Genomic DNA, 111598 nt, shown 5'->3' on the forward strand with positions numbered 1-111598 from the left:
CGCGATTTCGAGCGGCATTGCCGCATCGCTGCCGCCTTTGTCCGCATGGCCATGATCCGCATCATGCTGCGGCGCCTCGCCGCAACGCCCTCAATGTGAATCCAAACTTCCCGGATGGGCTCTCAGAATAGGGGCCTTTGGTCTGGTTCTAGCGGCGATACTAGCCGGTCCAAGCCGTGCCGAAATTGTTCTATACGGAGGGCTGTCCCCGTTGCAGGGTCCGGGAATTTCGAATGGCCCCCCTGTGCAGGTGGACGGGAGTTTCCCGGGCCCCACCGCATTCTTCAGCGAGACAGTCGTTGGCGCGAGTGCTTCGGCGTCGGCAAGCATGCCCGCTGGAACGCTCCGGGCGCAGGCTGCCTCTGACGTCCTCTTCTATGGTTCCGGCCAATTGGCCGCTGGCAGTTCAGCGCGAGCCTCGATCCAGATATTGGACACCATTACCATCACCGGTCTGACCAGCGGATCTGTGTCGGGATTCCTTTCCGCTCATGTTGAAGGGAGCATCGACAGAAATGGCCTGCCATCTGACTATCCAGATGCAGCATCGGCAACTTTTCAAATCAGCGCAAGGGATCCAAGTCATGTAATATATAATGTCTTGAATTTTATAGATATTTGTCCAGTTGGAGCAAGTTGCGTAGACAGTGAATATACGAAGTTTTTTATAGGCAACGGTTCTTGGTCAGAAACGGTCTTGGTGCCATTTACCGTTACAGCGGAGAATCCCTCCTTCGTTCTGGACGCCTCACTTTCAGTTTTCACCCAACTTGGTGGCGCCGCAAATTTCGGGAACACCGCCACGCTGGGAATGAATCTGCCTGACGGCTATTCGTTCACTTCGGAGTCTGGATACTTTCTGACGCGGACCGATCCGCCGACCACTGTCCCTGAGCCGGCCTCCCTTTCTCTGTTCGGCGTTTGCCTGGTCGGTTTCGCTATGATTGGCAAGCGACGGCGGCGACATTCGGCTTAGGGCTATCCAGCTACTAACCTGGACCCTTCAATCACCGAGTCTACGGCTTGGTCGGGGCGCCACGATGGGCCCCGCGCGAGGGGGGAGGTGACCTCACCGGCATAGGTTGCCCCCATCGCGCCCTGATAGGTGACCTCGCCGGCTTCGAACCACGTCTCGGCAGCATCCGACTGCTGGTCGGACGTCTGATCGTCCTCCGGGAAGCCGCGGTCGTCCCAGGGATCCAAAGCGGCGATGCCGCCCGCCGCAGTAAGCGCGCTTACGCCGCGCGCCGCGAAGCGTCGCCTCTCCCCGGGCATTCTGTTCGGGGCCTGCCCACGCGACGGTGCCCAGCACCCACGATTTCGCGTGGATGCGATCCGGTCCCCAGCCAATCTAGCAACAGGTTGTGGACCTGTTTGTGGACTAAGGCCGATTTAGTGCCTTTTCTCGCTGATTTCTGCCATTTCTGGCGGACCCGAAAGGATTCGAACCTTCGACCTCTGCCTTCGGAGGGCAGCGCTCTATCCAGCTGAGCTACGGGTCCGTCGCGCAACCGCATAGCCCAGCCGAGGGCAGGAAGGAAGCCCTGCGGCACGACCCAGGGGGTCATCCATCTTCCAACCGTCTCCCCTCGCCCACACCCTGGCCGCATGACGCCGCCCAGCATCCGCGACAGCCGCCCCGACGATATCCCTGCCATTGCCGCCATCTACGGCCATTGGGTTGCCCACGGCCTCGCGAGTTTCGAACTCGAACCGCCGGATCCGGCAGAGATCGCCCGCCGGCGCGACGCCATCCTGGCGGCCGGCTACCCCCATCTGGTCGCCGAGCGCGGTGGCCGCGTCATCGGCTACGCCTATGCCTCCGCCTATCGCCCTCGCCCCGGCTATCGCTTCGCCGTCGAGAACTCGGTCTATGTCGCGCCTAGTGAAGGCCGTGGCGGCACCGGCCGCGCCCTGCTCGACGCGCTGATCGCGCGCTGCACCGCCCAGGGCTTCCGCCTGATGGTCGCCGTCATCGGGGATTCGGCGAATGCGCCCTCGATCGGCCTGCATGCCGCCGCCGGCTTCACCCATGCCGGGATGCTGCCGGCCATCGGCTGGAAGCACGGCCGCTGGGTGGATAGCGTGTTGATGACGCGCCCGCTCGGCGAAGGCGCCACGACCGATCCGATGGGCTGACGCCGCGCCGCAAAACGTTATCCTGTCGCCAATGACCCATGCCGGACCGTTGGTGGCGACGCTCGTCGTCGGCCTCGCCCTTGCCTTCGCGTTCGGCCTTGGCGCGAGGATGCTGCGCCTGCCGCCATTGCTCGGCTACATCGCCGCCGGCATCGCGGTCGGGCCCTATACCCCGGGCTTCGTCGCCGATCCCGGCATCACCGCGGCCCTCGCCGAAATCGGCGTCGCCCTGCTGCTGTTCGCGGTGGGGCTGCATTTCCGGGCGCGCGACCTGCTGGCCGTCTGGCGCATCGCGCTGCCCGGGGCGCTCGCGCAGGTCACCTTCGGGACGCTGCTGGGGGCGGCAGTCGGTGCATTGGCCTTTGGTCTCGGCTGGGCCGGCGCGATCATCTTCGGCCTCGCGCTGGCCATCTCCTCCACCGCCGTCTCGACCCGCGCCCTGGACGAACGTGGGCGCCTCGGCGGCGAGGCCGGCCGGATCGCGCTGGGATGGCTGGTGGTGCAGGACCTCGTCGTCGTGCTCGCCCTGGTGCTGCTGCCCGGCCTTGCCAATGCGGGGGACGCCGGCGGCCTGCCCGCGGCGCTGGCCGGCACGCTGCTGCAACTGCTGGCCTTCCTGGCCGCCATGGCGCTTGGCGGGCGGGTGCTGCTGCCCCGGATCATGGCGCGCGTCGCCGCGACCGGCTCGCGGGAGCTGTTCACCCTCGCCGTCATCGTCACCGCGCTGGGCACCGCCTTCGGGTCCTCGGCGCTGTTCGGTGTCTCGCCGGCGCTCGGTGCCTTCTTCGCCGGCGTATTGCTGGGGGAAAGCCCGCTCGGCCATCAGGCCGCGGCGGATACCGTGCCGTTGCAGCGGGTCTTCGTCGCACTGTTCTTCGTCTCGGTCGGCGGGCTGGTCGATCCGGTCGCCATCCTGGCCATGCCTTGGGCGTCTGTGGCGACGCTGATCGCCGTGCTGCTCGGCACCGGCGGCGCCATTCTGGCCCTGCTGCTGGCCCTGCGCGTGCCGGTGCCCGCAGCGACAACCGTGGCCGGCGCCATGGCGCAGATCGGCGAGTTCTCCCTGCTGCTCGCGCAGCTCGGCATCACCGCGGGGCTGCTGGCGGTGGAAACGCGCGGTCCGCTGCTGGCCGCGGTGACTCTGACCATCCTCACCACGCCGCTGATGCAGATCCTGGCCGATCGATTGGCGCTGTGGCTCGAAGGCACGCGGCGGGTCCAAGTCTGGCAGAAGCGGCGCGGGCATGCCCGGCTGTCCAAGCCGCCGCCACAGGGGCTGGAGGGTCATGCCATCCTGGTCGGCCACGGCCGTGTCGGGCGCATCGTCGCCCAGGCCTTGCACCGCCACGACCAGCCCTATGTCGTCGTCGAGGCCGACCACGCCGCGACCGAGGCGCTGCGCCTCGCTGGCGTGCCCGTCGTCTGGGGCGACGCCACGCGGGCCGAGGTCCTGCAGGCGGCGCGGCCGGAGACCGCCCGCATGATCGTGCTCGCCATGCCGGAGGCGACGGGCTGCCGCCGCGTCCTGGATCTCGCGCGCGCCGCCAATCCCGCCATCATCGCCGCCGCCCGCGCGCATGACGATGAGGAAGCCGCCTTCCTGGAACGCGAACAGGGGATGGGCCTGGTGGTGATGGGCGAAAGGGAGATCGCGCTCGGCATGGCGGATTTTGCCATGACGCGCCTCGGCGTGTCGGCCGATGACGCCCTCCGGACGGTCGAGGATCTGCGCGCCGGGCGCTGAGCCTGGAGCCGATCCCGTTCAGGCGCGCCCACCTGAGCCGGACCTGCTCTACCGCCGTCGCCGCAGCAGCAGGTGCACCGCGCCGGTATTCGCCCGGTGCGGATGCGCCGCACCGAGGATGATCCGCCGCAGGTCCGGTGCGTTCAGCCAATGCGGCAATTCCCGCCGCAGCACGCCGCCTTCGGTGGAGGACCCGCGACCCGTGATCACGGCCACGCAGCGCAGCCCATCGGCATAGGCATCGGCGAGGAAGGCGTGAACGGCCGCATGCGCGTCCTGCGCGCGGCGACCATGCAGGTCGATGGTGCGCTCGGGCGCGATACGACCGCGCCGGAGGTCGCGCCACCGTCGGTCATCGAGGCCCGATGGCGGCGTGTTCACGGCGATGTCGGGCGGTGCCCAGCGCGCCGCGGGGGCTGGCGGCGCGGCGACCGGCGCCTTGACGACAGGCGCCGCAGACCGTGCCGGCGTCGGGTCCGGCGGCAGTTCTCGGCCAGGCAGGGGAACGATCTCGGCGGCATAGGCACGCCACAGCGCGCGATCCGCCTCCGACAGCCCACGCAGGCGTCGGCGCATCATGCCGCTGGCAAGGCGGCGGGGTCGTCGTCCAGCAGGATGATGTGCAGCCGGCGCGGCCCATGCGCGCCGAGTTCCAGCGTCTGCTCGATATCGGCGCTGCGCGACGGGCCGGTCACCAGCATGACGTTGCGCGGCATGAAGCCGCCACTGACCGGGTCGGTGCGTTCGCGCCGGAGCAGGTCCCAGGCTTCCTCATAGGCACCCTGGATGCGCGAGGTGCGGAGAATGACGATCTCGGTCTCCGCCAGGATGTTCAGCGTGGTCGGGCGCGCGGGATCGGAGGGCAGCATCAGCGTGCCGGTCTCGGCGATGGCGGCATAGCCGTGCTGGACGGAGACGGCGTCGGTCGCCTCGGCACGCCGCGCCTCGAATTCCAGCAACGGCTTGTCGGCCCAGGGCAACGCCTGCAATTCCGGGTTTGGCGCCATGACGAAGCGTGGGGCGAGGTTTTGCGCGGCGAGATAATCCGCCACGGCGGCGGGAACCTCGGCCGCATCCCTCACCCGATCGACCGACCCGAATTCCTTCTCGACATTGCGGATGAACAGGGCGACCTGCTCCGGCCGCGGCACGCGCGAACGGGCCGGGATCAAATGGCGCGGATGGGTGGCGAGCCGGCCATCCAGCATGGCCCGCTGATCCGCCGGCAGCGGGCCGCGCTTCAGGCCACGGCGAATCGCGCCCAGGATGGCATCCTTGGACATCAGCGCCCCCGCTGCATCTTGGCATAGCGCGCCATGAAGGTACCGCCGGGCTCGGGTGCGGGCAGGTCGCGGCCCTTGGTCCAACCGCCGGCGAAGGGCATCGACCGAAACGCGCCCTTTCCGCGCGCCAGCAGCGACAGCGTGCCGATGCCCATCCGCGTCGCCAGGCGGTACATCCCCGGCCGTTTCGCGAACCATGCCCACAGGCCGAGGTTCCGACGCACCGCCGCCGGCGTGAGATGGCGTTCGAACTCCCGTTCCCGCCAATGCCGCATCAGCTTGGGCAGCGGGATCTTCACCGGGCAGACGCTCTCGCATTTGCCGCAGAAGGTCGACGCATTGGGCAGGTGCCCCGCCTTGTCGATGCCCACCAGGGACGGCGTCAGCACGCTTCCCATCGGCCCCGGATAGACCCAGCCATAGGCATGCCCGCCGGTCGCGCCATAGACCGGGCAATGGTTCATGCAGGCGGCGCAGCGTATGCAGCGCAGCATCTCCTGGAACTCCGACCCGATCATGTTGGATCGGCCATTGTCGATCAGGACGACGTGGTATTCCTCCGGCCCGTCGAGGTCACCCGGCCGCCGCGCGCCGGTGCTGAAGGTGGTGTAGACGGAGAAATCCTGCCCCGTCGCCGACCGCGCCAGCAGGCGTAGCAGGGATGTCGCATCCTCAAGCGTGGGGACGCATTTCTCGATGCTGGCGAGCGCGATATGCACGCGCGGCAGGGTCTGCGTCAGGTCGCCATTGCCTTCATTCGTCACGATGACGGAGGACCCCGTCTCGGCGATCAGGAAATTCGCCCCCGTGATGCCGACATCGGCGGCGAGGAAGCGGGAGCGCAGTTTCGTCCGTGCCTCGGCCAGGATGTCGCGGCGTTCGTTGAACACGCGGTTCGGGTCGAGATCCGTGTGCATGCGGCGGAAATCCGCCTCCCAATCCTCCCGGTTCAGGTGGAAGGCGGGCGCGATGATGTGCGACGGATGCTCGTGGCGCAGCTGGATGATGTATTCGCCAAGGTCGGTCTCGACCGGCGTGATGCCATGCTTTTCCAGGTGGTCGTTGATGCTGATCTCCTCGGAGATCATCGACTTGCCCTTGGTGACGGTTTTCGCCCCTGCCTTGCGGCAGATCTCCAGCACCGCGGCGCGCGCGTCATCGGCGGTCGAGCACCAATGCACCGTGCCGCCGGCCCGCTCGACATTGGCGGCATAGGTTTCGAGGTAGAAATCCAGATTGGCCAGGGTGTGGTTCTTGATGTCGCGTCCGATGTCGCGCAGCTGCTCGAATTCCGGCAGCCGCGACACGGCTTCGGCGCGGCGTTGCAGGAAGGCGCCCTTGGCCTTGCCGAGCGCCTTCTGCAGCCCGGCATCGGCCAGTGCCCGCGCGGCATTCTGCTTGAAGGCAGGGGAGGTGATCTGGACCACGGGGCGTCCTCGACAGGGGTCTCGCTTCCCCCCCGTGTAGCGCGGATCGCGCCCCGGCGTGAGGGGCGGTTTGCCCGCGCCGGGGGCGGCCGGTAGCCTGCCCCCAGGAATCGAGGAAGCGCCATGCCAACGCGCCGGGCCGATCGCCCATGAACTTCGCAGCCCTGCCCGCCCGCGTCGCCGCGGCCCCGGGCCTGGCGCGCTGGGGCCGCCACCTGACCATTGATGCGCTGGTCGAGGCCGGCGGCCGCGCCTGGGTCCTCGCGGTCCGCGACGGCGTGCTGGCCAGCGCCGACCCGGCCCCCGCCATCATGCCCCGCTTCGACCTTGCGCTGCGCTTCGACGCCGATGGCCTCTCCCGCTTCCTGACCGCGCCGCCGCCGCCCGGCTGGCACGACCTGATGGCCCTGATGCGCCGCGGTGCGCTGCGGGTGGAGGGCAACATCCAGCCCTTCATGGCGCATCTGTTCTGGTTCAAGGGCATCTTCGCCCTGCTGCGGGAGGACGCGGCGTGATCGAGCCCATCATCGGCCGCTACCTGCGACTGGACCTCGAAGGCCGTCCGCACCGCCTGTATGTCGAGGAAGCCGGGCAGGGCGTACCCCTGCTGCTGCTGCACACCGCCGGCAGCGACGGGCGGCAATGGCGGCACCTGATGAACGACACGGCGGTCACGGACCGCTTCCGCTGCGTAGCCTTCGACATGCCCTGGCACGGCAAATCCTCCCCGCCGGAAGGCTGGGAAACCACGGAATACCGCCTGACCACGGCCGCCTATACCGGCATGGCGCTCGCGGTCTCATCCGCACTCGGGCTTGACCGGCCCGTCGTCATGGGGTGTTCGATCGGCGGTCGCATCGTTCTGGACCTCGCCGCCGGGCATGCCGATGCCATCCGCGCGGTGATCGGGCTGCAATCCTCGGCCTTCGTCGCGCCCTATTACGACACGGAATGGCTGCACCACCCCGATGCCCATGGCGGGGAAGTCTGCGCGGCGGTCGTGTCCGGCCTGATCGCCCCGACGGCGCCCGACCGCGACCGCTGGGAAACCTTGTGGCACTACATGCAGGGTGGCCCGGGCGTGTTCCGCGGCGACCTGCATTTCTACAAGGGCGAGGGCGACCTGCGGCCCCGCCTGGCCAGCATCGACGCGCAGCGCTGCCCGGTGGCGCTGCTGTCGGGTGAATACGACTATTCCTGCCGGCCGGAGGATACGCTGGCTACCGCGGCCGCGATCCCCGGCGCGCAGGCGGTGATCATGAAGGGTCTCGGCCATTTTCCGATGAGCGAGGACTACGCTGCGCTGCGACCGCAACTTCTGCCGGTGCTGGACCGTTTCGCGCTCATTCCGTAACCCTGTCGTCCAGGGCTTGCCCTATGCCGCCCGGGGCGCGAAAAGGCCGCGCCCCTCCCTCGGGGCTCGATTCGCCCCGTTACAAGGAGAAGCGCCGGTGATCACGCGTCGTTCTTTCTTCGCCGCCGGCGGCGGAGCCCTGGTTCTCGCGGGCTGCGCCACCGAGCCGGTCACGGCCGATGGCCGCTACCCGATCATGGATGTCCTCGGCGCCCAGTCCGACGTGTCCGACTTCCGTTCGGCGCTGCGCAGCGCCGGGCTCAACGAATTGCTGGCTGGCGCCGGTCCCTTCACCGTTTTCGCGCCGACCAACCTGGCCTGGAGCGCAGCCCCGGCTTCCATGCGCGATGGCGGTGCCGCGACCCTGCGCAACCTGATCGCCGCCGGCCGCCTGCGCCTGCCGGACATCGCGGCCCGCGGTGGCCGGGTGCGCATGCTCAGCGGGATCGAGATTCGCGTGGTCGGCGGCACGCCCACCGAGCCCCGCATTCAGGCGGCGCGTGCCGGCGCGGCACCGTCGGGCACCTCGGCCAGCGTGGTCCGGTCGAACCTGCTGTGCTCCAATGGCGTGATCCACGTCGTCGGCGGCGCGCTCGTTCCGACCTGAACCACAGCCCGCCGGCACGGCCCGCCAGGGGAACCGTGCCGGTGCGGTGCGCTATTCAGCCGCGCGCGCCGCATCCGCGAAGAAGCGATTGGCCGGCCGCGGCAGGCCAAGATGCTCGCGCAGCGTGGTTCCTTCGTATTCGGTGCGGAACAGGCCCCGGCGCTGCAGTTCCGGCACCACGCGATCGACGAAGTCGTCGAGTCCCGCCGGAACGTGCGGGAACATCACGTTGAAGCCATCGCAGGCGCGCGTCTCCAGCCATTCCCCCATGGTGTCGGCGATGGTTGACGGGGTGCCGATGATGGCGGCTCCGGCATAGCCGCCGAGCCGCTGGGCCAACTGCCGCACGGTCAGGCCTTCCCGCCGCGCCAGGGCGATGGCGCGTTCCCGCCCGCTCTTGCTCGCCTCGGTCTCGGGAATCTCGGGCAGCGGGCCATCGGGGTCGAAGGCGCGCGCATCCACGCCGAGCGCGATGGATAGCGAGCCGATCGCGCTGTCGTAATGCACCAGGCTGTCGAGATGGGCGCGCTTCGCTTGTGCTTCCTCGACCGTGTCACCAACCACGACAAGGGCGCCGGGCAGGATCTTGAGATGGTCCGGGTTGCGCCCGGCGCGCGCCGCCCGGCCCTTCACATCGGCATAGAAGGCCTGCGCATCGGCGATCGGGCCACCGGCGGCGAACACCATCTCGGCCGTCTCGGCGGCAAGCTGCCGCCCGGCATCCGAGGCGCCGGCCTGGACGATGACCGGCCAGCCCTGCACCGGCCGCGCCACGTTGAGCGGGCCGCGGACTGTCAGCTCCTCCCCGTGGTGGTTCAGCACATGCATCCTGGCGGGATCCCAGAAGATGCCGCTGTCGACGTCGCGGATGAAGGCGTCGTCGGCAAAGCTGTCCCACAGGCCGGTGACGACGTCGTAGAATTCCCGGGCGCGCTTGTAGCGCTCGCCATGCGCCATGTGGGCGTCGTGGCCGAAATTCAGCGCGGCGTCGGGGTTGGCGGTGGTCACCACGTTCCACCCGGCCCGGCCGTTCGAGATGTGGTCCAGCGAGGCGAATTTGCGCGCCACGTGATAAGCGTCGTTGTAGGTCGTCGAGGCGGTCGCGATGAGACCGATCCGTTCGGTCACGGCGGCGAGTGCGGGCAGCAGCGTCAGCGGATCGAAGGACGTCACGGTGTGGCTGCGCCGCAGCGCCTCGATCGGCATGTTCAGCAGCGCCAGGTGGTCGGCCATGAAGAAGGCGTCGAACTTGCCGGCCTCCAGGCGCTGGATCAGGGTTTTCAGGCGCGGGAAGCTGAAATTCGCCTCCGGCCAGGCACCGGGATAGCGCCAAGCCCCGGTATGGATCGACACGGGCCGCATGAAGGCGCCCAGATGCAGGCGACGCCGGCTGGACATGGGGATGCTCCTGTTCAGGCGCCCGGATCGGTTGGCGGCGCCCTGGCGATGTCGGCCACGAGGGCCTTTGCGGGAGCAGGTGGGGTTGCCTGCCGCCGGCGCAAAGGCCGTCAGTCGCCCGCCGCGGCCCGCCGGCGCCGTGGTGAGGGGGCGACGATGCCGCCCAGCACCATGTCGCAAAAGGCCATTGCAATGTCCGGCGCGGGCAGCTTTCCCTTCGGGTCGTACCAGCGCGGCATCCAGTTGACCGCGCCCAGGATCATCCGTCCCGCCACCGGCACATCCAGTTCGCGAATGTCTCCCGCCGCGATGCCGGCCTCGAGGATCTCGCGCAGCAGCCGTTCATAGCGATCGCGCCAGCCGATGCGTTCGCGCCGGAAGCGCAACTCCGGATCGTTCCAGAAGGTGGAGGCGGAAGCGATCCAGGCCCAGCGATGCTGGTCGAAGAAGCGCGCCGTCTCCACCACCAGGTGGCGCAACCGGTCCACCGCCGGCAGGGTCGGGTCGTCGTGCCGCGCGACATGCAGGTACAGCGCCTTGGTCACGCCCATGGCGAGTGGCCGCAGCAGCGAATCCTTGTCGGGGAAGTAGTGGTAGAGCGTCGCCTTGGAGATTCCGCATTCCAGCGCGATGTCGCGCATCGAAACGCCATCGAAGCCCTTCTGCGCGAACAGCCGGCACGCGACCTCGAAGATCTGCACGATGCGGCCCTCGGCCGGCTGGTCGTAGCCGCCGAGTTCGAGGATCGCGACGAGGTCCTCGGTCCGCGCGGCGGCGCGGCGGCGTGGGCTGCGCGGTTTGGCGACGGACGGCTTTGCCGCTGGCTTGTTGATCGGTGCGGCAGGTGCCACCCGGTTTCCTCCGATGATCCACTCGCTGGCGTGCCACGCCAGCAGGCCGCATCCTCTCATGCCGGGCAGGACGCGCAAGCGGATGGCCCCGGCGGGGGGGACCGGGCATTCCCACGCCCGCATGAACGGCTCTAGGCTTCGGGCGACCAGGGTGAAGGAGACGGGCATGCTGCATCAGGGCACGGGCCGGCGGGCCATCCTTGCCGGTGGGGCGGCGCTCGCCACCTCCGGCATCATCCGCCCGCGCGAGGCACGCGCCGCCGGCACGCTCGACATCGTGCTGGAATCCGAGGTGGTGATCCTCGACCCGCATGTGATCACCGCGGCGATCACCCGCACCTTCGCCACCCATGTCTTCGACACGCTGTTCGCCATGGATGACCGCGGACAAATCCAGCCGCAGATGGTCGAAGCCTGGGAGACCTCGCCCGACCGCCTGACCTGGCGCTTCCGGCTGCGCGACGGGCTGAAGTGGCATGACGGCGCGCCGGTGACGGCGGCCGAATGCGTGCTGTCGCTGAAACGCTGGGCGCCGCGCGATCCGCTCGGCCGCATGCTGGAAGCGGCGACGGCGTCGATGGAGGCGACCGACGCGCGAAGCTTCACGCTGGCGCTGAAGGAACCCTTCCCGCTGCTGCTGCAGGTGCTGGGCAAGCCCAATGCGCCGCTGCCGGTGATGATGCCCGAACGCCTGGCGCGCGTGCCGGGCACCCAGCGCATCACCGAGATCGTCGGCTCCGGCCCGTTCCGCTTCCGCCCCGACCTGTGGCGACCGGGCAGCCTGATGGTGCTGGAACGCTTCCCCGACTACGTGGCGCGGCAGGAGCCGCCGGGCTTCCTCGCCGGCGGCAAGGTGGTGAAGATCGACCAGCTGAACCTGCGCGTCATGCCGGACCAGACCACCGGCGCGAACGCCCTGATTCAGGGCGAGATCCACTACATGCAGTACCTGCCCTTCGACCTGCTGTCGCGGCTGGAACGCGCGCGTGGCGTGCAACTGCTGGGCCTGGGCGGGCTGCATCAGTTCCAGGGCAATTTCCGGCTGAACCATGCCGCCCCGCCCTTCGACAATCCAGCGGTGCGGCGCGTGCTGTGGAAGCTGGCGGACCAGTCCGCGATCCTGAGCGCAATCGGCGTGCCGGAACGCTTCCGCGCGCCGCAATGCGCATCGTTCTGGATGTGCGACGCGCCGTATTCCACCGATGCCGGCGGGGCGGGTGCGAAGCCGGACATCGCGGCAGCGCGTGCCGAGCTTCGGGCGGCGGGGTATCGCGGCGAGCCGGTGATCGCGATGGAAGTCTCGGCGTCGATCAGCCAGACGGCCTCGATGGTGCTGGTGCAGAACATGAAGGAGGCCGGCTTCACCGTCGACCAGCAGGTGATGGATTGGGGCACGGTGCTGGCGCGCCGCGTCCGCCGCGACGGCTGGTCGATGTTCTCGGTGTATTCGAACGGGACGGACATGTTCTCCCCGCTCACGCATTTCTATGTCGCCTCGACCTGCGCGGATTTCCCGGGTTGGTCCTGCGACGACCGCATCCCGCGCCTGCTGCAATCCTTCGCGCGTGCCGAGGACGAAGCCGCGCGCGCGCGCGTCGCTGCCGAGATCCAGACCATCGCCTATGAGCTGACGCCTGCCGTGATGTGGGGGCAGTTCACCATCCCGGCCGGCTACCGCAGCACGCTGCGCAACCTGATCCGGTCGTCCTATCCGATGTTCTGGAACGTGGAGCTGGCGGCTTGACGCCCGAGACGCTGCGCGCGGCGCTGCCGCCGCTGACCGGCACCTTGCGCATCGCCGGGCTTGCCGACGCGGTCGAGGTGCTGCGCGACCCGGAGGGCGTGCCGCATATCCGCGCGCATGGCCAGCGTGACGCCTTCTTCGCGCAGGGCTTCGTGCATGCGCAGGACCGGCTGTTCCAGATGGAGCTGAACCTGCGCCGCGCGCTCGGACGCAGCGCGGAATGGCTCGGCGCCCCGGCCTTCGAGATGGATGCGCTGTGCCGCCGGCTCGGCATGGAGGCGGCCTGTCGGCGCGACTTCGCAGCACTCGGCGCCGAAGCGCGTGAGATGCTGGCGGCCTATGTCGCGGGGGTGAATGCCTTCCTCGATTCCGATGCGCCCTTGCCGGTGGAATACGGGCTGCTGAAGGCCGCGCCGCTGCGTTGGGAGGCTTGGCATCCGGTCGCGGTGATGCGCCGGCTGGGGCTGCTGATGGGCTCCGTCTGGTTCAAGCTGTGGCGCGCCGCGGCGCTGCCGCACATCGGCGCCGAGCAGGCCGCGAAGCTGCGCTATGAGGATGGCGGCATCGACCTGCTCTGCATCCCGCCCGGCATCGACGCCGAACGCTGGGTGGCGACGCTCGATACGCTTGCACCGTCGATCGGTGCATTGCTCGATCGCGCCGCGCCGGATGCGGCGGGGGGCGGCAGCAACAACTGGGCGCTGTCGGCCGAGCGCAGCGCGACGGGGCGGCCCTTCCTGTCCGGCGACCCGCACCGCGTCTTCGAGATCCCGAACATGTACGCGCAGGGGCACCTCGCCTGCGACACCTTCGACGTGATCGGGCTGACCGTGCCCGGCGTGCCGGGATTCCCGCATTTCGCGCATAATGACCACGTCGCCTATTGCGTGACGCATGCCTTCGTGGACATCCACGACCTGTTCGTCGAACGCTTCGACGCGGATGCCGCGCATGTGCGCTTCCGCGACGCCTGGCTGCCGGTGACGCGGCGATCCGAGACCATCGCGGTGCGCGGTGGCGCGTCGCGCGAGATCGAGATCGTCGAGACCCCGCATGGCCCGATCATCGCCGGCAACCCGGCCTCGGGGCACGCGATCGCGTTGCGATCCGTCCAGTTCGCCGAGACCGACCTGTCCTTCGACTGCCTGCCGCGCATGCTCCGCGCGACGACCGTGCCGGCGCTGTTCGAGACGACACGCGGCTGGGGGCTGATCGACCACAATCTGGTGGCGGGCGATACCGAGGGGCGCATCGGCCACCTGGTGCGCGCCATGGTGCCGCGGCGGCCGTGCAGCAATGGCTGGCTGCCGGTGCCGGGCTGGACCGGCGAGCATGAATGGAACGGTTGGATTCCCTTCGAATCCATGCCGCAGCAGATCGACCCGGCGGATGGCGTCATCGTCACCGCCAACAACCGCGTCGTCGCCGATGGCGGGCCCGACTATCTCTGCACCGATTGCCACCCGCCCAATCGCGCGCGCCGGATCATGGCGCTGCTGGCGCAGCCGGCGACCGATGCCGCGGCGCAATCGGCAGCGATCCATGGCGATGCGCTGTCGGTCAATGCGCTGCTGCTGCGCGACCGCCTCGCGCTGCTGGCCGCGCCGGACGATGCCGCGGCCGCCGCGCTGCGGCAGCGCCTGCTGGGCTGGGATGGGCGCATGGCGGCGGACAGCGTCGCCGCCAGCGGCTACATCGCGTTGCGCCTGGCGCTCACCCGCATCCTGGCGGAGCGCAGCGGGCTCGGCGCGCTGGCCGGCGATGCGATGCTGGCCGTGCCACCGGGCGTGGCGCCGCTGAACCAGCTGTGGTGGACGCTGCCGGCGCTGCTGCGTGCGGAGGATGCGTCGCTGCTCGGCGGCTGGACCTGGCCGCAGGCGCTGGCTGCCGCGCTGGCCGCCGCGGCGGTCGATCCGCTCGCCGCGCAGCCCTGGGGCGACGCGCATCGGCCGCGCTTCACGCATCCGCTGTCGGCGATGTTTCCGGATGCGGCGGCGCTGCTCGACCCGGTTGCAGAAGCCATCGGCGGCGATGGCGACACGGTCTTCGCCAATGGGTTGCTGCCGGCATCGGGGGCGCGCGCGACCTATGGTGCGCTGGCGCGCTACGCCTTCGATGTCGGCGCCTGGGAGTATTGCCGCTGGACCGTCTTTCACGGCGCGTCCGGGCATCCCGGCAGTCCGCACTACGCCGACCAGCACGCCAGTTGGGCCGCGGCGCGCATGGTGCCGATGCGCTATGGCTGGGATGGTCTCAGCGCGACGGCGACGGCGCGGCAGTCGCTGATACCTAGCTGATCATCGCATCCGCGCCACGGCGGCGAGGCCCTCATCCGCTGCCTGCAGCGCCTGGTCGATGTCGGCCGCCTGATGCGCGCAGGACAGGAACATGTTGTGGCGGGGGTGGAAATACGCCCCGGCCCGCAGCGCGGCCGAGCAGAAGGCAGCACCCTTGCGCGCCTCGGGATCATCGTCGAACAGCACCAGCGGCATTTGCGGCGGGCCGGACTGGCGCATGCCGACGCCGTGATGCGCCGCGAGGGCCGCGAGTCCGGCACGGAAGCGCTCGCCCATCGCCCGCATATGCGCCGGGCCGTCCAGGCGTCGCAATTCCGCCAGCGTGGCGAGGGCGGCTGCCATCGACACCGCCCCGCACCAGAAGGATCCGGTGGTGTAGATGCGCGTCGCGGCCTCGCGGAACCGATCGGCCCCGGTCACCGCCGCCAGCGCGTGACCATTGGCGATCGCCTTGCTGTAGGCGGCGAGATCCGGGCGCACGCCGACCGTCTCCCACGACCCGCCGAGATCCAGCCGGAACCCCGCACGCACGTCGTCGATGATCAACGCCGCCCCGGTTGCATCGCTGAGATCGCGCGCCGCGCGCGCGAATTCCGGATCCGGCAATTCGAGGTCGCGACCCATGTCGTGGCGGAACGCGGTGATGATCACCGCGGCCAGGTCGCCCTTCGCCGATTCCGCCGCCGCCAGCAGCGAGGCCGTGTCGTTGTAGTCGAACTGCAGCAGATGGGCGCGGTCCTCCGCGGTGACGCCGGCCAGCGACGGCGTGCACCAGGGCACCGCGCCGTGATAGGATCCTCGCGCCACCAGCACCTTGCGGCGCCCGGTGCCGGCGCGGGCGATCGTCACGCAGGCGGTGGTGGCGTCGGTGCCGTTCTTCTGGAACAGGCACCAATCGGCATGGGGGATCATGCCGACCAGCGTCTCGGCAAGGTCCACCAGCACCGGCGCCGGGCCGTTCATCGCGTCGCCAAGTGCTGCCTGGCGACGGGCGGCTTCCTCGACGACGGGATTGCGGTAGCCGAGCACCATCGGTCCCCAGCCACACATGAAGTCGACGAATTCGCGGCCATCCGCGTCGCGCAGCCGGCAGCCTTCGGCGTTGACGAAGAATTGCGGATAGCCCTCTGGCAGGTTTGCCGCATTGAGGTGCCCCCAGAGTCCGCCCGGAATGACCGCGCGCGCCCGTGCGCGGAGCATCGCATCGGCGCTGTTGGCGAGGTCGTTCGGCATGTTCGTGGGCTCCTGCGATCGCGGGGGAGCCTATCGCCGGCGCGCTGGCCACGCCATCGGGGTCACGGATTGCCGCCATGACCGGTCTGCGCTGTGCTGCGCCGCCCCAGGAGAACGACCGATGCCCACCGACGACCTGCTGTTCATGTCCGCGACGCATGCTGCCGCGCTGATCCGCCGCGGCGCGCTGTCGCCCGTCACCTATGTCGATACGGTGTTGGCGGCGATCGCGCAGGCGCAGCCGGTGCTGAACTGCTTCGTCACGATCGATGAGGAAGGCGCCCGGCGCGACTCCCTCGCAGCCGAACGCGCGGTGGCGTCGGGCGCGACGCTGGGGCCGCTGCATGGCGTGCCGGTGCACATCAAGGACCTGATCGACGTTGCCGGGATGCGCACGGCAAACGGCTCCGCCATCTTTGCCGAGGCCGCGCCGGCGAAGCGGGATGACGTGCTGGTCGCTCGGCTGCGCTCGGCCGGCGCGATCGTGATCGGCAAGACCACCACGCCGGAGTTCGGCGCGAAGGGGCTGACGGACGGTCCGGCCTTCGGCGCCACGCGCAATCCGTGGAATCTCGGGCGTACCTCGGGCGGATCATCCGGCGGCGCCGCGGCGGCGGTGGCGGCAGGCTTGGCGCCGATCGGCCTGGGCACGGATGGTGCCGGGTCGATCCGCGGTCCGGCCGCCTGCTGCGGCCTGGTCGGGCTGAAGCCGACGCTTGGCGCCGTGCCGGCCGATACGGCCCGCGACACCTTCGGCAACAATACATATGCCGGGCCGCTGACGCGCACGGTGACGGACGCGGCGGTGATGCACAGCATCCTGGCCGGTCCGAGCGCGCAGGACCCGTGGAGCCTGGGTGGCGCAGGCGTTGTGCGCCCGCTGTCGCCGTCGCTGATGGGCGAGGACCTGTCGGCGCTGCGCATCGGCTATATCCCGCGCTGTGCCAATCCGCGTGTCGCGGGCGATGTCGCGGCGAATACCCGCGCGGCGCTCGATGCCTGGGCGGCGATGGGTGCCGTGGTCGAGGAAGTGACCGACGCGATCGACTGGATCGAATACGAAGGGCGCGTGATGTACCAGGCGAATTTCGCGGTCTTCTGCGCACCGTATCTGCCGCAATGGGGCAACCGCATGGACCCGGTGACGCTCGCCTTCATGGAGCGGGGCGCACGTTTCACCCTGGCCGACTTCCGCAACGCGCAATTCGCCCGCACGAGGCTGTTCCGCGCGATGCAGGCGTTGTTCGATCGTTATGACGTGCTCGTCACGCCGACCATGGCGCGGACGGCCCTGCCCATCGACTTCGACGCCGCCAATGACGACGTGATGATCGACGGACAGGCGTGCGGTATCACGCGGCAAGGTTGGACCTCCCCGCAATACCCCTTCAACCTGACCGGCCACCCCGCGGTGTCGCTGCCATCGGGCTTCGGCGATGACGGCCTGCCGACGGCGGTGCAGGTCGTCGGGCGCTGGGGCGCGGAGGCGGACATCCTGCGCCTCGGCGCGCTGTTGGAAGCGGCGCGGCCTTGGGCAGGTCGACGGCCGGTGCTGTCACCCTGACGCCAACGCGTCAGGGCAGGTCGATCACAAGGTTGAGGAAATCGTCGACCACGATCGCGCTGTCCGGGCCGACGACACAGGTGGATTCGCGCTCCTCGATCAGTGCCGGGCCTTGCAGCCGCGCGCCGCTGCGCAACGCGTAGCGGTCATAGACCGGGCAATCCCGCCAGCCCGCACCTTGGAACAGCACGCGGCGCTGCGTGCGTGGTTCCGGTGTGGCGGAACCGGCATTGCGCGGCACGGCGCCGGCAAGGTCGATCGTCCAGCCCGGCGCGGCGCAGGACAGCCTCCAGCTCAGCGCTTCAATCGGGCTTTCCTCGACCACCCGTTCGAAGCGGTCGCGATAATGCTCGAAGAAGGTCGCACGGATGGCGGGAACATCCGTCTCGCTCAACTCGAGGCCCGGCAACGGCACCGGGATCTCGAAGCCCTGGCCGACATGACGCATCTCGGCGACCGGGCGGAAGGTGATCTGGTCCGGCGCGGCACCGGCTTCGGTCAGCAGCGCGCTGCCGGCGGCCTTCATCTCGGCGAACAGTGCGTTGACCCGCGCCCAGTCGATGCGTTCCAGCCGCGCGACGTAGGACCGCACCATGTCGGTCGCTGGCGGTGCGACCAGGAAGCCGAGCGCCGAGGCAACACCGGCACCCAGCGGCACCACCAGCGTCCTGATCTTCAGCAGCCGCGCGAGGTTCCAGGCATGCACCGGCCCGGCGCCGCCGAAGGCGATCATGGTGTAGCGGCGCGGATCCTTGCCCTTCTCGGCCAGGTGCATGCGCGTCGCGGAGGCCATCGTCTCATCGACAATGCGCTGCACGCCGAGCGCGGCCTGTTCGACATCGATGCCGGTCTCAGAGGTGATCCGCGTCTCGAAGGCGTGCCGCACGGGTTCGAGGCTCAGCGACATCTCGCCGCCAAGGAAATACGACGGGTCCAGGCGCCCCAGCACGAGATCCGCATCCGTCACGGCCGGTTCCGTACCGCCACGGCCGTAGCAGACCGGCCCAGGCTTGGCACCCGCGCTGCGCGGGCCGACCTTCATCAGCCCCGAGCCGGAATCGATGCGCGCCAGCGAACCGCCGCCCGCGCCGATCTCGATCATGTCCACCACCGAGACCTTCAGCGGCAGGCCCGACCCCTTCTGGAAGCGGCGCACGCGGCCCGCTTCGAAGTCGAATTTGTGGTTCGGCTCATGATGATCGACCAGGCACATCTTCGCCGTGGTTCCGCCCATGTCGAAGGACACGACATGCTCCAGCCCCGCGAGGCGGGAGATGAAGGCCGAAGCCATCGCACCCGCCGCCGGGCCGGATTCGATCAGGCGGATCGGGAAGTCCTTCGCCTCTCGGACAGTCGTGATGCCGCCGCCCGAAAGCATGATGTAGAGATTGCCGCGGAAGCCTGTCGCTTCCAGTGAAGCCTGCACGCGATCGAGATAGCGTGCCATCAGCGGCTGCACATAGGCATTGGCGCAGGCGGTGGAGGTGCGTTCGAACTCGCGGATCTCCGGGGCCACCTCCGCCGACAGCGAGATCGGCAGCGACGGATACAGCGCGCGGATGATCTCCCCGGCGCGCTTTTCGTGCTGCGGCGCGTGGTAGGAATGCAGGAAGCCGACGGCGATCGCCTCGGCCCCTTCCGCTTCCACCAGTTGCTTCGCGGCGGCGGCGACGGCAGCATCATCCAGCGACTTCAGGACGCGGCCATCGGCAGCAATGCGTTCCGGAATTTCCAGCCGCAGGGCGCGCGGCACCAGCAGCGCCGGCGTCTCCAGGAACAGGTCATAGAGATCGTAGCGCGTCTCGCGGCCGATCTCGATGCTGTCGCGGAAACCGTCGGTGGTCAGCAGGCCGACTGTCGCGCCGGTGCGCTCGATGATGGTGTTGGTCACCAGCGTCGTGCCGTGGATGACGCTGTGCACGTCCTCGGGCTTGAGGTCGGCCTCGCGCAGGATGCGCGCGATGCCGGCGAGGATCGCCTCGGATGGATCGTCGGGCGTGGTCAGCAGCTTGCCGGTGCGCACGATGTTGCGCACGGGGTCATGCAGCACGAGGTCGGTGAAGGTGCCGCCAACATCGACGCCGACGCGCGCGGATTGGGTGGTGGTCATGCGCGTCACTCCACGCCGTAGATGCTGCGGGCGGCAGCCGCCGAGATGTAGCCATGGCGCAGATCGTCCAGCACCGCCGTGCGGGCCCGCTTCTTCGGATCGCCATAGCCGCCGCCGCCGGCATACAGCAGCGTCACGCTCTGGCGCGGTTCCATCGACGTGCGCGACTTCGGATGCGGCCTGGTGCCGTCGCCGAAGGTGATCACCGACGGCCCGCCGGCACCGCCACCGAGGATGCCGCTGGCGGGATTGTCGTGGCGGTCCGACAGCAGCGAAAGCCGCGCCGGCTTGTCGGAATCCAGTTCCAACTCGATCTCCTGGCCAAGCCCGCCGCGGAAGGTGCCCGGGCCGCCGGAATCGGTGCGGAGGCGCTTCTTGCGGACGATGATCGGGGCGACCGATTCATAGGCCTCGATCGACCCCGCACCGACATTGGTCGGGAAAGCGGTGGCGGACATGCCATCCTTGTGCGGGCAGGCGCCCATGCCGCCCGAGGCGAACAACACCTGGGAAAAGCTGTCGCCATCATGCTTGGTGCCGCTGAACAGCGCGCGCATGGTGGGCGCGCCGCCGCATTCGGCGATGACGCGCGTCGGGATCACCTGCGACAGCGCCTTGTAGATCGCGCCCGCCAGAAGATGGCCCGTCAACTGCCGCGCGCTGACCGGGGCGGGGTACAGCGGGTTCAGGATCGATCGCTCCGGCGCCGCCACGGTGATCGCCTGGTACGACCCCTCATTGCGCGGCGTGAAGGGATCCAGCGCGCATTTCACCGGATAGACTGAATAGGCATGCGTGTAGTTCATCACGCAATTGATGCCGCGATCGATCTGCGGCGAGGTGCCGGCATAGTCGATGTGCATCGTGTCGCCCTGCACCGTGACGGCGCAGCGGATCAGGGTGTGCTTGTCGTCGAAGCCGTCGGCGGTGATCTCGGAGTGCCAGGTGCCGTCGGGCACCTCGGCGATGGCACGGCGCATCGCGCGGTTGGCGCGTTCGCTCAGCGCGGCGGACAACTCCTGCAGGTCGGGCAGGCCGGTATCCTCCAGGAATTCAGCGACGCGGCGCGCGCCGACTTCGGCCGCGACGACCTGCGCCTGCAGATCGCCCAGCACCTGGCGCGGCACGCGCACATTGCCCAGCAGGATGTCGAGCATCTGCTGGTTCCACTGCCCCTCGCGCAGCAGGTAGCCGGGCGGGATTCGGATGCCTTCCTCGAAAATCTCGCGGCAATCGGCCGACCACAGCGCGCCGCCGACATCCGGCGAGTGGGAGATCGAGCCCGAGAAGCCGACCAATTTCCCGCGATGGAAGATGCCGGTCACGACCGTGAAGTCCGGCAGATGTCCTGTCGCCAGCCAGGGATCGTTGGTGACGATGGTATCGCCCGGCTTCCAGGTCTCGGCGGGGAAGCGGCGCAGGAAGTCCTTGGTGGTGCGCGGCAGGATGCAGGAGAAGGAGGCGAGCCCGCCGGTATTCTCCGACACGCTGTCCCCGTTGCGGTCCATCAGCACGGTGGCGAAGTCGTTCGACTCCCGCACGATGGTCGAGAAGGCGGTGCGCAGCAGCCCCGTGGCCGCCTCATCCGCCGCCGAGATCAGGCGATTCCAATAGATTTCCAGGGTGATCGGGTCGAGGGCGGCCGCGGGCGCTTCGGGCATCACAGTCTTCCGGTCATGCAGCATTGCAACGGCAATCCTAGGGAGGGCCGGCTAGGCCCTGCCAATATGATTTCCGTCATTATCCATATGTCGATCGAATGGATCGGCCGGCCGTCGCGCCTACTCCGCCGCCGCGTCCGGCGGGTCGCGATACTGCACCTTCTGCTTCGCCAGCTTCTCGATCAGCCGCGCCGAACCGCTCTCCCGCTCCTCGGCGATATGGGCGACCAGGCCGCCGGACCGCGACACCACGGCCAGTCCGCGCATCACCTCAGGCTTGAACCCGATATCCGAGAAGGCGGCGCCGATCGCGCCCGTGGCGTTGATCGTGATGTGCTTACCGGCGGCGCGATCCACTTCCTCCGCCAGGATGCGCAGCATGGCGATATGCGGCCCGGCCGCCCCGGCTTCCTCGGCGATGGCGAACAGCCGTGGGGAACGCGGATCGTCCGGCTTGTGGAAACGGTGGCCGAAGCCGGGAACCGCCTTCTTCTCGGCACGATGCTTCGCGACGACCTCGGCGCAATACGCGCGCGGATCGCCGCCCGCCTTCACCCCGGCCTGCAGGATGCGTGCGCAGCCTTCCATCGTGCCCATGAAGGTGTCGCCGATGGTCATCAGGCTGGCCCCCATCGCCACCTGCATCTGGTCAGGCACCGCGCTGGCAACGAAGCGCGCCGTCAGCGTGTTGAGCGTCAGCCCGTGTTCCATCAGGATGACCAGGCAGGCATCCAGCACGCGCGTTTCCGCCGGCGTCGGCACGCGGCTGCGGAGCAGGAAGAACACCATCTCGGTATAGGTCAGGTGGCCGACGAGGTCGTTCACCAGGTCCTTGCCGCGGATTGTGACCGACGTCTCGTCGGTCGTGCAGAGATAGGTCGTTTCGGCGTCCATCGCGTTTCCCCTGGGCTTGGTTGTCGGCGCGCAGTCTTGCGCCGGAAGCCGGCACCGACAACCGCGCCGCCGATTCAGACCGACACGGCGGGCAGCGAGCCAACCATCCAGCGCGCGATCGCGGTGATCGCGGCATCGGCATGCGGCTGGCCCATCACCTGGACGCCCACGGGCATGCCGCCCACCGCCATCATGGGTATCGTCACCACCGGGGCGCCCAGCGCGGAGCTCGGCGTGTTGTAGACGGCGTCGCCGGTTGGCCGCGGCACCCGCGGCTGGCCAGGCACATCGCCGGCCCACAGCGGCGCTGGGCCCGGCGATGCCGGGGCAATCATGGCATCAACCAGTGGAGCAAGCGCTTCATGGCTCCGGCGCATCTCCTCACGCTGCAGGATGGCGGCACGGTAGTCGTCGGGCGTCCGCTTCTCCGCCGCCGCGAGAACCGCCTTCGATCGCGCGCTGATGCCATCGGGATTGGCCGCGACCAGGTTGCGGAAGCCCCAGTGATTCTCCCAGCCCGTGATCACGCCCGTCAGCGCCTGCACGCCGTCCAAGGCCCGCTCGAAAGATTCGACCAGCGGATGGTCGGCGCGCCGCAGCACCGTGACGCCCTGCGCGCGAAGCGCATCGACCATCGCCTCGAAGGCTGCGCGGGTCGCCTCGTCGGTCTTGATCCAGCCTTCGGCCTCCATCACCGCGAGCGTCATCGGGCGCCGCGGCGGCGGTGGCAGTTCCGGCCCGAACAGGCCGAGCCGACCGGGGTCGCCACCCGCGCGACGGGCGATCGCGGTGGCCACCAGCCACATATCCTCGATCGAGCCGGCATGCGGGCCATGCGTGCTCATGCTGGTCGCCTGTCGTTCGCCGCGGTTGATCGCGCCCTGCGTCGGCTTCAGCGCGACGTTCCCGCAATAGCTGGCGGGGCGGATGATCGAACCGCCGACCTGCGTACCGATCGCCGCCGGCACCATGCACGCACCCACCGCCGCGGCCGAACCGGAGGAGGATCCGCCTGGCGTGCGCGCCTGGTCGAAGGGGTTGGTGGTCGGTCCGGGATGCGCGCCGCCGAGTTCCGTCGTAACGGTCTTGCCCAGCACCACCGCACCCGCCTGGCGCAGCGCCCAGACGCCGGCATTGTCGCGCTTCGGGAAATTGCCACGATACCCCTCGCAGCCCATCTGCGTCGGCATGTCGCGCGTCTCCAGCAGGTCCTTGATGCCGACCGGCATGCCATCGATCGGGGACAGCGGCTGGCCCGCCTTCCAGCGCGCGGTGCTGGCATCGGCGGCTTCCCGCGCGCCGGCCTGGTTCATCACCACCCAGGCGCGCACAACCGGCTCGCGCGCGGCGATCGTTGCCAGGCAGCGTTCAAGATAGCCGCGCGGCGTATCGGTGCCATCGGCGAAGCGCGGCGTCGCGTCATGGAAGGTCAGCGCGCGGAAGTCCCGGGGTGAATAGATGGTCATGGCGCTTGGCCCTCCCTGAAGGTCGCGCCATTGATGCCTGACCCGGAGAGAACGTCCAGCCGAAGGCTCCGCTCGGGTCTGCGCAATGCCCATTCCGCATCGACCCTGCCGGGAGGTGCTCCGCCTGGTCGATGCGGTCGCAGCCGTTCGGGCAGGGCGGGCCGCCACGCTTCGGGGCGATATCGACCACTCCACCGGGTAGGCCGCCGCTCGTGCGTCAAGGCCATGCGCCCGCACACCCGGGGCATGCGCGTTGAAGCCCCAGCCGAAGTCGCCGGCGTGTCAGCGCGCGGCTTCGTCCTTCAAGGCGTCATACAGCCCACGCAGCCGCGCCGTTACAGGACCAGGCAGCCCCGCCGGCAGGGGGCGGCCATCAATGGCGCGCACTGGTGTCAGCCCTCCGAAGGTACCGGTGACAAAGGCTTCCTCCGCGCCATACACGTCCATCAGCGCGAAATTGCCACGCCGGATCGGAATGCCATGCTTCGCGCACAGGGCGATGACATGCCCGCGCGTCACACCGTTGAAGCAGTAGTCGCCGCTCGAGGTACAGACCTCCCCGCCACGCACGAAAAAGAAGTTGGTCGCATTGCAGGAGGAGACGAAGCCATGCGGATCGAGCATCAGCGCCTCATCCGCGCCGGCCTTGATCGCCTGCAGCAGCGCCGTGATCAGGTTGAGCCGACTGTGCGAATTCAGCCGCATGTCGAACATGTCGGCCGGCGAGCAGCGGATGCTGGAGGTGAACAGCGTGAGCCCCTGGGTCACGATGGCCGGGCTCGGCATCTTCCACTCGGCGACGATCACCACCGTAGCCGGGCCGATGGTGTGGCGCGGATCCTGGTTCGGCGCCTTCTTCAACCCGCGCGTCACCATCAGGCGGATATGCACGCCATCTTCCATGCCGTTGGCACGCAAGGTCGCCCAGAGCGCCTCGACCAACGCCTTGCGTGTCATGCCAATATCGAGGTCGATCGCCCGCGCGCCATCGAACAACCGGTCGAGATGCTGGTCGAGGAAGACCAGGCTGCCCCTGTGCAGGCGCATCCCCTCCCAGACCCCATCGCCCAGCACGAAGCCCGCATCGAAGACGGAGACCCGCGCCTCATCCCGCGGCACCAGCGCGCCGCTGAGATAGATCTTCACCGTCGCATTGCGCGGATCGGCGGCGAAATCCTGACTGCCCTTCATGGCGTCTCCTATGCCCAGACCGGGCCCGCGAAGCGCCCGACACGGAATGGCGCGATATCGAGATTGCTGGACGTATCCGTGGCGAGGTCGGCCACCAGCCGACCCGTGGTCGCCGCCCAGGACAGGCCGAAATGGCCATGGCCGAAAGCATAGATCACGTTGCGCGCGCGTGTGGCGCGGTCGATCACCGGCAGGGAATCCGGCAGGCCGGGGCGATGGCCCATCCAGAAGCGCGCGCCCTCCGTGTTGAGACCTGGGAGCAGCGTGCGGGCGCCCTCGATCAGCCGCCGGGCGCGGTCCCAATTGGGCGGCGCCTCCAGGCTCGCGAGTTCCACCGTGCCGGCCAGGCGCAACCGGTCGCCCATCGGCAACACGGCGAAACCGCGTGCCACATGGGACATGGTATGGCGCGGCATGACGCCCGGATCGGGCAACATGACATGATAGCCGCGCTCGCTCTCCAGCGGCACGCGGTCGCCGAGCAGCCTGGTGAGGCGATGCGACCAGGCGCCCGCGGCAATCACCACCTGACTTGCGGCGATGACACGGCCATCGGCGAGGGTGACGCCGCTGACGGCATTGCCTTGCCGCGTGAAGGCAGTGACCTTGCCTGTGACCACCGTGCCGCCGCCGGCGCGGAAACATGCGTCGAAGGCGCGCATCAGCGCCAAGGGGTCGATGACGGACGTTGCGTCGAGCGCCGCGACCGCAAAATGGATGTCCTCGCCCAGCGTCGGTTCGAGCGCATGCAGCGCGTCGCGGTCGAGCAGGTCATGACGCAGGCCGGCCTTGACGCGCATATCCCAGCGCCAGCCATCGGCGTCGAAGGCCGCGCGAGAGGGATAGACGCGCAGATGCGGCCCCGGCTGGACCAGCGCCTGCGCGCCCGCCGCTTCGAGTAGTGGCTGGTAGTCGAGGTGGATGCGGTCCGACAGCGCCGCCATGGATGCCGAGATCGTCGCGACGCGATCCGGCCGCCCAGCGCGCAGCAGGCGGATCAGCCACGGGGTCAGTCGCGGCAGGTGGCGCCAGCGGATCGCCAGCGGCCCCAGCGGATCCATCAGCCAGCGCGGCACCTTGGCCGGCGTGTCGGGGCCGGACAGCGGCACCACCTCCCCCACCGCGAATTGCCCGGCATTGCCGAAGGAAGCCGCGGCTTCAGGATCGCCCGGATCGACCAGTGTCACAGCCAAGCCGCGCCGCTGCATCTGCAAGGCCGAGCACAGCCCGATGAATCCGCCGCCGATGACGACGACCGGCGCGGTCATGCCTTCGGCCCGTCATCCGGGATGGGTGTGCCATCGACGATGCGCCGCCAGGAGAAGCGCGACAGATCGATGGAGCGGAAGCCGCCATCGAGGATCAGTTCTTTCACCGCGCGACCGACTGCCGGCGCGTGCTGCAATCCGTGGCCGGAGAAGCCGGCGCAGAGCAGGAAATTCGGCACGCTGTCCACCCAGTCGATCACCGGATTTCCGTCGAGCCTGTTCATGTCGTAATGCCCGACCCAGCCGCCACGCGGCTTGATGGTCTCGAAGGCGTGGCATTGCTCGGCGAGTTGCGGCCAGAGGTGTTCCTCGAAGACCTCGTGCTGGAGGTCCCAGTTGAAGCCGCCCGGCTCGTTGAAGTTGGTGTGGCCGCAAAGATAGACGCCGGAATGCTGGCGCACCGCGAAGCCGCGCAGATGCCGCATGGCCGGGAAGGTCTCGACCGGGTCCTGCGACAGGAAGTGGAACTGCTGCCGGCGCATCGGTTCGATCGGCACCTTGACGCCGACCATGGCGCAGACGTCGGCGGACCAGCAATTGGCGGTGTTGATGACGATCTCGACAGGCAGGGTCGCGCCGGATTCGAGCCGCGCCGCAGTCACTCTGTTGCCCGCCACGTCGAGCCCGACGACGCGGTCCTTCAGGTAGGTGATGCCAAGCCCTTCCGCCGCGCGGCGATAGCCCATCAGCGCGGCATTCGGGTCGATCTGGCCGTCACCAGGCGACAGCGCCCCGACATCCGACCCCGCGAAGGTGAAGGAGGGGTAGCGCCGGCGCAGTTCCGCCGTTTCGAAGATATCGACTTCGACGCCGAGCGCCTTCTGCATGCGGACATTGGCCTCCAGCGAGGCGATCGCCTCCGCGCCTTCGACCAGGAACAGATAGCCGATGCGGTGGAACTGCGGGTCGAAGGTCACCTTGCCGCCGGTGACGTGCTGGTCGAAGGCGGAATAGACCGTGTCACCATAGAGCGACATCTGCACATTCTCGGGCACCGCATGCTGCAACCGGACGCCGCCCACGGCCCGCGGAGTGGCGGCGAATTCATAGGTCGGATCGGGTTCGACCACGGTGACCTCTGCCACCATGCCCGCCCGGGCGAGGGAATAGGCGATGGCGGACCCCATGATGCCGCCGCCGATGATGACGATGCGCCGCATGGCAGCGTGACTCCTCAGGAATGGCCGGCGGCGCCGGGTTCGGGCAGGCGGAACAGGGTGTGGCTGCGCAGGAACTCGCGCGTGCGCTCGCGCTGCGGATTCTGCAGGACCTCCTGCGGGGTGCCTTCCTCATGCACTTCCCCGTCCTCGAGGAAGATGACGCGGTCGGCGACGTTGTAGGCGAAGCCCAGCTCATGGGTGACGACGAGCATGGTCATGCCTTCCTCGCTCAACCGCCGCATCGAAAGGAGAACTTCGCCCACCAATTCTGGATCGAGGGCGGAGGTCGCCTCGTCGAACAGCATCATCGTCGGCTCCATGGCCAGCGCGCGCGCGATGGCGACGCGCTGCTGCTGGCCGCCAGACAGCCGTGCCGGGTATTCCCGCGCCTTTTCGAGGATGCCGACACGCTGCAGGTTGTCATGCGCCAGCTTGCGCGCGGCGCTTTCCGACAAGCCGCGCAACTTCATCGGCCCGATCATGACATTGCCTTCGACCGTCATGTGCGGGAACAGGTTGAACTGCTGGAACACCATGCCGACCCGGGCGCGCAGCGCGTTCAGCTCGCGGTTGGCATAGGCCATGACGCCTGGCTTCTGCGTCGCCTGGCCGACCAGCTTGCCCTCGATGGTGATGCGGCCTTCATTCGGCATTTCGAGGAAGTTCAGGCAGCGCAGCAGCGTGCTCTTGCCCGATCCGCTGGCGCCGAGGATGACCACCGTCTCCCCCTTGCGGACCGAAAGGTTGATGCCACGCAGCACATGAAGCAGGCCAAAGCGCTTGTGCAGGTTCTCGACGCGCAGGACTTCATCCATGCCGGCGCAGCCTCCTTTCCAGCAGGGACGAGAAGAGACTCACCACAGCCAGGACGATGATGAAGAAGACGCCCACCGCCGTGTAGCTCTCGATCGGGCGGAATTCCTGGTCGCTCAGCACCTTGGCCGAATACAACACCTCGCCATAGGCGATGGTGGAGGCGATGGCCGTGGTCTTGACCAACTCCATCACCTGGTTGGTCAGCGGCGGCACGATCGAGCGGAGCGCCTGCGGCAGCACGACGTAGCGCATCTGGCCGAGATAGCCGAAACCGATGGCGCGCGCGGCGTCCCACTGGCCCTTCTCGATCGACTGGATGCCGCTGCGGAAGATCTCGGCCATGTAGGCGCCGGCATAAAGCGACACCGCCGTCGCGGCGGCGACGAAGGGGCCGGGCTGCGCGCCGGTCATGATCGGGATTGCGAAGTAGCACCAGAGGATCTGCACCAGCACCGGGATGTTGCGGAAGAACTCGACATAGCAGGTGCCAAGCAGCCGCAGCGCGGCGAAGCGCGACAGCCGCGCCGCCGCGAAGACCAGGCCGAGCACGGTGCCCGCGAGCACGCAGGTGATGGCGAGGCGAAAGGTCCCGAGGATGCCGCGCAGGATGAAGTCGCGCTGCCCGAGCAGGAAGGCGAAGTCCCATTCATGGTCCATCGCCGGCCTACTCCGGCACCGCGAAGCGACGCTCCGCAAGGCGCACCAATTGGCTGGCCGCGAAGATCACGCTGAAGAAGAACAGCGCGACGACGGTGAAGGTCTCGATCGGGCGGAAGGTGTCGGACGCCGTGCGCTGGGCCATCTGCACGATCTCGGTGTAGGAGATCGCGGCGGCGAGCGAGGTGGTCTTGAACAGCTCGGTCAGCCGGGTGAAGAAGACCGGCACCATGCGCCGCACCGCCTGGGGCAGGATGATGTAGCGCAGCGTCTTGCCCAGCCCCATGCCGAGGGCCTTGGCGGCCTGCCATTGGCCGGCCTTCACGCCCTGGATGCCGCCGCGGAAGACCTCGGCCATATAGGCGCCGGTCTGCAGGCCGAGCGTCAGCGACACCGCGATGAAGGTGCTGAAATCGACGCCGACCAGCAGCGGAAAGGCGAAGAAGAACCAGTAGATCAGCACGATGGTCGGCGAGGCGCGGAACAGATCCGTGTAGATCACCGCAAGCCACGAAATCACCGGCAGCCGCGACAGGCGCAGCAGCGCCACCAGCAACCCGATCGGGAAGGCGATGAGGATCGCCATCCCGGCCAGGCGGAAGGTGCCCTTGGCCCCTTCGATCAGCAGGTCGCTGTGCCGGAAGACGGCACCGAAATCCCACTGATACTCCATCCTGCCGCTACCAGGCCTCGCGCTGGATGGCGGTGGCGCGGCCGGGTTCGAGGCCACGGAAGGTCATGAACTCGTCGTAGAAGCGCTGGGTGATGCCCGCATTGTAGTAGTAGGCGACCACGGTCGACAGGTAGTTCGCCCAGCGCGAATCCACTTCCTTGCGCACACCCGCACCAGCCGGCACCGCGACGACCGGGCGAGGGATCAGCGTCTTGCCGCTGCGCAGCCGCGCGATGGCAAGGTCCGAGCCCGGCGCGGTCATGAAGGCGGCGTCGATCCGGTTCGCCTGCCAGGCCGCGAGCAGCTCGCCGGTCGTCTGGTAGCGCTGGATGCTGCCGCGCGGCGAAAGCCGTGTCAGCGTCTGGTCGGTCGAGGTGCCGAGCACGACGCCGCTCCGCGCCGCCGGATCGCTCAGTTCCGCCCAGGTCGTGGGCGCGAAGTTGTTCTTGGCGAGGGCTGCGACCGGATACCAGAGGATCGGGTTGTTGACGAAGTCGATCGCCAATGCGCGTTCCGGCGTCGGGTCCAGGATGAACATGGTGTCGATCTGGTTGGCCTGCAGCGCGGCGACCGCGGTGCCCCAGGTGACCTCCACCATCTCAAGCTGCACGTTCATCGCCTTGGCGATGGCGTCGCCAAGGCTGGGGCCGATGCCGCGCCAGGTCACATCGCCAATCTTCACGCCGCCCGGCGCGCTGGCATTCGCGGTATCCTTGAAATACCACGGTTCGGTCAGCGCGGCACCGACGCGCAGGCGCCTGGTCTGCATGATCTGGTCCCAGGTGGACGTCGCCCCTTGGGCCTGCGCCGCGCGCGTGCCGAACAGCGCGCCACCGGCGGCGGCAAGGGCCGGGAACATCCGGCGCGTGATTGACCGTTCCATCGTGCGAGCCTCCTCGATCTTCGCCGTGCGGCATGGTCGCCGCATCGAACACTGGGCGGTGCGATGGCAGCCTGATCGCGCTGCCAGGCATCCGCCTTGATGAAGCCGTATCGTCTCCCGGTGCGAACGGTAGGCACATCCTGGCAGGGTCGCCTATCCCCGATTTTTGCTGTTGCGGGGCATGCTGCACACGCTTCGCTCGCAACGCGGCGACAGGCTGCGCAATAAGATCGCAGTTTCGTGCCGTACCGGCGGCTCGGCGGTGCCAGGGCCGATTGGCGTCGCGCGCCAGGTCGCGCGATGATGGCGGGCAACCCTTCGACCATCCGGCCCGTCCCGCAGGAGACCGCAACGTGACCCTGACCGAAGCGGCGCTTGTCGCGCTCATCGCGCGGGCCTTCGAACGCCACGGCATGAGCCCACCGAATGCGGCGCTGGTCGCCGCCGTCGTCGCGGCGGCCGAGCGCGACGGCGCCGCCAGCCATGGCCTGCTGCGTCTGGATGGCTATATCGCGACGCTGCGCAGCGGCTGGGTCGATGGCGCCGCGGCGCCCGTGGTGGCGCAGCCGGCCCCGGCCATCCTCGCCGTCGATGCGCGCAACGGCTTCGCGCAGGTCGCACTTGCCGCGGTGCGCGACCAGGCCATGGCGGTTGCACGCAGCCAGGGGTTGGCGGCGGTGTGCATCGCGGATTCACACCATTTCGCCGCGCTGTGGCCCGATGTCGAGCCCTTCGCCGAACAGGGGTTCATCGCCCTGACGGTGGTCAACACACGCAGCCGCATCGTGGCCTGGGGCGGGCGACGGAAGGTGCTCGGCACCAATCCCATGGCCTTTGCCTGTCCGCGCGGCGACGGACCGCCGGTCGTCTGGGACCAGGCCTCCAGTCAGCGTGCCCAGGGCGAGGTGCTCAAGGCACGCATCGAAGGACGGCCCGTGCCGGAAGGCGTGGGGCTCGACGCCGCCGGCGAACCGACCACGGACCCTGCTTCCATCCTGGACGGCGGTGCGCTCCTGCCCTTCGGCGGTCATAAAGGTGCGGGCATCGCCTTCATGATCGAGGTGCTGGCCGCCGCGATGACCGGTGGACGCTTCGGCTTCCAGGATGATTCGCCGGCCTTCCCCGGCGCGCAGACATCCCGGGCCGGGCAGTTCCTTCTGGTGATCGACCCGGCGCGTGGACCTGGCGGAGACGTGCCGGGCCGCATTGCCAGCCTGGTGTCGATGCTGCGGGAAGCCGGCGCGCAGCGGATGCCGGGAGACGAACGCCGACACCGGCGGGCGCAGTCCCTGCGGGACGGGATATCGATCCCCGATGCGGCCCATGCGAAGCTGGTCGCCTTGGCAGGAGACACGCAATGACGAAGCCGGCACCCGAACGCGGCACCTCTCGCCGCCGCCTGGAGGATGACCGCTTCCTGCGCGGTACCGGCCGCTTCGTGGACGACATCGCCGTGCCGGAGGCGCTGCACGGCATCGTCCTGCGCTCACCGCATGCGCATGCGCGGCTCGTCTCGATCGATACGGCCGATGCCGCGGCAATGCCCGGGGTGCACGCGGTGCTGACCGCGGCGGACCTGCGCGCCGACGGCATCTTCCCGATGCCCTGCGTCGCCAAGGTGGCGACCGTCGCGCCTCTCATCATCCCGCCGCGCCCGGCCCTGGCCGAGGGCGCGGTGCGGCATGTCGGCGACCCGGTCGCCTTTGTCGTCGCCGAAACGCTGGCCCAGGCACGTGACGCCGCCGAGGCGATCGCGGTGGACTATGACCCGCTGCCCGCCGTCACCGATGGGGCGGCGGCGCTGGCATCCGGCGCACCGGCGCTGTGGCCGCAGGCGCCGGGCAACCTCGCCTTCCGCTTCCGCAAGGGCGATGCGGCGGCGGTGGAGGCTGCGTTCGCGCAGGCCGCCACCGTCGTCACGCTCGACCTGGTGAATAACCGCGTCACCGCGGCACCGATGGAACCGCGCACCGCCATCGGCCGCTTCGACGCAAGGACCGGCACCTTCCTGCTGGAGGTCAGCGGCCAGGGCGTGCATGGCATGCGCGACCAGTTGGCCGACCACATCTTCCGCGTCCCGCATGACGCGATGCAGGTGATCTGCCCCGATGTCGGCGGCGGCTTCGGCGCGAAGAACTTCGTCTTCCCGGAATACGTGCTGCTGCTGGCCGCCGCGCGCCGGCTTGGCCAGCCGGTGCGCTGGGCCTCGGAACGGACAGAGGATTTCCTCAGCACGGCCCAGGGTCGCGACAACCGCACGCATGCCCGCCTGGCGCTGGACGCCGAAGGCCGCTTCCTGGGCCTGGATGTCGAAACCGTTGCGAATATGGGCGCCTATCTGTCCGGCAGCGGCCCGGGCAGTTCCACCAATGCGCCGGGCACCGCGATGGGCGGCCTCTACGACATTCCGGCCATCCACATGGATGTACGCGGCGCCTTCACCAACACGGTGCCGATCGACGCCTATCGCGGTGCCGGCAAGCCCGAGGCCAACTACATCATCGAGCGGCTGATCGACCTCGCCGCGCATCGCACCGGCCGTGATCCGACGGTACTGCGGCGGCAGAACCTGATCGCCGGCTTCCCGCACCGCACCGCGATGGGGATGGCGATCGACTGCGGGGAATTCCAGGCCAATCTCGACCGCGCGCTGGTCGCGGCCGATGCCGAGGGCTTCACCGCCCGGCGCAGCGCCGCACGGTCGCGCGGCATGCTGCGCGGCCTCGGCGTGGCGTGTTTCTTGGAGACATCGCGTGGCGCGCCCGGCGAGTGGGCCGCGGTACGCTTCGAAGCCGATGGCCGCATCGCCCTCGCGCTGGGCACGCAGTCCAACGGCCAGGGGCATGAGACGAGCTTCCCGCAGATCGCCGCCGACCTCCTCGGCCTGCCGGTCGAAGCCTTCCGGCTGGTGCAGGCCGATACGCGCCAAGTCGCGCGCGGCCACGGCCATGGCGGTGCGCGGTCCCTGCATATGGGTGGGGAGGCGTTGGTGCGCGCCATCGACGCCGTGCTGGCGAAGGCGCGCGCGCTGGCCGCCCAGTTGCTGCAATGCCCCGAGGCGGCGCTCGCCTTCGCTGACGGCCGCTTCAGCCTGACCAACGAGCCCGGCGGTCGCGGCATTGGCCTGATCGAGCTGGCCCAGGCGGCACGCGAAGCCGGCGGTTCGATCGATGCCGAGGTGGACAGTGACCTCGACCTGATCACCTTCCCCAATGGCTGCCAGGTGGCGGAGGTGGAGATCGACCCGGACACCGGGGAACTGCGCCTGGAGCGCTACGTCGCGGTGGACGACTACGGGCGCCTGATCAATCCGATGCTGACCATCGGGCAGGTCCAGGGCGGCCTCGCCCAGGGCATCGGGCAGGCATTGTTCGAGGAAGTGTCATTCGACCCCGAATCCGGTCAGATCCTGACCGCTTCGCTGATGGATTACTGCCTGCCGAGGGCGATGGACCTGCCGCCGATCGAGGTCACCTGCATCGAGGTGCCGACCGCCTCGAACCGGCTAGGCGTGAAGGGTTCCGGCCAGGCGGGTTGCATCGGCGCGCCGCAGACGGTGATGAATGCCGTCCTTGACGCCCTGGCGCCGCTTGGCATCGAGACGATGGACATGCCGGCCACGCCGCCGCGGATCTGGCAGGCGATCCGGGACGCCGGGCGCTGACCGCGCGGTGCTCCTCACCAACATGACCTGCACGTGAACCGATGGAACTCCGGCACCTCCGCTACTTCGTCGTTGTGGCCGAGGAACTGCACTTCAGCCGCGCAGCCGAACGCCTCGGCATCTCGCAACCTCCCCTTAGCCAGCAGATCCGCGCCCTGGAGGACGACCTCCAGGTGCGGCTGCTCGACCGTACCAGCCGCACCGTCGAACTGACCGAAGCGGGCCGGCTGTTCCTCGCGGAGGCGCGCGCCACGCTCGACCAGGCCGACCGGGCGCGACAGACCGCAGCGCGGGCGCATCGCGGCGAGATCGGGGAGCTGACGGTCGGGCTGTTTCCCTCCGCCTTGCTGGCAAAACCGGTCGCATCGGCCATCCTTGGCTTCCGGCGCCGGCATCCGCGCGTGCGTCTGGTCCTGCGCGAGCGCGCCGTGCATGCCGCGGTGCGGGAATTGGCGGGCGGCGGCCTTGAGATCGCCTACCTGCGCTATGCCACCCGGCCCGAGATCCCGCCTGGCTTCGTGCTGACGGAGGTGATGCGGGAGCCGCTGATGCTGGTCGTGCACGAGGCGCACCGTCTCGCGCAGCGCGACGATCCGGTGCCGCTCGAGGAACTGGCGCAGGAGCCCTTCATCCATTTTTCCCCGCGTTCGGACAGCGCCCTGCACGAGCATGTCGCCGCCGTCTGCGCGACAGCGGGCTTCGAGCCACGCATCGAGCAGGAAGCCAACCAGAACGGTTCCATCCTGGCGCTGATCGGCACCGGCATCGGCATTTCCATTCTGCCGCGGTCGCTGTGCCGCCTGACGCTGCCGGAACTCCGCGTGCTGCCGATCGCCAGTGCGGCGGCGACGTCGGGCATCTGGCTGGCGCATCGCCGGCGCGGCGGCGGGCCGCTGCTGCGCACGCTCGTGGACCTCGCCCTGGCCCAACAAACCGAAGGCTGATCCGTACCGGCGCCACCCGATCACGCGGCGAATGCCAGAACGGCATTGCCGTTGCCCCGATGCGCCGGCCAGTATGCCTCAACCACGCTGGATGCATGGCACCGCGCATGACCTCCCCGGCAACGTCCTGGATTGGCCTGTTCGATCTGTTCCGGATCGGCGTCGGGCCATCGAGTTCCCATACCGTCGGGCCGATGGTGGCCGCCGGGTCCTTCGTGGCCATGCTGAACCCGGCGCGTCCGGTGGAGCGGCTGAGCGTGGAGTTGTTCGGCTCCCTCGCCCTCACCGGCAAGGGTCATGCGACGGATGCGGCGATCATCCTCGGCCTGACTGGTGCCAGGCCCGACACCATCGATCCGGACGACGCGGCGATCCTGGTCCAGGGGGTGCGCAGCCTGCGCCGGCTGACCTTGCCGGATGGTCGGCGGGTCGCCTTCGATCCACAAACCGACATCGTCTTCCGGTCGCGCGAGACGCTGCCCTTCCATACCAATGCGCTGCGCATGACGGCTGAATGTGCCGAGGGCGAGGCGTGCACGCGCGTCTACTATTCGGTCGGTGGTGGCTTCGTCGTCGACGAGCATGGCGAACCGCTGCCCGGCACCACCTCGACCGCTGGCGACGTGCCGCATCCGTTCCGCAATGCGGCCGAACTGCTCGGACGCGCGGATGCTGCCGGATTGTCGATCTCCGCGCTGATGCGCGCCAACGAAGCGAGCCTGCGCAACCCGTCCGAACTCGCATCCGGCATAGCCCGCATCCGCGATGCAATGCGCGCCTGCATCGCCCGCGGCCTGCGCGGCGAAGGCGAACTTCCCGGCGGCCTGCGCGTGCGGCGGCGGGCACCGGACCTGTCCCGCACGCTGGAAGCGCGCGCCCTGCGCAATGAGGCCGACCCGCTGGGGGCCATGGATTGGGTGAATCTCTGGGCGTTGTCGGTGAATGAGGAGAATGCCGCCGGCGGGCGCGTGGTCACCGCGCCGACCAATGGCGCCGCGGGAATCATCCCGGCCGTGCTGGCATACTACGAACGCTTCGTGCCAGGTGCCGACGTCACCGGCATCGAGACCTTCCTTCTGACCGCCGCGGCGATCGGCGCGATCATCAAGCGCAATGCCTCCATCTCCGGCGCCGAGGTCGGCTGCCAGGGCGAGGTCGGATCGGCCTGCGCCATGGCGGCGGCGGGGCTGGCGGCGGCCCTGGGCGGCACCAATGCGCAGGTCGAGAATGCCGCCGAGATCGGGCTTGAACACAATCTCGGCCTGACCTGCGACCCGGTGGCCGGTCTCGTCCAGGTGCCCTGCATCGAACGCAACGCCATCGCCGCGGTGAAGGCCATCAACGCGGCGCGGCTCGCACTGCATGGCGATGGGCGCCATCTGGTCAGCCTCGACCAGGTGGTCGCGACGATGCGGCAGACCGGCCTCGACATGTCCCACAAGTACAAGGAGACGTCGCTGGGCGGGCTGGCGGTGAACGTCGTGCAGTGCTGAGCCGCCGCCAGCGGCTCGGCTGCCGCAGTATCGCCCGCAGCGCGCGGCCGCCGGTCATGACGCAGGCGTGACCCCTGTTGCAGCGCGCAGCGTGCAGCGGGTCTTCCTCATTGATGAGAACGCCTTGAATATGCCGACCGGACATTGGGGGCTCGGCCATGGACTGTGGTGAGATCGGCTTTCTCGGGGTGCGCGAACTCGGCGCGCTGTATCGCGCGCGCAAGCTCTCGCCGGTCGACGTGGCCAAGGCGGTGCTCGACCGCATCGAGAAGGTCGAGCCGAATGTGAACGCGATGATGCGCACCACGCCGGACCACGCCATGGCGGCGGCGCGACGATCCGAGGCGGTGTTCATGCAGCGCGACACGCCCCGGCTGCTCGAAGGCATTCCCGTCACCATCAAGGACCTGCAGCACACCCGCGGCGTGCAGACGGATTTCGGCACGGCCATCCTGCAGGGCACGATCCCGGATGTGGATGCGCCGTGCGTCAGCCGCCTGCTCGATGCCGGCGGGATGTTGATGGGCAAGACCACCTCGGCCGGCGAATGGGGCTGGAAGGGGGTGAGCCAGGCGATGATCTCGGGCATCACCCACAATCCCTGGGGCAAGGGGCTGAACGCCGGGGCCTCGTCCTCCGGGGCCGGTGTCGCGGCGGCTTGCGGCTATGGGCCGCTGCACCAGGGCGGCGACGGGGCGGGGTCGATCCGCATGCCGGCGCATTTCTCGGGCGTCTATGGGCTGAAGCCGACGCATGGGCGGGTGCCGAACTGGCCGGTCTCGAACAACGATCTCGCGACCCATATCGGGCCGCTGACGCGCAGCGTTGAGGATGCCGCGCTGATGACCCAGGCGATGGCTGGGCCACATGTGTGGGACTACACGTCGCTGGAAGCCCCGGCGCAGGACTACGCCGCGCAACTCAAGGCGGGCAGCATGAAGGGCAAGCGCATCGGTTTCACCCGCGACCTGGGCCATGCGCGCGTCGATCCCGAGGTGGCCGAGGTGGTGGCCCGCGCCGTCACGGCCTTCGAGGAGATGGGCGCGCATGTCGAGGAGGTGACGCCGGCCTGGGGGCCGCTGGGACCCGAACTCGTGCGCTTCTTCTGGCCGGCGACCTTCAGCGGGCGGATCAGTAGCCTGCTGGAATTCGAAAGCCGGATGGATCCAGGCTTCGTCGCGATGATCAAGCACGCATCCACCTTCACCGCGCCGCAATTCATGCAGATGCGGCTGCGCCGCTTCGACTACATCCAGCAGATCCACGACTTTATGGAGGGCTACGACTTCCTGCTCTCCCCGGCCGTCAGCGTGGCCGCCTTCCCGGCCGACCGGCTGCAGCCGGAACATTGGCCGCAGCATGACTGGGATTGGCTGATGTGGGCGGAATTTTCCTATCCGTTCAACTGGTCGGGCAGCCCGGCGGCCAGCGTTCCCTGCGGCTTCACCCCGGCGGGGCTGCCGGTGGGGTTGCAGATCGTCGGGCGGCGCTTCGACGATCTCGGCGTGTTGCAGGCCAGCGCCGCCTTCGAGGAAGCGCGTCCCTGGGCGCAGCATCGGCCGCCGCTCGCGCAATAAATCCCTTATCCACCAACGGAGAGTGAGTGCCATGAAGCGTCGAGACTTCCTTGCCACCGCCGCGGCCGGCGCCGCCTCGCTTTCCGCCCCGGCGGGGGCGCAGCAGCGCACAACGGTGCGCTTCGTGCCGCAGGCCGACCTGGCGCTGCTCGACCCGGTGTTCACCACCGGCCTGGTCACCCGCAACCATGGCTTCATGGTCTATGACCAGCTCTACGGCCTGGACGACACCTTCACCCCGCAACCGCAGATGGTCGAAGGGCATGTCATCGAGAATGACGGCAAGACCTGGAAGCTGACGCTGCGCGAGGGGCTGCGCTTCCATGACGGCACGCCGGTCCTCGCACGCGATGCGGTGGCCAGCATCAATCGCTGGATGCAGGTCGATGCCTTCGGCCAGACGCTGCGCGGCGTGACGGAGGAGATGAGCGCTATCTCCGACCGGGTCATCCAGTTCCGGCTGAAGAAGCCCTTCCCGCTGCTGCCGACGGCGCTGGCGAAGCCCTCGGCCTTCTGCCCGGTACTGCCGGAGCGCCTCGCGACGACACCGCCCAATGTGCAGATCACCGAAATGGTCGGCAGCGGGCCGTTCCGCTATCTGCCCGGCGAACGCGTGGCCGGGGCGCGCAATGTCTATGAGAAATTCGCCGGCTATGTGCCGCGTTCCTCCGGCACGCCATCCTTCGCCGCCGGGCCGAAGATCGTGCATATCGACCGCGTCGAATGGGTGACGCTGCCGGATGCGGCGACGGCCGCGGCGGCGTTGCAGGCGGGCGAGGTGGATTGGTGGGAGCAGCCGCAGCCGGACCTGCTGCCGCTGCTGCGGCGCAACCGCAATATCCTGGTCGAAGCCAAGGAACGCGGCGGCCTGATGGGCATGATCCGTTTCAACCACCTGGTGCCGCCCTTCGACAATCCGGCGATCCGCCGGGCCTTCCTCGCCGGCGTCAACCAGACCGAATACATGCAGGCGGTGATGGGGGAGGAACGGTCCCTGTGGAACGATCGCTGCGGATTCTTCCTGCCGGGCAGCGCCATGGCGACGGATGCCGGGCTCGAGGTGATGACCGGCCCGCGCAGCTTCGACAAGGTGAAGCGAGACCTGGAGGTTGCGGGCTACAAGGGTGAGCGCGTCGTCTTCGTGGTGCCGACCGACCTGCCATCGCTGAATGCGATGAGCCAGCTTGCGGCCGACATGTTCCGCAAGGTGGGCATCAATCTCGATTACCAGGCGCTCGACTGGGGCACGGTGCTGCCGCGGCTGGCGAACAAGGAAGGGCTCGATCGCGGCGGCTGGAGCGTGTGGTGCAACTACATCCCCGGCATCATCGCGACCACGCCGGCGACGCAATCCTATGTGCGCGGCCTGGGGCGCAACGGGCCGTTCGGCTGGCCGGAATCGGCGCGCATCGAGGCACTGCGTGACGAGTTCATGGATGCCGGCACGCTTGCCGACCAGCAGCGCATCTGCCGCGACATCCAGATGCAGGCCTGGCAGGACGTGCCCTACATCCCGACTGGGGCGTGGATGCAGCCCTTCGCCTTCCGCCGCAACATCACCGACATGCTCAACGGCTTCCCGCTGTTCCACAACATCCGCAAGGGATGACGCCGGATGCGGCGCTGCCCATGATGGGGCGCGTCGCACATCCCCGATTGCGCGCCGGCTCGACTGCGCGCGTGACCGCTTCGCGGATTTCAGGAGGCCACATCGGCATGAACGCGTTCGACGAACTCTCTGCCGTCAATGGCGTGGCGTATATGGACGGTCGCTATGTGCCGCTCGCCGAAGCCTCCATTCCCATCGTCGATCGCGGTTTCCTGCGTTCGGATGTTACCTATGACGCGCTGCATGTCTGGAAGGGCCGCTTCTTCCGCATGCAGGACCATATCGACCGGTTCCGTGCCTCCATGGCAGGGCTGCGCATGTCGCTGCCCCACAGTGATGCGGAATTGTCGGAGATCCTGATGGAATGCGTCCGGCGCACCGGCCAGCGTGATGCCTTCGTTATGGTGATGTGCTCGCGCGGCATCCAGCCGCCCGGGACGCGCGACCCGCGACTTTGCCGCAATCGTCTCTATGCCTATGCGCAGCCCTTCCTGTGGATCGCCAATGAAGAGCAGCGCCGCGATGGGTTCCGCATGGTCTTGTCGAAGACCCAGCGTATTCCGCCTGAATCGCTCGATCAGCGGATCAAGAACTTCCATTGGCTCGACCTGACAATGAGCCTGTTTGAGGCCTATGACCGCGATGCCACGGTGACCGTGCTGCCGCTCGCCGATGGCACGGTCACCGAGGGGCCGGGCTTCAATATCTTCATCGTCAAGGACGGCGTGCTGGCCACACCCGATCGCGGCATGTTCGAGGGCATCACCCGCCGCACCGTTGCCGAGATCGCCGCCGATCTGCAGATGCGCTGCGAGATCCGTCCGGTGCGCGCCGAGGAACTCGACAGCGCGGACGAGATCTTCACCAGCACCACGGCCGGCGGCATCACGCCGGTCACCTGGTATGAAGGCCGCCCGATCGGCGACGGCAGGCCAGGCGCCATGACCATGCGCATCCACGACCTGTACTGGCGGCGGCACGAGGACGATGCCTTCGCGACGCCGGTCACCTACGACGATTGAATCGCCGGGGATGGACGAATGGTGATCGCGGGCCATCGACGAACGCCGACATGGCGCTGTGCCTGCAAGCCGGCGCAGCGCATGCGGCGACATGCGTACTCCGGGGCCTGCTTCGCCTGATTGTAGGCGAAGCCTGGATTGGCGAGATGGTTGGCGTATTCGGCCGGGCCGAGGATGCCAAACAGCGCGCCATGGGCCGTGGCCGTCCCACACCATCCTCCGGGGCGTGTCCGCGGCCAGGTTGGGAATCGCTTGCGCTGAACGGAGCGTGGGCACGGTCAGGCTCGCAGCGGAACGATATCTCGGCGACAGTATCCGGATCGTCGGTGCTCACGCCCGGAACTACCCGCGGCTCACCGAACCGGGCACCTGGCAGAGCCGTGCAGAAGCACGCGAGCGGCAGGTCGGGATCCAGCCAGCGCACAGGCGCGCGCCGCCCGGGAAACGCCGCCGCGACTTGAAGTGCCATGTGGCCGCGCGTTCGATGCGGCATCGCGCCGCTCGCTGGCGACGCACAGCGCGGGGTTGTGTTGCAGGCGATGGAGCAAGACGCCGAAGCCGTTCCGGACCGCATGGCGTGGCGGAACAGCAGTGGCTCACGGCCGTATTGTGGCCGGCCGGTGGGCTTCCAAGTGCTTGATATTCAATCGCGGGCGGTGGTGGAGCTGAGGGGAATCGAACCCCTGACCTCCTCATTGCGAACGAGGCGCTCTCCCATCTGAGCTACAGCCCCGCCGCGCGAGGCCGGCTCAGTGCCCCAGGCCGGCAGGGAAGTCAAGGCACCCCTGAAGGCGCCTTGTCCGGGGCCGTCCCCGTCACTAGGTTGCCCCCGCTTTCGAGGAGGGCCCATGCGCGCGCTGTTCTGGCTGCTGGATACCGCTATCAGCCTCTATGTCTGGGCGTTGATCATCGCGGCGGTGCTCTCGCTGCTGCTCGCCTTCAACATCCTCGACGGCCGCAATCGGCTGGTTTGGACGATTTCTGACTTCTTCTACCGCGTGACCGAGCCCGTCCTGCGGCCGATTCGCCGGTTCCTGCCGGACCTGGGCGGGGTCGACCTGTCGCCGCTGGTGCTGATCCTGCTGCTGCAGGCGCTGCGCATCCTGCTCGGCGAGATCTATGTCGGCATGCTGACCAGCGGCTTCGGCTGATGACCTTCTGGCGCGCGGAAGGCGGTGCGGTGCTGGTGCGGGTGAAGGTGCAGCCCAAATCGCGCCGGCCCGGCCTGGGCGGGGTGAAGCCCGCCGCGGACGGACCCCGCCTTGCCATCGCCGTCACCGAGGCACCCGAGGATGGCCGGGCCACCCGGGCGGCCTGCGCTACCCTGGCGCGCGCATTGGGCGTGGCGATGTCGGCGGTCGATCTCGTGCAGGGGGCGGCAAGCCGCGAAAAGACCCTGCGCATCGCAGGCGACCCCGTCGCCCTGCGTCCCGGCCTGGATTCCCTCGCATGACGGCCCGCATTCTCGATGGCAAGGCGATCGCCGCCGCGCTGCGCGCCCGCCTGGCCGACCGTGTGGCCGTGCTGCCCTACAGCCCCGGCCTGCGCGTGGTGCGGGTGGGGGAAGACCCGGCCTCCGGCGTCTATGTCCGCAACAAGGACAAGGCGGCCAAAGCCGCCGGCTTCGACAGCGAAACCATCCACCTGCCGGCCGAAACGACCGAGGCCGACCTGCTCGCCACCATCGCGCGCCTCAACGCCGACCCGGCGGTGGACGGCATCCTGGTGCAATTGCCCCTGCCGCCGCAGATCCGCACCGAGGCGGCGATCGCCGCCGTCGATCCGGCCAAGGATGTGGACGGCTTCCACCCGCTGAATGCGGGCCGCCTGGCCGCCGGGCAGCCCGGCCTGGTGCCCTGCACGCCGCGCGGGGTCATGCACATCCTGGCCGAAGCGGGCGTGGCGCTGGGCGGGGCGCGGGCGGTGGTGCTGGGCCGGTCCCAGATCGTTGGGCGGCCCATGGCGCAGCTCCTGCTGGGCGCCGATTGCACCGTGACCATCGCCCATTCCCGCACCCGCGACCTGCCGGCGGAATGTCGCCGCGCCGACGTCCTGGTCGCCGCCGTCGGCCGACCGGAGATGGTGCGCGCGGACTGGATCGCGCCGGGCGCGATCGTGATCGACGTCGGCATCAACCGGCTGGCGGATGGCCGGCTGGTGGGTGACGTCGCCTTCGCCGAGGCCGCGCCCGTTGCCGGCGCCATCACGCCGGTGCCCGGCGGCGTCGGGCCGATGACCATCGCCTGCCTGCTGGAGAATACGCTCGACGCAGCCATCGCGCGGCGCGGGGCGGCATGATGCTTGTCCGCATCCTGCAGGCGGTCGGCATCGCCGGGCTGCTGGCCTGTGCCCATCTGGCCTGGGAATCCACGCCCTGGGGCGGCGAGGGCTGGAACCGCGGGCGGATGCTCTATGCCTGGGCCGGGGCGATCCCCGCACTCGGGCTGCTCGGCATTGCCGCGCTGATGGCCGCCCTGCGGCGGCAGGCGACCGAGATCAGGGCCTTGAAGGATGGCCTCGCGCGAATCGAGAGGCGCCTCGGGGCGTGAGTGCCGGCACGCTCGGCCTCGCCGGGCTGTTCGTCCTGATGTGGGCTTCCGCCTTCAACGCGGCGCGTATCGTCGCGCTGGAATGGCCGCCGCTTATGGCGTTGTCGCTGCGCTTCGCGATCGGCGTGCCGCTGCTGCTGGCGGCTGCCTGGTTCATGCGGGCGCGGTTGCCGGCACGGGCGGACCTGCCACGCATCGCGGCCATGGGCGCCTTCGGGGTGGGTGGCTATCTCGGTTGCGCCTGGGCGGCCTCGGCGCTGATCCCTTCGGGGCTGGTCGCCCTGCTGTCGGCGACGGCACCGCTGTGCGTGGCGCTTGGTGAACGCCTGCTGTTCGGCCGGCGGCTGGCTGCACAGGCCTGGGTGGGGCTCACGCTGGGGTGGGTTGGCGTCGCCATGCTGGGGCTGCCACGCGCCGTGCCGGGGCTCGACGCGGCGGCGGCGGGTGGCATCGCGCTGGCCCTGGTCGGCGCGCTGTCCCAGGCGGGCGGGTTGCTCGCCTTTGCCCCGGCGCGCGGCCGGCTCGATCCATGGATGTCGAATCTGGGCCAGACGATGGTGGCCGCCCTGGCGGTGGCGCCTTTCGCGCTGGTGCTGGAACCCCTGCCGCGTGCAGCGCCGGACTGGTTCGGCGTGGCGGCGCTGGCCTGGTCCATCCTGGTCGTCGGACTGGGCGGCTATGCGTTGTACTTCGTGTTGCTGCGGCGACTGCCGGCCTCGACCGCCGCCGCGCTGCAACTGTTGGCGCCGCCGGTCGCGGCGCTGCTCGGCTGGGCGATGCTGGATGAGACGCTGCGCGTCACGGACCTCGCCGGCGGTGCGGTGACGCTTGCCGGGCTCGCGCTGCTGCTGCGCGCGCCGCGCTGATCATCCGGCGCGCATCGCGTCCGCCACGGCGCGGTCGGCCGCATCGTCGCTGGCCGACAGGCCGGCGTGAACGCCGTCACGGTCGGGCTGCGCCCGGTTCTGGCTGAGCTTGCGCTTGCCGATCAGCGTCTCGATCCGCAGCACGACGCCGACGATGCCCTTCAATTGCGCGGCGACGAAGTCATCCGGCGCATCGGTCACCGCCCATGGCGCGGCGCGGGGTGCCTCATGGTGTTGCGTCAGGCGGGTGACGATGTCGTGCAGCCGCCCCGCATCCTCGACGATCTCGACCGGGCCGATGGCGTGCACGGCGACGTAGTTCCAGGTCGGCACGACCCGGCCGTGTTCCGCCTTCGACGGATACAGGGACGGCGAGACATACGCCTCGGGCCCCGTGAAGATGGCCCGCGCGGCACCGGCGGCGGCAAGGGCGCGCCATTGCGGGTTGGCCCTGGCGACATGGCCATACAGCGTGCCCTGTGGCCCTTCCTCCGGCACCAGCGTCATCGGCAGGTGCGTCGCGTCCGGCACGCCGCCATCCGCCGCGGCGCTGACCAGCAGCGCCAGGCGCGCCGCGCGGATGATCTCCCCCAGCACGTCTGGGCGGTCCTCGCGGAAGGCGGGCGGGTTGTACATGGCGCGGTGCTCCTATCGGGTGCAGGCTACCGGCCCGCGGCCGGATCGGAAAACGGCTGCCTGCGCGCAGGAGACATGCCATGGACGAGGACCGATTCAACATGGAACTGCGCAAGTTCCTCAAGCAGGTCGGCGTCACGTCGCAGCGCGAGATCGAGCGCGTGGCGCGCGACGGCGTCGGCGGCCCCAAGGTGCTGCGGCTGACGATGACGCTCACCTCACCGGATGCACCTGGCCTGCACCACACGGTCGACGCCGCCATCCCGCTGGATTGATTGCCCCATGACCAATGACCTGATCCGCCTCACCGCCACCGAGGCGGTGGCGAAGCTGCGCGCCGGCGAGGTCTCGCCACTCGAGATGATCGACGCCGCGGCTGCGCGCATCGCGACCGTGGAGCCGGCGGTGAATGCGCTGCCGACGCTGTGCCTCGATCGTGCGCGCGACCACGCGAAGGCGCTAATGAACGGCCAGCGGCGTGATGCGGAAGGCGAGCCGGGCTGGCTCGCCGGCCTGCCGGTCGCCATCAAGGATCTCACCGAGGTTGCCGGCGTGCGCACCACCTTCGGCAGCCCGATCTTCGCGGATTACGTCCCCGACCGCAGCCATCCCGTCGTCGAGCGCATCGAACGCCGCGGCGGCATCGTCATCGCCAAATCCAACACGCCCGAATTCGGTGCCGGCGGATCGACCTTCAACGAGGTGTTCGGCCGTACGCGCAACCCCTGGAACACAGCGCTGACCTGTGGCGGGTCCACCGGCGGTGGGGCGGTCGCCCTGGCGACCGGGGAGGTCTGGCTCGCCCATGGCTCCGACCATGGCGGGTCGTTGCGCCGCCCAGCGACCTACTGCTCGGTCGTCGGCCTGCGGCCTTCTCCAGGGCGCGTGACACGCGGCGCGCAGGAGGATCTGTGGTCGCCGCTGTCCGTCCAGGGGCCCATGGCGCGCAACATTCCCGACCTCGCGCTGTTCCTCGACACCATGGCCGGCTGGGACATCGACGACCCGATGACCTATGACGCGCCGGCGCGCTCCTATGTGGACGCGGTCGTCGCCGCGGAGCGCGAGAAGCCCCCGCGCATCGCCTTCGCCACCGATTTCGGCGGCGCGATGGCGATGGACCGCGAGACGGCGGCGATCTGCGCGAAGGAGGTCCGCCGCCTCGAAGCCCTCGGCATCGTCATCGAGGAGGTGTTCCCCGACCTCGGCGCGCTGAACGAGGCCTTCCTGGTGCTGCGCAGCCAGCATTTCGTGGTGGACCGCGAGGAATTGCTGGCGACCCGGCGCGACATGCTGAAGCCCGACATCGTTTGGCAGACCGAACGGGGGTTGTCTGAAACACCGTCCCGCCTCGCCTGGGCCGAACACGAACGCGCGCGCTTCTTCCGTTCGCTGCGCGACATCTTCGCCCGCTGCGACGTGCTGATCACGCCAGGTGCGTCCACGCCGGCCTTCGACGTGATGCTGCGCGCGCCGGAGAAGATCGGCGGCAAGGTGCTGGAGAACTACATGGGCGGGTCGCTGATCAACGCCTTCGCGACAATGGCGGGCTGCCCCGCCGTCGCGGTGCCTTGCGGCTTCGACAGCCACGGCCGGCCGGTTGGGCTGCAGGTCGTCGCCCCGCCGCGCCAGGATGCGCGGGCCCTGCAGGTCGCGGCGCTGTTCGAGCGGCTGAGCGGGATCGACCGGCTTCTGCCGCTCGACCCGAAGCCAGGGGTGGTGCCGCCCTACGAGTGATGCCGTGACCCGTTGCCCGTGGCTTGCGCTCGCCGAGGGCGGGCGAGGTCACGGATGCGGCCCGGCGGAGCCAAGCCGGCCGATGCCGGTGCGCGGCCCCCTCACAAGCATGGCAAATCCCGCGCGCCGGCAATCGGCCGAAGGTTTCGGCATGACCGCAACGCCCGGACTGTCCGTCGCGCATGGGATCGGCGAAGACGAGTGAATGTCCGCCCTCGCCTGGTCCCTGCTGGCTGCCTTGTCCGTCCTTTGGGGCGGGTCGTTCTTCTTCGTCGGTGTGGCGGTGGCGGAGATCCCGCCGCTGACGCTGGTGGCGCTGCGTGTCGCCATCGCCGCGGCGATGCTGTTGGGCGGCGCTGCCGCTGCTGGGCGTGGCGCCGCCGCGCGGCAGTCGCGCCTGGCGCGCGATTGCGATGATGGGGCTGATCAACAACGTCATCCCCTTCACCCTGATCGTCTGGGCGCAGCAGACGCTGCCCTCCGGCCTCGCATCGATCCTGAACGCCACCACGCCGCTGTGGACCGTGCTGGTCGCACACGCCTTCACGCGGGAGGAGAGAGCGACGCCGGGCAAGATCGCCGGCGTGCTGTTCGGCTTCGCCGGCGTGGCGGCGATGATGGGCGCGGACATCCTGGGCGGCGCGGCGGCGGCCGGGGTGGCGACGGCCGCGATGCTGGCGGCGACCTTCTCCTATGCCTGCGCCGGGGTCTTCGGGCGGCGCTTCCGCGCCATCGGCGTCGCGCCGATGCAGGCGGCACTCGGCCAGGTCACGGCATCCGCCGTCGTGATGCTGCCGCTTGCGCTGGTGATCGACCGACCCTGGGGTCTGCCGGCCCCCTCCGCCGCCACTGTCGCCGCGGTGCTGGGCTTGGCGGGGCTGTCCACCGCCGCGGCCTATGTCCTGTATTTCCGCATCCTGGCGCTGGCCGGGGCGGTGAACCTGGTGCTGGTCACCTTCCTGATCCCGGTCAGCGCCATCCTGCTCGGCACGCTGCTGTTGGATGAGGCCCTGGCGCCGCGCCACCTGGCCGGGATGGCGCTGATCGCGGCCGGCCTTGCCGCGATCGACGGGCGGGCGCTGGCCTATGCTTCGCGGATCTTGCGCTCGTAGTGCTTCGAATACTTTTCCGTGATCAGGTCGGTCTTCACCATGACCGCAACGTCCGTGGTGTTGAACTGCGGGTCGATCACCGCGCCGTCACCGACGAAGCCGCCCAGCCGCAGATACCCCTTCACCAGCGGCGGCAGGTCCACCAGCGTCTGCTTGCGGTCGATGGTCGCCGGGTCCTTGCGCATCATCTCGACGTAACGGTCGGGCAGGGCGCGCGGGCGGATCTCCTCCGGCGCCATGTGGTTGGCCGCGAGGTAGGTCAGCTGGTCCGCCAGTGCATCCAGGTCGGTGCCGGGCAGGGAGGCACAGCCGAACAGGATGGCGATGCGGTGCCTGGCCACATAGGCGGCGATGCCGCTCCAGAGCAGTTGCAGCGTGCCGCGCGTGCGATAGGCGGCATCGACGCAGGACCGCCCGCATTCCACCAACTCGCCCTCGACGGCGAGGATCCGGGAGATGTCGTATTCGGCGGCCGAGTACCAGCGGCCGAGCCGTGCGGCGGCCCCGCGGCGGATCAGCCGATAGGTGCCGACGACGGATTCCGCGCCCTCGCCCTTGTCGTGGTCCACCACCAGCAGATGATCGGCGACGGCGTCGAAATCGTCCCGGTCGCGGCGGCTCGATGCGGTCGCCGCATCGGCATGGGCGCCCATCTCCTCATAGAAGACGCGGTAGCGCAGCGCCTGCACGGCGTCGATCTCGGCCGGGTCGCGCGCCAGCCGCACGCCCAGATTGCCCGAGCGGAGCTCGCCGAAGCCCGCGTCCTCAATGACGCTCACGAGTCGCGCCCGGCCTTGCGGCGCTTGGCCGGGATCTCGGCTTCCGCCGGTTCAGGCCGGCGGCCGAACAGTTCCAGCCGCTGGCCAACGAGGACGAAGCCGAGTCGGCGCGCCAGCACCCGCGCCAGCGCCTCGAACTCCTCATCGGCGAATTCGATCACCTTGCCGGTATCCACGTCGATCAGATGGTGGTGATGGCCGCGGTCGGCCGGATCGTAGCGGGCACGTCCGCCGCCGAAGTCGCGCCGTTCCAGGATGCCCTTTTCCTCGAGCAGCCGCACGGTCCGGTACACCGTCGCGATGGAGACCTTGTTGTCGAGCGCCAATGCGCGCCGATAGACGTCCTCGACATCGGGGTGATCCTCGGCCTCGCTGAGCACGCGCGCGATCAAGCGGCGCTGCCCCGTCATCTTGAGGCCGCGCTCGATACAAAGCTGTTCGATCCGGGACGGCGTATGGTCCTGGGTCGTTGGGCGGGCCTGAATGCGGCTCTCCATGCGGCGGTTGGTACCCCGTTCTGTCACGCGCCGAGTCCGGCGCGGCCGGGGACGATAGTCCGGCCGGCGCCGTCAGGCCACAGCCAAGCTGCGACCCGCTGTGGCCACCATATGGGGTGCCACGGCCCGGATGCATACTGCCGCCCCGCCTGACGCCGGGGCTGCGGTCGGCCTAGCCCAGCCACGCGCAGCCCGGCCGCGGTGTCAGCCCTTGCCCTTGACGCGGGCGCGCGGCGTGGTGCCGAGCCCGATCTTCTTGGCCAGCGACGAACGATGCTTGGCATAATCCGGCGCCACCATTGGATAGTCGGCCGGCAGGCCCCAGCGCTCGCGATACTGTTCGGGCGACAGGTTGTAGGAGGTCTTGAGATGCCGCTTGAGCATCTTCAGCTTCTTGCCGTCCTCGAGGCAGATGAGGTAGCCCGGCGTGATGGACTTCTTGATCGGCACGGCCGGTTGCGGCCGTTCGGGTTCCGGCGCCGGGTGGCTGCCGACGCCGGCCAGCGTGCGGAACACCTCCTGGATCAGGCCTGGCAGTTCCGATGCGGGAACCGGGTTGTGCGAGACATGCGCGGAGACAATCTGTGCCGTCAGGCCCAGAAGCTCCCCGTGCGGGTTGGAATCAGCCATTGAATGTGCCCCCTGTAGACTTAGCGGGGACCGTTCTACCTGTCGTCGTAACGGCCGGCAATTCGCGCTATGGTGAATTCCATGACACACGCAAATGTCCCATCCGGTCACGAAGAAACGACAGGGTTTTCCGTCCTGGACATCACGCGAGAAACTTGTCCGATGACCTTCGTGCGCGTGCGGTTGGCACTTGATCGTCTCGCTCCGGGCGATGTGCTTGAGGTTTTGCTGTCGGGTGAAGAGCCGCGCCGAAATGTCCCGCGTACGGCGGTGGAACAGGGGCACGCCATACTCGCGCAGACCGAGGATTCGGCCGGTATCACCCGTCTTGTTTTGCGCCGGGGCGCGTGAGCGTCAGGCGCAGCACCAGCGCATCGGCACCGTCCGGGTAATAGGCGCGCCGCCGACCTGCCGCGGCGGCACCGAGACGCCCGTAGAGCGCGCGGGCCGCGGCGTTGGTCTCGGCGACTTCCAGGAACAGTTCGACCGCGCCCCGATTCGTTGCTTCGCCGGCCAGTGCCGCCATCAGGGCAAGGCCGACGCCCGTGCGCCTGGCGCCCGGGTGGACTGCGAGGGTCAGCACCTCGGCCTGGTCGGCCGCGACCCGTCCCATGGCGAAGCCCAGAGGCGAGCCGGCTTCGGCGGCGACCAGCGCGAAATGGCCGGGCAGGCCGAGCATGAGTTCGATCGCCTGGGGCCCCCAGCGTTCCGCGGGCGGGAAGGCGGCGGCGTGCAGCGAGGCCAGCAGCGCGGCCGCTTCGCCCCCCACCGCGCTGATCGTGCTCGCCATCAGGCGGTCCGGCTCGGCGGCGGGGCGCTGACCGCGGGGGGCTCGGCATAGAGCGGCGTGGCGTCGCGTGGCGGCAGCCGCCCGGCGAGACGATCCGCGGCCACGCGTGCCACGGCGGCGGCGCAGGGCAGTCCCGGGCGCGACTGCGCCACGTCGCCGCGAGCGGTGAGCAGGGCAGCCACCGCCTCTGCAGCGTCGCCGAGGATCAGCACCGGTGCGCCGGCCGCCGGCAGCGAATCGAGCGGCGCGACGATCGGCAGGCCAGGTTTGGCGGCGCCCGGTGCGAAGCATTCCAGCACGACGCGCCCGCGGCGATTGTCAATCGCCGCCCAGATCGCCCGGCCGGTGGCGAGACCTTCCGGCAGGGCGGCCGCCAGTGCTTCGCCGGTGGTCACGCCGACCAGCGGGCGGCCGGCGGCCTGGGCGAGGCCTTCGGCCAGCGCGATGGCCGCGCGCAGGCCGGTGAAGCCACCGGGGCCGACACCCACCGCCACGGCGTCCAGCGCAGTCGCGGCCCAGCCCGCGTCGGCGAGGATCTCCGCCGCGAAACGCGGCAGCAGGGCTGGGTGGCCGCGCGCCGCCTCCTGCTGCCGCGCCGCCACCACGGCGCCATCCACGAGCAGCGCGACGGAGCAGCGGGCGAGGGCGCCTTCGACGGCGAGAATTCTCATGCGCGGCGACTTAGAGCAGATCCCGATCACGTGGAATCACCTGATCGGGTGAAGATGCTCGAAAAAACAAAAGACTAGGGCCGCTGCCGTGAGCCAATGCGAACGGGAGCGGCTTTAGACCGTTGCCGGCGGGGTGGAATGTCCGCGGGGCCGCGATGATGAGGGAGTGCGTGGCGGCGCACGCTCTGGCGCCGCGATGCCGGTTGACCGAGTTGTGATCGATGTCGGACCGATATGAGGTGAAACATCATCATAGATTCTCCACTTATAGGTGTGGCATGTCGGATGGGAGACGCCGAGCGGATGCAACTGCCCGCACCAGACGAGGTTGCCGGAAAGCTGGCGGCGGCGGTCGTCGACGGGCGCATCACGCCGGTCTTCCAGCCCATCCTGGCCCTGCGGGATCGGAGCCTGGTCGGCTTCGAGGTCCTGGCGCGGTGGCACGACCCCGCGCTGGGGATCGTCAGCCCCGGCATCTTCATTCCGATCGCCGAGCGCGCCGGCCTGCTCAATGCCCTGACCAGCCGGCTGATGCGCCAGGGCTTCCGGGCCGCCCTCGCCTGGCCCGGCGAATTCGTCCTGGCCTTCAACATCTCGCCGACGCAGTTGCTGGACGCCGGCCTGCCGGACCTGATCCGCGGCGCGGCCGCGACCTCATCGTTTCCCCTGGCGCGCGTGCATGTCGAGATCACCGAGAGCGCGATCCTCGCCGACGATGCGGCGGCGCTGCGCATGGTGCAGGAATTGCGGGCCATGGGCGTGGGCCTGGCGTTGGACGATTTCGGCACCGGCCATTCCAGCCTGACGCGGCTGCAGGCGCTACGCTTCACCAAGCTGAAGCTGGATGCGAGCTTCGTGCGCTCGATGCTGGATGATCGCCACAGCCGCAACATTGTCTGCGCCGTGGTGGGGCTTGGGCAGAATCTCGGCCTTCCAGTGGTGGCCGAGGGCGTGGAGACCGAGGCGCAGGCCCGTTACCTCAGCCGCATCGGTTGCGACCTGGCGCAGGGCTTCCTCTTCGGCGCCGGCCTGCCGGCGAAGGACGTGCCGGCGACGATGTCTGCGATCGGCAGGCAGAGCACCCTGGCCGCGCTGCCGCGGCTGTCGCCGCAACGCTGCCTCGCGCAGATGGCGGCGCTGTATCGGTCGTCGGCGCTCAGCGTTGCGTTCCTGGACCCGGACCTGCACCTGCTTGGTGTCAGCGAAGGCTTTGCGCGGCGCCTTGCGCTGCCGGCGCGGGCAGTGATCGGCCGGACCATCGCCGAGTTGATGCCGCGCATCGTGCCCATGATCGAGGACCTGCACGGCGACGGCCATGGGACCGCAACGCGGCCGGCCTTCGAGATGGACATGCCCGCCGGCGGCACCGATCTGCTGACCCTGCAGTTCGTCAGCGACGAGGCGGATGAGCTCCTCGGCTATTCGATCACCGGCATCGACATCACCGGGCGCAAGCAGGCCGCGCTGGTGCTGCACGGGAGCGAGTGAGGTCCCGGCGACAGCATCGGGCATCGGCCCGGCGCCGCGCGGTGCTGGTGTGCGTGGCGGGTCGGCCGGCACCGCTGGCGCCTGGCCCGACGACCGCCGCGGGGCCGGCTGCCGCCCGGTACGCACATCACCGCCAATGCGCCATGACGGGGCTTCCATCGCCTTGCCCGGCCGGTCAGGATGGCGGCAAGCAAGGTCCAGACCTGGGAAGGAACCTCCATGACCATCACCCGCCGCGGCCTCGGCGCCGGGGCGCTTGCGGTGTTCGCCGCGCGCGCCGCGACTGCCCAGACCACCTGGCCGAACCGCGCCGTGCGCATCGTCGTGCCCTATACGCCGGGCGGGGTTTCCGACATCACCGCGCGGCTGATAGCCGATCCGCTGTCCACCGCCTGGGGCCAGCCCGTGCCAGTCGAGAACCGTGCCGGCGCCGATGGCGTGATCGGCACCGAGGTGGTCGCGCGCAGCCCGGCCGATGGCTACACGCTCGGCCTTGTGTCGGTCGGGCATCCGGTCAACGCGGCCTTCTACCGGCTACCATTCGACACCATGCGCGACTTCACCTTCGTCACGCAGACCACCTCGACGCCGCTGGTGCTGTGCGCGGCGCGCGACTTCGCCCCGAACACCGCGGCCGAGCTGGTGGACTATGCGAAGCGCAACCCCGGCGTGACCTTCGCCGGCACCGGCGGCGTGGTGCGGCTCGCCCCCGTGCTGTTTGCCCAGCGCACCGGGATCACGCTGGAATACGTGCCCTATCGCGGCAGCACCCAGGCGCATCCGGACCTGATGGCCAATCGGGTGAACATCATGTTCGACACGGTGCCGGCCGCGCTGCCGCATATCCAGTCCGGCGCGCTGAAGGCGCTGGCGACCACGGGCGCGCAGCGCAGCGCGCAGTTGCCGGACGTGCCGACAATCGGGGAAGCCTTCCTGCCGGGCTTCGAGGCATCGACCTGGGGCATGATCATCGCCCCGGCCAACCTGCCCGCGCCGGTGCTGGCGAAGCTCAACACCGATATCCGCGCCGCGCTGCAGAACCCGACGGTGATCGACCGGCACAAGACGCTGGGGGCGTCGATCGTGTCCAATACGCCGGACGAAATGCGCGCCTTCGTGCAGGCGGAACTGGACAAGTGGGGGGCGGCGGCGCGCGCGGCGGATATCCGGCCGCAATAGGGGCGCCGGCGGGACCTTCGTCCCCGCCAGGGCCACGGCACCCGGGACCGCCATTTCCCTGTCGGCGCATCCGGCGGCGCGGTCCAGGGCGGCTTGTTGCCCTGTGGCCTGTCATCGGCGGAAGGCTCTGAGGCTTTGGTGGGGTGGCTCACACAGACAATGTTCGGCCATACCCCCCATCTCCATCCGGCGTTTCGAGCCTGGTGTGCGCGGCCGGTCGGGGCTGCGCGGTGCTACGCGGCAAATTGGCATCGGGTCGCGCGCCGCCCCTGCGCGACACACCCTCTTGCCTCGCAGCCCCCCGCGCCCGGACACTGGTCGCCGCACAAAACTCCGGAGCCGCCTGCGTGACGCCAACCTTTTTCCGCCGGCTCCTTGTTGCGGCCATGCTGCCTCTGTCGGGCTGCACCCTGCCCGCAAGCAACCCATCCCCGCCGCGCCCTGTGGTCACCGCGCCACCACCTGTGGTGCTGGCCAGCCTTGCAGCCATCGCGACGGTTCGGTTCTTCGATGCCACGACGCGGCAGGCCGTGCTGGAGACCGCCGGTGGTGCGGTCATCGACATGACCGCCGCACCCGAGGCGCGCCGCTTCGGCACCTTGCGCCAGGGCGCGCGCGTGGTTGTCGAATATGAAGCGAGCGGCGTGGTGCGGATTGCCCCGGCGGCGCGGCTGGCGCGCGCGGATGCCGGTGGACGGATACGCGCGACGATCCGGGAGGTCGCGATCGGCGGTGGCACGATGGTCCTGGCCGGACCGGATGGCGGGACGCAGGAAGTGACGCTGCAGAACCCGCCGATGATGGCCTTCGCGACGCGGCTGCGCGCCGGCGACGAGGTGGCGGTCACCCTTGTCCAGGACAGCGCGCCGTAGGATGGATCGCGTCCCCGCCGAATCGGCTGACGGTGCGAAGGCGCCCATCGGACGATCCATGGCGTGGGCGGAGCGAAGTCGTGCGCGCGCGGCGTGCCTCGGTACGCGCGTGGCCCAGAGCCGTTTCCGTTCGCCCGGGCTCACAGCGGTGACTCTAGCCTGCTGTTTATTCGAGCAGCTTCATCCGACCAGGTAATGCCAACGGCGCGAGTCATTGGCTCGTGCCGAGGCCGCGAAGGCGGCCCGCCGGTCGTCCGGCGAAAGCCAAGCAAACCGGGGGTTTGCGCGTCACGCCATGGGCGTGCCTTCGGCACGACGCGTCTGAAGGCAGGCCGAAGCCGATGCCAACGGGCGAAGAAATCGGCCGTTGGTGTGATTCCACCTGATCGGGATCTGCTCTACCGGCCGGGCTGCATCGGGTACCACAGCCCATCCTGGCCCTGGACGAATTGCCGCCCCTGGGCGTCGCGGCCATAGATCTGGCCGGTGCGCGGGTCCTGCGTGATCGACCCGCCCATGTAGGGCAGCACCTGCTGCTGGCCGGTGCGCGGGTCGGTCCAGGTGCCCTGGCCCTGCATGACCCGGCCGGCCTCCCCCTGGTTGCGCCCGTAGCCGTCATCCCACTGGCCCTGGGCGAGACCGCGCTGGCGTTCCGCCTCCCGCAGCCCGGCGAGGCGGTCCTGTTCGGCCCGCTGGTTCTGGGATTCGTTGCGGCGGAAAGCCTGGATGCCCTCCCGGCTGAACCGGTTGGTCGCGGCACATTGGTAGGCGAAGGTCGGCCAGGGCGTCTGGCCGCCCTGCGCGCGGTGCTGTGCGTAGTATTGCTGACAGATCGGGTCCTGCATCGCCTGCTGGATGATCTGCTGCTCGGCCTGTTGCATCTGCTGCATCTGGGCGGCGCGGTCGCGGTTCACCTGGTCGGCCATGGCGCCGTAGTCGGGGCCGAGATTCCAACCATTGTAGGTCACCTGCGCGCCGGCCGGCGCGGCGGCCAGCACGGACAGCAGGAGAGCGGCAGCGGCGGCCTTGCGCATGGCGCGGATCCCGAGAGTCTTGATGGCGGAACCTTGCCATGACCGATCCGAGGCCGCAGCGAAATCCTTCATTCGGGGGCGTGTCTCATTCACCGCGGGATGCGGTGAAGGGATCATGCGGCATCGCCACTCCTGGAGCCGCTTCCGTTCGCCGCGCCGCTCGGCAACGTCTCCAGCCCACCCGATCGGGATCGGCTCCAACCGCTCCGCCACGGGCCTTGGAGAGCAATCTGTGGCGCCTTGCGATCAGGTCGCGCTTCCCGAGCAGCGCGCGCCGGTCACGATAGCCGCGCCCAGCACCAAGCCTCGGCTATCCAAAAGGCCCACAGGATTTCAGGTGGGTGAGAGGGGCAGCATCCCTCTCAGCAGGGCATCGCCGCGATACCTTCGCGCCGAGGCCTGAGGGTTCTTTCGTTTCCATGACACGCACCCGTCGCGCGTCGCCCCCGCCTCATACCAACGGCCGAATTCTTCGACCGTTGGTATTGGCTTCGGCCTGCCCTCGGATGCGTCGTGCCGAAGGCACGCCCATGGCGTGACGCGCAAACCTCCAGTTTGCTTGGCTTTCGCCGGGCCGCCTTCGCGGCCTTGGCACGAGTCAATGACTCGTGCCGTTGGTATCAGAGATTCTTTGCGAAGAATTCCAGCGTCCGCTTCTGCGCCAACTCGCAATCCGCCTGCACGTACGACCCGCGTTCGTCGCACCCGAAGCCGTGGCCGCCGCCATAGACATGGACATCCACACCGGGCTGGGCGGCCCTGATCGCCGCGACGTCGGTCATCGGGATGGAGGCATCCGTCTCGCCGAAATGCAGCTGAACGGGGCAGCGGGCAACCTCGTCCTTCGCCGCGGCGATGCCGCCGCCGTACCAGCCGCAGGCGGCGGAGAAGGCGCTGGTGCGCGTGGCACCATGCCAGGCGACGGTGCCGCCCCAGCAATAGCCGACGATGCCGCGCTTCACGCCGGCCGGCAGCGCGGCCGCAGCGGCGAGGATGTCGAGCACGGTCAGCCCGTCATTGATCTTGCCGCGCAGTTCCCGCCCCCGCGCGACATCCGCGGCCTGGTAGCCGAGTTCGATTCCCTTGCCCACGCGGTCGAACAGGGCGGGGGCGATGACGGCATAGCCCGCGGCGGCGAAGCTCTCGCAGACATTCCGCATGTGGTGGTTCACGCCAAAGATTTCCTGCACCACGACCAGGGCGCGGGTGGCGTTCTGCGGGCCGGCCCGCCAGGCGGACAGGCGGTGGCCGTCGGCCGCGGTCAACGAGATCATGGACATGGACGTTTTCCCTTGGAGCGAGAGGCGGCGTATCCTCCCCCCATGGGCGAGATCGTCAATCTGAACAAGGCCCGCAAGGCGCGAGCGCGGCAGGATGCGGATGCGGATGCCGCGGCGAAGCGGGCGAAGCACGGGCGCACCAAGGCGGAGAAGATGCAGGACGCGCAGGCCGAGGCCCGCCGCAAGGCGTTGCTCGACGGTGCGAAGAAGGAGGACTGATCGCCATGCGCCACCACATGCTGGCGGGCTTCCCGCCTTCCGTCTCGCCATCCTCCCACGCGGTGGAGACCGATGGCTTCGTCTTCCTGACCGGCCAGTTCCCGCGCGACATCGATGACCCCGAGGCGCCCTTTCCCGACGGCATCGCGGCGCAGACGACGCGGACCATGGGCAATCTGGCGCGTGCGCTTGGTGCGCTGGGGCTTGGGCTCGAACACCTTGTTTCGGTGCGCGTCTACCTCTCGGCCTTCGAGCGCGACTACGGTGCGATGAACATGGCCTACGCCGCGGCGCTGCCCGAAGGCGGCCGTCCGGTGCGAACTTGCGTCGGCGTCACCGCGCTGGTGCGGGGCGCCCTGATCGAGATCGAGGCCATAGCCAGACGCCCCTGACCCGCGTGGCGCCAGGATACCGTGCTCCAGGGGGCCGTCGCTCCCTGGCGGGGGGAGCCCGGGAGAGGCCGCGCCGCTCTCGGCCGTCCACCGTCAGACGTAGCGCCGGCGCAGAAGCCCCTTCTCCCGCGCCTCGCGTTCCAGCGATTCGCGATAGTCGGGATGTGCCAGTCCGATCAGCGCCTCGGCGCGTTCCGGCACCGACTTCCCCTTGAGGTTCACCATCCCGTATTCGGTGACGACGATCATCATGTCCGAACGTGGCGTCGTCACGATGTTGCCCGGTGTCAGTTCCACCGCGATGCGGCTTTTCCGCACGCCGTTGCGTTCATAGGTCGAGGCCAGGCAGATGAACGACTTGCCGCCGTTGGACGCATAGGCGCCGCGGACGAATTGCAGCTGCCCGCCGGTGCCGCTGATGTGCCTGTGGCCATCCGATTCGGACGAGGCCTGGCCCTGCAGGTCGATCTGGGTCGTGTTGTTGATCGCGACCACGCGGTCGTTGCGGGCGATGATGTCGGGCAGGTTGGTTTCGTCGACCGGGCGGCAGATGAAATCGGGATTGTCGCGCACCGTGTCGTACAGCGCCTGGCTGCCGAGGGCGAAGCTGTAGGTCACCAGGTCCTGGTCGAAGGCCTTGCGCGCGCCGCTGACGCGCCCGGCGCGGTACAGTTCGGCCAGGCCGTCATTCAGCATTTCGGTATGGATGCCGAGATCCTTCACGCCGCTGTCCAGCAGCAGCGTGGTCACCGCATTGGGCATGCCGCCGATGCCGACCTGCAGGCAGGCGCCGTCCTCGATCTCGGCGGCGATCAGCCGGGCGACGGCGCGGTCCACGTCGGTGGCGACGGCGTTGGGCAGTTCGGGCAGCGCCGCGTCGTCGCCGGCGATGACGTAGTCCACCTCGCTGCGATGCAGCCGCGCCTGCGGGCCATGCACCGGCGGGATGTGCGGCGATTCCTCGATGATCACGGTCGCCGCGCGTTCGACCACCGCCGGGTGCCACAGGTTGAGCGGGCCGTAGTTGAACCAGCCCTGCGCATCCATCGGCGAGGTCCGGATCACCGCAATGTCCAGCCTGTCGACGAAGCGCCGGTAGTAATCCGGGATCTCGCCGAGGTTGCACGGGATGTAGTGGCACAGCCCGGCATCGTGCATCCGGCGATCATAGCCGGAGAAATGCCAGTTGAAGCACCGGAAGCTCCGGCCCTGCGGATCGGCTTCGAGGATGGCGCGCGGGCGCATGCTCAGGCAGTTGCGGATGGTGACGTCGCGCAGTTCCGCGGCGCGGGCCGCCAGCGCGCGGTCGAAGGCATCGGGCTGGTTGAAGCCGACGCCGTAGTCGAGCCAGTCGCCGGATGACACGAGGGCGGCGGCCTCGGCCGCGCTGATACGGCGGGCAGACTTGCCCGCGGCCATGGACTGCATCCGTTGCTCCCTGTCGCGGCGGACCGGTCTCAAGCCGGACCGCGCTGAAAGAGTCGCAGGATTCCGTCCGCCCGGCCAGGGTCCCGAGACGCAGAACGGCGGGTGGTGGTTGCCCACCGACCCGCCGTTGTCGTCCCGCATGCCGGGGGGGGCGCGCCGCCGGGGCGGCGCGCGCCGTGTCAGTGGGCGTTCGCCCAGACCTTGCGCTTCACCGCATAGGCAAGGCCGGCGAGCAGGGTCAGGAAGACGATGAGCTTGATGCCCATGGCGCGGCGTTCCTCGAGCTCGGGCTCGGCGGCCCAGGCCAGGAAGGTCGCCACGTCACGGGCCATGTTCTCGACCGTGCCGGGGGTGTGGTCGGCGAATTCCACCTGGTCGGGGTTCAGCGGCCGCGCCATGCCGATCTGATGGCCGGGGAAGTACCGGTTGTAGTTCATCCCGTCGCCCAGGGTCATGCCGGCGGGCGGATCCTCATAGCCGGTCATCAGCGCGTAGATGTAGTTCGCACCACCGGCGCGCGCCTTGGCGATGACCGACAGGTCCGGCGGCAGGGCGTTGTTGTTCGCCGCGCGCGCTGCCTGCGGGTTCGGGAAGGGGCTGCGGAAACGGTCGGACGGACGGCCCGGCCGTTCGAACATCTGGCCTTCGTCGTTCGGCCCGTCCTGGATCTGCACCTGGGATGCGATGGCCGCGACCTGCGCGGGCGTCAGCCCGAGTTCGGTCAGGTTGCGGTAGGACAGCAGGTGCATCGCATGGCAGGCCGAGCAGACCTGCGAGTAGACCTGGAAGCCGCGCTGCGCGCTGGCGCGGTCGAAGGTCCCGAACACGCTGTTGAAGCTGAAATTGGCATTCGGGATGTGGATTTCCTCCCCGGCCGCATGGGCAGCCGGGGTGGCGAGGACCAGCCCGCCGAGGAGGGCGAGGGCCTTGAGCGAAGAACGCAGCATGGTCAGGCCTTCTCCATCGGCTTCGCCGCCGCACCCGCGGGCAGTGGCCCGCCGCCGAGCACGGCTCGTGCGATGCTCTCGGGCAGCGGCAGCGGCTTTTCGAGCCGCGCGAGCAGCGGCAGGATCACCAGGAAATACGCGAAGTAGTACGCGGTCGCGAAGCGGCTGATGGTGACGAAGGGTTCCTCCGGCGGCTTGCCGCCGCAATACAGCAGCACGAGGAAGCAGACCGTCCACAGCAGGAATGCGATGCGCGCGATCGGGCGGAAGCGCATCGAGCGCACCGGCGAACTGTCGAGCCAGGGCAGCACGAACAGCAGCGCGATCGAGCCGAACATCATCAGCACGCCGCCGAGCTTGTCCGGCACCGCGCGCAGGATCGCGTAGAACGGCAGGAAGTACCATTCCGGTACGATGTGCGCGGGCGTCACCAGCGGGTCGGCAGGGATATAGTTGTCCGGGTGGCCGAGGTAGTTCGGCGCGAAGAACACCAGCACGGCGAAGACGATGAAGTAGATCACCAGGCCGAAGCTGTCCTTCGCCGTGTAGTACGGGTGGAAGGGCAGGGTGTCCTGCGGGCCCTTGGGCTCGATGCCGAGCGGGTTGTTCGACCCCGTGATATGCAGCGCGACGATGTGCAGGAACACCACGCCCACGATCACGAAGGGCAGCAGGTAGTGCAGGGCGAAGAAGCGGTTCAGCGTGGGGTTGTCGACGCTGAAGCCGCCCCACAGCAGCTGCACGATCCACTCGCCGACCAGCGGGAAGGCGGAGAACAGGTTGGTGATGACGGTGGCGCCCCAGAAGGACATCTGGCCCCAGGGCAGCACGTAGCCCATGAAGGCGGTGGCCATCATCAGCAGGAAGATGACGACGCCCAGCATCCACAGCAGCTCACGCGGCGCCTTGTAGGACCCGTAGTACAGGCCGCGCCAGATGTGGATGTAGACGACGATGAAGAACATCGATGCGCCGTTGGCGTGCACGTAGCGCAGCAGCCAGCCGAAATTCACGTCGCGCATGATGCGCTCGACGGAATCGAAGGCCATGGAGGTGTGCGGCGTGTAGTGCATCGCCAGGAAGATGCCCGTGGCGATCATGATCATCAGGTTGACCATGGCGAGCGCGCCGAAATTCCAGAAGTAGTTGAAATTCCGGGGGGTCGGGAAGGAGCCGTACTCCTTCTGCATCATGGTGAAGATCGGCATGCGCTGGTCGATCCAGCGCAGGACGGGGTTCGGGATGTCGCTGTTGTGCAGGCCACTCGCCATCGTCGCGTTCCTCAGCCGATCCGGATCTTGGTATCGGAGGTGAAAGTGTACGGCGGAATGTCAAGATTCCGCGGCGCCGGCCCCTGCCGGATGCGGCCCGAGGTGTCGTAGGCGCTGCCGTGGCACGGGCAGAACCACCCGTCGAACGGCCCCTTGGTGTCGGTAGGCTTCTGGCCCAGCGGAATGCAGCCCAAATGCGTGCAGATGCCAATCATCACCAGCCACTGTTCCTTCTGGACACGGGACTGGTCGGTCGCCGGGTCCTTCAGGTCGGCCAGCGGCACGGCGCGGGCTTCCTCGATGTCCTTGGCCGTGCGGTGCCGGATGAAGATCGGCTTGCCGCGCCACATCACGGTCACCGCCTGGCCGGCCGTGATGGTGCCGAGTTCGGCATCCGTGCTGGCCAGCGCCAGCACGTCGCGCGCCGGCTGCATCGAATTGATGAAGGGCCAGGCGATGGCGCCGACGCCAACCCCGACGAATGACGCTGTTACCAGAGTCAGGAAGTCCCGCCGCGGCGTCCCGCCGGCTGCGGTGGCCTCGCCACTATCCGCCATGCCTCACCATCCCTTCCGCCGGCACGCCGAAGGGCGGTGCCGGCCGCATCAACCCGAACCGGGCACCGGTGCGGCACCCGCAAGCAGGGCTGGGCAGGCGCGCGGCCACGCGCGCTGCCCTCCCTGCGCGGCCGACCTTATACGGGGCGCTCGCGCGGGGTGTCCATGGCACGCCGGCCGCTTGCGGCCCCGGCGGACAAGATGGCCCGACAATATGCTCTGTGGGCCTCATCTTGGCTGCGGCACCGGAACGAACCGTGATCCGCCCGATTGTCCGCGCCGGGCGGCGCCGCGGCCGCTTCGCGTCTTGCGCTGCCGGCGCGATGCAGGGCATCCGACAGCGTGGCCCAGGTCACGCGGCCGTCGCGTCGCGGGGCGGCGAGCATGACCGAGCAGGAGGCGAGCATGACCGAGCAGCAGGCAGGCAAGACCGAAGCCGGCGCCATCGAAGCGCATCAGGGCGCACCGTCGGACCATCCGATGGTCGGGCCGGCCCGTGCCTGGTTCGAGGCGTTGCGCGACCGCATCTGCGCGTCATTCGAGTCGATCGAGGACGATCTCGCCTCCGGTCCCCATCGCGACCTGCCCGCTGGCCGGTTCGAGCGCACCGCCTGGACCCGCCCCGAAGGTGGCGGTGGCGTGATGTCGGTGATGCGCGGGCGGGTCTTCGAGAAGGTCGGCGTCAATGTCTCGACCGTGTTCGGGGAATTCTCCCCCGAGTTCCGCAAGCAGATCCCGGGCGCCGAGCAGGATCCACGTTTCCTCGCCACCGGGATCTCGCTGGTGTCCCACCTGCGCAATCCGCGCGTACCGGCGGCACATATGAACACCCGCTTCATCGTAACGAACCGGGCCTGGTTCGGCGGCGGCGGCGACCTGACCCCGATGTTCCCCGACAGCGCCGAGGCGGCGGAGGATGCGCGAGGCTTCCACGCCGCCTACAAGGCCGCCTGCGACAAGGCGGACCCGACCTACTACCCGCGGTTCAAGCAGTGGTGCGACGAATACTTCTTCCTGCCCCACCGCAACGAACCCCGCGGGCTGGGCGGCATCTTCTATGACTGGCTCGGCGACCGCACGCCGGGCCAGGGGATCGAGGCGGACTTCGCCTTCACACAGGACGTCGGCCTCGCCTTCCTCGATGCCTATCCGGCCATCGTCCGCCGCCGCATGCGGGAGGCCTGGACGGCGGAGGAACGCCAGCAGCAATTGGTGCGCCGCGGCCGCTATGTCGAATTCAACCTGATCCACGACCGCGGCACGCTGTTCGGCCTCAAGACCGGCGGCAATGTCGAGGCGATCCTGATGTCCCTGCCGCCCGAGGTCGCATGGCCGTGACCGGGCCGCCTGGCACCGCGGCGTCACGGCAACCTTTCCAGCAGCCCCACCCGGCCCCATCTCCGGTCCCGAGACCCGAAGGCTGAGTGACACGATGTTCGAATTGACCGTCAACGGGACCGTCCACCAGGTCGAGGTGGAACGCGACACGCCCCTGCTGTGGGTGCTGCGCGAACAGCTCGGCCTGACCGGCACGAAATATGGCTGCGGCGTTGCGCAATGCGGCGCCTGCACCGTGCTGGTGGATGGCCAGGCGACGCGGTCCTGCTCCTTCACTGTCGAAGCCGCCGTCGGCCAGCCGATCACCACCATCGAGGCGATCGAGGCACACCCGATCGGCGCCAAGGTTGTGGAGGCCTGGGTCACCGCCCAGGCGCCGCAATGCGGCTATTGCCAGTCGGGCCAGGTGATGGCGGCGACCGCGCTGCTGGCCACCACGCCGAAGCCGAGCGCGGATGAGATCCGCGATGCGATGACCAACATCTGCCGCTGCGGCACCTACAACGCCATCGGCCGGGCGATCGCCCTCGCCGGAGAGCAGCTGTGACCGCCGGCCTCGCCGCGGCCTTCTCGGCCGCCATGCCGCCCGGGCGGCCCATCAACCTGTCGCGGCGCGGGATGTTCGCGGCCGCCGGGGCGGGCCTGTTCCTGGGCCTCGCCATCCCCGCCCGCGCGCCGCGCGCGCAGGGCACGCCGGGTGCGGCGCTGCGCCATGCCGGCAAGGTCGCTGCCTATCTGCGCATCATGCCGGACGGCTCGGTGCAGTTGCAGAACCCCTTCGTCGAGGGCGGGCAGGGCATCGATTCGGCCGTTGCCCAGATCGTCGCCGAGGAACTCGACGCCGACCCGGCGCGCTTCACCGTCACCTGCGCCCCGCCGGGCGAGGACTACCAGGTCATGCAGGGGGGCAATGCCCGCTTCACTGGCGGGTCCTTCTCGGTGCGGTCGTCCTTCGCGCATTTCCGCACGCTGGGCGCGACCGCGCGGGCGATGCTGATCGCCGCCGCCGCCACCCGTCTTGCCGTGCCAGCCGACACGCTGACCACCGAGCCGGGCCGGGTGGTGCATGCGGCGTCCGGGCGCGCGCTGCCCTATGGCGACCTGGCCACGGCCGCGGCCGCGATCGAACCGCCGGCCAATCCGCCGCTGCGCGACCCCGCCGGCTTCCGCCTGATCGGCCGGCCGATCCCCCGTCTTGGCGTGCGGGAACGCTCGACCGGCAAGATCACCTACGCCATCGACGTGAAGGTCGAGGGGATGCTGCTCGCCGCCGTACTGCACGCACCGCGCGCCGGCGCCCAGCCCGCCGCGGTGACCAATGAGGCGGCGCTGCGCGCGCTGCCCGGCGTGCATTCCGTCCATCGCCTGCCGGGCGCGGTCGCTGTCGTCGCCGACAGCTGGTGGCGGGCGAAGACGGCGGTGGGCCAGGCGCAGGTTGCCTGGCAGGCCCTTCAGGGCCCGGTGATGGATGCGGACTTCACCAGCGAGGCGATGCTCGGCCGGCTCAAGGCTGCCGCCGGCTCGCATGGCAATACTGCGGAAGAAGCGGGCGACGCCGCCGTCGCCTTCTCCACCGCCGCCCGCGTCATCCAGGCCGAATACGACGCGCCCTACCTCGCCCATGCGCAGATGGAACCGACATCGGCCACGGCGCGCTTCAACGCCGATGGCACGCTGGATGTCTGGGTGCCGAACCAGGCGCCGGATTTCTTCCTGGCGACTTCCGCCCGCACCGCCGGGATCGAATCCGCCAAGGTGCGCATCCACTCGCCGCCGCTCGGCGGCTTCTTCGGCCGGCACTTCGCCTATGGCCCGGCCAATGCGCATCCCCAGGCGATCCTGCTGGCCAAGGCCACCGGCCGACCGATGAAGGTGATCTGGAGCCGCGAGGAGGAATTCGGCCGCGACGCCTATCGCCCGCTCGCCTTCGCCACCTTCGGCGCCGGGCTGGACGCGGCCGGTGAGATCGTCGCCTTCCAGGCCGCCGGTTATGGCGAGGGGCCGATCACCCGGCATTTCGGCTCGGCGGCCCTGGGTAACCCGCCGATCGATGGATCGATCATGGAGGGGTTGTCCGGCAAGCCCTATCGCTTCGCCACGAAGCGGGTGGAGTTCGTGCCCGTGCCGCATCCGCCCGGCGTCAACCTGGGCTTCTGGCGTTCGGTCGGGCATTCGATGAACGACTTCTTCTTCGAGAGCTTCCTGGACGAGGTTGCCGCCGCCGCAGGGCGCGACCCCTTCGCGCTGCGGCAGGCGCTCGTCGCCCACAGCGATCGCCACAAGGCGTTGCTGCTGGCCGTCGCCGACCTTGCGGGCGGCTGGCGGCGCGGGCCATTCGACGCACCCGACGGCACGCGCCGCGCCCGTGGCGTGGCCATGGCGTCCCCCTTCGGTTCCGAGGTCGCGACCATGGCCGAAGTCTCGGTCAGCGACGGGGAGGTGGTGGTCCATGACCTGTGGGTCGCGATCGACCCCGGCCGCGCGGTGAACCCGCGCACCATTGAGGAACAGGTGCAGTCGGCCGCCGCCATCGGCCTGTCCTCCGCGCTGTCGGAGGAGATCGTCTTCCAGGGCGGCGAAGTGGCGACGCGGAACTTCGACACCTATCGCGTGCTGCGGCGCGACCGCATGCCGCGGGTGCATGTCCGCGTGATCGAAAGCGGCGCGCCGATGGGCGGGGTGGGCGCGCCCGGCACGCCGGGGGTCCCGCCGGCGGTGGCGAATGCGGTGTTCGCGCTGACCGGCCAGCGGCTGCGCAGCATGCCGTTCGGGCGGACGCGACTATCGGGGGCGTGAGGGAGAAGCGCCGGCCCTCGCGGCTGCGGGGGTGGATCGGCGGAGGGCCTCACCCTTCCCCGGACCTCATCCGGCCAAACGCCTGAAGGGCACTGGACACCTCAATTTGGTACCGGGCGGCGGGGGCGGATGCGGACTGACCCGGGCGCTGGGCCCGTCGTTTCCATCGCGTGGCGCCTGGACTGCCGTGCCGCGCACCAAATCCCCGCGGTCCAGGGGCCCGCTGGCCCCTGGTGGGGTGGCTTGGAGGGGCGACGCCCCTCCATCCCCTATCCCGGCTTCCGGGCGGATCCACGAGGCCCCTTCCCGTTCTCCGACATGCCGGTTTGCCGATCCCCATTGGCATCGTCGATAACCTCCCCATGACCCGCGCTGCCCCGCTTCCGTCCGCCCCGGCATGACACCCTTCGGTGCCAGGCTGCGGCAATTGCGCGCGCAGCGAGACGTCACGCTGAAGGATCTCGCCGCGGCGCTGCAGGTCTCGCCGGCCTATCTCTCGGCGCTGGAGCATGGGCGGCGCGGGCGGCCCTCGGCGGGCCTGGTGCATCAGGTGAACGAGTATTTCGGATTGATCTGGGACGATGCCGAGGAACTCGCACGGCTGGCGCGACAATCGCACCCGCGGGTCGTGCTCGACACGGCGGGGCTTGACCCGGCGGTGACCGATCTCGCCAACCGGCTGGCGCGGGAAATCCGCCAGGTGACCCCCGAGGCCGCGGCGCGCCTCGCCGCGGTGCTCGATACGCTGCCCAGGGGGCGGCGCTGATGCAGGCGGTCTCGGCCGGGCTGCTGGCGGGCTTCGTCGGCTTTGCATCCTCCTTCGCCGTGGTGCTGCAGGGGCTGGTGGCGGTTGGTGCGAGCCCCGCCCAGGCGGCGTCGGGCCTGATGGCGCTGTCGATCGCAATGGGGCTGGCGGGGATCGTGCTGTCCCTGCGGCTGCGGCTGCCGATCAGCGTCGCCTGGTCGACGCCGGGTGCCGCGCTGCTGGCGGCGACGGCGGCGCCGGCCGGCGGCTTTGCCGAGGCGGTGGGCGCTTTCCTGGCGTGTGGCGTGCTGTTGACCACGGCGGGGCTGTGGAAGCCGCTGGGCCGCGCGGTGGCGGCGATACCGGCGCCGCTGGCGAATGCGATGCTGGCCGGCATCCTGTTCACATTGTGCCTCGCGCCGGTGCGGGCGGTGGCGGAACAGCCGGCGGCGGGCCTCGGCATCGTGCTCGCCTGGGCGGTGGTGGCGCGGATCAACCGCGTGCTGGCGGTGCCGGCGGCAGTGCTGGTGGCGGTCGCGGTGATCGCGACGACCGCGCCGCTGCCGATGGCGGGCTGGGTGCCGCAGCCGGTGCTCGTCCTGCCATCCTTCTCGGTCGCGGCGCTGACGGGCATCGCGCTGCCGCTATTCATCGTGACCATGGCCTCGCAGAACATCCCGGGCCTCGCAGTGCTGTCGGTGAACGGGTATCGGCCGGAGGCCGGGCCGCTGTTCACAACGACGGGGCTGTTCTCGCTGGCTGGTGCGCCCTTCGGCGGCCATGCGGTGAACCTCGCGGCGATCACCGCGGCGTTGTGCGCCGGGGAAGGCGCCGGGCCGGACCCGGCGCGGCGCTGGGTGGCGGCGGTGGTGGCGGGTGCGACCTATACCGTGTTCGGTCTGCTCGCCGGGGCGGTCACGGCCTTTGTTGCCTCGGCGCCGCCGGTGCTGATCCAGGCGGTGGCCGGGCTTGCGCTGCTCGGGCCGTTCGGCGGCGCGATGCTGGGCGCGGTCCATGCGCCCCAGGGGCGGGAGGCGGCGCTGGTCTGCTTCGTGGTCACCGCATCCGGTGTTGCATTCCTTGGCATCGGTGGTGCCTTCTGGGGCTTGTTGGCGGGGGGGGCGATGATGCTGCTGGCCCGGTGGCGCGCATGACGGCGCGCTGGATGCCCTGGGCGGCGATGGCGGGCATCCTCGTCGCCGTCGCCGGCATCGAATTCGCGCTGGGACGCGTGCCGATCTGCACCTGCGGCTATGTCAGCCTGTGGCACGGCGATGTGTGGTCGTCAGGCAATTCCCAGCATCTGACCGATTGGTACACGCTGTCGCACCTGGTGCACGGCTTCATCTTCTACGCCGCGCTGCGTTGGCTGGCGCCGCGCTGGAGCGTGCCCTGGCGCGCCGTGGCGGCAATGCTGCTGGAAGGCGCGTGGGAGGTGCTGGAGAACACCTCCCTCATCATCGATCGCTACCGGGAAGTGACAGCCTCGCTCGACTACTACGGCGACAGCATCGTCAATTCCATCAGCGACGGCGTGGCGATGCTGGTGGGCTTCTTCGTGGCGTCGCGTCTTCCGACGGTGGCCTCGATACTCGTCGTGCTGATGCTGGAGGGCGTCGCCGCCTGGGCGATCCGCGACAACCTGACGCTCAACGTGCTGATGCTGGTGCGGCCCGTCGACGCGGTGCGGGCGTGGCAGACGCAGGCGGCACCGTCGCCACGATGACGGGGGCCTGGATCACGCATTGATCCAGGGCTGGCGGCGCCAGAGCTCGGCATATTGCCCCTGGGCGCGACGCATCCGCGATTCCCACGTCGGGCCGGCTTCGTAGCTCGGCTCGATGAACTGGGTTGCGAAGGTGGCGCGCGTGGCGGGGTCCTCCGCCGTTTCCTGCACCGCCTCGCGCAGCCGCTCGACGATGGCGGCCGGGGTGCCGGCGGGCAGCACGATGCCGCGCTCGGAATACATCTCGATCTCAAGGCCCATGCCGCGCAGGGTCGGCGTCGCGGGGGCGAAGCGGCTGGCCTGCGCGCCGGCATGGGCGATGTAGCGCATGCCCTGCGGATTGGGCGCGAATTCGCCGATCGAGACCATGTTCACCTGCACCTGGCCGCCCAGCAGGGCGTTGCGCTGCTGCGGCGCGCCGTTGAAGTGGACGATGGTGAAGCGCGCGCCGGTCTCGCGTTCCAGCATCACCAGCAGAAGGTGGTCATCGGTGCCGATGCCGGAGGTCGAGACGACGATCTGATCCGGCTGTTCCCGTCCGCGGCGGACGAGGTCCGCCATGTCGCGGATCGGGCTGTCGGCGGCGACCATGAATCCGGTCGCGTCGGTCATGATGTTGCCGATGAAGGTGAAGCTGTCGAGGTTGTACTGCGCGCGCCGTTCGACCGGGACCGTGACGAAGGACGGCATGTTGGTCAGCCCGATCACCTGCCCATCAGGTCGCGCACGCGCGACGTAGGTGAGCGCGATCTCCGATGACGCGCCGGGCCGGTTCACCACCGTCATCGGCTGGCCGAGCCGCGCTTCCAGGTGCCGGGCGAACAGCCGCGCGACTATGTCGGTTCCGCCGCCGGCGGCGAAGCCGACGACGAATTCCACCGGCCGGTCCGGCCGCCACGGCGCGGCGATGGCCGGCGCGGTGACGCGGGTGGCGATCAGGGCGCCGATGGCAGCGCGACGCGACAGCATCGTCATGCGGTCCTCCTCGGAAGGGACCACCATGTGCCTGCGGCGGGCGCGTTCTTGCACGCGTCTTTCGCCGCCGGCGCGCGTGAAGCGGTAAAGGATTCGATGCATCCGGCGGCAATTTCGTGAAGTCTTTACATCGGTTCCACCCGTGATCCCGGGGGCCCGTGTTCCCTTGTCCGGCCGAACCGGTAGGCTGCCCAATCTTTAGGGGAGGAAGCAGCCATGCTGCGCGTGTTCCTGGCGCATACGCCGGAGATGTTTGTCGGCTACTACGGGGATCGCGCGCTCGCCGCCCTGCAACGGCATGCCGAGGTGGTGCGCAACCCCGGCGCCACCGTGCTGACCGGCGCCGCCCTGGCCGAGGCCGCGCGCGGCTGCCAGGCGATCGTCGCCGACCGCGCCACGCCCGGCACCGCGGAAACCTTCGCGGCGGCGCCGGACCTGGTCGCCTTCCTGCGCGTCGCGGTGGACATCAGTACCATCGACGTCCCCGCCGCGAGTGCCGCCGGCGTGCTGGTGACGCGTGCCACACCCGGCTTCGTCGACAGCGTCACGGAGGTCGGGCTCGGCTTCATGGTCGACCTGGCGCGCGACATGTCCGGCTACATCCAGGCCTATCGTCGCGGCGAGGAACCGCAGGGGCGGATGGGGCTGCAATTGTCGGCCGCGACGCTCGGCATCGTCGGCTATGGGCGGATCGCGCGAAGGCTGGCGGAGGTGGCGCTCGCGCTGGGGATGCGCGTGCTGGTGTCGGACCCTTACGCCAACGTCGAGGATCCGCGAATCACGAAGCTGGGCTTCGAGGAGGTCCTGGCGGCAGCGGACATCGTGGTGTGCCTGGCCATCTCCAGCCCCGAGACGCGCGACCTGTTCAACGCGGCGGCCTTCGCACGGATGAAACGCGGGGCGCGGTTCATCAATCTCTCGCGTGGCGAACTGGTGGATGAACGCGCGCTGGAGGCAGCACTCGACAATGGACATTTGTCGGGCGCGGCGATGGATGTCGGGCGCGCGCTCGACCAGCGGCCGTCGGCCTTCCTCGCGCGCCGGCCGGACGTGCTGGCGGCGCCGCACATCGCCGGCATGACGCCGGAGGCGATGGAACACCAGGCGATGGACACGGTGCACCAGGTCGCGGCACTGGCGCGCGGCGAGATGCCGGACCATGCGGTGAACGCCGCCGCCGCGCACCGGCTGGCGCGGATCGGCGTGCCGGCGGGCTGACGGATCAATCCACCGTCAGCCCCGTCGCGCGCTGCAATTCGATCCAGCCTCGGATCTCGCGGTCCAGCAACGCGGCGAAGGCCGCGCGCGTGCCACCGACGAATTCGGCGCCCTCCGCCTGGAAGCGCGCGCGCATGGCATCGTTGCGCATCGCCGCGTTCAGCGCGGCGTTGAGGCGGTCCAGCACCGGCTCGGGCGTGCCGGCCGCGGCGAACAGGCCGCTCCAGCTTCCGACATTGAAGCCCGGCAGCGTCTCGGCGAGGGCCGGCACCTCGGGGAAGACGCGAGACCGGGTGGCGGTGCTGACCGCGACGGCCCGTACCGTGCCGGCCTGCAGCACGGGCGCGACCTCGATCGGCTGCGCGAACAACGCATGAACCCGCCCGGCGGCCAGGTCGATGACGGCGGGCGCGGCGCCACGATAGGGCACGTGGCTGACCTCGATCCCGGCGCGGAAGGCGAGCAGCGAGGCGGACATGCGCTGGCCGCTGCCGCTGCCGCCATTGGCGAAGTCCAACCGCCCGGGATGGGCGCGCGCCCAGGCGATCAGCGCGGCGGCATCGCCCGCCGGCGCCGTGGGGCCGACCGCCAGCATGTAGGGCACCTGCAGCACCTGGCCGACCGGCGCGAGCGCGGTGCGCGGGTCGCCCGGCGGTAGGGTCGGCTGCATCACCGGGTTGATCGACAGGGAGGTCGTGCCCAGCAGCAGCGTGGCGCCATCCGGGGACGAGCGTGCGACGTAACCGGCGCCGATCGAACTTGTCCCGCCAGGCCGGTTGTCGACCTGCACCGGGATGCCGAGATCGGCGGCCATGCCCTCGGCAATCGCGCGTGCCGCGGCATCGACGCCGCCGCCGGGCGGGAAGGGCACGACGATGACGATCGGCCGGTCGGGAAAGGCCGCGGCGGCGGGCGCGGCGAAAGCGGCGACGCCAGTCAGGGCGAGTGCCGTGCGACGATGCAGGCGTTTCGCGACAGTCGCGGATGGGGACATCGGGCGCGCTCCTGGCTTCGCGGGCGATGGTGCGCCGCCCTGCCCGCCGCGGCGAGAGGGTTCATGCAGCGCAGCAAGGCGATGGTCGCCGCGATTGCCGATGGGCGAAGCAGCCTTCGCCCCGGACGCCGGCAGGAGGCGCATCCTGCCATGGCTGGTCAGCGTCGCCGGCCGGGATAAGGTCGCCGGACAATGGCGGCAGCGGAGTCGGCACCCATGTGGCGTGGCACCATCGCATTACCGGCGATCGAACGCGTGCAGAGCGGCGTCCCCGCCGCCGAGGCGTTGCTCGCCGAAGCCGAGCGACTGGACGCGCGACGCGTCTTCCTGGTGGTGAGCCGGACGATGAATCGCGACACCGACCACGTGGCGCGGATGCGCGAGGCGCTTGGCGCGCGCTTCGCGGGCCTGCATGAAGGCATCCCGCCGCACACGCCGATCGATGTGGTGGTCACGGCCGCGAATGCCGCGCGCGATGCGGCGGCCGACCTGATCGTCACCTTCGGCGGCGGGTCGGTGACGGATGCGGGCAAGGTGATGCAGCTGTGCCTGCGGCACGGCATCGCCACCATGGATGGCCTCGAACCCTTCCGCATGGTGACCAACCCGGACGGCACGCGGCACATCCCAGACTATGACGGGCCGGTGGTGCGCCAGGTCGCCATCCCGACCACGCTGTCGGGCGGTGAGTACAATTCCCAGGCGGGTTCCACCCATCCGGTGAAGAAGGTGAAGCAGAGCTTCCGCCATCCGCTGCATGTGCCGCGCGTGACCATCCTCGATCCGGTGCCGACGGTCGGCACGCCGATGTGGGTATGGCTGGCGAGCGGCATCCGCGCCGTCGATCACGCGACGGAAGGGCTGTGTTCGCCACTCAACAATCCGGTGAGCGATGCAAGTGCATTGCAGGCCCTGCGGTTGCTGACGCGGGCACTGCCGCGGGTGAAGGCGGATCCGGGCGACCTGGCCGCACGGCAGGACTGCCAGCTGGCGGTGTGGCTGTCCGTTGTCGGGCGCTGGGGCGGCGTGCAGATGGGGGCAAGCCATGCCATCGGCCATGTGCTGGGCGGCACGGCCGGTGTGCCGCATGGCTACACCTCCTGCGTCATGCTGCCGCATGTGCTGCGCTACAATGCGGCAGTGAACGGCGAACGTCAGGCACTGGTGGCGGAGGCGCTGGGGCGGCCCGGCGTGCCGGCGGCGGAGGCGGTGGCCGAACTGGTCGCGGCACTCGGCCTGCCGTCGCGGCTGTCGCAGGTGGGGGTCGCGGCCGACCAATTCCCGCTGCTCGCCGCCAACACCATGCGCGACCCGTGGCTGCACACGAATCCACGGCGGATCACCCGACCGGAGGAGGTGGTGGCGATCCTCGAAGCGGCGGCCTGAGCGGAGCGGGTATCGCCCTGGCGGTCCTGCCCGATGTCGGATCGCGTTGCCCGGGACTCAGGCCCGCCGCAGGCGGGCAACGCCGTGGATGCAGCCCATCGGCGGTCCGGCGAAGCGAAGCCGGCGCGTGCCGATGCCCAGCCTCCAGACGCATGGCGAATCCCCCGGATCGGTCACGACCCGCGGGATTTGGCATTACCCGGCCGCCAGCCCGGCCCGGCGCACCACCTCGCGCCACCGGGTCGTCTCGGTTCCGATGGTGGTGGCCAGCGCGTCGCGGCTGCCGGCTTCCACCACGAAGCCGGTGGCGGCGAGGCGCTGTCCCACCTCCGGCGCGCGCAGCGCCGCCGTCACTTCGGCATGGATGCGGGTGGCGAGCGGTTCGGTCATCCCGCGCGGTGCGACGATGCTGTGCCAGGATCCGGAGGTGAAACCGGCCAGCCCGCCCTCGATGAAGGTCGGCACGTCCGGCAGCAGCGGATGGCGGACGTTACCGCCGACTGCGATGGCGCGCAGCCGCCCCGCCTGCACCTGCGGCACCACCGTTGCCATGTTGAGCAGCGCGAGCTGCAGCGTGCCGCCGACGAGGTCGGTCGCGGCAGCGCCGCCGCCCGGATAGGGGATGTGCGTCGCCTCGGTGCCGGTCACCTGCTTGAACAGCTCCATGCCGAGATGCTCGGAGGAGCCGATGCCGGAACTGCCATAGGACGCCTTGTCGGGATTGGCGCGCAGCCAGGCGATCAGTTCGGGCAGCGTCGTGGCTGGCACGGCGGGGTTCACCACCATCAGGTTGGACGCGCTGATGGCCACCGTGATGGGCGTGAAGTCGCCGACCGGATCGTAGCCCGCGCGCGTCAGCAGCAGCGGGTTGATGGTCAGGATGCCGCTCGCGGCAACGAACAGCGTCGCGCCATCGGGCGCCTGGCGGGCGACATATTGCGCAGCGACGGCGCCATTGGCGCCGGTGCGGTTTTCCACCACGAAGGGCTGGCCGAGCCGCGCCGAAAGTTGCTGGCCGAGCGTGCGGGCGAGGATGTCGGATGGCCCGCCCGGCACATAGGGCACGACGACCGTCGTCGGGCGCGCCGGCCAGGTGTCCTGCGCGCGGGCGACGGCAGGTGCGCCAAGCGATGCGGCGGCGAACAACAGGCTGCGACGGTTCATGCGGGTTCCCCGGGTGTCGGGCCGGGGAAAGCAAGGTCCGTGCCGGTCAGGCCGCTGCCGGGCGCCGCCTGAAGATCGTGGTCAGTCCCGGGATCGACCAGGCCGCCGCCAGCAGCGTCAGGGCACACAGCCCCATGCTGATCGGCCGCGTGAAGAAGGGCGTGACATCGCCGCCCGATAGCACCAGCCCGCGCAGCAGGTTCTTGTCGAGCAGGTCCCCCAGCACGATGCCCAGCACCAGCGGCGCCATCGGAAAGCGCAATTCCCGCAGCACGAACCCGACCAGCCCCGCCCCCAGCATCACCCAGATGTCGAACAGTCGGGATGTGATCGCGAAGGCGCCAACCGTGCACAGCACGAAGACCACCGGCATCAGCCGCGACCGCGGGATCAGCAGGATCCACAGCAAGGGGCGCACAAGCACCAAGCCATAGAACATCTTCACCATGTCGGCGATCACCAGCATGGCGACGATCTGGTAGATGAACTCAGGCGCGGTGATCGCCAGCATCGGCCCCGGATTGAGACCGTGGATCATCATCGCCGCCATCAGCACCGCGGCCGGCGCGGAACCCGGCACGGCGAGCGTGAGGACCGGGATGATCGCACCGGGCACGCAGGCGCTCTCCCCCGTCTCGGCGGCCATCAGGCCTTCGATGCTGCCCTTGCCGTATTTCTCGCGTTCCTTGCTGGCGCGCTTGGCGGCGGCATAGGAGGTCCAGGCGGCGATGTCCTCGCCCAGCCCCGGCATGGCGCCGATGAAGGTGCCGAGCGCGCCTGACCGCAGGATGGTCTTCCAATATTGCGTCACGTCGCGGATGCGCGGGATGACGCTGTCGATCTTGGACGACACCGCCTTCACCGCCGGCCCGCGCATCGCCGACAGCACTTCCGCGACCCCAAACACGCCAACCAGCACCGGCAGCAGCCCGAGCCCGCCGGCGAGATCGCCATCGCCATAGGCGAAGCGGGCGTAGGCGTGGTTGGTCTCCTGCCCGATCGTCGCGATGAACAAGCCGATGAAGCCGGCGATGTAGCCCTTCAGCGCATCGCCACCCGACAGCGACCCGGCGATGACGATGCCGAACAACGCGACCCAGAACATCTCATACGAGCCGAACTGCAACGCGAATTCGCCGAAGGATGGCGCGAACAGCGCCAACATCGCCGTGCCGAACAGTGTACCGAGCCAGGACCCCGAGGTGGAGATGCCCATGGCCCGCCCGGCCAGCCCCTGGCGCGCCAGCGGGAAGCCATCGAGCGTCGATGCCGCCGAGGCCGGCGTGCCGGGGATGTTCAGCAGGATGGCGCTGCGCGACCCGCCATAGATCGCGCCGACATAGACGCAGACCAGCACCAGCATGGCCTTGTCCGGCCCCATGCCGAAGGTCAGCGTGGTCAGGAGTGCGACGCCCATGGTCGCGGTCAGCCCTGGCAGCGCGCCGATGATGATGCCGATCAGCGTTGCCCACAGGGCGTGGAAGATCGCACCGCCGCCGAGCACGTGGGCGAAACCGCCGACCAGGTTGTTCAAGGCATCCATCAGGGCAACCGCAGCAGAAAGAGTTTCTCGAACACCAGCATCACCGCCACGCCGGTTCCCAGGCCGATCAGCGCCGCCTCGATGATGCGGCGTGCGCGGCCCTGTGGCCCCAATTCCCATTCGAAGGCGGCGGTGAAGGCAAAGACGAACAGTGCCGAGGCAAGCCAGAAGGGCAGCCGCCCCACGAGGATGCCGGCATACACCAGCCCGAGCACCGCCGCGGTGCCGAGTTGTCGCCGGTCGGCGGCGCTGCCCGTCGCCGCGCCGCCTTTCGCCCAGCCGCCCCGCGCGATGGACCGCACGCCGAGCAACACCGAGAGTAGCGCGATCACCACCCCGTAGAATCCCGGCACGATGCCCGGTGCCGTCAGGCCGGTGCCCGATTGCTCGACGAAGCGCGGCATCTGCCAGGCCTGCACCACGATGGCGGTGCCGAGGGCGAACAGCACCAGGGCCGTGACGAGGTCCGCGCGGGGCGAGGCAGGCGCCTTCTCCCCCTCGAAGGGGGAGTCGGCCTCGGTCTCGCTCATCGGCGCACCCCGCGATGCAGGCCCGCCCGGTGCATCAGAGACGCGCGATGCCGAGGGTGTCAGGGCTCACTCGCGCCTTGCCGCCGTCGAAATACAGCCAGGCGGTCTGGCGCACCATCTTCCAGGCCTCGTCATGCGCCTGCTGGCCGTATAGCGGGGTGAACAGCGCGGCGCGCGAATTGGCGTAGTCCTTCAGGCGCTGCGAATTGGCGATGGTGTCGCGCCAGATGGTGGTCATGGTCTGCACCACATTGTCCGGCACGCCCTTGGCGGACCAGATGCCGAAGTAGTTGAGCGGCGCAGGAATATTCGGGATCCAGCGACGCACCGAGGGGATCTCGATCGCCGGTGTGCTGCCCTGGGCAACGAGCGTCACCGGGTTCTCCGCCTGCACGGCGAGCGGGATGAGACGCCGGGCGCGGATCATCTCCGCGGCTTCGACCAGCAGCATCGCGCCCAGCGGCGTTTCGCCGGACACGGTCGCGATCATCGCCGGATTGCCGCCGTCATAGGTGGCGTGGCGGTACTGGAAGGGCGTGGCGGCGCGCAGGGCCTCGAGCATGTTGTGACCGGCCGAGGACACGCCGGCGGTGGCGATGCCGATGCCCTGTCCGCGGGTCTTCAGCGCTTCCAGCGCCGCGCCGAAATCACGGAAGCCGGCCTGGGGGTTGGCCACCAGCACGTTCACATTGGCCACCGCGAAGAACAGGTTCCAGTCCGACAACTGCGTGTCGAGCAGGCCCAGCACCTTGTAGCAGCCGACATCGACCGCAGCGCCGGCGGCCCATGTCAGGCCATCCTTCGCCGCTTCCATCGCATTGCGCGTGCCGATCGAACCGGACGCGCCAGGCTGGTTCACCACCACGACGCGTTGGCCGAGCGGGGCCTCCAGCTCGGCAGCGACGATGCGCGCCATCTGGTCGGTGGAACCGCCGGCTGCCCAGGGGACGATCAGGGTCACCGGACGGTCGGGCCGCCAGGCGCCCTGGGCGCGCAGCGTGACGGGGATGGCGATACCGGCGGCAGTAGCGGCGAGGAGATGCCTGCGAAGCATGTCTTGGACCCTTCCTTCGGTCATGCGCCGCGTTCGTCGCGGCGTCCTGAGGCAGTAACCCAACAGTTACCGCCGATGGTGCGGTGCCGGATGCGACCCCGTCAAGCCAGGGCGGCTAGCCGAACTCCGGCCCGGCCACGGCGGCGAAGCGCATCGGCTCGCCCGGCGTGTCTGCGCCCAGCGCCATGCGGGTGAAGGGGCGCTGCGCCGATCCGCCATGGCGTGCGAGCCAACCGGCAAGGCCATGCCGTGCATCCGTCAGGTCGATGACGGCCGCGCCGGGCAGGGCGTTGCGCGCGGCGGCGATCAGCGCGCGCGCCGTGGCATCGTCCGGCGCGACCACCGGGCCGATCTGCGGTCCCCGCGCGCCATCGCGGGCGAGTGCGAAGCCACTTCCGTCGGTGGCCATGACGGCGGCCTGCGGCAGGCGCGCAGCGAAGTCGCGCAGCAGCGCGGCGCGCGGCGCGCCGAAGGCGGCGGCGTCGAGCGCCAGCACGGCCGGCCAATCATCCTCGGCCAGCGGGCGCACGCCGGGCGCGGCGGGCAGGGGTTCGGGCAAAGACCAGCGTGCGAAGCCCCACAGGTCGCGGAAGCCGAGCTGGCGGTACACCTCCCGTCCGGCCGGTGTGGCGTCGAGCGCGGCGCAGCCCATGCCGTTGAGCGAATCGACCGCCCAGCGCATCAGCGTCTTCGCATGGCCGCGCCGGCGCTGGTCCGGCCGCACCAGCACCATCGAGATCCAGGCGAGGTCCCCGCCATAGCGGATGAAGGCGGCGGTCGCGGCGAGCGCGTCCTGCCCATCGTCGATCGCGCGCACGGCGCCTTCGCGCAGGAACAGCGACCAGTCGCGCGGCAATTGGTTCCAGCCGATCAACGCCGAAAGCGCCGCCGCGCGGGGAAGATCGACCTCGGTCATCGGGCGCATGGGAGGATGCGACGATGCGGCGATGCGCGCGTCAAGTGCTTGACGCGGCCGTGCGATGACGGCCCACTCGGGGCCATGAACCATCCCCGGCTGCTGCTGATCGGCTGCGGTGCCTTCGGGCGCGTGCACGTCGCAGCCCTGCGGCGGCTCGGTGTCGCGGCGATGGCCTTCGACGCCGACGGCGCGGTGGCGGCGGCGACCGGGCTGCCGGTGGTGCAGGACATCGAGGCCGGCCTTGCCGCCTGCGATGCCGCGATCGTCGCCACGCCGGTGCCGACCCACGTGCCGGTGGCGACCACCGTGCTGCTCGCCGGGCGCGATCTGTTCCTCGAAAAGCCCGCGACCGAGACGGCGGCGGAATCCGAGGCACTCGCCGACCTGGCCGAGCAGATGGGCTGCATCGCGCAGGTCGGGCTGTATTTCCGGTTTCATCCGAAGGCGGTCGCGTTGCGCCGCATGGTGGCGGATGGCGCCTTCGGGCGGCTGCACTACCTGGCGGCGCGTTTCTCAGGGCTGAAGCGTGCGCGCGGCGATTCCGGCGCGCTGCTCAACGATGCGGTGCATTTCGCCGACCTGCTGCCCTGGATCGCGGGGGAGGCACCGGCACGTATCTTCGCCACGATGGCCGATCCGCTCGGACGCGGGCGGGAGGACCTGGCGGTGATCCAGATGATGTTCGCCTCCGGCCTGACGGCGATGATCGAGGCCGGCTGCGTGCTGCCGGGGCGCTGGCCCGATGCGGTGGTGCCGGGGGCGGAGACACGCAAGGAAGTCGTCGCCGCCGGCAGCGATGCGTTGGCCGAGGTGGATTTCGCCGCCGAGAGTTTCGCGCTGCGTCGCGGATCGCATGCGCCGGCGGCGCATGGCGCCTGGCTGCCCCAGCACGCGCCGCGCGAGGCTGTCGCAATCCCTGCGGCCGACCCGGTCGAGGTCGTCGCCGCCGAGCTCACCGCCTTCATCGAAGCGGTGCGGACGCGCGGCGAACCCGAAGCAGGGCTGCGCTCCGGCGCCGTCGCGCCGGGACGCATATTGGACGCGGCGCGGCGCTCCGCGACGGAAATGCGCGTCGTTGCCCAGGAGGAATTCGCCTGATGCGCATCAGCCTGTGCAACGAGGTCGTGCGCGACCTGGACTTCGCCGCGCAATGCGTGCTGGCGGCATCGCTCGGCTATGACGGGCTCGAGGTCGCGCCCTTCACGCTGGATGCGGAGGCGCCGCACCTGCTGCCAGCCGCGCGACGCGCCCTGCTGCGGCGGGCCGCGAGCGATGCGGGCACGTCGATCACCTCGCTGCACTGGCTGCTGGTCGCACCGGCCGGGTTGTCGATCACCAGTGCGGATGCGGCGCTGCGCGCGAGGACGCTCGACGTGATGGAGCGCCTGGTGGGCCTGGCGGCCGATCTTGGCGCGACGATCCTGGTCCATGGATCGCCGGGGCAGCGCCGGGTGGATGTCGATGGCGACGCCGCGCGGGCCGAGGAGGCGATGGCGAAGGCCGGCGACGTCGCCGCGCGGCATGACGTGACCTACTGCCTGGAACCGCTCGATCCCGGCCAGACGAATTGGTGCACCAGCGTGGCCGACGGTGCGGCCATCGTGAACCGCATCGGCAACCCGGCATTGCGGACTATGCTTGACACCTGCTCGGCCGGCAATGGCGAGAGCGAGAGCGTCGTCGCCCTGCTCGAACGCTTCGTCCCGACCGGCGCCATCGCCCATGTGCATTTCAACGATCGTAACAAGCGCGGGCCGGGGCAGGGGGCGGATCGCTTCGGGCCGGTGCTCGATGTGTTGCGCCGCACCGGCTATGCCGGCTTCGCCGCGGTCGAGCCCTTTGACTACGTCCCGGACGGGCCGACCAGCGCGGCGCGCGCCATCGGCTACCTTCGCGCGCTTGAGGAGACGCCGGCATGACCGCACCCCGTTTCCGGCTGCTGGAGGCCGAGCGCTTCGAATGGCCGTTCCGGCTGCGCATGCCGTTCCGCTTCGGCGTCATCACCGTGACGCATGGGCGCCAGGCGGTGATCCGCGCCCGCATCGCACTCGATGACGGGTCCGAACACTGGGGCATCGCTGCCGAGACTCTGGCGGCCAAGTGGTTCGACAAGGACCCGCGCTGGTCCGACGCACAGAATGAGGCGCAGCTGCGCCGCGCGCTGGAGATCGCGACCGAGGCGACGCTCGCGGCCGGCGCCAATACCGCCTTCGGCCACTACGCCGATGCCTATGCGGCGCATGTCGCCGCCTGCGGGGCCGAAGGGCTGAATCCGCTGGTTGCCGCCTATGGGCGCGCGTTGCTTGACCGCGCCATGCTGGATGCGCTGCTGAAGGCGAAGGGTCTGTCCTTCGCCGAGGGGCTGCATGCGAATATCGGGGGCATGGCGCCGCATGCGGCGATCCCGGACCTCGCAGGCACCGATTTCGGGGCCATGCTTGCCTCGCTGGCGCCGGCGCGCCGGATGCATGCCCGCCACACCGTCGGCCTGGTCGACCCGATTACCGCCGCCGACCAGGCGGAACGCGTGAAAGACGGCCTGCCGGAGACCGTCGAGGAGGTCGTCGGCACCTATCGCCACACATGGTGGAAGCTCAAGGTCGGGGGCAATGTCGCGGCGGATGTGGACCGGCTGTGCCGCATCGCCTCGGTGCTCGACCGGCTGCACGGCTATCACGTCTCGCTCGACGGCAATGAACAGTATGAGGACGCCGAGGGCGTGCTCGCTCTGTGGCATGCCATGCAGGCGGAACCACGGCTGGCGCGGCTGAATGCATCCATTGCGTTCATCGAGCAGCCGGTGAAACGGGCGAAGGCGTTGGAAGGTGCCATGGGCAGGCTCGCCGCCGCGCGGCCGGTGATCGTGGATGAGAGCGACGGGCCGCTCGATGCGTTCGTGCAGGCCAAGGCGCTTGGCTATACCGGCATCTCCTCCAAGGCGTGCAAGGGGGTGTGGCGGTCCCTGGTCAATCTCGCCCGCTGCCGGGCCTGGAACGCGGCGGAACCGGAGCCGCGATATTTCATGAGCGCGGAGGACCTGACGACACTGGCCGGCGTCTGCGTGCAGCAGGACCTGGCGCTGGTCAGCGCGATGGGCCTGACCCATGTCGAGCGCAACGGCCATCATTTCGTCGATGGTTTCTCCGGCCGCCCGAAGGCGGAGGCGGTGCGCTTCATGGAGGCCTATCCCGAACTGTACGCCGACACGCCGCACGGGCCGCGCCTGGCCATTCGCGAGGGTATGCTGGACCTCGGTTCGGTGGTGGATGCGAAGGGTCTCGGTACCGCAATCGAGCCCGACACCACCGCCATGGACCGCATGCCCAAGGCCGCCTGGCCGCCCGGCTGATCGAGGCGGGTCCGGCGGTTGAGCCGGGCCACGCCGCAGGCCATGCTGCACGCAGCATCGTGACGAGAAGGGGGAAACACATCATGACCGACGCCGCAGCCTGGCAACCAAGTGCGCGCTATCCGGACCCTTCCATCGTCGCGCTCGATCCGTCCTTCAAGCGCTACCACATCGCGCTCTCCGCGGTGGAGCGGCTGTATCATGGCACGCGCTGGGGCGAGGGGCCGGTCTGGCTCGGCGATGCGCGCTGCCTGTTGTGGTCCGATATTCCCAACAACCGCGTGCTGAAATGGGACGAGGAGACCGGCGCGGTCTCCGCCTGGCGCAAGCCGTCGAACAATGCGAACGGGCATACTCGCGACCGCCAGGGGCGCATCATCGCCTGCGAGCATCTTGGCCGCCGCGTGGTGCGCTTCGAGTATGACGGGTCGATCACCGTGCTCGCCGACAGCTACCAGGGCAAGCGGCTGAACAGCCCGAACGACGTGGTGGTGAAGTCGGACGGGTCGGTCTGGTTCACCGATCCGCCCTTCGGCATCTATGGCCTCTACGAAGGCGAGAAGCACGCGCCGGAGCTGCCGCACACCAATGTCTATCGGGTGGATGGCGCGACCGGCGAGATCACCTGCGTCGCCGACGACATCGACCATCCGAACGGCCTCGCCTTCAACCCGGATGAAAGCATCCTGTACATCGTCGAGAGCCGGTCGGAGCCGCGCAACATCCTTGCCTATGACGTGAACGGCGCGAAGCTGCGCCGCCGCGGCACCTTCATCGCCTGCCAAACCGGCGAGACGCCGGACGGCTTCCGCGTGGATGTCGACGGCAACCTGTGGTGCGGCTGGGGCATGACGGCCGCCTTCGATGGCGTGCGCGTGTTCAACAATGCCGGCGCGCCGATCGGGCACATCCATCTGCCGGAACGCTGCGCCAACCTCGCCTTTGGCGGGCGGCACCGCAACAGGCTGTTCATGGCGGCGGCGCAGTCGCTGTTCAGCCTCTACGTCAACACGCAGGGGGTGGCGGGAGGCTGAGCGTGCGGCAGCAGGGAAGATCGGGGAAGGGAAGTCCCCCGCGTTCCTCGCTCCACCGAAGCTGACGGCAGGCCGGCAACCGTATCCGAACGGCAATGGCCGTCGCCACGCTGGATGAAGACCGGGCCGATCCCTTTCATTCCCATGTCGAGGTGGATGAAGGGATCATGGAATGCCAGGGCTTCAGATCGGGACCGTCCGTGCAGCGCGCGGTGCGCGTGCTCGCCGAAAAGGTGCCTGGCGCGGAGGGTGTTCGCGACCGAACGGAGGTCATGTTGACGTCCGGCCAGGCGATGTTGTGAGCGCGGCGGCCGCGCCGGTCCGCGACACGGGCCCGCAACGCTGGTCCTCGCCGTCGGACCCTGCCGACCTACCGTTGTCGCAACGATACGTCGTCAGGCCAGGGATACAGTCGATACCCCATGAAGGCCGCATCCGGGCTCAGCATCGCCAACAGGTGCCCGGGCAGCGTCGACATGCCGCGACCCGACGCCGGTGGCTCCACGGCCCATTCCGCAAGCAAGGCGCAGCGTGCGCGACGGCTCTTGAGCGTCGGGTGGTCGCGTCCCCTGTGCAGCAGCCGCACGCTGCGCGCACCGAGAGCCTGATAGGCAGCCTCCCCCTCCTGAAGCAGCCAGGCGGCAAGCGCATCCTCCGCCGCCTCGTCACCTGCGAAGCGCGCCATGGTGATCCAGTCGGCGTCGAGCAGCGGATGGCGGTCCGCTCCAACGGCGTCGTTGTACTCGTAGATCGTATGCGTCCAATCCGTGCGCCCGGCGCAGGCTGGGGCGGCGTGGGCATCGCGCGCCTTCATCCGGCGATAGCCCTCGCTGGCGACGATATCCCAGTTGGCCGCCTCGTAGACGTCGATGACGTCCATCGAGCCCTCGACACCCCGGTAGGATGTGCAGGTGCGGAAGCCGAGCTGATACAGGTCGGGCGCGTGGCGCCCGGCGTACCAGTCGTAGAAGGGGGGCAAGGCGGCAGCGGGAATGTCGAGTTCCGCGACGTAGATGATCTCACCGGACATGGCGCTACTCGATCTGCCCCCTGATGGATGTGATGACGCGGCGCCAGGTCTCCGACTCCGCGCTGACCATGCGGTTGAACCCCGCGCGGTCCAGGTCGCCTGGTTCCAGCCCGTCCGCGATAAAGCGCGCGCGGACCGTCGGATCCGCGACTGCGCGCGTCACGGCGGCGTCCAGCCGCGCGACGATCGGTTCCGGCGTCGCGGCCGGGACGCTCAACCCATACCAGCTATAGGCGGTGACGCCGGGCAGTCCGGCCTCGGCCATGGTGGGCAGGTCGGGCGCAGCCGGCGAGCGCCGGTCGCTCATGATCGCCAACGCGCGCAGCTGGCCGCTCCGCGACGCGGCGAGCGCCGTGGGCGTACCGTCGAACATCAGCTGCACGCGGTTCGCGATGAGGTCGACAGTCGCGGGCGCATTGCCGGTGTAGTGCACCGCCACGATGTCCACGCCGGCCGCCATGCGCCAGAGTTCCCCGACGAGATGCGCCGAGCCGCCACGGCCGTGGCTCGCGAAGTTGACCGCGCCGGGGCGCGCCCGCGCATCGGCGATGACCGCCTGCATCGTCGCCGGCGGGTAGAGCGGCGACGACACCATGACGAAGGGCATCTTCACGACCAGCCCGACCTGGGCGAACTGGTCGACGCGGTAGGGCAGCGGCGTCGGCAGGTGCGGCGCGATGGCCAGCGTCGTCGAGGTGACGAGCAGCATCGTCAGGCCGTCGGGTGCCGCGCGCGCCACCGTCTCGGCGCCGATGGCGGTGTTGGCGCCGGGGCGATTATCCACGATCACGGGCTGGCCGAGCGTCTCGCTCATGGAGGCGGCGAGCTGTCGGCCGATGATGTCGCTCGCGCCGCCGGGCGGGAACGGGACGACGAGGCGCAGCGGCCGGCCGGGGAAGGCCTGCGACCGCGCGATGCGCGGTGCGGCGAGGATGCCGAGCGTGGCCGTGGCGAGCAGCCTGCGCTGGAACGACATGGGATGGTTCTCCGTTCGGGGCATCAGTGCTTCTCGATGTTCCAGAACACCAGCGGGGCGCTGCGGATGACGCCGCTCACCTCCCGCCGCCAGGCGAAGGGGGAATAGTAATTGCCGGTCAGGATCACCGGCAGGAAGTCCCACAGGGCGCGGGCGAGTTCCTCGAGGATCGCCTCCCGCCGTGCGGCGTCCGGCTCCTGGGCGTAGGAGGTGCGCAGGCGTTCGATGTTCTCGTCGCAGGGCCAGCCCAGGTAGTTGCGCTGCTCGCAGTTGGTGTTGATCGTCACGTTCAGCAGCGGCGTCCACATGCCGGTACCCGACAGCGCGGAAGGCGTGAGATTCCACCCACCGGCGTCGGGCCTCGCCTTGTTGAGCCGGCGCGCCTGCACCGCCGCGAAATCCATCAGCTGCAGGTCGACATTGGCGCCGATGCGGCGCAGCGCATCCGCGGCGACCTCGGCAAGCGCCTGCTGCGCCGGCAGCTCGGTGGTGCCGATCAGCACGATGCGTTCGCCATTGTAGCCGGATTCCCGCAGCAGCTGCCGCGCGCGATCCAGGTTCTGCTCGCGATAGGGTTCGGAGCCGACTTCGATCCCGTTCGGCGTGTCGCAGCCGAAGAAGGAGAAGCAGGACGGCCGCCACCATTCGGGTGTGCCATAGCCTGCGGCCATGAAATCCGCCTGGTTGACCGCCAGGGCAAGGGCGCGTCGCGCACGGACGTCGTTGAATGGCGGGTGAAGGAAGTTCGGTCGCAGGTAGGAGACGGAGGCGAGCGGCGCGAGCCGCGTGACGACGACATTCCGGTCGCGCTGCAGCAGCGGGATCATGTCGGCGGGAAGCTGGTCGATCAGGTCGATCTCGCCACGCCGCAGCGCATTGCCGCGCGTCGCGGCGTCAGGGATGAAGCGCAGTTCCACGCGATCGATCAGCACGCGCTTGCCACCGGCAAGGCCGCTCACCGGCTCGTCGCGCGGCACGTAGTCCTGATTGCGCTCCCACACGGCGCCGACGCCCAACATGTAGCGGCTTTGCACGAAGCGGAACGGGCCTGAACCGATGGCGGTGCTGACCGGCCGGAACGGGTCCTGCTGCGCATCCTGGCGCCGCATGATGAGAGGCTGCGTGCCGGCGATGGACCCGAGTGCGAGACGCAGGAACGGGAAGGGCCGGTGAAGCCGGAAGACGACCGTCTGCGGCCCGTCCGGCGAGAAGGATTGCAGGTTCGCCTTCAGCAGCTGGCCAAGCGTATCCCGCACCATCCAGCGATTGATGGAGGCGACGACATCCTCGGACGTCACCGGCTGCCCATCATGGAAGCGCAGGTTCGGCCGCAGCGTGAGGCGATAGGTCAGGCCGTCGGGGGAGATCTCCTCCTGCCCGATCATCTGCGGCCGGGGCTCGCGGTTCTCGTCCAGCGAGTACAGCGTGTCGTAGACCATGCTGCCATGCTGGCCGACCGTCGTCGCCGTGGTGATCATCGCGTCCAGCGTCGCGAGGTCGGAGCTCGGCGCGTAGCGCAGGACAGTCTCGGCAGCGGCGGGTGTCGCCAGCCCCAGCGCGACGGCTGCGGCGAAGAACCTCTTTCGGGCCATGTCGTTCTCTCCCTCGCGCCGGATCAGCGGCGCGGCGTTGCGATGGTGTCGCCGACCCAGCCGGCCATGTAGGTGAGCGTGCCGGGCCGGACCATCGCGGGGACGGCCTGGCCGACCATCAGGATGGGCGGCGCCTTCGGCACGAAGGGCTTCATCACGGCGGGTCCCCAGCGATCGAAGCCAGGGCCCGTGCCGGTCTCGACGCCGATCGGGTCGACGACGAATTCCTCCAGTCGTTCCCCGGTCACGACATTCGTGACCCAGCCGATGACGCCGGGGCCGACGGGCTTGCCGACGCGTTCCGCGCCGAAGTCGCTGCACAGCGCGCCGTCCTTCGACGCGAAGAACAGCTTCACCTGGTCGAGGATGTCGACGCGGTCCGGCCCCGTCGGCGCATCGTCCAGGTGCCCGCGGAAGCGCAGCATGTTGAGGCAACCCTCGATCGCCGGCGTCATGTCGCTGCGGTCGGCGCCGCCGAATTCGATCAGCGTCGCCTGCATGCCGGCGCGCGTCGCCTCGGTGCACAACTGGCCCGGCGTGTGCCGTCCGACCATGACCGGAATGTAGCCGAAGGAGGCGCTGAGCGCGAGGTTGCCGTAGTCATAGGCGAATTCGGTGGCGCGTACGGGCGTGCCGGAATGCACGTCGATGACGCAATCCACGCGATCCTTCAGCGCGGCGAAGACGGCGTGGGCCAGCTGGTCCGACACCGCACCGTGCGGATTGCCGGGGAAGCGGCGGTTCAGTTCCACGAGGTCAGGGTTGTGGCGCGTCGCGGCCTGGAAGCCGAAAGGATTGATGATGGGCAGGATCAGCACAGTGCCCTTCACGCTGCATTGCTTCAGCCGGTTCGCCAATTCATGCATCGCCAGCACGCCGAGCGGCTTGTCGCCGATCATGCCGGCGACGATGGCCGTCGCCGGGCCGCCGCTGCCGAATTCCTGGACGTGGATGCGCCAGGGGAATTCATCGACACGGGTGCCCGGCAGGTCGATGTGCCAACGCCGGGGTTCAGCGGGCATGGGCGTTGCGCCCCACACGCGTTGCAGCGCGGATATAGGCCGGCGGCACCTCGATCTGCACGCCAAGTTCCTCCGCCGCGTGCCAGGGCCAGCGCGGATCGTTCAGCATGCCGCGGCCGATCGCGATCATGTCCGCCTGGCCGGAGGCGATGATGGATTCCGCGTGTACGGGCTCGCGGATCAGCCCGACTGCCATCGTCGCGATGCCGGCGCCTTCGCGCACCGCGGCAGCGAACGGCACCTGGTAGCCGGGGCCGTCGAGGATGGTGGCGAAGCCGTTCCCGCCGCTCGACATGTCCGCGTAGTCGCAGCCGCGCCTGGCCAGCTCGGCGCCGAAGGCAACGGCTTCCGCCGTGTCGATGCCGCCCTCGATCCAATCCGTGCCGTTGAAGCGCACGCCGAGCGGACGGTCGGCCGGCCAGGCGGCGCGCACCGCATCGAAGACTTCCAGCGGGAAGCGCATGCGGTTCTCGAGGCTGCCGCCATAGGCATCGCTGCGACGATTGGCGATGGGCGAGAGGAAGCTGCTGACGAGATAGCCGTGGGCGCCATGGATCTCGAGCAGGTCGATGCCAAGCCGCGCGCAGCGCCGGGCCGCGTCGGCGAAGGATGCCAGCACTTCCTTCATGTCCGCGCGCGTCATCTCGCGCGGGACGGGCCAGCCCTCGGCCCAGGGGATCGGGGAGGGACCGATGGGTTCCCAGCCGCCCTCGGAGACGGGCGCATGGCCATAGCGCCGGCCGGCGGTCGGATTCAGCACCGACGCCTTGCGGCCCGCATGGCCGAGCTGCAGCCCGATCGGCATGCTGCTGTAGCGCCTGACGATGGCCAGGACGCGGCCCAGCGCCTCCTCGTTCTCGTCATTGTAGAGACCGAGGCATTCGCGACTGATGCGGCCGCGCGGCTCGACGCCTGTCGCCTCGATGATCAGCAGCCCGGCGCCCGACAGGGCGAGGTGGCCGAGATGGATGGTGTGCCAGTCGGTCGCATTGCCGTCCACCGCGTGGAACTCGCACATCGGGGCGATGACGATGCGGTTCGGCAGCGTCAGGCCACGCAGCGTGATGGGCGAGAAGAGATGGCTCATGCGGGGTTTCCGTTGCGCTTGGGGGCGGTGGCGAGGCGCAGCGCCGGATCGAGCGCCCAGGGATAGAGGCGCCACCCGACGAAGCCGAGGGCTGGATCGACCCGTGGTGACAGCCAGCCGGGCAGGCTTGCGGCCAGGTCGGATGGCGGCTGGGCGGCCCATTCGGTGAGGATCGCGAGAGTCGGCCGCACCGAGGGGCCGGTCGGCGCATCGCGGCCGCGATGCAGCAGCCGGATCTGGCGTGCACCATGGTTGATGAGAGGCCCGGCGCCGCCTTCGGCCAGCCAGGCGGCAACGCGGTCTTCCAGGACGGCATCGCCGTCGAGCCGCCAGACCATGATCCAGTCGGCATCGAGCGGCGCCGCGGCGTCGTGTGAGGGCAGCGGCGTCGAGGCATGGTGGTGGTAGACCGTGCGGCTGTTGGGCAGGCCCTTGACCGATGCGGGCCGCCATGGGTCGGACGCCGCGATGCCGCGGTACCGGTCGAAGGCGGGCCGCTGGAACACAGACCAATCGTCGGCCTGGTAGATGTCGACGACGGACATCGTGCCCGACACGCCGACATAGGACGTGCAGTTGTTGAACCCCGCATTGAACAGATGCGGCGCGTGGACGGAGGCATACCAGTCGGCGAAGGCGGGCAGGGCCGCCGCGGCCGGCTCGATTTCAACGACGTAGAAGACCGGGCCGCTCATGCCGTCCGCCTCCGCTACGCCGCCTTCCGGTCCAGCCAGTCGCGGAATCGGTACCAGCTTCCAACCATGGGCAGCATCCAGGGGTTGCCAGTGTAGAACGCACGGGTCGGGAAGTCGCGACCGTCGAAGACCGGCAGCTTGTTGGTCTTGCCGAGCAGCTTCTTGCCGACTTCGGCACCCAGGTACGACAGCATGGCGACACCCGCGCCATTGCAGCCCATGGCGTAGTGCAGTCCCTTCTGCGTCACCCCCATATGCGGCAGGTAGTCGAAGGCGAAGGCGACGTTGCCGGTCCAGGCATGGGTGACGCGCATGCCCTTCAGCTGCGGCCAGCGCGCCAGCATCATAGAATGCAGGATGGGCGCGGAGACCTCCGGCGTGACCTGCGTGAAGCGCGCCCGACCACCGAAGACGACACGCTTGTTGTCGTGCGACATGCGATAGTAGGTCAGGATGCGCCGGCTGTCCGCCAGCGTGCGCTGGTTCGGGATCAGGCTGCGCGCGAGCTCCGGATCAAGCTCCTCGGTGGCGATGATGTGCGACGCGACAGGGATCAGCCGGCGCCGCAGGTCAGGCGTGAGGGAGCCGGTGTAGCCATTGGTCGCGATTACCACCTCGCCGGCTTCGATCGGGCCGCGCGAGGTCTCGACGCGCCAGCCGGTGGCGATGCGCGTCAGGGAACCGGCCTTGGTGCGGCCGAGCAGCGTCGCACCATAGCGCTGCGCCGCCTGCATCAGGCCCCGATGGTACAGGCCCGGATGGATCTTGCCGGTGCGGTTCACCAGCATCCCGCCGTAGTAGTAGTCGGACGCGATCTCCTCGCGCTGTCGCTCGCGCGGCAGCATGGAGGCCTCGGCGCCGGCGAATTCATTCAGCGTGTCGATCTTCGCGGCCATCCCGTCATAGTGCTTCGGCGTCCAGGCGCCCACGAAGCGGCCGGTGCGCTCGTAGAAGCACTGGATGTTCTCGCGCTGGACCAGCGCCTCGATATGGGCGAGGCCTTCCGAGGCATCGCCCATGATCGCGCGCAGCCAGTCGCGCATCTCCTCGGGGGATTGGCGGCCCTTCGCGCCGGACAGGCCCTTGCCGACATTGTTGCCGCCGGAAACGCCGCCGCCGTTGCGGGTGGAGGCGCCGAAGCCGAGTGGTTCGGCGTCCAGCACCACGGCCTTCGTGCCGCCGCGGCCGAGTTCGATCGCGCAGTTGAGGCCGGTGAGGCCACCGCCGACGATGACGACATCGGCCCTCGGCGGCAGTTCGGCCGGCGGGTCGTCCTCGCCCATCGCGATGGCGTCCCACCAGAAGGGCTTCGCCTTGAAATCGGGGTGGAAGACGGAACTGTCCATGATCGTCCTCAGCGCGTGATGGTCGTGGTCAGCGCGCCACGCCCGAACAGGCTGGTCAGGCCGAGTGCCACGGCCACCAGCAGGATCTGCAGCACCGACACCGCCGCAATGGTCGGGTCGATCTCCATCATGATGTTGTCGAACATCTTCTTCGGCAGCGTCATCTCCGCGCCGGAAAGGAACATGGCCAGCACGAGTTCATCGAAGGAGCTGATGAAGGAAAGGAAGGCGGCGGAGACGAGCGAAGGCCGCAGCTGCGGCAGCGTCACCCGCCAGATGATGGCAGGCCAGCCGGCACCGAGGCCAGCCGCGGCCTGTTCCTGCGCCTCGTCGAAGCCGCGCAGCCCGGCGCTGACCAGGATGACGACGAAGGGCAGGGCGAGGACGGTGTGCGCCACCGCCACGCCGTACCACGCGCCGATCAGTTGCAACCGCGCGAAGACGCCATACAGCGCGATGGAAAGGATGATGGTCGGCACGATGATCGGCGCCGCCGCCAGCCTGTCGAGCAAGCGCACGCCCGGCAGGCGGGACCGCACGAGGAAGAAGGTGAGCGGCACCCCCAGCCCCATGGCGAGGACGGTGCAGAGGCTCGCGACCTTCACGCTGCGGATGGTGGCGTCGATCCAGCTCGGGTCGTCGAGGTAGCGCTGGTACCATTGCCAGGAGAATCCCGGCGGCGGGAATTGCAGGTAGGACGCTGATGACAGCGAGATCGGGAATACCACCGCCAGCGGCAGCAGCAGGAACACGAAGACCAGCGTGGCAAGAAGGCCAAGCAGGATCTGGCTGGCGCCCCGGCGGCTACGCATGGCGCGCCCCCCGGGTGATGCGCCCGATCAATGCGTAGATGGCGAGCGTCGCCACCAGCAGCACCGTGGACAATGCGGCGGCGAAGGGCCAGTCGAGGAACTCGCGGACCTGCTGTTCGATCATCATCGAGACCATGATGACGCGACCCCCGCCAAGCAGCGCCGGCGTGATGAAGAAGCCGAGCGACAGCACGAAGACCAGCGCACAGCCAGCCGACACGCCCGGCAGCGACAGCGGGAAGGTCACGCGAAGGAAGGTCCGCCAGGCCGGCGCCCCGAGACCCTCGGCCGCCCGCGACAGGTCGGGGTCGATGCGCAGCAGCGAGGCGTAGATCGGGAATACCATGTAGGGCAGCAACACATGCACCATGCCGATCAGCACGCCCGCGGTGTTGTGCAGCAGCGGCAGCGGTGCCTCGATCAGCCCGGCGTCGCGCAGCCAGCGATTGACCACGCCGTTGCGCCCCAGCAGCACGAGCCAGGCATAGGTGCGCACGAGCACCGAGGTCCAGAACGGCAGCAGCAACGCGAACATGCCGATCGCGATGCCCCAGCGCCCGGCGCGCGACAGCCAGAACGCGACCGGGTAGGCGAGCAGCAGGCAGATCGCCATGACCATGGCGGCAATCTTCACGCTGTCGAACAGGACGTAGAGGTAGAGGTCGTCAAGCGTCGCCTTCTCGAAATTCGCGAGGGTGCCGCCTTCGACCGACATGGCGAGCAGCCGCAGCACCGGCCAGGCGAAGACGATGCCGAGCAGGAGCAAGGCCGGCACGGCGAGCAGGAGCAGCGCCGTCTCCCGCCGCCGGGCCATGGTGCGGCGGCTATCCCCTGGGGACGACATGGAGATCCTCCGGGGCGAAGCCGATGGCGACCTTTTCGCCCTCACCTGCAGGGGACGGGTCGGAGGGGCGGAGCGGCAGGCGGGCGAGCACCTCCCCGCCGCCATCCAGCACCATGCGCAGCTTGGCGGATTGGCCAAGGAAGACGGTCTCGACGACCTTGCCTTGGCCGCGACATGGCATGGCGGCGCCGGCGCTTGCCACGCGCAGCGCCTCCGGCCGCAGGAGCAGCGTGACCGGGCCATCGGGCTGGCCAGGCGGCAGCGGAACGGCGCCGAAGCCCGGAATGTCGGCGCTGCCGCCCTTTGCCATGCCGTCGAGAAGATTCGATTCGCCCAGGAAGTCGGCGACGAAGCGCGTCGCCGGGCGGGCATAGACGTCTCCGGGCTGGCCCACCTGTTCAAGGCGCCCCTTGTCCATAACCGCGATGCGGTCGGACATGATGAGCGCTTCCTCCTGGTCATGCGTGATGAACAGGGTGGTCAGGCGCAGCCGGCGTTGCAGGCGCCGCACTTCGAGCTGCAGCGATTCGCGCAGCTTGCGGTCCAGCGCCCCGAAGGGTTCGTCGAGCAGCAGCAGGCGCGGCCCGAAGACGATGGCGCGCGCCAGGGCGACACGCTGCTGCTGCCCGCCGGACAATTGCCGCGGCAGCCGGTCGCCATAGCCGTCGAGTTCGACGAGACGCAGCGCCTCGGTGACGCGGCGCTTGATCTCCTCGCGCGGGCGGCGGCGCATCTCCAGCGGGAAGGCGACGTTCTGCGCCACGCTCATATGCGGGAACAGGGCGTAGTTCTGGAACACCATGCCCACGTCGCGGCGGCGCGGCGGGGCGAGGGTGACGTCCTCCCCGCCCAGCAAAACGCGGCCTTCGTCGGGGATCTCGAAACCGGCGACCGTCTTGAGCAGCGTCGTCTTGCCGGAGCCGGACGGGCCGAGGATGGTGAGGAATTCGCCCTCGGTGACGTCGAGATCGACGCCGCCGAGTGCCACGACCGGACCGAAGCGCCGGACGATGCCTTTGACCGAAAGTTCCACGCGCCTGTCTCAGCCCCGCTGCAGCATCCAACGGTTCCAGCGTTCCTGCGCGCGGGCTCCGTTTTCGGTCCACCAGGCGACGTTCAGCCAGAACTGGCGCTCGAGATTGGCGGGTGCCGTCGGCAGCAGCGGGCGGATGTCCTCGGCGACGAAGCTCGCGGTGTCCGGATGCAGGCCGGCATAGGACAGCTCGGTCGCGTACATCGCCTGCAGGCGCGGGTTGGTCATCACCTGGAACAGCTGCTGGCCCCAATAGGCCTGCCGAGTGCCGCGCGGTATTCCGTAGGCCGAGGATTTCAGCGAACCCTGCATGAACTCCGAGCCGACCGGCGCGTCGCGGCGGGCGAGTTCGAAGAAGCGGCCGTTCCAACCCGTGGCCAGCACGACCTCCCGGTCCACTAGCATCTGCGCCGGCTGCGCGCCGGTCGACCACCACACCGAGATATGCGGTCGGATCTGGTCCAGCTTGCGGAAGGCGCGGTCCATGTCGATGGGGTAGATCTGATCCATCGGCACGCCATCGGCGAGCAGCGCGAATTCGAGATTGTCCACCGGATGGTTGCGCAGCGAACGCGCGCCGGGGAAGCGCCGCACATCCCAGAATTCCGCCCAGCCCTTGGGGTGGGCGCCGTCGCGGAACACGTCGCTGCGGAAGCCGAGCACGGTCGAATAGGCCGAACCGATGAAGGCGTGCGAATTGCGTCCGGCCGCCGGATAGCGGGAGAGATCGACGATCGAGGTGTCGATCGGCTCCAGCAGGTTCAGTTCCTTCGCGCGGTCCACGTCCTGGCCGCCGATCTCGGTGACGGTCCATTCCGGATTGCCGCTGGCAACCATGGCGCGCAGCTTGCCGAAATCGACCGGCGACGTGTCGACCACGCGAATGCCGTGCAGGCGCTCGAACTCCGCGAAGTAGGAACGGCGCAGTTGCGTCGCCATGCCGCCGCCCGAGGCATTCACCACGATGCGGTCGGGCTTGGGCGGCGGCGCACCTTGGGCGAAGGCCGGGAGCGACAGCCCCGCGGCCGCGACGCCGCCACCAGCGCGCAGGAGGCCACGGCGGTTCATCAGAATCGTCATCCTCACACCTCCGTCTGTCGGTTCAACGCTGCAGCATCCAACGATTCCAGCGTTCTTGCGCGCGGGCACCGTTTTCGGTCCACCAGGCGAGATCCATCCAGAACTGCTTCGCGAGATTGTCGGGGGCGGCCGGCAGGAGCGGTCGAATATCCTCCGGGACGAAGTTGATCGTCTCCGGGTTCAGGCCGGCGTAGGAAAGCTCGGCCGCATAGGCGGCCTGGAGGCGCGGATTGGTCATGGTGCGGAAAAGCTGCTGGCCCCAATAGGCATTGCGCGTGCCGCGCGGGATGCCCCAGGCACTGCTTTTAAGCGAGCCGCCGGTGAAATCCGTGTTCACGGGTGCACCGCGACGGGTGAGCTCGAAGAAGCGACCGTTCCAGCCGCTGGCGAGCACGACCTCCCGGTCCACCAGCATCTGCGCCGGCTGCGCGCCGGTCGACCACCACACCGCGATGTGCGGACGGATCTGATCGAGCTTGCGGAAGGCGCGGTCCATGTCGATGGGGTAGATCTTGTCCATCGCCACGCCGTCGGCGAGCAGCGCGAATTCGAGATTGTCCACCGGATGGTTGCGCAGCGAACGCGCGCCGGGAAAGCGCCGCACATCCCAGAACTCGGCCCAGCCTTTCGGATGCGTGCCATCCGGGAAGACGTCCGTGCGATATCCGAGCGCGGTCGACGACGTCGCGCCGACATAGATGTGCGACTGCCGCGCGATAGCCGGGAAGCCCGTCAGGTCGACGACGGCGGTGTCGATCGGTTCGAGGAGATTCAGCTCCGTCGCGCGCATCGCGTCCTGGCCGCCGATCTCGGTGACGGTCCATTCCGGATTGCCGCTGGCGACCATGGCGCGCAGCTTGCCGAAATCGACAGGCGAGGTGTCGACCACGCGGATGCCGTGCTGGCGCTCGTATTCCGAGAAGTAGAAACGCCGCAGGTTGCTCGTCATCGAACCGCCCGAGGCGTTCACCACGATCCTGTCCGGCTTTGGCGGCGCGCCGGCCTGGGCATGGGAAAGGCGCGGAAGGGCCACGGCGCCGGCCGCCAGCAGGATGGTCCTGCGGCCGGCCCGGAGGGGGCGGGAGGAGCTGGTCCTGCCGGGGGCCTCAGGAGACCCATGTTCGGATGTACGAGACATGCCTGTCGCTACCGGAACCGCCGGCTGCCGGACGGAGATGATATCGGCAGGCCGATCGGGATAATGCGAGCCATGGGAACATCCTCCTTTTAAAATCTCATTATTCATCGTAGTGTGATCACAAAATGAGGGCCATGCAAGACACCACCGAACCGCCGGCCGCGTCTCTTGAAGACCAGGCCTTCCAGCGCCTGCGCCAGGCGTTGATGGAAGGCCTGTTCGCGCCGGGCCAGAAACTCTCGATCCGACGGATTGCGGCGGCGTTGGGAACGAGTCCCATGCCGGCGCGGACGGCGCTGCGGCGCCTTGCGGCGGAGCAGGCGTTGGATGTCCTGTCGAGCGGCACCGCAATCGTGCCTCGGCTCAGCCGTGGCGCGTTCAAGGAACTCGCGACCATCAGGGCGACACTGGAGCCCCTGGCCGTCGGCATGGCTGCCGGCAGGCTCGACGAAGGGCAGTTCGACGGGCTGGAACGGATGATCCGCGCCGGGGACGCGGCAAGGGCACGCAATGATCCGGAAGGCGTGCTTCGAGCGGATCGCGACTTCCTGCTCTCGCTCTATCGCGCGGCCGAGGCACCCATGCTGTACGGCATCATCGAGAGCCTGTGGCTGCGTCGCGGCCCTCTGTTCTGGGATGCCCGATGGATCATTCTCGGACGCAACCCCACGGGCAACCAGCACCGGGAAATGCTGTCGGCGCTCCGCGCGCGGGACGGTGCGACCGCGGCGGCGGAGCTGAAGGCGGAGATCGACGCAGCCGCGGACTACCTGCTGTCCCGCTTGCAGTTTGCCGACGATCCGCACGGGTCCGAGGGAATCGAGCGTCTGAAGCCATTGGCGTCGAGGGAGTTCAGAAGCAAGGCCAAGGTCGCCTGAGCAGCAAACCGGCGCTGCCTATCGGTGTTCGATGCTGACATCGGTCGCCTTCACCGAGGCTCGACACACCAACGGTCCGGTCGTCATGTCTTGCGGCGGCAAGTCCCGGATGCACCGGCTACCCAACCTCCCCCCAGGGAATGCCGGTCCCCATGACGTTGTGACCCTGTGTACGGTGGAAGTCGTCATGCGGGGTGATCCGACCTCCTGCTTCCGTCCGTGAGGCAGGTGCCACCCCGCGGTCCTCGTGACCGGTCACGCGCGGCCCGCATCCGACGATCATGCGCGCAGGACCATGTATCGGTTTCCAAAGGCCCCGGGCCTTTGGCGGGGTGGTTTGGAGGGGCAGGGCCCCTCCATTCTGCCGGCCCAACCTCCGCGCCAGCGACCCCGCTACGAACCTGGCGGCGGCATCCGCACCGGCAGCGACAGCAGCCTGAACGACAGGCTCTTGCCGTGCCCATCCAGGTTCAGTGACCCGTTCACCCCGCCTTCCAGCACATCGTCGATGACGAAGTTGAAGGCGTGGATCAGCGGCAGGTCGTAGCGGATGCAACGCGTCGCGCCGCGATGCGCGAACAGGGCCAGCACGCGCGCCTCCGTCACCTGCTCGGCCAGCAGCGGATACAGCGCGGGGTCATAGGGCATCAGCGAGATATTGCCGCGATTGCCCTTGTCCCCCGCACGGGCATGCGCGACCGCGTGCAGCGGCATCTCGATCAGTTCCATGACCGGGCCTCCAGCACGCGCACCTCGGTCGGCACCATCGCGCGCGGCACCAGGAAGGACCGCGTCAGGTAGCGTGGCGTGACGCGCCAGCGCGCGCCGGATGTGCCGGCCGTGCCGCAGCACAGCATGGCCAGCACTTCCCGCGCCGCCTGGTCGGCATCGTCGCGGGTCGCACTCTCGACCGCGAGGCGGATGCGGATCTCAGGTGGCTCCGGCCCGTCATAGGACCGCCACAGCGCGCCGTCGTCGGAATCATGCACGGCGGAGATGCCGATCAGGTCGGCCCGTGCGCGGCGGCCCAGGCCGCGCTGCCGCACCCGCTGCAGCAGCACATCCGCCGTCGCACGTGCCCGCGCCAGCGTGTTCGGGCCGGCGACGGAGACTTCGCCCTCGCCCAGCCAGGATCCTTCGTAGCAGGCTGTCACCTTCAGCCGGTCCGGACGCTCATGGCCGCGCACGCCGGACAGCGCCACGCGATCCGGGCCCGCCGCCGCCAGCGTGACGCCGGTGATGTCCATGACGACGTCGGGCGTCAGATAGGCGGCGGGGTCGTGCAACTCATACAGCAGCTGTTCCTTCACGCTGCGCAGATCCACCGCGCCGCCGGTGTCGTCCGCCTTGGTCACCAGCAGGCCGCCCTCGCGCGACACCTCCGCGACCGGGAAGCCGATATTCGCGGGGTCGGGAATGTCCTTGAAGCCGGGGTCCCAGAACACGCCGCCGGTCAGCTGCGATCCGCACTCCAGCAGATGCCCGCAGGCCGCGCCGAGCGCGAGGTTCTGCCAGTCATCCTCTGCCCAGCCGAAATGATGCATCAGGGGTGCGATGGCGAGCGAGGGGTCCGATGTCCGGCCCGCCACCACCACCTGCGCGCCGCGCGCCAGCGCCTCGGCGAGCGGTGCCGCGCCGATATAGGCATTGGCCGAGACCAGCGACCAGGACGACATGTCGAGCCCCGCATCCGCCTCATGCGGCGTCAGGCTGTCGAGGTCGATGCTGCCCGACACGTCATCGCCGGTGACGACGCCGATGCGCAGCGCGGGAATGCCGAGCCGCCGGGCCAGCCGCGCCACGCAGCGCGCCGCGGCCACCGGGTTGGCCGCGCCGAAATTGCCGAGGATAGGGATGCCCGCCGTCGCGCAATCCATCAGAATCGGTTCCAGCAGCCGTTCGAGCATCGGTTCGTAGCCGGCATCCGGGTCGCGGCGCTTTTCGATCTGCGCCAGGGCGATGGTGCGTTCGGCCAGGCATTCGAAGAACATCGCGGCGGGCAAGCCGCGCTTCACCAGCGTGCGCACCACCGGGATCGGCGCATCGATGCGGTCCCCGGAAAAACCGGCGCCATTGCCGACAAGGAACAGGTCGCTCATGCGCAGCATTCCTTCAACGCGGCGGCCAGCGCCGGCAGGTCGTTGTCGTCCAGCGCAATCGGATTCACGGCCAAGACGCCCCGGCGGATGCGCGATGCGTCCAGATGGATGGCGGGAACCCACGCCCGCAGCGCGGCATCGGCGCGCTCGGCCGCGATGCGGTCGGGGAAGCGGATCTCGAGCAGCGTCAGCCCGGGCTTCGCGCCGTCCGGCATCAGCGTGGCCCGCGGCACCGCGGCCTGCAACGCCGCCAGCCGCGCCATCCAACGCGCCGACCGAGCCGCCGGGCTTTCGGCGGCGAAGTGCCGCAGGGCGGTGACCAGGCCGACGATCTCCTCCTTCCCCACCTTTGCGACGCGGCCGATGCCGTGGTGCGGCAGGTAGCGCAGCTGGTTCAGCGGCGCGAATTCCGGCGGGGCGACGAATTGCGCATCCGGCAGGTCGAGGTCGAGCATCTGCGCAAGTGCGCTGCTTACCAGGTCGCGCCGCCCGGCCAGGATGCCCGAGGCCTGCGGCCCACCGATCGCCTTGCCGCCGGAGAAGCACACGAGGTCGGCGCCCTCGGCGATGAAGCGGCGGAGATTCTCCGCCGGCGGCAGCTGGGCGGCGGCATCGACCAGCACCGGCACGCCGCGCGCATGGGCGACGCGCACGACATCGGTGAGCGGCGGCTCGGCATTCTCGCCGGCCAGGTGGAACACCGCGGCGGTGCGCGGGGTGATCGCCTCGGCAAGCTCGCCGGCACTTGCATCACGCACGCCGGGGCCGGACAGTCGATCGGGGATGCCGATCTCGATGATCAGCCCCCCGGCGATGCGCAATGAGCGGTCATACATGTTCCGCTGGCTGCGGCTGACGATGAATTCATGCGCCAGCCCGGCGCTGTCCGGCAGCCGGTTCATCGCCGCCGGGTCAAGCCGCGCCATGCAGGCCGCCGCGCCGACCATCAGCGCGGCGGCGGCACCGGCTGTGACGATGCCGGCCTCGGCCCCGGTTACCTCCGAGATGGCGCGCGACGCCGCGGCCTGGATGTCGTGCATCTCGACGCAACCGTTCGCGGCGGCGGCCATCGCCTCGATCACTCGGGGCGCCATCATCCCGCCCGACAGACGCGTATTGGTGCCGTAGGCGTTGATGATGCGCCGTGCGCCGAGCCAGCCGCTCATGTCGCCGCCAGCCCGTCCTCGGCGCCGTTCAGCCGGCTGGGCCGCAACGCGCCGAAGCGTTCCAGCAGGGGATGCGCGGTCGCCGCGAGATGGCCGCCGACGCGCTTGAGGTCACGCACCACCTCCAGCAGCACCCCTTGCGCCGCGATGACGCCGGGTTCGGTCGCCAGCGAGAAGGACCGCGCAACCTCCGCTTCCTCGACGCGCATGCGTTCCTTCTCCTCGATCAACTGGCGGGCGGCGGCGACGTCTTCGCGCATGAAGGCGGCGATGGCGAGTTGCAGCTGTTCAAGCCCGCGCGCGTGCATCGCCTGGATGGCGTCCATCATGCCCGCATCCAGCCGCATGCCGTCCTTCGCCCATTTCGCGGCGACGCGCGCCAGGCTGCGATCCAGCACATCCCCGGCACTTTCCAGGTTGAGCACGAAGGCGCGGATCTCGGCCACGCGCCGCTCCTCCTCCTGGCCGAGCAGGTCGGGCCGCAGCCCGGCGAGATAGACCTGCACCGCGCGGTTCAGACGGTCCACCACCTCGTTCAGCCGGCCGATGCGCTTGCCGAGGTCGCGATCCTCAGTGCGGAAGCCGGTGGCGATGGCGCGCAGCATTTCTTCCAGCGCATCGGCCTGGCGCAGCGCCTCGCGCTCCGCATTGGCGAGTGCCACCGGGGGCGATTGCAGGGCGGAATCATCGAGGTAGCGGGGCGCCGCCGGGTCGCCCGCCGCATCCGCTTCCGGCAGCCAGCGTTCCAGCAGCCGGGCGAAGGCCGGCAGCACGGGCAGCGCGGCCAGCGCTAGCACGAGGTTGAAGGCGAGATGGGCATTGGCGACGAAGCGCGCCGGCGTGGGATCGAGGCGGACCATCGCCTCGGTGATCCAGGGCAGTGCCGCCAGCACCAGCAGGCCACCAACCACCCGGTTCACTAGGTTGCCGATCGGCACGCGCATGCGCGCCCATTCGCTGCGGTCCCCTTCCAGCACGGGATTGATCGCGCTGCCGAGATTGGCGCCGACCACCATGGCCAGCGCCGCTTCCGGACCGATCACGCCGGCCGCATGCAGGGAGGCGATGAACAGCACCGCCGCGACGGAGGCGTGCATCGCCCAGGCAATGACCGCGGCGATCAGCAGGTTCGGCAGCGGCATCGCGGATACGGCAGACAGCACGGCGCGCAGCGCGGGCGATGTCTCGACCGGGGCCATGACCGCGACCATCATGTGCAGCGCCAGCAGCATCAGCCCCAGCCCGATGCCTGCGCGGCCAAGGTCGCGCCGGCGCGCCTGTTCGCTCCCGCGGAAGGCGACGACGCCGACCAGGATCAGCAGCGGCGACAGCGCCGACACATCGAAGGACAGCACCTGCACGATCAGCGCGGTGCCGACATTGGCCCCCAGCATAGCCGCCAGGCCCGGCACCAGCGCAACGGTGCCACCGGCGCAGAAGGAGGCGACCATGAAGGCCGTCGCAGTGCTGCTCTGCAGCAGCGCCGTCACCGCAAGCCCGGCCGCCAGGCCGCGGCGGCGATTGGCCAGGCCGACACCCAGGCGCTGCCGCAGGCGGCTGCCATAGGCGCGCAGGAAGCCGCTCTGCACCATATGCAGGCCCCACAGCAGCAGCGCGGCATAGCCCGCGAGTTCCAGCAGCAGCCAAGCCTCGCTCATCCCGGCCCTTTCAGCGCGTCAGCGTCCGTTCCACCGCATCCTGCCAGATGGCGTGGCGGCGCGCTGCCTCCTGTCGTGCCATGGCGGGGACGAAGCGGCGTTCCAGCCGCCAATGCGTGGCGCCCGATGCGCCCGGCGCCGGACACAGCCCGGCCTGCAGCCCCGCGAGATAGGCCGCACCGAGCGCCGTCGTCTCCCGCACCACCGGCCGGTCGACCGGCGCGCCGAGCAGGTCGGCGAGGAACTGCATCGTCCAGTCGGAGGCGACCATGCCGCCATCGACTCGCAGCACCGTCCCCGCCTCGCCGGGCCAGTCGGCGCGCATGGCGTCGATCAGGTCGCGCGTCTGGAAGGAGACGGATTCCAGCGCGGCGCGGCACAATTCGGCGCGCCCGGCGCCGCGCGTCAGGCCGAAGATGGCGGCGCGCGCCGCGGCGTCCCAATGCGGCGCGCCGAGGCCGGTGAAGGCCGGCACCAGCGTCACCTCCTGCGCCGGGTCGGCCTTTGCCGCCAGTTCGCCCGCCTCGGCGGCGGTGGCGATGATGCCGAGCCCGTCGCGCAGCCATTGCACCGCCGCGCCGGCGACGAAGATCGCCCCTTCCAGCGCATAGGTGCGGCGCCCGCCGAGTTGGTAGGCGATGGTCGTCAGCAGCCGCGCATGCGAAGCAACCGGCGTTTCGCCGGTGTTCAGCAGCGCGAAGCAGCCGGTGCCGTAGGTGGATTTCACCATGCCCGGCTGAAAGCATCCCTGGCCCACCGTCGCCGCCTGCTGGTCGCCGGCGACACCGCGGATCGGCACTGCGGCGCCCATATGCGCGGCCTCGGTGACACCGAACTCGGCAGCGCAGTCGCGCACCTCCGGCAACACGCTGCGCGGGATCCGGAACAGGCGCAGCAATTCGTCATCCCAGTCGCCGCGGCGGATGTCGAACAGCATGGTGCGGGCGGCGTTGGTCGCATCCGTCGCGTGCACGCGCCCGCCGGTCAGCCGCCAGATCACGAAGCAATCCACCGTGCCGAAGGCGAGGCTGCCGCGTTCAGCGGCCGCCCGTGCACCGGGTACATGGTCCAGCAGCCAGGCAAGCTTGGTCGCCGAGAAATACGGATCGGCGAGCAGGCCGGTGCGTTCGGTCAGCAGCGGTTCGGCGCCCTCGGCACGGAGGCGGGCGCAGTGTTCCGCAGTGCGGCGGTCCTGCCAGACGATGGCGCGGTGCAGGCAGCGCCCGGTGGCGCGGTCCCACAGCAGCGTCGTCTCGCGCTGGTTGGTGATGCCGATGCCCGCCAGCCGGCGCGGATCACCGCCGGCGCCGGCCAGCGCGCCGCGCAGCGTCGCCAGGCTGCCCTGCCAGATATCCTCGGGTTCGTGCTCGACCCAGCCGGGGGCGGGGAAATGCTGGGGCAGTTCCTCCTGCGCCGTGGCGATCGGCGTCAGCGCGGCATCGAAGGCGATGGCGCGCGTGCTGGTGGTGCCCTGGTCAAGGGCGAGCAGCAGGTCCCCGGTCATGCGTTGGCTGTCTCCTCCACCGCGCAGGATAGACGCTGTGTCGCCGGCGGGCGATGGCCGCCGAAATCCTTGCATCCGGGCGGCGAAAGGGGCGGGATGGCGCCGGGACAGGGAGAACCGCCATGAACCGCACCGCCATTTTGACAGCCGCGCTGCTGACGGGGGTGCTCGCCACCGCGGCGATCGCCCAGCAGCGGCCCTACACCACCGGTCCGCAGAACATCGAATTGCCGGCCGACTGGCAGCAACGCTTCATCCGCTACAGCACGGTGGACAATCCGACACGGAAGATCATCCGCAACATCTACATCAACCCCGAGGCCTACGCCGCGCTGCGCCCTGGCGAGCCGATGCCCTATGGCGCGCTGGTGATCATGGCCGACCAGCGCGCGCGGCTGGACACGCAGGGAAATCCGCTGCTGGACGCCAATGGCCGGATGATCCCCGAACCCACCTTCATCGCCATCGCCGCGCAGCAGAAGGAACGCGGCTGGGGCGAGGGCTATGGCCCGGAGCTGCGTAATGGCGAATGGGAATATGCCCGCTTCAACCCGGCCACCGGCGGCCGGGTGGAGGGCCCGCTGAATGCCTGCTTCACCTGCCACCTGCAGGCCCGCGCCCAGCAGGACTTCACCTTCACTACCTGGGACTACGCGAACCGCCCCCGCTGACGCGGCCTTGCTGCCAGGGCGGAGTTCCAGAAAAAGGAGGGGGGTTCGGGGGAGTTCTCTCCCCCGACCTTGCTGGAACGGCTTGCGCCGGACTGTGCCGACGCGAACCGTACAAACCTTTGCCTGTACGAGCACCTTCATGCACCTGACAGGATCCGGTTAGGCGCGATCCGCGCTACGCGACCACCGCCACCTGTCGCGGATCGATCCGCAGCCAGACCTGCGTGCCGACCTCATGCGCTTCGAGTGGCGGTGCTGCGGCGCGCAGGCGCAGCCCGCCGCCGCCGATTTCCACCACATAGTCCCAGGCCTCACCGAGGTAGGTGCGTTCGCGGACCGTGGCGGGCAGCACCAGCGCGTCGTCCTGCGCGGGGCGTGTGGTGAGCACCGTCATGGCCTGCGGGCGCAGGGAGACGAGCACCTCACCCGTGGTGCCTTCGGCGGCGCCGGCGCGGGTCGCTGGGCCGAGGCTGACGCCGCCGAGCAGGATGTCCCCGCCTTCAACGCGCGCTTCGAGCAGATTGGTGCGGCCGACGAAACCGGCGACGAAGCGCGTCCGCGGACGGGTGTAGAGCAGGTGCGGCGCGTCGATCTGTTCGATCCGCCCGGCATTCATCACCGCGATGCGGTCGGAGGTCGCCATCGCCTCCCCCTGGTCGTGGGTGACGTATACGGTGGTGATGCGGAATTCGTCGTGCAGGCGGCGGATCTCGAAGCGCATCTCCTCGCGTAGATTGGCGTCGAGATTCGACAGCGGTTCGTCCAGCAGCAGGACGGAGGGCTTCACCACGATGGCCCGGGCGAGGGCGACACGCTGCTGCTGCCCGCCCGACAATTCGGCCGGATAGCGATGCGCCAGCGTGTTGAGCTTGACGACTTCGAGGATCTCGCCGACGCGCTGCTTCACCTCGGCGGATGGAAGCTTGCGCAGCTTCAGGCCGAAGGCGACGTTCTCCCCCACCGTCATGTTCGGCCAGATGGCGTAGGACTGGAAGATCATCGACATGCCGCGCCGTTCCGGCGGCACCACGGCGCCCGGGGCGGACAGCACGTTGCCATCCACCGTGATGGTGCCGCCGGTCGGATCGACGAAGCCCGCGATCATGCGCAGCGTCGTCGTCTTGCCGCAGCCGGACGGGCCGAGCAGCGAGACGAACTCGCCTTCCTCCAGCGTCAGGTCCACGCCATCGACGACGGTGAGCTTGCCATAGGCCTTGGTCAGGCCGTTGAGCGTCAGACGCGGCACGCTATTCCCTCCGCAGCATGAAGTCGCGGCCGACCAGCTTCATGCCGATGCCGACGATGGCCATGGTGATGACAAGCAGGATGCCGCCGAAGGCAGAGACGACCTCGAAATTACCTTGCTCGGTCAGGTCGTACAGAAGCACCGACATGGTGCGGGTGCGCGGGCCGACCAGGAAGATCGCGGCCGACAGCTCGCGCGAGGCAACGATGAACACCACCAGCCAGCCGCCGAGCAGCGAGGTCTTGAGCAGCGGCGCGGTGATCTTGCGGATGGCGTGCAGCCGCCCCGAACCGAGGATGCGCGCGGCTTCCTCCATTTCCGGATGCACCGCGCGGATGGCGGCCTGGGAGGACGCATAGGCGATCGGCAGGAAGCGCGCCGCGAAGGCGAGGATGATGAGCAGCGCCGAGCCGTAGAGCGACAGCGGCGGCCCGGCATAGGCGGCGTAGAAGCCGATCGCCATGACGATGCCCGGGATGACGAAGGGCGCCATCGCCAGGAAGGCGAGCGCATCGGCGAAGCGCATGAGCCGGCGCACCACGATGTAGGCCACCAGCAGCGCCAGCACGACCGCGATGGTGGCCGAAGCGGCCGAGAACCACACCGTGTTCCACACCGCCTGCGGCGCCATGTCGTGTTCGAACAGTAGGAACTGGTAGTTGCGGAAGGTGAGGTTGTCGAGCGAGAAGCCGCGCCCCCAGGCCTTCGCGAAGGACGCCTGCAGCAGCACGACCAGCGGCTTCACCACCGACAGCATCGCCACCATCAGGCACCAGCCGAACAGGACCCAGCGCCAGGGGCCGAGCTTCACCTGGCGCCGTTCGCCGCCCTTGCCGGTCTGGGAGACGAAGCCCTTGCGCGCGAGCAGCAGCTTCTGCACCGCGATCAGCCCCATGGTGATCAGCAGCAGCGGCATGGCGAAGGCGGAGGCGACCTCGACGCGGACCGGGTCCTCGAAGAATTGCCACAGCTGCGTGGTGACGACGTTGATGCGCGCGGGGATGCCGATGATCGCCGGCGTGCCGAACAGCGCGATGGTTTCCAGGAAGATCAGGATGAAGCCGCCGAGGATGGACGGCCAGACCAGCGGCAGCGTCACCTTGCGCATCGTGACCCAGGTGCCGCCGCCGAGGATGTTGGCGGCGTCCTCCATCTCGGAGGAGATCAGGTCTAGCGCCGACTTCACGAAGATGAACACCAGCGGGAAGGAATGCAGCGCGATGACGAAGGCCATGCCGGTGAAGGTGTAGATGTTCACCAGCGGGTCATGTGCCCCGGTCAGGCCGCGCCAGACCACGTTGATCCAGCCGGCATTGGGGCCGGCCAGCAGGATCCAGCCGATCGCGCCGAGATAGGGCGGCATGATGAAGGCGGCGAGCACGATCGCCCAGGTGAAGCCCTTGCCCGGCATGTCGGTGCGCGACACCGCCCAGGCCATCGGCACGGCGAGCACCACCGAGATCGCCGCCGAGAAGGCGCCCAGCAGCAGCGAGTTCTTCACCGCCTCGAGATACCGTTGCCGCCCATAGGCGGTCAGGTAGTTCTGGATCGTGAATTCGCCGGTGTCCTGCATCTCGAAGGAGATGAAGAACATCTTGAGCAGCGGTGCCGCGACCAGCACCAGCAGCGCCGCGATCAGCGCGACCCACAGGATGGTGATGGGCTCAAACAGGCGGAGGCGGCTCGGACGTGCCGCCCCCGGTATCACGCTCGCACTCATCCGATCAGACGCCGAAGATCTCGCGCCATTGCTCGCGCACTTCCGGCACGCCCTTCTCGGCGTCCTCCAGGCTGGGCGCGAGCATCGTCACCTGGTCGAGCGGGCGGGAGCCTTCGGGCGGCGGCACGTCGGGGCGGATGCTTTCGTTGAACAGCAGGCGCACCGCCTGCGACAGCGCCGGCCCGGTCTGGAATTCCTGGAACAGCTTCGCCGCATTCGGATGCGGTGCATTGGTCGGGATCGCCGAGGGCGACAATGCCGCGATCACGCCCTCGGTCGGGTAGATCAGCTTCAGCGGATTGCCGCGCGACGCCGCGAACAACGTCGAGGCCGATGGCACCGCCACCCCCACCGCGCGCTCGCCCGCCGTCATCATCGTGACGGGGTCGATCGAGGAGCGCCCGACCTGCGGCTTGTTGCGTTCGAATCGGCGCAGGTAGTCGGCGCCGAACATGGTGCGCATCTGCAAGGCCCACAGCCCGATCGCGCCGGAGAAGCCGGGATGCCCGACCGCCAGCTTGTCCTTCCACTTCGGATCCAGGATGTCGGTCCAGGATTTCGGTGCATCGGCTTCCGACACCAGCGTGGTGTTGTGGCCCATCAGGTAGATGCCGAGGAAGGAGGACTGGAAATAATCGTCCGGGTCCGGTTGGCGCAGGATCGGCAGCAGCCCATCCGCATTCACCGGGCGGAACTTCACCAGCCGGTTCTGCCGCTTGAGCTGGATGTAGTGCCCGCCATTGGTCGAGGAGAACACGTCGCACTGTCCGACGCCGGCCCGGAAATCCTGCGACAGCCGCTGGAACGCGACCTGGGATGTGGAACGCACCACGTTGCAGCGCACGCCGGGGTAGCGTTCGTTGAAGGCACGCCCGGCAGCTTCGGATGCATCCGCGCTGTACTGCCCGGTGTACCAGGTGATCTCGCCTTCACGCTTCGCTGCTTCGTACAGCGTGCGCTCCTGGTCGTTCATCGGGGCCTGCTGCGCCCACGCCTTGCTGGATGCGGCCGCCCAGGTCGCAAGGGCGAGCAACTGACGCCTGTCGATCAGGAACATCCGGCTTCCTCCCGTCTATGTCGCGCGCCGGCCGCCTTTGGCGGTCACGTCGCGTCGTGGTTCGTTCTTGGACAGCGGGGACGTTGCCATCGCACCCCGGGCCTGTAAACCATGGAGGCAGGGAAAACCGGGAGAAAACGCATGTCACTGATGGATCGCATCGGCATCGATGTTGGCCGCAAGCTGAAGCTGGAAGACGCCATCGAATGGGCCGCGCGCAATGAGGTCCGGCACATCGATATCCAGCTCGACACCGGCGCCAACGCGGTGACGCTGTTCGATGAGGCACGTTGCCGCGCAATCAGGCAATCCGCCAAGACGAATGGCGTGCACATCGCGCTGCACACGCTCTCGGCGGTCAATGTCGGAGAATACTCGCCCTTCCTGTCGGATGCCGTGGACGCCTACATGCGCGCCTATATCGAGGCGGCACCGAAGCTCGACGCGCAATGGATCGTCGTCCATGCCGGCTACCACTTCACCGCCGATGTGCCGATGCGCATGGAAGCAGGGCGCGACCGGCTGCAGCGCATGGTGAAGCACGCCGAGCAGCACGGCGCGCTGCTGCTGCTCGAGAACCTGAACCGCGAGCCGGAGAATGCCGAGGTCCACTACCTCGCCCATACGATGGAGGAATGGCGGTACTATTTCGACGCCATCCACTCGCCATGCTTCGCGCTGTCCTTCACCGCCAACCACGCGCACCTGCTGCCGCCAGGCGTCGCGGGATTCGTCGCGGACATGCCGCTCGATCGCGTGAAGGAGGTCCGCCTCGCCGATTGCTGGCGGAACGGATACGAGGAGCACCTGGTGCCAGGCCAGGGTGACTTCGATTTCGGCGCCATGTTCGCCCTGCTGGAAGGACGGGGCTACCGCGGGGCCTATACCAACGCCTTCGGGACGCTGGACGACATGCAGGCGGCGCGCGCCACCATGGTGGCGCAGGCGCGTGCCGCGGGGGTGACTGTCGGTTAGAGCGGATCGCGTTCAGATGGACTCATCTGGACGCGTGAAGATGCGCTCAAGACAATAGGCTGGAGCCCGTGGCGTGCGCGCATGCGAACGCAGCATGCTCCGGGCCGATCCCGATCAGAGGAATCACCTGATCGGGTGATGATGCTCAAAAAAAGCCAGGGTCGCTGCCGTGAGCCAGGGCGACCGGAACGGGCTCTATAGTCCCTCCAGCACCACCTTCCCGATCATCGTCCCGGATTCGACCAGCGCATGCGCCTCCCGCAGACGCGCGGCGGACGCGGGGCCGAGGTTGCGCGTCATGGTGTGGCGGATGCGGCCATGGTCCACCATCTCGGACACCGCGTTCAGCAGGTGGTGCTGCTCGACCATGTCCGGCGTGCCGAAGATCGGCCGGGTGAACATCAGTTCCCAGTGCAGCGACACCGATTTCGGCATCAGCTGCCGCGCGTCGATCGGCGCCTGGGATTCGATCAGCACGATCGCCCCCTGTGGTGCGACCGAAGCGACGATCTGATCCCAGTTGCGCGCCGTCGTGTTGGTCGAGAAGACATAGCGCGGCTTCACCCCGATCACCTTGAGCTGCGCGGCGATATCCTCCCGGTGGTCGACGACGTGATGCGCGCCGAGGTCGCGGCACCAGGCCGCCGTCTCGGGCCGGGACGCGGTGGCGACGATGGTCAGCGCCGTGCGCTGGCGGGCGATCTGGATGACCATCGAACCGACGCCGCCGGCGCCACCGACCAGCAGCAGCGCCTGGCCCTCGCCAGCGCCTTCATGCAGGCCAAGCCGGTCATGCAGCCCTTCCCAGGCGGTGATGGTGGTCAGCGGCATCGCTGCGGCTTCGGCGAAGGACAGCGACTTCGGCTTGCGTCCGACGATGCGTTCATCGACCAGCTGCAATGCGGCATTGCTGCCGGACCGGTTGACCACGCCAGCGTAGAACACCTCCTGCCCGGGCTGGAACAGGGTGCACAGCGGCCCCACCGCGCGCACCACCCCCGCGGCATCGAAGCCGAGGATGCGCGGCCCGTCCTTCGATTCCTCGCTGCGACGGCGCTTGGTGTCCACCGGGTTGACCGACATTGCGCGGACTTCGACCAGCATGTCGTGGCCGGCGGGGTCCGCCGGGGCCGGGATGTCGAGGTCGAGCAACGCCTCCGGATGGTCCGCCGGGTGGCACGCCGTGAAACCGATCGCCTTCATCGCATCCTCCGCATCGTTGCGAAGGATATAGGGCGATTTCAGCCGACGCGCAGCAGGGTCGGTCCGTTGTCGCGCAGCCAGTCCTGCGCCGCCTCGCGATGCGACGTCAGCGTTTCGACATGCGCCCAGAAGCGCGGGGAATGGTTCAACTCGCGCAGATGCGCGACCTCATGCGCGACCACGTAGTCGAGCACCCAGCCGGGCGCCATCACCAGGCGCCAGGAAAAGGCGAGCGTCCCGTCGGGCGCGCAGGATCCCCAGCGGCTCTGCGTGTCCTTCAGCCGCAGCGCACGGACAGTCACGCCCAGCGCGGCGGCGTGGCCCTCTACCAGGGTCGCGATGCGCCGCTTGGCCTCGGCGCGCAGGAAATCCTTCACGCGCCGGGCGAGGAATTCCGGCCGGCCCGAGACGATGATCGTCGCGCCATCGATGAAGGCGCCGCCGCGCGCATCCGGATCGTGCCGGATCACATGCGGCCGGCCGCCGATCAGCACTTCCGCGCCGGGCGCCAGTTCGACGGCGGGACTCAGCGCGGTGAGGCGCTGCATCACCCAGGCGGCATGCGTGGTCAGCAGCGCCATGCCGGCGCGGCGCGCGGTGCGCATCGGCAGCGTCACCACCACTTCTCCCGCACGCGCATCGATCCGCAGGCTCACGCGCCGCGCGCGCGCCGAACGATACCAGCGCACGGGACAGCCGACCGGTGCGCCGAGCACGCCGGGATGCAACACGATGGTTTCCGAATCGGGCAAGGCCATGCGTGTAACTTGGCGCAGCACCCATGGCCGGTTCAACCGCTTGACAGAAGAAGAAGCCGCGCGACCACATGCGCGTCATGCACGATGCGTTGCGTCCGTTGCCGCCGCTGCTGCTGCTCGGCACGATCTGGGGTGCTACGCCCGGCTTCGTGAAGTCGCTCGGCGCCATCGGCTGGCCACCGCTGCTGATCGCAGCCTGCGCGGCCGCGGGCAGCGCGCTGATGCTGGTGCTGCTGTGCCGGATGCGCGGCCTGGCGCTGCCGCTGTCGCGCGCGCATCTGCGCCACTACGCGGTGTCCGGGCTGACCGGCCTGGCCTTGGCCAACCTGGTCGGCTTCACCGCGCTGCTGCATGTGCCGGCGGGATTCTTCTCCCTGCTGGTGCCGCTGTCGCCGATGCTGACGGTGCTTGGCGCGGCGCTGCTCGGCATGGAACGTGTCACGCCGCGACGGATCCTGGGCACGGTGCTGGGCCTGTCGGGCGTGCTGCTGGCGATGGCGCCCGGGGCGGCGCTGCCCGATCCGGCGATGCTGCCCTGGGCACTGTTCGCGGCCCTCACGCCGGTCTGCTACGCGGCGTCGAACCTGATGGCGGTGCGGCTGGCGCCGCGCGACACGCCGCCGCTGGTGCTGGCGGCCGGCACGCTGACGGCGGGGGCCATCGCGTTGGCCATCCTTGCCGTGGTGGGCGGACAAATCCGTGCGGTGCCGGTGCAAGGCGTGCCGGTGTCCGCGCTGCAGGCCGTGGCGATGGCAGCCGCCTTCATGCTGTATTTTCGATCGCTCGGCGCGCATGGCGGCGTGGTGACGTCCCAGGCCGGGTACATCATCACCATCACGGGCATCGCATGGGGGTGGCTGCTGTTCGACGAGAGGCCGGGATGGCTGACCATCCCGGCCGCGTTGCTGGTCTTCGCCGGGCTGGCGTTGGTGACGCTGCCCGGCCGGCGCCTCAGCCGATCAGGTGCTTGAGCTCGGTCTCGACGAAGGAGAACGGCGTGTCGCCGGCATTGACGACGTTGTGCTCCATCCCCGCGGCGCGGGCATAGGCAACGCCTTCCTTGATCTCGGCCGTCGCCGTCTGCCCACCGGGCAGTTCCAGCAGCATCTTCCCGTCCGAGACCGGCACGACGACATAGGCCATGCCATGGCGGTGCCAGCCGGTCTCCGAACCAGGCGGGAAATCCCACCGGGTCACGCGGACATTGTCGTCATCCACCTGCACGGTGGCGATGGCGGGTTCGCGGCAGCGCAGCGGTTCGCTCATCACTCGGCCGCCTTCGCCGTCACCATGCCGGGCAGCGGGATCGCGCCGGCCGCGGTCCAGGCGGCCCACACCTTGTCGCCCTGCTCCTGCGTCAGCGGCAGATGCGGCGGACGGATCACGCGCCAGCCGGCATCGCCGGTGCTGCGGGCGATGATCTCGCGCAGGCCCGGGATCAGCGGCACGGAGGTCGCGGCACGGCGCGTGGCCGTCAGCGTCGCCTGCGCGGCATCGGCTTCAGGCCCGGTGCGCTTCGCATAAACGATGCCGCCCCAATGGCTGTTGCCGTTCGACGCGGCGGTGATGCAGCC

At 69.3% G+C, this 111598-nt stretch carries 107 protein-coding genes and 2 tRNA genes (1 of these 109 cut by a window edge); 47 read left to right on the forward strand and 62 right to left on the reverse strand.

The window, feature by feature from the left end; all coding sequences use genetic code 11:
- The first annotated feature begins 430 nt into the window (after positions 1–430).
- Positions 431–976, forward strand: coding sequence for a PEP-CTERM sorting domain-containing protein (locus AAFN86_RS23590; protein ID WP_347546019.1), 546 nt, complete (start codon positions 431–433; stop codon positions 974–976).
- Positions 977–1425: 449 nt separating this feature from the next.
- Here the strand turns inward: AAFN86_RS23590 and AAFN86_RS23595 are convergent.
- Positions 1426–1502: transfer RNA gene (locus AAFN86_RS23595), tRNA-Arg, on the reverse strand.
- 106 nt (positions 1503–1608) lie between these two features.
- Here AAFN86_RS23595 and AAFN86_RS23600 point away from each other — a divergent pair.
- Both AAFN86_RS23600 and AAFN86_RS23605 read left to right on the forward strand, forming a co-directional pair.
- Entirely contained in the window at positions 1609–2139 is a 531-nt protein-coding gene (locus AAFN86_RS23600; protein ID WP_347546020.1) for an N-acetyltransferase family protein, read from the forward strand.
- Positions 2140–2191: 52 nt separating this feature from the next.
- Entirely contained in the window at positions 2192–3883 is a 1692-nt protein-coding gene (locus AAFN86_RS23605; protein WP_347546021.1) for a cation:proton antiporter, read from the forward strand.
- A gap of 48 nt (positions 3884–3931) precedes the next feature.
- Here AAFN86_RS23605 and AAFN86_RS23610 read toward each other — a convergent pair whose 3' ends face one another.
- Genes AAFN86_RS23610 through AAFN86_RS23620 form a run of 3 tightly spaced genes read right to left on the reverse strand, consistent with a single transcriptional unit; the run spans position 3932 to position 6593 of the window.
- A complete protein-coding gene (locus AAFN86_RS23610; RefSeq protein WP_347546022.1) occupies positions 3932–4462 on the reverse strand; it encodes a Smr/MutS family protein in 531 nt (176 codons plus the stop codon).
- Positions 4459–5166 carry a lactate utilization protein gene (locus AAFN86_RS23615; protein ID WP_347546023.1) on the reverse strand — a complete coding sequence of 236 codons (708 nt, stop codon included), beginning with the start codon at positions 5164–5166 and terminating at the stop codon, positions 4459–4461. Before AAFN86_RS23615 ends, AAFN86_RS23610 begins: the two co-directional genes overlap by 4 nt.
- Positions 5166–6593: a LutB/LldF family L-lactate oxidation iron-sulfur protein gene (locus AAFN86_RS23620; RefSeq protein ID WP_347546024.1), complete on the reverse strand. Its 1428-nt coding sequence runs from the start codon at positions 6591–6593 to the stop codon at positions 5166–5168. Before AAFN86_RS23620 ends, AAFN86_RS23615 begins: the two co-directional genes overlap by 1 nt.
- A gap of 149 nt (positions 6594–6742) precedes the next feature.
- Between AAFN86_RS23620 and AAFN86_RS23625 the strand changes: the two genes are divergently transcribed.
- The 3 genes from AAFN86_RS23625 (at position 6743) to AAFN86_RS23635 (ending at position 8554) form a co-directional block, all read left to right on the forward strand.
- A complete protein-coding gene (locus AAFN86_RS23625) occupies positions 6743–7108 on the forward strand; it encodes a hypothetical protein (RefSeq protein ID WP_347546025.1) in 366 nt (121 codons plus the stop codon).
- On the forward strand, positions 7105–7947 hold the full coding sequence (locus tag AAFN86_RS23630; RefSeq protein WP_347546026.1) for an alpha/beta hydrolase: 843 nt from the start codon (positions 7105–7107) through the stop codon (positions 7945–7947). Before AAFN86_RS23625 ends, AAFN86_RS23630 begins: the two co-directional genes overlap by 4 nt.
- A gap of 97 nt (positions 7948–8044) precedes the next feature.
- Entirely contained in the window at positions 8045–8554 is a 510-nt protein-coding gene (locus AAFN86_RS23635; protein ID WP_347546027.1) for a fasciclin domain-containing protein, read from the forward strand.
- Positions 8555–8605: 51 nt separating this feature from the next.
- Here the strand turns inward: AAFN86_RS23635 and AAFN86_RS23640 are convergent, their stop codons facing one another.
- Both AAFN86_RS23640 and AAFN86_RS23645 read right to left on the reverse strand, forming a co-directional pair.
- Positions 8606–9952 carry an LLM class flavin-dependent oxidoreductase gene (locus AAFN86_RS23640; RefSeq protein WP_347546028.1) on the reverse strand — a complete coding sequence of 449 codons (1347 nt, stop codon included), beginning with the start codon at positions 9950–9952 and terminating at the stop codon, positions 8606–8608.
- 110 nt (positions 9953–10062) lie between these two features.
- Positions 10063–10803 (reverse strand): TetR/AcrR family transcriptional regulator, encoded by a 741-nt coding sequence (locus AAFN86_RS23645; protein WP_347546030.1) that lies wholly within the window; start codon positions 10801–10803, stop codon positions 10063–10065.
- A gap of 166 nt (positions 10804–10969) precedes the next feature.
- Here AAFN86_RS23645 and AAFN86_RS23650 point away from each other — a divergent pair, with 166 nt between their 5' ends.
- The gene (locus AAFN86_RS23650) at positions 10970–12547 is read left to right on the forward strand and encodes an ABC transporter substrate-binding protein (protein WP_347546031.1); all 1578 of its coding nucleotides are present in this window, start codon (positions 10970–10972) and stop codon (positions 12545–12547) included.
- Positions 12544–14844, forward strand: coding sequence for a penicillin acylase family protein (locus AAFN86_RS23655; RefSeq protein ID WP_347546032.1), 2301 nt, complete (start codon positions 12544–12546; stop codon positions 14842–14844). Before AAFN86_RS23650 ends, AAFN86_RS23655 begins: the two co-directional genes overlap by 4 nt.
- Here the strand turns inward: AAFN86_RS23655 and AAFN86_RS23660 are convergent, their stop codons facing one another.
- Entirely contained in the window at positions 14845–16077 is a 1233-nt protein-coding gene (locus AAFN86_RS23660; protein WP_347546033.1) for an aminotransferase class III-fold pyridoxal phosphate-dependent enzyme, read from the reverse strand. It abuts the gene before it with no gap.
- A gap of 121 nt (positions 16078–16198) precedes the next feature.
- Between AAFN86_RS23660 and AAFN86_RS23665 the strand changes: the two genes are divergently transcribed.
- On the forward strand, positions 16199–17641 hold the full coding sequence (locus AAFN86_RS23665) for an amidase family protein (RefSeq protein WP_347546034.1): 1443 nt from the start codon (positions 16199–16201) through the stop codon (positions 17639–17641).
- Positions 17642–17651: 10 nt separating this feature from the next.
- Here the strand turns inward: AAFN86_RS23665 and AAFN86_RS23670 are convergent, their stop codons facing one another.
- The 11 genes from AAFN86_RS23670 to AAFN86_RS23720 form a co-directional block, all read right to left on the reverse strand.
- Positions 17652–19751 (reverse strand): hydantoinase/oxoprolinase family protein, encoded by a 2100-nt coding sequence (locus AAFN86_RS23670; protein ID WP_347546035.1) that lies wholly within the window; start codon positions 19749–19751, stop codon positions 17652–17654.
- 5 nt (positions 19752–19756) lie between these two features.
- Positions 19757–21412 carry a hydantoinase B/oxoprolinase family protein gene (locus tag AAFN86_RS23675; RefSeq protein WP_347546036.1) on the reverse strand — a complete coding sequence of 552 codons (1656 nt, stop codon included), beginning with the start codon at positions 21410–21412 and terminating at the stop codon, positions 19757–19759.
- A gap of 120 nt (positions 21413–21532) precedes the next feature.
- Positions 21533–22306, reverse strand: a complete 774-nt coding sequence (locus AAFN86_RS23680) for a citryl-CoA lyase (protein ID WP_347546037.1) — start codon at positions 22304–22306, stop codon at positions 21533–21535.
- 74 nt (positions 22307–22380) lie between these two features.
- Positions 22381–23772, reverse strand: a complete 1392-nt coding sequence (locus AAFN86_RS23685) for an amidase (protein ID WP_347546038.1) — start codon at positions 23770–23772, stop codon at positions 22381–22383.
- A gap of 282 nt (positions 23773–24054) precedes the next feature.
- Entirely contained in the window at positions 24055–24963 is a 909-nt protein-coding gene (locus AAFN86_RS23690) for an aminotransferase class IV (RefSeq protein WP_347546039.1), read from the reverse strand.
- 8 nt (positions 24964–24971) lie between these two features.
- Positions 24972–26231, reverse strand: a complete 1260-nt coding sequence (locus AAFN86_RS23695) for an FAD-dependent oxidoreductase (RefSeq protein WP_347546040.1) — start codon at positions 26229–26231, stop codon at positions 24972–24974.
- Entirely contained in the window at positions 26228–27391 is a 1164-nt protein-coding gene (locus tag AAFN86_RS23700) for an FAD-binding oxidoreductase (protein WP_347546041.1), read from the reverse strand. The genes AAFN86_RS23695 and AAFN86_RS23700 overlap by 4 nt, the downstream gene beginning before the upstream one ends.
- A 14-nt stretch (positions 27392–27405) precedes the next feature.
- Positions 27406–28206 carry an amino acid ABC transporter ATP-binding protein gene (locus AAFN86_RS23705; protein ID WP_347546042.1) on the reverse strand — a complete coding sequence of 267 codons (801 nt, stop codon included), beginning with the start codon at positions 28204–28206 and terminating at the stop codon, positions 27406–27408.
- Positions 28199–28864: an amino acid ABC transporter permease gene (locus AAFN86_RS23710; protein WP_347546043.1), complete on the reverse strand. Its 666-nt coding sequence runs from the start codon at positions 28862–28864 to the stop codon at positions 28199–28201. The genes AAFN86_RS23705 and AAFN86_RS23710 overlap by 8 nt, the downstream gene beginning before the upstream one ends.
- Positions 28865–28871: 7 nt before the next feature.
- Complete coding sequence (locus AAFN86_RS23715) at positions 28872–29537, reverse strand: amino acid ABC transporter permease (protein ID WP_347546045.1); 666 nt, start codon at positions 29535–29537, stop codon at positions 28872–28874.
- Between the two features lie 7 nt (positions 29538–29544).
- The gene (locus tag AAFN86_RS23720) at positions 29545–30420 is read right to left on the reverse strand and encodes a transporter substrate-binding domain-containing protein (RefSeq protein WP_347546047.1); all 876 of its coding nucleotides are present in this window, start codon (positions 30418–30420) and stop codon (positions 29545–29547) included.
- 353 nt (positions 30421–30773) lie between these two features.
- Between AAFN86_RS23720 and AAFN86_RS23725 the strand changes: the two genes are divergently transcribed.
- The 7 genes from AAFN86_RS23725 (at position 30774) to AAFN86_RS23755 (ending at position 40729) form a co-directional block, all read left to right on the forward strand.
- Complete coding sequence (locus tag AAFN86_RS23725; protein ID WP_347546048.1) at positions 30774–31781, forward strand: Ldh family oxidoreductase; 1008 nt, start codon at positions 30774–30776, stop codon at positions 31779–31781.
- Entirely contained in the window at positions 31778–34084 is a 2307-nt protein-coding gene (locus AAFN86_RS23730; RefSeq protein WP_347546050.1) for a xanthine dehydrogenase family protein molybdopterin-binding subunit, read from the forward strand. The genes AAFN86_RS23725 and AAFN86_RS23730 overlap by 4 nt, the downstream gene beginning before the upstream one ends.
- A gap of 41 nt (positions 34085–34125) precedes the next feature.
- Positions 34126–35028, forward strand: coding sequence for a LysR substrate-binding domain-containing protein (locus AAFN86_RS23735; protein ID WP_347546051.1), 903 nt, complete (start codon positions 34126–34128; stop codon positions 35026–35028).
- 107 nt (positions 35029–35135) lie between these two features.
- On the forward strand, positions 35136–36521 hold the full coding sequence (locus tag AAFN86_RS23740; protein WP_347546052.1) for an L-serine ammonia-lyase: 1386 nt from the start codon (positions 35136–35138) through the stop codon (positions 36519–36521).
- Positions 36522–36679: 158 nt separating this feature from the next.
- On the forward strand, positions 36680–38098 hold the full coding sequence (locus AAFN86_RS23745) for an amidase family protein (protein ID WP_347546053.1): 1419 nt from the start codon (positions 36680–36682) through the stop codon (positions 38096–38098).
- A gap of 31 nt (positions 38099–38129) precedes the next feature.
- A complete protein-coding gene (locus AAFN86_RS23750) occupies positions 38130–39707 on the forward strand; it encodes an ABC transporter substrate-binding protein (protein ID WP_347546054.1) in 1578 nt (525 codons plus the stop codon).
- 107 nt (positions 39708–39814) lie between these two features.
- Positions 39815–40729: an aminotransferase class IV gene (locus AAFN86_RS23755; RefSeq protein WP_347546055.1), complete on the forward strand. Its 915-nt coding sequence runs from the start codon at positions 39815–39817 to the stop codon at positions 40727–40729.
- A 657-nt stretch (positions 40730–41386) separates the two neighbouring features.
- On the opposite strand, the gene AAFN86_RS23760 is transcribed toward AAFN86_RS23755, so the two are convergent.
- Positions 41387–41462: transfer RNA gene (locus AAFN86_RS23760), tRNA-Ala, on the reverse strand.
- A 115-nt stretch (positions 41463–41577) separates the two neighbouring features.
- Between AAFN86_RS23760 and AAFN86_RS23765 the strand changes: the two genes are divergently transcribed.
- From AAFN86_RS23765 to AAFN86_RS23785, 5 genes are read left to right on the forward strand one after another with little or no spacing between them, the layout of a single operon-like run.
- Complete coding sequence (locus AAFN86_RS23765; protein WP_347546056.1) at positions 41578–41880, forward strand: YggT family protein; 303 nt, start codon at positions 41578–41580, stop codon at positions 41878–41880.
- Positions 41880–42182 carry a DUF167 domain-containing protein gene (locus AAFN86_RS23770; RefSeq protein WP_347546057.1) on the forward strand — a complete coding sequence of 101 codons (303 nt, stop codon included), beginning with the start codon at positions 41880–41882 and terminating at the stop codon, positions 42180–42182. The genes AAFN86_RS23765 and AAFN86_RS23770 overlap by 1 nt, the downstream gene beginning before the upstream one ends.
- On the forward strand, positions 42179–43027 hold the full coding sequence (gene folD, locus AAFN86_RS23775; protein WP_347546058.1) for a bifunctional methylenetetrahydrofolate dehydrogenase/methenyltetrahydrofolate cyclohydrolase FolD: 849 nt from the start codon (positions 42179–42181) through the stop codon (positions 43025–43027). Before AAFN86_RS23770 ends, folD begins: the two co-directional genes overlap by 4 nt.
- A complete protein-coding gene (locus AAFN86_RS23780) occupies positions 43024–43278 on the forward strand; it encodes a hypothetical protein (RefSeq protein WP_347546059.1) in 255 nt (84 codons plus the stop codon). The genes folD and AAFN86_RS23780 overlap by 4 nt, the downstream gene beginning before the upstream one ends.
- Positions 43275–44144, forward strand: coding sequence for an EamA family transporter (locus tag AAFN86_RS23785; RefSeq protein WP_347546060.1), 870 nt, complete (start codon positions 43275–43277; stop codon positions 44142–44144). The genes AAFN86_RS23780 and AAFN86_RS23785 overlap by 4 nt, the downstream gene beginning before the upstream one ends.
- On the opposite strand, the gene AAFN86_RS23790 is transcribed toward AAFN86_RS23785, so the two are convergent.
- Positions 44145–44780, reverse strand: coding sequence for an FMN-binding negative transcriptional regulator (locus AAFN86_RS23790; RefSeq protein ID WP_347546061.1), 636 nt, complete (start codon positions 44778–44780; stop codon positions 44145–44147).
- An 80-nt stretch (positions 44781–44860) separates the two neighbouring features.
- Between AAFN86_RS23790 and AAFN86_RS23795 the strand changes: the two genes are divergently transcribed.
- The 3 genes from AAFN86_RS23795 to AAFN86_RS23805 all read left to right on the forward strand — a co-directional run bounded on the left by AAFN86_RS23795 (position 44861) and on the right by AAFN86_RS23805 (position 47629).
- Positions 44861–45055 (forward strand): DUF6494 family protein, encoded by a 195-nt coding sequence (locus AAFN86_RS23795; RefSeq protein WP_347546062.1) that lies wholly within the window; start codon positions 44861–44863, stop codon positions 45053–45055.
- Positions 45056–45062: 7 nt separating this feature from the next.
- Positions 45063–46517 (forward strand): amidase family protein, encoded by a 1455-nt coding sequence (locus tag AAFN86_RS23800; protein WP_347546063.1) that lies wholly within the window; start codon positions 45063–45065, stop codon positions 46515–46517.
- 320 nt (positions 46518–46837) lie between these two features.
- Positions 46838–47629, forward strand: a complete 792-nt coding sequence (locus AAFN86_RS23805) for a DMT family transporter (protein WP_347546064.1) — start codon at positions 46838–46840, stop codon at positions 47627–47629.
- On the opposite strand, the gene AAFN86_RS23810 is transcribed toward AAFN86_RS23805, so the two are convergent.
- From AAFN86_RS23810 to AAFN86_RS23820, 3 genes are all read right to left on the reverse strand, one after another.
- Complete coding sequence (locus AAFN86_RS23810) at positions 47602–48399, reverse strand: GNAT family N-acetyltransferase (RefSeq protein ID WP_408906629.1); 798 nt, start codon at positions 48397–48399, stop codon at positions 47602–47604. The genes AAFN86_RS23805 and AAFN86_RS23810 overlap by 28 nt on opposite strands.
- Positions 48400–48404: 5 nt before the next feature.
- The gene (locus tag AAFN86_RS23815; RefSeq protein WP_347546066.1) at positions 48405–48905 is read right to left on the reverse strand and encodes a Fur family transcriptional regulator; all 501 of its coding nucleotides are present in this window, start codon (positions 48903–48905) and stop codon (positions 48405–48407) included.
- Positions 48906–49109: 204 nt separating this feature from the next.
- Positions 49110–49535: a MucR family transcriptional regulator gene (locus tag AAFN86_RS23820; RefSeq protein ID WP_347546067.1), complete on the reverse strand. Its 426-nt coding sequence runs from the start codon at positions 49533–49535 to the stop codon at positions 49110–49112.
- Between the two features lie 81 nt (positions 49536–49616).
- Here AAFN86_RS23820 and AAFN86_RS23825 point away from each other — a divergent pair, with 81 nt between their 5' ends.
- Positions 49617–49886, forward strand: coding sequence for a sulfurtransferase TusA family protein (locus AAFN86_RS23825; protein WP_408906627.1), 270 nt, complete (start codon positions 49617–49619; stop codon positions 49884–49886).
- Here the strand turns inward: AAFN86_RS23825 and AAFN86_RS23830 are convergent.
- Together AAFN86_RS23830 and tsaB are read right to left on the reverse strand one after the other, a co-directional pair.
- A complete protein-coding gene (locus AAFN86_RS23830; RefSeq protein ID WP_347546069.1) occupies positions 49855–50325 on the reverse strand; it encodes a GNAT family N-acetyltransferase in 471 nt (156 codons plus the stop codon). The genes AAFN86_RS23825 and AAFN86_RS23830 overlap by 32 nt on opposite strands.
- Complete coding sequence (gene tsaB, locus AAFN86_RS23835) at positions 50325–50996, reverse strand: tRNA (adenosine(37)-N6)-threonylcarbamoyltransferase complex dimerization subunit type 1 TsaB (protein WP_347546070.1); 672 nt, start codon at positions 50994–50996, stop codon at positions 50325–50327. The genes AAFN86_RS23830 and tsaB overlap by 1 nt, the downstream gene beginning before the upstream one ends.
- A gap of 303 nt (positions 50997–51299) precedes the next feature.
- Between tsaB and AAFN86_RS23840 the strand changes: the two genes are divergently transcribed.
- From AAFN86_RS23840 to AAFN86_RS23850, 3 genes are all read left to right on the forward strand, one after another.
- A complete protein-coding gene (locus tag AAFN86_RS23840) occupies positions 51300–52484 on the forward strand; it encodes an EAL domain-containing protein (protein ID WP_347546071.1) in 1185 nt (394 codons plus the stop codon).
- A 219-nt stretch (positions 52485–52703) separates the two neighbouring features.
- Entirely contained in the window at positions 52704–53663 is a 960-nt protein-coding gene (locus tag AAFN86_RS23845; RefSeq protein WP_347546073.1) for a tripartite tricarboxylate transporter substrate binding protein, read from the forward strand.
- 347 nt (positions 53664–54010) lie between these two features.
- Positions 54011–54535 carry a hypothetical protein gene (locus AAFN86_RS23850; RefSeq protein WP_347546074.1) on the forward strand — a complete coding sequence of 175 codons (525 nt, stop codon included), beginning with the start codon at positions 54011–54013 and terminating at the stop codon, positions 54533–54535.
- A gap of 398 nt (positions 54536–54933) precedes the next feature.
- On the opposite strand, the gene AAFN86_RS23855 is transcribed toward AAFN86_RS23850, so the two are convergent.
- Entirely contained in the window at positions 54934–55569 is a 636-nt protein-coding gene (locus AAFN86_RS23855) for a hypothetical protein (protein WP_347546075.1), read from the reverse strand.
- 620 nt (positions 55570–56189) lie between these two features.
- Positions 56190–56849 carry a dienelactone hydrolase family protein gene (locus AAFN86_RS23860; RefSeq protein ID WP_347546076.1) on the reverse strand — a complete coding sequence of 220 codons (660 nt, stop codon included), beginning with the start codon at positions 56847–56849 and terminating at the stop codon, positions 56190–56192.
- A 42-nt stretch (positions 56850–56891) separates the two neighbouring features.
- On the opposite strand from AAFN86_RS23860, the gene AAFN86_RS23865 reads away from it, so the two are divergent.
- Together AAFN86_RS23865 and AAFN86_RS23870 are read left to right on the forward strand one after the other, a co-directional pair.
- Positions 56892–57068, forward strand: coding sequence for a DUF4169 family protein (locus tag AAFN86_RS23865; protein WP_347546077.1), 177 nt, complete (start codon positions 56892–56894; stop codon positions 57066–57068).
- Positions 57069–57073: 5 nt separating this feature from the next.
- A complete protein-coding gene (locus tag AAFN86_RS23870; protein WP_347546078.1) occupies positions 57074–57460 on the forward strand; it encodes a RidA family protein in 387 nt (128 codons plus the stop codon).
- Positions 57461–57553: 93 nt separating this feature from the next.
- Here AAFN86_RS23870 and AAFN86_RS23875 read toward each other — a convergent pair whose 3' ends face one another.
- The 4 genes from AAFN86_RS23875 to petA all read right to left on the reverse strand — a co-directional run bounded on the left by AAFN86_RS23875 (position 57554) and on the right by petA (position 61663).
- A complete protein-coding gene (locus AAFN86_RS23875) occupies positions 57554–58888 on the reverse strand; it encodes an acetyl-CoA hydrolase/transferase C-terminal domain-containing protein (protein WP_347546079.1) in 1335 nt (444 codons plus the stop codon).
- 179 nt (positions 58889–59067) lie between these two features.
- Positions 59068–59835: a cytochrome c1 gene (locus AAFN86_RS23880; RefSeq protein WP_347546080.1), complete on the reverse strand. Its 768-nt coding sequence runs from the start codon at positions 59833–59835 to the stop codon at positions 59068–59070.
- Between the two features lie 2 nt (positions 59836–59837).
- Entirely contained in the window at positions 59838–61106 is a 1269-nt protein-coding gene (locus AAFN86_RS23885) for a cytochrome b/b6 (RefSeq protein ID WP_347546081.1), read from the reverse strand.
- A gap of 11 nt (positions 61107–61117) precedes the next feature.
- A complete protein-coding gene (gene petA / locus AAFN86_RS23890; protein WP_347546082.1) occupies positions 61118–61663 on the reverse strand; it encodes a ubiquinol-cytochrome c reductase iron-sulfur subunit in 546 nt (181 codons plus the stop codon).
- Positions 61664–62143: 480 nt separating this feature from the next.
- On the opposite strand from petA, the gene hemF reads away from it, so the two are divergent.
- The 6 genes from hemF to AAFN86_RS23920 all read left to right on the forward strand — a co-directional run bounded on the left by hemF (position 62144) and on the right by AAFN86_RS23920 (position 68268).
- Positions 62144–63001, forward strand: coding sequence for an oxygen-dependent coproporphyrinogen oxidase (gene hemF / locus AAFN86_RS23895; protein WP_347546156.1), 858 nt, complete (start codon positions 62144–62146; stop codon positions 62999–63001).
- Between the two features lie 94 nt (positions 63002–63095).
- Positions 63096–63548, forward strand: coding sequence for a (2Fe-2S)-binding protein (locus AAFN86_RS23900; RefSeq protein WP_347546083.1), 453 nt, complete (start codon positions 63096–63098; stop codon positions 63546–63548).
- A complete protein-coding gene (locus tag AAFN86_RS23905; RefSeq protein WP_347546084.1) occupies positions 63545–65797 on the forward strand; it encodes a molybdopterin cofactor-binding domain-containing protein in 2253 nt (750 codons plus the stop codon). Before AAFN86_RS23900 ends, AAFN86_RS23905 begins: the two co-directional genes overlap by 4 nt.
- 397 nt (positions 65798–66194) lie before the next feature.
- The gene (locus AAFN86_RS23910; protein WP_347546085.1) at positions 66195–66563 is read left to right on the forward strand and encodes a helix-turn-helix transcriptional regulator; all 369 of its coding nucleotides are present in this window, start codon (positions 66195–66197) and stop codon (positions 66561–66563) included.
- Entirely contained in the window at positions 66563–67696 is a 1134-nt protein-coding gene (locus tag AAFN86_RS23915) for a benzoate/H(+) symporter BenE family transporter (RefSeq protein ID WP_347546086.1), read from the forward strand. The genes AAFN86_RS23910 and AAFN86_RS23915 overlap by 1 nt, the downstream gene beginning before the upstream one ends.
- Positions 67693–68268, forward strand: a complete 576-nt coding sequence (locus tag AAFN86_RS23920) for a DUF2585 domain-containing protein (protein ID WP_347546087.1) — start codon at positions 67693–67695, stop codon at positions 68266–68268. Before AAFN86_RS23915 ends, AAFN86_RS23920 begins: the two co-directional genes overlap by 4 nt.
- Positions 68269–68280: 12 nt before the next feature.
- Here the strand turns inward: AAFN86_RS23920 and AAFN86_RS23925 are convergent, their stop codons facing one another.
- Positions 68281–69243 carry a tripartite tricarboxylate transporter substrate binding protein gene (locus AAFN86_RS23925; protein WP_347546088.1) on the reverse strand — a complete coding sequence of 321 codons (963 nt, stop codon included), beginning with the start codon at positions 69241–69243 and terminating at the stop codon, positions 68281–68283.
- Positions 69244–69459: 216 nt separating this feature from the next.
- Here AAFN86_RS23925 and AAFN86_RS23930 point away from each other — a divergent pair, with 216 nt between their 5' ends.
- Positions 69460–70461 (forward strand): NAD(P)-dependent oxidoreductase, encoded by a 1002-nt coding sequence (locus AAFN86_RS23930; RefSeq protein ID WP_347546089.1) that lies wholly within the window; start codon positions 69460–69462, stop codon positions 70459–70461.
- A gap of 4 nt (positions 70462–70465) precedes the next feature.
- On the opposite strand, the gene AAFN86_RS23935 is transcribed toward AAFN86_RS23930, so the two are convergent.
- Positions 70466–71455: a tripartite tricarboxylate transporter substrate-binding protein gene (locus AAFN86_RS23935; RefSeq protein WP_347546090.1), complete on the reverse strand. Its 990-nt coding sequence runs from the start codon at positions 71453–71455 to the stop codon at positions 70466–70468.
- A 216-nt stretch (positions 71456–71671) separates the two neighbouring features.
- Between AAFN86_RS23935 and AAFN86_RS23940 the strand changes: the two genes are divergently transcribed.
- Entirely contained in the window at positions 71672–72841 is a 1170-nt protein-coding gene (locus AAFN86_RS23940; protein ID WP_347546091.1) for an iron-containing alcohol dehydrogenase, read from the forward strand.
- A 195-nt stretch (positions 72842–73036) separates the two neighbouring features.
- On the opposite strand, the gene AAFN86_RS23945 is transcribed toward AAFN86_RS23940, so the two are convergent.
- From AAFN86_RS23945 to AAFN86_RS23965, 5 genes are all read right to left on the reverse strand, one after another.
- Positions 73037–74005, reverse strand: coding sequence for a tripartite tricarboxylate transporter substrate binding protein (locus AAFN86_RS23945; RefSeq protein WP_347546092.1), 969 nt, complete (start codon positions 74003–74005; stop codon positions 73037–73039).
- A gap of 46 nt (positions 74006–74051) precedes the next feature.
- Positions 74052–75548, reverse strand: a complete 1497-nt coding sequence (locus tag AAFN86_RS23950; RefSeq protein ID WP_347546093.1) for a tripartite tricarboxylate transporter permease — start codon at positions 75546–75548, stop codon at positions 74052–74054.
- The gene (locus tag AAFN86_RS23955) at positions 75548–76078 is read right to left on the reverse strand and encodes a tripartite tricarboxylate transporter TctB family protein (protein ID WP_347546094.1); all 531 of its coding nucleotides are present in this window, start codon (positions 76076–76078) and stop codon (positions 75548–75550) included. The genes AAFN86_RS23950 and AAFN86_RS23955 overlap by 1 nt, the downstream gene beginning before the upstream one ends.
- A gap of 34 nt (positions 76079–76112) precedes the next feature.
- On the reverse strand, positions 76113–77132 hold the full coding sequence (locus AAFN86_RS23960; RefSeq protein ID WP_347546095.1) for a tripartite tricarboxylate transporter substrate binding protein: 1020 nt from the start codon (positions 77130–77132) through the stop codon (positions 76113–76115).
- A 115-nt stretch (positions 77133–77247) separates the two neighbouring features.
- The gene (locus tag AAFN86_RS23965) at positions 77248–78057 is read right to left on the reverse strand and encodes a GNAT family N-acetyltransferase (RefSeq protein WP_347546096.1); all 810 of its coding nucleotides are present in this window, start codon (positions 78055–78057) and stop codon (positions 77248–77250) included.
- Positions 78058–78132: 75 nt separating this feature from the next.
- Between AAFN86_RS23965 and AAFN86_RS23970 the strand changes: the two genes are divergently transcribed.
- The 5 genes from AAFN86_RS23970 (at position 78133) to AAFN86_RS23990 (ending at position 82736) form a co-directional block, all read left to right on the forward strand.
- Complete coding sequence (locus AAFN86_RS23970; RefSeq protein ID WP_347546097.1) at positions 78133–79149, forward strand: Gfo/Idh/MocA family oxidoreductase; 1017 nt, start codon at positions 78133–78135, stop codon at positions 79147–79149.
- A complete protein-coding gene (locus AAFN86_RS23975) occupies positions 79149–79970 on the forward strand; it encodes a sugar phosphate isomerase/epimerase family protein (protein ID WP_347546098.1) in 822 nt (273 codons plus the stop codon). Before AAFN86_RS23970 ends, AAFN86_RS23975 begins: the two co-directional genes overlap by 1 nt.
- The gene (locus tag AAFN86_RS23980) at positions 79967–81400 is read left to right on the forward strand and encodes a mandelate racemase (RefSeq protein ID WP_347546099.1); all 1434 of its coding nucleotides are present in this window, start codon (positions 79967–79969) and stop codon (positions 81398–81400) included. Before AAFN86_RS23975 ends, AAFN86_RS23980 begins: the two co-directional genes overlap by 4 nt.
- 83 nt (positions 81401–81483) lie before the next feature.
- Positions 81484–82434: an SMP-30/gluconolactonase/LRE family protein gene (locus tag AAFN86_RS23985; RefSeq protein WP_347546100.1), complete on the forward strand. Its 951-nt coding sequence runs from the start codon at positions 81484–81486 to the stop codon at positions 82432–82434.
- A 95-nt stretch (positions 82435–82529) separates the two neighbouring features.
- Entirely contained in the window at positions 82530–82736 is a 207-nt protein-coding gene (locus AAFN86_RS23990; protein WP_347546101.1) for a hypothetical protein, read from the forward strand.
- A 68-nt stretch (positions 82737–82804) separates the two neighbouring features.
- On the opposite strand, the gene AAFN86_RS23995 is transcribed toward AAFN86_RS23990, so the two are convergent.
- The 12 genes from AAFN86_RS23995 to AAFN86_RS24050 are packed head-to-tail and all read right to left on the reverse strand — an operon-like array spanning position 82805 to position 94984.
- Positions 82805–83464 (reverse strand): hypothetical protein, encoded by a 660-nt coding sequence (locus AAFN86_RS23995; RefSeq protein WP_347546102.1) that lies wholly within the window; start codon positions 83462–83464, stop codon positions 82805–82807.
- Positions 83465–83468: 4 nt separating this feature from the next.
- Positions 83469–84440, reverse strand: a complete 972-nt coding sequence (locus AAFN86_RS24000; protein ID WP_347546103.1) for a tripartite tricarboxylate transporter substrate binding protein — start codon at positions 84438–84440, stop codon at positions 83469–83471.
- Between the two features lie 23 nt (positions 84441–84463).
- The gene (locus tag AAFN86_RS24005) at positions 84464–86032 is read right to left on the reverse strand and encodes an ABC transporter substrate-binding protein (RefSeq protein ID WP_347546104.1); all 1569 of its coding nucleotides are present in this window, start codon (positions 86030–86032) and stop codon (positions 84464–84466) included.
- A 23-nt stretch (positions 86033–86055) separates the two neighbouring features.
- Positions 86056–87054 (reverse strand): succinylglutamate desuccinylase/aspartoacylase family protein, encoded by a 999-nt coding sequence (locus AAFN86_RS24010; RefSeq protein WP_347546105.1) that lies wholly within the window; start codon positions 87052–87054, stop codon positions 86056–86058.
- Positions 87044–88141, reverse strand: a complete 1098-nt coding sequence (locus AAFN86_RS24015; RefSeq protein WP_347546106.1) for an NADH:flavin oxidoreductase/NADH oxidase — start codon at positions 88139–88141, stop codon at positions 87044–87046. Before AAFN86_RS24015 ends, AAFN86_RS24010 begins: the two co-directional genes overlap by 11 nt.
- Positions 88138–88836 (reverse strand): hypothetical protein, encoded by a 699-nt coding sequence (locus tag AAFN86_RS24020; protein ID WP_347546107.1) that lies wholly within the window; start codon positions 88834–88836, stop codon positions 88138–88140. Before AAFN86_RS24020 ends, AAFN86_RS24015 begins: the two co-directional genes overlap by 4 nt.
- A gap of 14 nt (positions 88837–88850) precedes the next feature.
- Positions 88851–90182, reverse strand: a complete 1332-nt coding sequence (locus tag AAFN86_RS24025) for an FAD-binding oxidoreductase (protein ID WP_347546108.1) — start codon at positions 90180–90182, stop codon at positions 88851–88853.
- Between the two features lie 8 nt (positions 90183–90190).
- Entirely contained in the window at positions 90191–90994 is an 804-nt protein-coding gene (locus AAFN86_RS24030) for an ABC transporter permease (protein WP_347546109.1), read from the reverse strand.
- Entirely contained in the window at positions 90987–91838 is an 852-nt protein-coding gene (locus AAFN86_RS24035) for an ABC transporter permease (RefSeq protein ID WP_347546110.1), read from the reverse strand. The genes AAFN86_RS24030 and AAFN86_RS24035 overlap by 8 nt, the downstream gene beginning before the upstream one ends.
- Positions 91819–92871 (reverse strand): ABC transporter ATP-binding protein, encoded by a 1053-nt coding sequence (locus AAFN86_RS24040; protein WP_347546111.1) that lies wholly within the window; start codon positions 92869–92871, stop codon positions 91819–91821. The genes AAFN86_RS24035 and AAFN86_RS24040 overlap by 20 nt, the downstream gene beginning before the upstream one ends.
- A gap of 9 nt (positions 92872–92880) precedes the next feature.
- Positions 92881–93939: an ABC transporter substrate-binding protein gene (locus AAFN86_RS24045; protein ID WP_347546112.1), complete on the reverse strand. Its 1059-nt coding sequence runs from the start codon at positions 93937–93939 to the stop codon at positions 92881–92883.
- Positions 93940–93973: 34 nt separating this feature from the next.
- Positions 93974–94984 carry an ABC transporter substrate-binding protein gene (locus AAFN86_RS24050; protein ID WP_347546114.1) on the reverse strand — a complete coding sequence of 337 codons (1011 nt, stop codon included), beginning with the start codon at positions 94982–94984 and terminating at the stop codon, positions 93974–93976.
- 239 nt (positions 94985–95223) lie between these two features.
- Here AAFN86_RS24050 and AAFN86_RS24055 point away from each other — a divergent pair, with 239 nt between their 5' ends.
- Positions 95224–95967 carry a GntR family transcriptional regulator gene (locus tag AAFN86_RS24055; RefSeq protein WP_347546115.1) on the forward strand — a complete coding sequence of 248 codons (744 nt, stop codon included), beginning with the start codon at positions 95224–95226 and terminating at the stop codon, positions 95965–95967.
- A gap of 393 nt (positions 95968–96360) precedes the next feature.
- Here AAFN86_RS24055 and AAFN86_RS24060 read toward each other — a convergent pair whose 3' ends face one another.
- From AAFN86_RS24060 to glpK, 5 genes are read right to left on the reverse strand one after another with little or no spacing between them, the layout of a single operon-like run.
- Complete coding sequence (locus tag AAFN86_RS24060) at positions 96361–96696, reverse strand: hypothetical protein (RefSeq protein WP_347546116.1); 336 nt, start codon at positions 96694–96696, stop codon at positions 96361–96363.
- Positions 96687–98066 carry an acyclic terpene utilization AtuA family protein gene (locus AAFN86_RS24065; RefSeq protein WP_347546117.1) on the reverse strand — a complete coding sequence of 460 codons (1380 nt, stop codon included), beginning with the start codon at positions 98064–98066 and terminating at the stop codon, positions 96687–96689. Before AAFN86_RS24065 ends, AAFN86_RS24060 begins: the two co-directional genes overlap by 10 nt.
- Entirely contained in the window at positions 98063–99232 is a 1170-nt protein-coding gene (locus AAFN86_RS24070; protein ID WP_347546119.1) for an aminotransferase class V-fold PLP-dependent enzyme, read from the reverse strand. Before AAFN86_RS24070 ends, AAFN86_RS24065 begins: the two co-directional genes overlap by 4 nt.
- Positions 99229–100890 carry a Na/Pi cotransporter family protein gene (locus AAFN86_RS24075; protein ID WP_347546120.1) on the reverse strand — a complete coding sequence of 554 codons (1662 nt, stop codon included), beginning with the start codon at positions 100888–100890 and terminating at the stop codon, positions 99229–99231. The genes AAFN86_RS24070 and AAFN86_RS24075 overlap by 4 nt, the downstream gene beginning before the upstream one ends.
- A 10-nt stretch (positions 100891–100900) precedes the next feature.
- Entirely contained in the window at positions 100901–102394 is a 1494-nt protein-coding gene (glpK, locus tag AAFN86_RS24080; RefSeq protein ID WP_347546121.1) for a glycerol kinase GlpK, read from the reverse strand.
- Between the two features lie 122 nt (positions 102395–102516).
- Between glpK and AAFN86_RS24085 the strand changes: the two genes are divergently transcribed.
- Positions 102517–103065 carry a cytochrome P460 family protein gene (locus AAFN86_RS24085; RefSeq protein ID WP_347546122.1) on the forward strand — a complete coding sequence of 183 codons (549 nt, stop codon included), beginning with the start codon at positions 102517–102519 and terminating at the stop codon, positions 103063–103065.
- A 175-nt stretch (positions 103066–103240) separates the two neighbouring features.
- Here the strand turns inward: AAFN86_RS24085 and AAFN86_RS24090 are convergent, their stop codons facing one another.
- The 3 genes from AAFN86_RS24090 to AAFN86_RS24100 are packed head-to-tail and all read right to left on the reverse strand — an operon-like array spanning position 103241 to position 107088.
- A complete protein-coding gene (locus AAFN86_RS24090; protein WP_347546123.1) occupies positions 103241–104311 on the reverse strand; it encodes an ABC transporter ATP-binding protein in 1071 nt (356 codons plus the stop codon).
- Between the two features lies 1 nt (position 104312).
- Positions 104313–106031 carry an iron ABC transporter permease gene (locus tag AAFN86_RS24095; RefSeq protein ID WP_347546124.1) on the reverse strand — a complete coding sequence of 573 codons (1719 nt, stop codon included), beginning with the start codon at positions 106029–106031 and terminating at the stop codon, positions 104313–104315.
- A gap of 4 nt (positions 106032–106035) precedes the next feature.
- Entirely contained in the window at positions 106036–107088 is a 1053-nt protein-coding gene (locus tag AAFN86_RS24100; protein WP_347546125.1) for an extracellular solute-binding protein, read from the reverse strand.
- A gap of 141 nt (positions 107089–107229) precedes the next feature.
- On the opposite strand from AAFN86_RS24100, the gene AAFN86_RS24105 reads away from it, so the two are divergent.
- Positions 107230–108063 (forward strand): TIM barrel protein, encoded by an 834-nt coding sequence (locus AAFN86_RS24105; RefSeq protein WP_347546126.1) that lies wholly within the window; start codon positions 107230–107232, stop codon positions 108061–108063.
- A gap of 195 nt (positions 108064–108258) precedes the next feature.
- On the opposite strand, the gene AAFN86_RS24110 is transcribed toward AAFN86_RS24105, so the two are convergent.
- Entirely contained in the window at positions 108259–109266 is a 1008-nt protein-coding gene (locus AAFN86_RS24110; protein WP_347546127.1) for a zinc-binding alcohol dehydrogenase family protein, read from the reverse strand.
- A 38-nt stretch (positions 109267–109304) separates the two neighbouring features.
- Complete coding sequence (locus AAFN86_RS24115; RefSeq protein WP_347546128.1) at positions 109305–110024, reverse strand: SprT family zinc-dependent metalloprotease; 720 nt, start codon at positions 110022–110024, stop codon at positions 109305–109307.
- A gap of 68 nt (positions 110025–110092) precedes the next feature.
- On the opposite strand from AAFN86_RS24115, the gene AAFN86_RS24120 reads away from it, so the two are divergent.
- A complete protein-coding gene (locus tag AAFN86_RS24120; protein ID WP_347546129.1) occupies positions 110093–110995 on the forward strand; it encodes a DMT family transporter in 903 nt (300 codons plus the stop codon).
- Here the strand turns inward: AAFN86_RS24120 and AAFN86_RS24125 are convergent.
- Both AAFN86_RS24125 and AAFN86_RS24130 read right to left on the reverse strand, forming a co-directional pair.
- Positions 110976–111290, reverse strand: a complete 315-nt coding sequence (locus AAFN86_RS24125; RefSeq protein WP_347546130.1) for a cupin domain-containing protein — start codon at positions 111288–111290, stop codon at positions 110976–110978. The genes AAFN86_RS24120 and AAFN86_RS24125 overlap by 20 nt on opposite strands.
- Positions 111290–111598: the end of a dihydrodipicolinate synthase family protein gene (locus tag AAFN86_RS24130; protein WP_347546131.1), read on the reverse strand. The gene runs 630 nt beyond the window's last position; the window shows 309 of its 939 coding nt (coding positions 631–939); its start codon lies off the right edge, out of view — the gene reads right to left on this strand; the stop codon is at positions 111290–111292. The genes AAFN86_RS24125 and AAFN86_RS24130 overlap by 1 nt, the downstream gene beginning before the upstream one ends.

The organism is Roseomonas sp. CAU 1739 (assembly GCF_039839775.1).
Lineage (GTDB): Bacteria > Pseudomonadota > Alphaproteobacteria > Acetobacterales > Acetobacteraceae > Neoroseomonas.

Excerpts from the sequence above, each read along its gene's own strand:
- AAFN86_RS23600 (WP_347546020.1), top strand. The coding sequence starts at position 1,609 with ATGACGCCGCCCAGCATCCGCGACAGCCGCCCCGACGATATCCCTGCC.
- AAFN86_RS23610 (WP_347546022.1), bottom strand. The coding sequence starts at position 4,462 with ATGATGCGCCGACGCCTGCGTGGGCTGTCGGAGGCGGATCGCGCGCTG.
- AAFN86_RS23615 (WP_347546023.1), bottom strand. The coding sequence starts at position 5,166 with ATGTCCAAGGATGCCATCCTGGGCGCGATTCGCCGTGGCCTGAAGCGC.
- AAFN86_RS23625 (WP_347546025.1), top strand. The coding sequence starts at position 6,743 with ATGAACTTCGCAGCCCTGCCCGCCCGCGTCGCCGCGGCCCCGGGCCTG.
- AAFN86_RS23640 (WP_347546028.1), bottom strand. The coding sequence starts at position 9,952 with ATGTCCAGCCGGCGTCGCCTGCATCTGGGCGCCTTCATGCGGCCCGTG.
- AAFN86_RS23650 (WP_347546031.1), top strand. The coding sequence starts at position 10,970 with ATGCTGCATCAGGGCACGGGCCGGCGGGCCATCCTTGCCGGTGGGGCG.
- AAFN86_RS23660 (WP_347546033.1), bottom strand. The coding sequence starts at position 16,077 with ATGCCGAACGACCTCGCCAACAGCGCCGATGCGATGCTCCGCGCACGG.
- AAFN86_RS23665 (WP_347546034.1), top strand. The coding sequence starts at position 16,199 with ATGCCCACCGACGACCTGCTGTTCATGTCCGCGACGCATGCTGCCGCG.
- AAFN86_RS23670 (WP_347546035.1), bottom strand. The coding sequence starts at position 19,751 with ATGACCACCACCCAATCCGCGCGCGTCGGCGTCGATGTTGGCGGCACC.
- AAFN86_RS23675 (WP_347546036.1), bottom strand. The coding sequence starts at position 21,412 with ATGCCCGAAGCGCCCGCGGCCGCCCTCGACCCGATCACCCTGGAAATC.
- AAFN86_RS23680 (WP_347546037.1), bottom strand. The coding sequence starts at position 22,306 with ATGGACGCCGAAACGACCTATCTCTGCACGACCGACGAGACGTCGGTC.
- AAFN86_RS23685 (WP_347546038.1), bottom strand. The coding sequence starts at position 23,772 with ATGACCATCTATTCACCCCGGGACTTCCGCGCGCTGACCTTCCATGAC.
- AAFN86_RS23690 (WP_347546039.1), bottom strand. The coding sequence starts at position 24,963 with ATGAAGGGCAGTCAGGATTTCGCCGCCGATCCGCGCAATGCGACGGTG.
- AAFN86_RS23695 (WP_347546040.1), bottom strand. The coding sequence starts at position 26,231 with ATGACCGCGCCGGTCGTCGTCATCGGCGGCGGATTCATCGGGCTGTGC.
- AAFN86_RS23700 (WP_347546041.1), bottom strand. The coding sequence starts at position 27,391 with ATGCGGCGCATCGTCATCATCGGCGGCGGCATCATGGGGTCCGCCATC.
- AAFN86_RS23705 (WP_347546042.1), bottom strand. The coding sequence starts at position 28,206 with ATGGATGAAGTCCTGCGCGTCGAGAACCTGCACAAGCGCTTTGGCCTG.
- AAFN86_RS23710 (WP_347546043.1), bottom strand. The coding sequence starts at position 28,864 with ATGGACCATGAATGGGACTTCGCCTTCCTGCTCGGGCAGCGCGACTTC.
- AAFN86_RS23715 (WP_347546045.1), bottom strand. The coding sequence starts at position 29,537 with ATGGAGTATCAGTGGGATTTCGGTGCCGTCTTCCGGCACAGCGACCTG.
- AAFN86_RS23720 (WP_347546047.1), bottom strand. The coding sequence starts at position 30,420 with ATGGAACGGTCAATCACGCGCCGGATGTTCCCGGCCCTTGCCGCCGCC.
- AAFN86_RS23730 (WP_347546050.1), top strand. The coding sequence starts at position 31,778 with ATGACGAAGCCGGCACCCGAACGCGGCACCTCTCGCCGCCGCCTGGAG.
- AAFN86_RS23735 (WP_347546051.1), top strand. The coding sequence starts at position 34,126 with ATGGAACTCCGGCACCTCCGCTACTTCGTCGTTGTGGCCGAGGAACTG.
- AAFN86_RS23740 (WP_347546052.1), top strand. The coding sequence starts at position 35,136 with ATGACCTCCCCGGCAACGTCCTGGATTGGCCTGTTCGATCTGTTCCGG.
- AAFN86_RS23745 (WP_347546053.1), top strand. The coding sequence starts at position 36,680 with ATGGACTGTGGTGAGATCGGCTTTCTCGGGGTGCGCGAACTCGGCGCG.
- AAFN86_RS23750 (WP_347546054.1), top strand. The coding sequence starts at position 38,130 with ATGAAGCGTCGAGACTTCCTTGCCACCGCCGCGGCCGGCGCCGCCTCG.
- AAFN86_RS23755 (WP_347546055.1), top strand. The coding sequence starts at position 39,815 with ATGAACGCGTTCGACGAACTCTCTGCCGTCAATGGCGTGGCGTATATG.
- AAFN86_RS23765 (WP_347546056.1), top strand. The coding sequence starts at position 41,578 with ATGCGCGCGCTGTTCTGGCTGCTGGATACCGCTATCAGCCTCTATGTC.
- AAFN86_RS23770 (WP_347546057.1), top strand. The coding sequence starts at position 41,880 with ATGACCTTCTGGCGCGCGGAAGGCGGTGCGGTGCTGGTGCGGGTGAAG.
- folD (WP_347546058.1), top strand. The coding sequence starts at position 42,179 with ATGACGGCCCGCATTCTCGATGGCAAGGCGATCGCCGCCGCGCTGCGC.
- AAFN86_RS23780 (WP_347546059.1), top strand. The coding sequence starts at position 43,024 with ATGATGCTTGTCCGCATCCTGCAGGCGGTCGGCATCGCCGGGCTGCTG.
- AAFN86_RS23790 (WP_347546061.1), bottom strand. The coding sequence starts at position 44,780 with ATGTACAACCCGCCCGCCTTCCGCGAGGACCGCCCAGACGTGCTGGGG.
- AAFN86_RS23795 (WP_347546062.1), top strand. The coding sequence starts at position 44,861 with ATGGACGAGGACCGATTCAACATGGAACTGCGCAAGTTCCTCAAGCAG.
- AAFN86_RS23800 (WP_347546063.1), top strand. The coding sequence starts at position 45,063 with ATGACCAATGACCTGATCCGCCTCACCGCCACCGAGGCGGTGGCGAAG.
- AAFN86_RS23815 (WP_347546066.1), bottom strand. The coding sequence starts at position 48,905 with ATGGAGAGCCGCATTCAGGCCCGCCCAACGACCCAGGACCATACGCCG.
- AAFN86_RS23820 (WP_347546067.1), bottom strand. The coding sequence starts at position 49,535 with ATGGCTGATTCCAACCCGCACGGGGAGCTTCTGGGCCTGACGGCACAG.
- AAFN86_RS23825 (WP_408906627.1), top strand. The coding sequence starts at position 49,617 with ATGACACACGCAAATGTCCCATCCGGTCACGAAGAAACGACAGGGTTT.
- AAFN86_RS23830 (WP_347546069.1), bottom strand. The coding sequence starts at position 50,325 with ATGGCGAGCACGATCAGCGCGGTGGGGGGCGAAGCGGCCGCGCTGCTG.
- tsaB (WP_347546070.1), bottom strand. The coding sequence starts at position 50,996 with ATGAGAATTCTCGCCGTCGAAGGCGCCCTCGCCCGCTGCTCCGTCGCG.
- AAFN86_RS23840 (WP_347546071.1), top strand. The coding sequence starts at position 51,300 with ATGCAACTGCCCGCACCAGACGAGGTTGCCGGAAAGCTGGCGGCGGCG.
- AAFN86_RS23845 (WP_347546073.1), top strand. The coding sequence starts at position 52,704 with ATGACCATCACCCGCCGCGGCCTCGGCGCCGGGGCGCTTGCGGTGTTC.
- AAFN86_RS23855 (WP_347546075.1), bottom strand. The coding sequence starts at position 55,569 with ATGCGCAAGGCCGCCGCTGCCGCTCTCCTGCTGTCCGTGCTGGCCGCC.
- AAFN86_RS23860 (WP_347546076.1), bottom strand. The coding sequence starts at position 56,849 with ATGTCCATGATCTCGTTGACCGCGGCCGACGGCCACCGCCTGTCCGCC.
- AAFN86_RS23865 (WP_347546077.1), top strand. The coding sequence starts at position 56,892 with ATGGGCGAGATCGTCAATCTGAACAAGGCCCGCAAGGCGCGAGCGCGG.
- AAFN86_RS23870 (WP_347546078.1), top strand. The coding sequence starts at position 57,074 with ATGCGCCACCACATGCTGGCGGGCTTCCCGCCTTCCGTCTCGCCATCC.
- AAFN86_RS23875 (WP_347546079.1), bottom strand. The coding sequence starts at position 58,888 with ATGCAGTCCATGGCCGCGGGCAAGTCTGCCCGCCGTATCAGCGCGGCC.
- AAFN86_RS23880 (WP_347546080.1), bottom strand. The coding sequence starts at position 59,835 with ATGCTGCGTTCTTCGCTCAAGGCCCTCGCCCTCCTCGGCGGGCTGGTC.
- AAFN86_RS23885 (WP_347546081.1), bottom strand. The coding sequence starts at position 61,106 with ATGGCGAGTGGCCTGCACAACAGCGACATCCCGAACCCCGTCCTGCGC.
- petA (WP_347546082.1), bottom strand. The coding sequence starts at position 61,663 with ATGGCGGATAGTGGCGAGGCCACCGCAGCCGGCGGGACGCCGCGGCGG.
- hemF (WP_347546156.1), top strand. The coding sequence starts at position 62,144 with ATGGTCGGGCCGGCCCGTGCCTGGTTCGAGGCGTTGCGCGACCGCATC.
- AAFN86_RS23900 (WP_347546083.1), top strand. The coding sequence starts at position 63,096 with ATGTTCGAATTGACCGTCAACGGGACCGTCCACCAGGTCGAGGTGGAA.
- AAFN86_RS23910 (WP_347546085.1), top strand. The coding sequence starts at position 66,195 with ATGACACCCTTCGGTGCCAGGCTGCGGCAATTGCGCGCGCAGCGAGAC.
- AAFN86_RS23915 (WP_347546086.1), top strand. The coding sequence starts at position 66,563 with ATGCAGGCGGTCTCGGCCGGGCTGCTGGCGGGCTTCGTCGGCTTTGCA.
- AAFN86_RS23920 (WP_347546087.1), top strand. The coding sequence starts at position 67,693 with ATGACGGCGCGCTGGATGCCCTGGGCGGCGATGGCGGGCATCCTCGTC.
- AAFN86_RS23925 (WP_347546088.1), bottom strand. The coding sequence starts at position 69,243 with ATGACGATGCTGTCGCGTCGCGCTGCCATCGGCGCCCTGATCGCCACC.
- AAFN86_RS23930 (WP_347546089.1), top strand. The coding sequence starts at position 69,460 with ATGCTGCGCGTGTTCCTGGCGCATACGCCGGAGATGTTTGTCGGCTAC.
- AAFN86_RS23935 (WP_347546090.1), bottom strand. The coding sequence starts at position 71,455 with ATGTCCCCATCCGCGACTGTCGCGAAACGCCTGCATCGTCGCACGGCA.
- AAFN86_RS23940 (WP_347546091.1), top strand. The coding sequence starts at position 71,672 with ATGTGGCGTGGCACCATCGCATTACCGGCGATCGAACGCGTGCAGAGC.
- AAFN86_RS23945 (WP_347546092.1), bottom strand. The coding sequence starts at position 74,005 with ATGAACCGTCGCAGCCTGTTGTTCGCCGCCGCATCGCTTGGCGCACCT.
- AAFN86_RS23950 (WP_347546093.1), bottom strand. The coding sequence starts at position 75,548 with ATGGATGCCTTGAACAACCTGGTCGGCGGTTTCGCCCACGTGCTCGGC.
- AAFN86_RS23955 (WP_347546094.1), bottom strand. The coding sequence starts at position 76,078 with ATGAGCGAGACCGAGGCCGACTCCCCCTTCGAGGGGGAGAAGGCGCCT.
- AAFN86_RS23960 (WP_347546095.1), bottom strand. The coding sequence starts at position 77,132 with ATGCTTCGCAGGCATCTCCTCGCCGCTACTGCCGCCGGTATCGCCATC.
- AAFN86_RS23965 (WP_347546096.1), bottom strand. The coding sequence starts at position 78,057 with ATGCGCCCGATGACCGAGGTCGATCTTCCCCGCGCGGCGGCGCTTTCG.
- AAFN86_RS23970 (WP_347546097.1), top strand. The coding sequence starts at position 78,133 with ATGAACCATCCCCGGCTGCTGCTGATCGGCTGCGGTGCCTTCGGGCGC.
- AAFN86_RS23975 (WP_347546098.1), top strand. The coding sequence starts at position 79,149 with ATGCGCATCAGCCTGTGCAACGAGGTCGTGCGCGACCTGGACTTCGCC.
- AAFN86_RS23980 (WP_347546099.1), top strand. The coding sequence starts at position 79,967 with ATGACCGCACCCCGTTTCCGGCTGCTGGAGGCCGAGCGCTTCGAATGG.
- AAFN86_RS23985 (WP_347546100.1), top strand. The coding sequence starts at position 81,484 with ATGACCGACGCCGCAGCCTGGCAACCAAGTGCGCGCTATCCGGACCCT.
- AAFN86_RS23990 (WP_347546101.1), top strand. The coding sequence starts at position 82,530 with ATGGCCGTCGCCACGCTGGATGAAGACCGGGCCGATCCCTTTCATTCC.
- AAFN86_RS23995 (WP_347546102.1), bottom strand. The coding sequence starts at position 83,464 with ATGTCCGGTGAGATCATCTACGTCGCGGAACTCGACATTCCCGCTGCC.
- AAFN86_RS24000 (WP_347546103.1), bottom strand. The coding sequence starts at position 84,440 with ATGTCGTTCCAGCGCAGGCTGCTCGCCACGGCCACGCTCGGCATCCTC.
- AAFN86_RS24005 (WP_347546104.1), bottom strand. The coding sequence starts at position 86,032 with ATGGCCCGAAAGAGGTTCTTCGCCGCAGCCGTCGCGCTGGGGCTGGCG.
- AAFN86_RS24010 (WP_347546105.1), bottom strand. The coding sequence starts at position 87,054 with ATGCCCGCTGAACCCCGGCGTTGGCACATCGACCTGCCGGGCACCCGT.
- AAFN86_RS24015 (WP_347546106.1), bottom strand. The coding sequence starts at position 88,141 with ATGAGCCATCTCTTCTCGCCCATCACGCTGCGTGGCCTGACGCTGCCG.
- AAFN86_RS24020 (WP_347546107.1), bottom strand. The coding sequence starts at position 88,836 with ATGAGCGGCCCGGTCTTCTACGTCGTTGAAATCGAGCCGGCCGCGGCG.
- AAFN86_RS24025 (WP_347546108.1), bottom strand. The coding sequence starts at position 90,182 with ATGGACAGTTCCGTCTTCCACCCCGATTTCAAGGCGAAGCCCTTCTGG.
- AAFN86_RS24030 (WP_347546109.1), bottom strand. The coding sequence starts at position 90,994 with ATGCGTAGCCGCCGGGGCGCCAGCCAGATCCTGCTTGGCCTTCTTGCC.
- AAFN86_RS24035 (WP_347546110.1), bottom strand. The coding sequence starts at position 91,838 with ATGTCGTCCCCAGGGGATAGCCGCCGCACCATGGCCCGGCGGCGGGAG.
- AAFN86_RS24045 (WP_347546112.1), bottom strand. The coding sequence starts at position 93,939 with ATGAACCGCCGTGGCCTCCTGCGCGCTGGTGGCGGCGTCGCGGCCGCG.
- AAFN86_RS24055 (WP_347546115.1), top strand. The coding sequence starts at position 95,224 with ATGCAAGACACCACCGAACCGCCGGCCGCGTCTCTTGAAGACCAGGCC.
- AAFN86_RS24060 (WP_347546116.1), bottom strand. The coding sequence starts at position 96,696 with ATGGAACTGATCGAGATGCCGCTGCACGCGGTCGCGCATGCCCGTGCG.
- AAFN86_RS24065 (WP_347546117.1), bottom strand. The coding sequence starts at position 98,066 with ATGAGCGACCTGTTCCTTGTCGGCAATGGCGCCGGTTTTTCCGGGGAC.
- AAFN86_RS24070 (WP_347546119.1), bottom strand. The coding sequence starts at position 99,232 with ATGAGCGGCTGGCTCGGCGCACGGCGCATCATCAACGCCTACGGCACC.
- AAFN86_RS24075 (WP_347546120.1), bottom strand. The coding sequence starts at position 100,890 with ATGAGCGAGGCTTGGCTGCTGCTGGAACTCGCGGGCTATGCCGCGCTG.
- glpK (WP_347546121.1), bottom strand. The coding sequence starts at position 102,394 with ATGACCGGGGACCTGCTGCTCGCCCTTGACCAGGGCACCACCAGCACG.
- AAFN86_RS24085 (WP_347546122.1), top strand. The coding sequence starts at position 102,517 with ATGAACCGCACCGCCATTTTGACAGCCGCGCTGCTGACGGGGGTGCTC.
- AAFN86_RS24095 (WP_347546124.1), bottom strand. The coding sequence starts at position 106,031 with ATGAGTGCGAGCGTGATACCGGGGGCGGCACGTCCGAGCCGCCTCCGC.
- AAFN86_RS24100 (WP_347546125.1), bottom strand. The coding sequence starts at position 107,088 with ATGTTCCTGATCGACAGGCGTCAGTTGCTCGCCCTTGCGACCTGGGCG.
- AAFN86_RS24105 (WP_347546126.1), top strand. The coding sequence starts at position 107,230 with ATGTCACTGATGGATCGCATCGGCATCGATGTTGGCCGCAAGCTGAAG.
- AAFN86_RS24110 (WP_347546127.1), bottom strand. The coding sequence starts at position 109,266 with ATGAAGGCGATCGGTTTCACGGCGTGCCACCCGGCGGACCATCCGGAG.
- AAFN86_RS24115 (WP_347546128.1), bottom strand. The coding sequence starts at position 110,024 with ATGGCCTTGCCCGATTCGGAAACCATCGTGTTGCATCCCGGCGTGCTC.
- AAFN86_RS24120 (WP_347546129.1), top strand. The coding sequence starts at position 110,093 with ATGCGCGTCATGCACGATGCGTTGCGTCCGTTGCCGCCGCTGCTGCTG.
- AAFN86_RS24125 (WP_347546130.1), bottom strand. The coding sequence starts at position 111,290 with ATGAGCGAACCGCTGCGCTGCCGCGAACCCGCCATCGCCACCGTGCAG.